106 protein-coding genes and 17 pseudogenes (2 of these 123 running past the window's edge) are annotated in these 115343 nt (G+C 62.0%); 66 read left to right on the top strand and 57 right to left on the bottom strand.

Features of this window, described 5'->3' with window-relative positions; all coding sequences use genetic code 11:
- The 5 genes from ACFQT0_RS20925 to ACFQT0_RS20905 all read left to right on the top strand — a co-directional run.
- Positions 1-378, top strand: the 3' end of a protein-coding gene (locus tag ACFQT0_RS20925) for a carboxy terminal-processing peptidase (protein ID WP_380205045.1). Its footprint begins 1752 nt before the window's first position; only the last 378 of its 2130 coding nucleotides appear in the window; its start codon lies beyond the left edge, outside the window; its stop codon occupies positions 376-378.
- A gap of 206 nt (positions 379-584) precedes the next feature.
- Positions 585-1349 (top strand): hypothetical protein, encoded by a 765-nt coding sequence (locus ACFQT0_RS20920; protein WP_380205044.1) that lies wholly within the window; start codon positions 585-587, stop codon positions 1347-1349.
- Positions 1249-2928 carry a PAS domain-containing protein gene (locus tag ACFQT0_RS20915; RefSeq protein WP_380205043.1) on the top strand — a complete coding sequence of 560 codons (1680 nt, stop codon included), beginning with the start codon at positions 1249-1251 and terminating at the stop codon, positions 2926-2928. Before ACFQT0_RS20920 ends, ACFQT0_RS20915 begins: the two co-directional genes overlap by 101 nt.
- Complete coding sequence (locus tag ACFQT0_RS20910; RefSeq protein ID WP_380205042.1) at positions 2925-3239, top strand: hypothetical protein; 315 nt, start codon at positions 2925-2927, stop codon at positions 3237-3239. Before ACFQT0_RS20915 ends, ACFQT0_RS20910 begins: the two co-directional genes overlap by 4 nt.
- Positions 3191-3667 carry an ATP-binding protein gene (locus ACFQT0_RS20905; protein WP_380205041.1) on the top strand — a complete coding sequence of 159 codons (477 nt, stop codon included), beginning with the start codon at positions 3191-3193 and terminating at the stop codon, positions 3665-3667. Before ACFQT0_RS20910 ends, ACFQT0_RS20905 begins: the two co-directional genes overlap by 49 nt.
- 64 nt (positions 3668-3731) lie before the next feature.
- Here ACFQT0_RS20905 and ACFQT0_RS20900 read toward each other — a convergent pair whose 3' ends face one another.
- Positions 3732-4454, bottom strand: a complete 723-nt coding sequence (locus ACFQT0_RS20900; RefSeq protein WP_380205040.1) for a CPBP family intramembrane glutamic endopeptidase — start codon at positions 4452-4454, stop codon at positions 3732-3734.
- A gap of 114 nt (positions 4455-4568) precedes the next feature.
- Positions 4569-5048 carry a GyrI-like domain-containing protein gene (locus tag ACFQT0_RS20895; protein WP_380205039.1) on the bottom strand — a complete coding sequence of 160 codons (480 nt, stop codon included), beginning with the start codon at positions 5046-5048 and terminating at the stop codon, positions 4569-4571.
- A 122-nt stretch (positions 5049-5170) separates the two neighbouring features.
- Between ACFQT0_RS20895 and ACFQT0_RS20890 the strand changes: the two genes are divergently transcribed.
- Complete coding sequence (locus ACFQT0_RS20890; RefSeq protein WP_380205038.1) at positions 5171-5821, top strand: HAD family hydrolase; 651 nt, start codon at positions 5171-5173, stop codon at positions 5819-5821.
- A gap of 29 nt (positions 5822-5850) precedes the next feature.
- Here ACFQT0_RS20890 and ACFQT0_RS20885 read toward each other — a convergent pair whose 3' ends face one another.
- The 10 genes from ACFQT0_RS20885 to ACFQT0_RS20840 form a co-directional block, all read right to left on the bottom strand.
- Positions 5851-6366, bottom strand: a complete 516-nt coding sequence (locus tag ACFQT0_RS20885; RefSeq protein WP_380205037.1) for an NmrA family NAD(P)-binding protein — start codon at positions 6364-6366, stop codon at positions 5851-5853.
- Positions 6350-6763: an NAD(P)H-binding protein gene (locus ACFQT0_RS20880; RefSeq protein WP_380205036.1), complete on the bottom strand. Its 414-nt coding sequence runs from the start codon at positions 6761-6763 to the stop codon at positions 6350-6352. Before ACFQT0_RS20880 ends, ACFQT0_RS20885 begins: the two co-directional genes overlap by 17 nt.
- A 53-nt stretch (positions 6764-6816) precedes the next feature.
- The gene (locus ACFQT0_RS20875) at positions 6817-6981 is read right to left on the bottom strand and encodes a hypothetical protein (RefSeq protein WP_380205035.1); all 165 of its coding nucleotides are present in this window, start codon (positions 6979-6981) and stop codon (positions 6817-6819) included.
- Positions 6920-8728, bottom strand: coding sequence for a CocE/NonD family hydrolase (locus ACFQT0_RS20870; RefSeq protein ID WP_380205034.1), 1809 nt, complete (start codon positions 8726-8728; stop codon positions 6920-6922). Before ACFQT0_RS20870 ends, ACFQT0_RS20875 begins: the two co-directional genes overlap by 62 nt.
- Before the next feature lie 136 nt (positions 8729-8864).
- A complete protein-coding gene (locus ACFQT0_RS20865; protein ID WP_380205033.1) occupies positions 8865-10109 on the bottom strand; it encodes an AsmA-like C-terminal region-containing protein in 1245 nt (414 codons plus the stop codon).
- Positions 10075-12003, bottom strand: coding sequence for a hypothetical protein (locus ACFQT0_RS20860; protein WP_380205032.1), 1929 nt, complete (start codon positions 12001-12003; stop codon positions 10075-10077). The genes ACFQT0_RS20865 and ACFQT0_RS20860 overlap by 35 nt, the downstream gene beginning before the upstream one ends.
- Positions 11987-12157: a hypothetical protein gene (locus tag ACFQT0_RS20855; protein WP_380205031.1), complete on the bottom strand. Its 171-nt coding sequence runs from the start codon at positions 12155-12157 to the stop codon at positions 11987-11989. The genes ACFQT0_RS20860 and ACFQT0_RS20855 overlap by 17 nt, the downstream gene beginning before the upstream one ends.
- A gap of 118 nt (positions 12158-12275) precedes the next feature.
- On the bottom strand, positions 12276-12986 hold the full coding sequence (locus ACFQT0_RS20850) for a hypothetical protein (protein ID WP_380205030.1): 711 nt from the start codon (positions 12984-12986) through the stop codon (positions 12276-12278).
- A 210-nt stretch (positions 12987-13196) separates the two neighbouring features.
- The gene (locus ACFQT0_RS20845) at positions 13197-14651 is read right to left on the bottom strand and encodes an ATP-binding protein (protein ID WP_380205029.1); all 1455 of its coding nucleotides are present in this window, start codon (positions 14649-14651) and stop codon (positions 13197-13199) included.
- A gap of 113 nt (positions 14652-14764) precedes the next feature.
- A complete protein-coding gene (locus tag ACFQT0_RS20840) occupies positions 14765-16129 on the bottom strand; it encodes a sigma-54-dependent transcriptional regulator (protein WP_380205028.1) in 1365 nt (454 codons plus the stop codon).
- A 134-nt stretch (positions 16130-16263) separates the two neighbouring features.
- Here ACFQT0_RS20840 and ACFQT0_RS20835 point away from each other — a divergent pair, with 134 nt between their 5' ends.
- Positions 16264-16920: a hypothetical protein gene (locus ACFQT0_RS20835; RefSeq protein ID WP_380205027.1), complete on the top strand. Its 657-nt coding sequence runs from the start codon at positions 16264-16266 to the stop codon at positions 16918-16920.
- On the opposite strand, the gene ACFQT0_RS20830 is transcribed toward ACFQT0_RS20835, so the two are convergent.
- From ACFQT0_RS20830 to ACFQT0_RS20820, 3 genes and pseudogenes are all read right to left on the bottom strand, one after another.
- Complete coding sequence (locus tag ACFQT0_RS20830; RefSeq protein WP_380206183.1) at positions 16917-17213, bottom strand: hypothetical protein; 297 nt, start codon at positions 17211-17213, stop codon at positions 16917-16919. The genes ACFQT0_RS20835 and ACFQT0_RS20830 overlap by 4 nt on opposite strands.
- A 60-nt stretch (positions 17214-17273) precedes the next feature.
- Positions 17274-17345 (bottom strand): annotated as a pseudogene (locus ACFQT0_RS20825) (hypothetical protein); the annotation flags it as partial.
- A pseudogene (locus tag ACFQT0_RS20820) lies at positions 17345-17620 on the bottom strand (ATP-binding cassette domain-containing protein); the annotation flags it as partial. The pseudogenes ACFQT0_RS20820 and ACFQT0_RS20825, both read right to left, overlap by 1 nt.
- Positions 17621-17847: 227 nt before the next feature.
- Between ACFQT0_RS20820 and ACFQT0_RS20815 the strand changes: the two are divergent.
- Positions 17848-18447 (top strand): transposase, encoded by a 600-nt coding sequence (locus ACFQT0_RS20815; RefSeq protein ID WP_380205026.1) that lies wholly within the window; start codon positions 17848-17850, stop codon positions 18445-18447.
- Positions 18448-18521: 74 nt separating this feature from the next.
- On the opposite strand, the gene ACFQT0_RS20810 is transcribed toward ACFQT0_RS20815, so the two are convergent.
- The 8 genes from ACFQT0_RS20810 to ACFQT0_RS20775 form a co-directional block, all read right to left on the bottom strand.
- A complete protein-coding gene (locus tag ACFQT0_RS20810; protein ID WP_380205025.1) occupies positions 18522-19295 on the bottom strand; it encodes an ABC transporter permease in 774 nt (257 codons plus the stop codon).
- Between the two features lie 158 nt (positions 19296-19453).
- Positions 19454-19705 (bottom strand): OmpA family protein, encoded by a 252-nt coding sequence (locus ACFQT0_RS20805; RefSeq protein ID WP_380205024.1) that lies wholly within the window; start codon positions 19703-19705, stop codon positions 19454-19456.
- Complete coding sequence (locus ACFQT0_RS20800; protein ID WP_380205023.1) at positions 19699-21231, bottom strand: hypothetical protein; 1533 nt, start codon at positions 21229-21231, stop codon at positions 19699-19701. The genes ACFQT0_RS20805 and ACFQT0_RS20800 overlap by 7 nt, the downstream gene beginning before the upstream one ends.
- Positions 21232-21539: 308 nt before the next feature.
- A complete protein-coding gene (locus ACFQT0_RS20795) occupies positions 21540-21851 on the bottom strand; it encodes a hypothetical protein (protein WP_380205022.1) in 312 nt (103 codons plus the stop codon).
- A 119-nt stretch (positions 21852-21970) separates the two neighbouring features.
- Positions 21971-22537 (bottom strand): hypothetical protein, encoded by a 567-nt coding sequence (locus tag ACFQT0_RS20790; protein WP_380205021.1) that lies wholly within the window; start codon positions 22535-22537, stop codon positions 21971-21973.
- Positions 22534-23040 carry a hypothetical protein gene (locus tag ACFQT0_RS20785; protein ID WP_380205020.1) on the bottom strand — a complete coding sequence of 169 codons (507 nt, stop codon included), beginning with the start codon at positions 23038-23040 and terminating at the stop codon, positions 22534-22536. Before ACFQT0_RS20785 ends, ACFQT0_RS20790 begins: the two co-directional genes overlap by 4 nt.
- The gene (locus ACFQT0_RS20780; RefSeq protein ID WP_380205019.1) at positions 22998-23234 is read right to left on the bottom strand and encodes a hypothetical protein; all 237 of its coding nucleotides are present in this window, start codon (positions 23232-23234) and stop codon (positions 22998-23000) included. Before ACFQT0_RS20780 ends, ACFQT0_RS20785 begins: the two co-directional genes overlap by 43 nt.
- A 501-nt stretch (positions 23235-23735) precedes the next feature.
- Complete coding sequence (locus tag ACFQT0_RS20775) at positions 23736-24881, bottom strand: substrate-binding domain-containing protein (RefSeq protein ID WP_380205018.1); 1146 nt, start codon at positions 24879-24881, stop codon at positions 23736-23738.
- 360 nt (positions 24882-25241) lie between these two features.
- Here ACFQT0_RS20775 and uxuA point away from each other — a divergent pair.
- The 36 genes and pseudogenes from uxuA to ACFQT0_RS20595 all read left to right on the top strand — a co-directional run bounded on the left by uxuA (position 25242) and on the right by ACFQT0_RS20595 (position 64208).
- Positions 25242-26438 (top strand): annotated as a pseudogene (gene uxuA / locus ACFQT0_RS20770) (mannonate dehydratase).
- Positions 26439-26551: 113 nt separating this feature from the next.
- Positions 26552-28678, top strand: a complete 2127-nt coding sequence (locus tag ACFQT0_RS20765) for an alpha-glucuronidase family glycosyl hydrolase (RefSeq protein WP_380205017.1) — start codon at positions 26552-26554, stop codon at positions 28676-28678.
- Between the two features lie 26 nt (positions 28679-28704).
- Positions 28705-29514 (top strand): SDR family NAD(P)-dependent oxidoreductase, encoded by an 810-nt coding sequence (locus tag ACFQT0_RS20760; protein ID WP_380205016.1) that lies wholly within the window; start codon positions 28705-28707, stop codon positions 29512-29514.
- A gap of 149 nt (positions 29515-29663) precedes the next feature.
- The gene (locus ACFQT0_RS20755; RefSeq protein ID WP_380205015.1) at positions 29664-32687 is read left to right on the top strand and encodes a SusC/RagA family TonB-linked outer membrane protein; all 3024 of its coding nucleotides are present in this window, start codon (positions 29664-29666) and stop codon (positions 32685-32687) included.
- A 12-nt stretch (positions 32688-32699) separates the two neighbouring features.
- Positions 32700-34652: a RagB/SusD family nutrient uptake outer membrane protein gene (locus tag ACFQT0_RS20750; RefSeq protein WP_380205014.1), complete on the top strand. Its 1953-nt coding sequence runs from the start codon at positions 32700-32702 to the stop codon at positions 34650-34652.
- Positions 34653-34866: 214 nt separating this feature from the next.
- Positions 34867-36789 (top strand): sialate O-acetylesterase, encoded by a 1923-nt coding sequence (locus ACFQT0_RS20745; RefSeq protein ID WP_380205013.1) that lies wholly within the window; start codon positions 34867-34869, stop codon positions 36787-36789.
- A 43-nt stretch (positions 36790-36832) separates the two neighbouring features.
- Positions 36833-38362 (top strand): annotated as a pseudogene (locus ACFQT0_RS20740) (xylulokinase).
- Positions 38334-39665, top strand: a complete 1332-nt coding sequence (gene xylA, locus ACFQT0_RS20735; protein ID WP_380205012.1) for a xylose isomerase — start codon at positions 38334-38336, stop codon at positions 39663-39665. The pseudogene ACFQT0_RS20740 and the gene xylA overlap by 29 nt, the downstream one beginning before the upstream one ends.
- Before the next feature lie 399 nt (positions 39666-40064).
- On the top strand, positions 40065-41624 hold the full coding sequence (locus tag ACFQT0_RS20730) for an alpha-N-arabinofuranosidase (protein WP_380205011.1): 1560 nt from the start codon (positions 40065-40067) through the stop codon (positions 41622-41624).
- A gap of 130 nt (positions 41625-41754) precedes the next feature.
- On the top strand, positions 41755-42792 hold the full coding sequence (locus tag ACFQT0_RS20725; protein WP_380205010.1) for an endo-1,4-beta-xylanase: 1038 nt from the start codon (positions 41755-41757) through the stop codon (positions 42790-42792).
- A 152-nt stretch (positions 42793-42944) separates the two neighbouring features.
- On the top strand, positions 42945-43265 hold the full coding sequence (locus ACFQT0_RS20720; RefSeq protein ID WP_380205009.1) for a hypothetical protein: 321 nt from the start codon (positions 42945-42947) through the stop codon (positions 43263-43265).
- 42 nt (positions 43266-43307) lie between these two features.
- Positions 43308-44525, top strand: a complete 1218-nt coding sequence (locus ACFQT0_RS20715; protein ID WP_380205008.1) for a glycosyl hydrolase 115 family protein — start codon at positions 43308-43310, stop codon at positions 44523-44525.
- The gene (locus tag ACFQT0_RS20710; protein WP_380205007.1) at positions 44526-45365 is read left to right on the top strand and encodes a hypothetical protein; all 840 of its coding nucleotides are present in this window, start codon (positions 44526-44528) and stop codon (positions 45363-45365) included. It begins immediately after the preceding gene.
- On the top strand, positions 45337-45504 hold the full coding sequence (locus ACFQT0_RS20705) for a hypothetical protein (protein WP_380205006.1): 168 nt from the start codon (positions 45337-45339) through the stop codon (positions 45502-45504). Before ACFQT0_RS20710 ends, ACFQT0_RS20705 begins: the two co-directional genes overlap by 29 nt.
- Positions 45505-45630: 126 nt before the next feature.
- On the top strand, positions 45631-45966 hold the full coding sequence (locus ACFQT0_RS20700; protein WP_380205005.1) for a beta-L-arabinofuranosidase domain-containing protein: 336 nt from the start codon (positions 45631-45633) through the stop codon (positions 45964-45966).
- A pseudogene (locus ACFQT0_RS20695) lies at positions 45951-47310 on the top strand (beta-L-arabinofuranosidase domain-containing protein); the annotation flags it as partial. The gene ACFQT0_RS20700 and the pseudogene ACFQT0_RS20695, both read left to right, overlap by 16 nt.
- Before the next feature lie 37 nt (positions 47311-47347).
- Complete coding sequence (locus tag ACFQT0_RS20690) at positions 47348-47902, top strand: DUF6805 domain-containing protein (protein ID WP_380205004.1); 555 nt, start codon at positions 47348-47350, stop codon at positions 47900-47902.
- An 82-nt stretch (positions 47903-47984) separates the two neighbouring features.
- A pseudogene (locus tag ACFQT0_RS20685) lies at positions 47985-48482 on the top strand (family 43 glycosylhydrolase); the annotation flags it as partial.
- Between the two features lie 73 nt (positions 48483-48555).
- The gene (locus tag ACFQT0_RS20680; protein WP_380205003.1) at positions 48556-49668 is read left to right on the top strand and encodes a beta-xylosidase family glycoside hydrolase; all 1113 of its coding nucleotides are present in this window, start codon (positions 48556-48558) and stop codon (positions 49666-49668) included.
- Positions 49626-51224: pseudogene (locus tag ACFQT0_RS20675) on the top strand (glycoside hydrolase family 97 catalytic domain-containing protein); the annotation flags it as partial. The gene ACFQT0_RS20680 and the pseudogene ACFQT0_RS20675, both read left to right, overlap by 43 nt.
- A 103-nt stretch (positions 51225-51327) precedes the next feature.
- Positions 51328-51648: a glycoside hydrolase family 97 C-terminal domain-containing protein gene (locus tag ACFQT0_RS20670; protein WP_380206090.1), complete on the top strand. Its 321-nt coding sequence runs from the start codon at positions 51328-51330 to the stop codon at positions 51646-51648.
- A gap of 120 nt (positions 51649-51768) precedes the next feature.
- Positions 51769-52035 (top strand): alpha/beta hydrolase-fold protein, encoded by a 267-nt coding sequence (locus tag ACFQT0_RS20665; RefSeq protein ID WP_380205002.1) that lies wholly within the window; start codon positions 51769-51771, stop codon positions 52033-52035.
- Complete coding sequence (locus ACFQT0_RS20660) at positions 52032-52589, top strand: alpha/beta hydrolase (protein ID WP_380205001.1); 558 nt, start codon at positions 52032-52034, stop codon at positions 52587-52589. The genes ACFQT0_RS20665 and ACFQT0_RS20660 overlap by 4 nt, the downstream gene beginning before the upstream one ends.
- Positions 52487-53122 carry a hypothetical protein gene (locus ACFQT0_RS20655; protein ID WP_380205000.1) on the top strand — a complete coding sequence of 212 codons (636 nt, stop codon included), beginning with the start codon at positions 52487-52489 and terminating at the stop codon, positions 53120-53122. Before ACFQT0_RS20660 ends, ACFQT0_RS20655 begins: the two co-directional genes overlap by 103 nt.
- Positions 53005-53670 (top strand): alpha/beta hydrolase, encoded by a 666-nt coding sequence (locus tag ACFQT0_RS20650; protein WP_380206089.1) that lies wholly within the window; start codon positions 53005-53007, stop codon positions 53668-53670. Before ACFQT0_RS20655 ends, ACFQT0_RS20650 begins: the two co-directional genes overlap by 118 nt.
- A 67-nt stretch (positions 53671-53737) precedes the next feature.
- Positions 53738-54694 (top strand): glycoside hydrolase family 43 protein, encoded by a 957-nt coding sequence (locus ACFQT0_RS20645; protein WP_380204999.1) that lies wholly within the window; start codon positions 53738-53740, stop codon positions 54692-54694.
- Between the two features lie 47 nt (positions 54695-54741).
- On the top strand, positions 54742-56820 hold the full coding sequence (locus ACFQT0_RS20640; RefSeq protein ID WP_380204998.1) for an alpha-glucuronidase: 2079 nt from the start codon (positions 54742-54744) through the stop codon (positions 56818-56820).
- Positions 56821-56884: 64 nt separating this feature from the next.
- A complete protein-coding gene (locus tag ACFQT0_RS20635) occupies positions 56885-57880 on the top strand; it encodes a glycosyl hydrolase family 8 (RefSeq protein ID WP_380204997.1) in 996 nt (331 codons plus the stop codon).
- A gap of 153 nt (positions 57881-58033) precedes the next feature.
- Entirely contained in the window at positions 58034-58171 is a 138-nt protein-coding gene (locus ACFQT0_RS20630; protein WP_380204996.1) for a hypothetical protein, read from the top strand.
- A 15-nt stretch (positions 58172-58186) separates the two neighbouring features.
- Positions 58187-59757, top strand: a pseudogene (locus tag ACFQT0_RS20625) (glycoside hydrolase family 43 protein).
- A gap of 33 nt (positions 59758-59790) precedes the next feature.
- Positions 59791-60093, top strand: a pseudogene (locus ACFQT0_RS20620) (family 43 glycosylhydrolase); the annotation flags it as partial.
- A 107-nt stretch (positions 60094-60200) separates the two neighbouring features.
- On the top strand, positions 60201-60914 hold the full coding sequence (locus tag ACFQT0_RS20615) for a family 43 glycosylhydrolase (RefSeq protein ID WP_380204995.1): 714 nt from the start codon (positions 60201-60203) through the stop codon (positions 60912-60914).
- On the top strand, positions 60911-61138 hold the full coding sequence (locus tag ACFQT0_RS20610) for a carbohydrate-binding protein (RefSeq protein WP_380204994.1): 228 nt from the start codon (positions 60911-60913) through the stop codon (positions 61136-61138). Before ACFQT0_RS20615 ends, ACFQT0_RS20610 begins: the two co-directional genes overlap by 4 nt.
- 94 nt (positions 61139-61232) lie before the next feature.
- Entirely contained in the window at positions 61233-61385 is a 153-nt protein-coding gene (locus ACFQT0_RS20605; RefSeq protein WP_380204993.1) for a hypothetical protein, read from the top strand.
- Positions 61361-63853: a glycoside hydrolase family 3 C-terminal domain-containing protein gene (locus tag ACFQT0_RS20600; RefSeq protein WP_380204992.1), complete on the top strand. Its 2493-nt coding sequence runs from the start codon at positions 61361-61363 to the stop codon at positions 63851-63853. The genes ACFQT0_RS20605 and ACFQT0_RS20600 overlap by 25 nt, the downstream gene beginning before the upstream one ends.
- 40 nt (positions 63854-63893) lie before the next feature.
- On the top strand, positions 63894-64208 hold the full coding sequence (locus ACFQT0_RS20595) for a hypothetical protein (protein WP_380204991.1): 315 nt from the start codon (positions 63894-63896) through the stop codon (positions 64206-64208).
- Positions 64209-64465: 257 nt separating this feature from the next.
- On the opposite strand, the pseudogene ACFQT0_RS20590 reads toward ACFQT0_RS20595, so the two are convergent.
- The 5 genes and pseudogenes from ACFQT0_RS20590 to ACFQT0_RS20570 all read right to left on the bottom strand — a co-directional run.
- Positions 64466-64836: pseudogene (locus ACFQT0_RS20590) on the bottom strand (PfkB family carbohydrate kinase); the annotation flags it as partial.
- 11 nt (positions 64837-64847) lie between these two features.
- Entirely contained in the window at positions 64848-65216 is a 369-nt protein-coding gene (locus tag ACFQT0_RS20585; protein WP_380204990.1) for a PfkB family carbohydrate kinase, read from the bottom strand.
- Between the two features lie 234 nt (positions 65217-65450).
- Positions 65451-65792, bottom strand: a complete 342-nt coding sequence (locus ACFQT0_RS20580; protein WP_380204989.1) for an alpha-1,6-glucosidase domain-containing protein — start codon at positions 65790-65792, stop codon at positions 65451-65453.
- Positions 65793-65802: 10 nt separating this feature from the next.
- Entirely contained in the window at positions 65803-66213 is a 411-nt protein-coding gene (locus ACFQT0_RS20575) for a hypothetical protein (RefSeq protein WP_380204988.1), read from the bottom strand.
- A 192-nt stretch (positions 66214-66405) separates the two neighbouring features.
- The gene (locus ACFQT0_RS20570) at positions 66406-67449 is read right to left on the bottom strand and encodes an alpha-amylase family glycosyl hydrolase (protein ID WP_380204987.1); all 1044 of its coding nucleotides are present in this window, start codon (positions 67447-67449) and stop codon (positions 66406-66408) included.
- A gap of 351 nt (positions 67450-67800) precedes the next feature.
- Here ACFQT0_RS20570 and ACFQT0_RS20565 point away from each other — a divergent pair, with 351 nt between their 5' ends.
- The 3 genes and pseudogenes from ACFQT0_RS20565 (at position 67801) to ACFQT0_RS20555 (ending at position 72529) form a co-directional block, all read left to right on the top strand.
- Positions 67801-68877 carry a sensor histidine kinase gene (locus ACFQT0_RS20565; protein WP_380204986.1) on the top strand — a complete coding sequence of 359 codons (1077 nt, stop codon included), beginning with the start codon at positions 67801-67803 and terminating at the stop codon, positions 68875-68877.
- Positions 68874-69618 (top strand): annotated as a pseudogene (locus ACFQT0_RS20560) (LytR/AlgR family response regulator transcription factor). Before ACFQT0_RS20565 ends, ACFQT0_RS20560 begins: the two are co-directional and overlap by 4 nt.
- A 1180-nt stretch (positions 69619-70798) precedes the next feature.
- Complete coding sequence (locus ACFQT0_RS20555; RefSeq protein ID WP_380204985.1) at positions 70799-72529, top strand: T9SS type A sorting domain-containing protein; 1731 nt, start codon at positions 70799-70801, stop codon at positions 72527-72529.
- 353 nt (positions 72530-72882) lie between these two features.
- On the opposite strand, the gene ACFQT0_RS20550 is transcribed toward ACFQT0_RS20555, so the two are convergent.
- From ACFQT0_RS20550 to ACFQT0_RS20535, 4 genes are all read right to left on the bottom strand, one after another.
- Positions 72883-73209, bottom strand: a complete 327-nt coding sequence (locus ACFQT0_RS20550) for a HesB/IscA family protein (protein ID WP_345058851.1) — start codon at positions 73207-73209, stop codon at positions 72883-72885.
- A gap of 121 nt (positions 73210-73330) precedes the next feature.
- Positions 73331-73726, bottom strand: coding sequence for a hypothetical protein (locus ACFQT0_RS20545; protein ID WP_380204984.1), 396 nt, complete (start codon positions 73724-73726; stop codon positions 73331-73333).
- A 90-nt stretch (positions 73727-73816) separates the two neighbouring features.
- Complete coding sequence (iscU, locus tag ACFQT0_RS20540; protein WP_035561862.1) at positions 73817-74227, bottom strand: Fe-S cluster assembly scaffold IscU; 411 nt, start codon at positions 74225-74227, stop codon at positions 73817-73819.
- Between the two features lie 114 nt (positions 74228-74341).
- Positions 74342-75556, bottom strand: coding sequence for an IscS subfamily cysteine desulfurase (locus ACFQT0_RS20535; protein ID WP_380204983.1), 1215 nt, complete (start codon positions 75554-75556; stop codon positions 74342-74344).
- Positions 75557-75767: 211 nt separating this feature from the next.
- Between ACFQT0_RS20535 and mce the strand changes: the two genes are divergently transcribed.
- The 4 genes from mce (at position 75768) to ACFQT0_RS20515 (ending at position 78525) form a co-directional block, all read left to right on the top strand.
- On the top strand, positions 75768-76172 hold the full coding sequence (gene mce / locus ACFQT0_RS20530; protein WP_380204982.1) for a methylmalonyl-CoA epimerase: 405 nt from the start codon (positions 75768-75770) through the stop codon (positions 76170-76172).
- 76 nt (positions 76173-76248) lie between these two features.
- Positions 76249-76656 (top strand): L-threonylcarbamoyladenylate synthase, encoded by a 408-nt coding sequence (locus tag ACFQT0_RS20525; RefSeq protein ID WP_380204981.1) that lies wholly within the window; start codon positions 76249-76251, stop codon positions 76654-76656.
- Complete coding sequence (locus tag ACFQT0_RS20520) at positions 76556-76822, top strand: L-threonylcarbamoyladenylate synthase (RefSeq protein WP_380204980.1); 267 nt, start codon at positions 76556-76558, stop codon at positions 76820-76822. The genes ACFQT0_RS20525 and ACFQT0_RS20520 overlap by 101 nt, the downstream gene beginning before the upstream one ends.
- A 257-nt stretch (positions 76823-77079) precedes the next feature.
- A complete protein-coding gene (locus ACFQT0_RS20515; RefSeq protein ID WP_380204979.1) occupies positions 77080-78525 on the top strand; it encodes a CCA tRNA nucleotidyltransferase in 1446 nt (481 codons plus the stop codon).
- A gap of 162 nt (positions 78526-78687) precedes the next feature.
- On the opposite strand, the gene ACFQT0_RS20510 is transcribed toward ACFQT0_RS20515, so the two are convergent.
- The 4 genes and pseudogenes from ACFQT0_RS20510 to ACFQT0_RS20495 form a co-directional block, all read right to left on the bottom strand.
- Positions 78688-80316 (bottom strand): head GIN domain-containing protein, encoded by a 1629-nt coding sequence (locus tag ACFQT0_RS20510; RefSeq protein ID WP_380204978.1) that lies wholly within the window; start codon positions 80314-80316, stop codon positions 78688-78690.
- Between the two features lie 179 nt (positions 80317-80495).
- Positions 80496-80924, bottom strand: a pseudogene (locus ACFQT0_RS20505) (PspC domain-containing protein); the annotation flags it as partial.
- A complete protein-coding gene (locus ACFQT0_RS20500; RefSeq protein ID WP_380204977.1) occupies positions 80806-81345 on the bottom strand; it encodes a hypothetical protein in 540 nt (179 codons plus the stop codon). The pseudogene ACFQT0_RS20505 and the gene ACFQT0_RS20500, both read right to left, overlap by 119 nt.
- A gap of 63 nt (positions 81346-81408) precedes the next feature.
- Positions 81409-81756, bottom strand: coding sequence for a PadR family transcriptional regulator (locus ACFQT0_RS20495; RefSeq protein ID WP_380204976.1), 348 nt, complete (start codon positions 81754-81756; stop codon positions 81409-81411).
- Positions 81757-82164: 408 nt separating this feature from the next.
- Here ACFQT0_RS20495 and ACFQT0_RS20490 point away from each other — a divergent pair, with 408 nt between their 5' ends.
- The 7 genes from ACFQT0_RS20490 to ACFQT0_RS20460 all read left to right on the top strand — a co-directional run bounded on the left by ACFQT0_RS20490 (position 82165) and on the right by ACFQT0_RS20460 (position 88538).
- Positions 82165-83097: a putative type IX sorting system protein PorV2 gene (locus ACFQT0_RS20490; protein ID WP_380204975.1), complete on the top strand. Its 933-nt coding sequence runs from the start codon at positions 82165-82167 to the stop codon at positions 83095-83097.
- Positions 83078-83299, top strand: coding sequence for a hypothetical protein (locus ACFQT0_RS20485; RefSeq protein ID WP_380204974.1), 222 nt, complete (start codon positions 83078-83080; stop codon positions 83297-83299). The genes ACFQT0_RS20490 and ACFQT0_RS20485 overlap by 20 nt, the downstream gene beginning before the upstream one ends.
- Positions 83300-83363: 64 nt before the next feature.
- Positions 83364-84059, top strand: a complete 696-nt coding sequence (locus ACFQT0_RS20480) for a hypothetical protein (protein WP_380204973.1) — start codon at positions 83364-83366, stop codon at positions 84057-84059.
- On the top strand, positions 84005-84220 hold the full coding sequence (locus ACFQT0_RS20475; RefSeq protein ID WP_380204972.1) for a hypothetical protein: 216 nt from the start codon (positions 84005-84007) through the stop codon (positions 84218-84220). The genes ACFQT0_RS20480 and ACFQT0_RS20475 overlap by 55 nt, the downstream gene beginning before the upstream one ends.
- Positions 84123-85865: a putative type IX secretion system sortase PorU2 gene (gene porU2 / locus ACFQT0_RS20470; protein ID WP_449272094.1), complete on the top strand. Its 1743-nt coding sequence runs from the start codon at positions 84123-84125 to the stop codon at positions 85863-85865. Before ACFQT0_RS20475 ends, porU2 begins: the two co-directional genes overlap by 98 nt.
- A 1-nt stretch (position 85866) precedes the next feature.
- A complete protein-coding gene (locus ACFQT0_RS20465) occupies positions 85867-87039 on the top strand; it encodes a hypothetical protein (protein WP_380204970.1) in 1173 nt (390 codons plus the stop codon).
- Positions 87024-88538 (top strand): hypothetical protein, encoded by a 1515-nt coding sequence (locus tag ACFQT0_RS20460; protein WP_380204969.1) that lies wholly within the window; start codon positions 87024-87026, stop codon positions 88536-88538. The genes ACFQT0_RS20465 and ACFQT0_RS20460 overlap by 16 nt, the downstream gene beginning before the upstream one ends.
- A gap of 73 nt (positions 88539-88611) precedes the next feature.
- Here ACFQT0_RS20460 and ACFQT0_RS20455 read toward each other — a convergent pair whose 3' ends face one another.
- The 3 genes and pseudogenes from ACFQT0_RS20455 to ACFQT0_RS20445 all read right to left on the bottom strand — a co-directional run bounded on the left by ACFQT0_RS20455 (position 88612) and on the right by ACFQT0_RS20445 (position 91256).
- Positions 88612-89100 carry a dihydrofolate reductase gene (locus tag ACFQT0_RS20455; RefSeq protein ID WP_380204968.1) on the bottom strand — a complete coding sequence of 163 codons (489 nt, stop codon included), beginning with the start codon at positions 89098-89100 and terminating at the stop codon, positions 88612-88614.
- Between the two features lie 36 nt (positions 89101-89136).
- Positions 89137-90062: pseudogene (gene fmt, locus ACFQT0_RS20450) on the bottom strand (methionyl-tRNA formyltransferase).
- Positions 90063-90104: 42 nt separating this feature from the next.
- Complete coding sequence (locus ACFQT0_RS20445; RefSeq protein ID WP_380204967.1) at positions 90105-91256, bottom strand: exo-beta-N-acetylmuramidase NamZ family protein; 1152 nt, start codon at positions 91254-91256, stop codon at positions 90105-90107.
- A 208-nt stretch (positions 91257-91464) separates the two neighbouring features.
- Between ACFQT0_RS20445 and ACFQT0_RS20440 the strand changes: the two genes are divergently transcribed.
- The gene (locus ACFQT0_RS20440; protein ID WP_380204966.1) at positions 91465-92688 is read left to right on the top strand and encodes an ABC transporter permease; all 1224 of its coding nucleotides are present in this window, start codon (positions 91465-91467) and stop codon (positions 92686-92688) included.
- Positions 92689-92831: 143 nt separating this feature from the next.
- Here the strand turns inward: ACFQT0_RS20440 and ACFQT0_RS20435 are convergent, their stop codons facing one another.
- Positions 92832-93482 (bottom strand): peptidoglycan DD-metalloendopeptidase family protein, encoded by a 651-nt coding sequence (locus ACFQT0_RS20435; RefSeq protein ID WP_380204965.1) that lies wholly within the window; start codon positions 93480-93482, stop codon positions 92832-92834.
- A 271-nt stretch (positions 93483-93753) separates the two neighbouring features.
- Here ACFQT0_RS20435 and ACFQT0_RS20430 point away from each other — a divergent pair, with 271 nt between their 5' ends.
- Both ACFQT0_RS20430 and ACFQT0_RS20425 read left to right on the top strand, forming a co-directional pair.
- A complete protein-coding gene (locus tag ACFQT0_RS20430) occupies positions 93754-94857 on the top strand; it encodes a 2Fe-2S iron-sulfur cluster-binding protein (protein ID WP_380204964.1) in 1104 nt (367 codons plus the stop codon).
- Between the two features lie 362 nt (positions 94858-95219).
- Positions 95220-96962, top strand: a pseudogene (locus tag ACFQT0_RS20425) (M3 family oligoendopeptidase).
- Positions 96963-97025: 63 nt separating this feature from the next.
- On the opposite strand, the gene ACFQT0_RS20420 reads toward ACFQT0_RS20425, so the two are convergent.
- The 4 genes from ACFQT0_RS20420 to ACFQT0_RS20405 form a co-directional block, all read right to left on the bottom strand.
- Positions 97026-97220, bottom strand: a complete 195-nt coding sequence (locus ACFQT0_RS20420) for a hypothetical protein (protein ID WP_380204963.1) — start codon at positions 97218-97220, stop codon at positions 97026-97028.
- A 565-nt stretch (positions 97221-97785) separates the two neighbouring features.
- Complete coding sequence (locus ACFQT0_RS20415) at positions 97786-98946, bottom strand: iron-sulfur cluster assembly protein (RefSeq protein ID WP_380204962.1); 1161 nt, start codon at positions 98944-98946, stop codon at positions 97786-97788.
- Between the two features lie 11 nt (positions 98947-98957).
- The gene (locus ACFQT0_RS20410; RefSeq protein WP_380204961.1) at positions 98958-99443 is read right to left on the bottom strand and encodes a 1,2-phenylacetyl-CoA epoxidase subunit PaaC; all 486 of its coding nucleotides are present in this window, start codon (positions 99441-99443) and stop codon (positions 98958-98960) included.
- A gap of 2 nt (positions 99444-99445) precedes the next feature.
- Entirely contained in the window at positions 99446-99724 is a 279-nt protein-coding gene (locus ACFQT0_RS20405) for a Phenylacetic acid catabolic protein (RefSeq protein ID WP_380204960.1), read from the bottom strand.
- A gap of 89 nt (positions 99725-99813) precedes the next feature.
- Here ACFQT0_RS20405 and ACFQT0_RS20400 point away from each other — a divergent pair, with 89 nt between their 5' ends.
- Positions 99814-100566, top strand: a complete 753-nt coding sequence (locus ACFQT0_RS20400; protein WP_380199736.1) for an IS5 family transposase — start codon at positions 99814-99816, stop codon at positions 100564-100566.
- 6 nt (positions 100567-100572) lie between these two features.
- Here ACFQT0_RS20400 and ACFQT0_RS20395 read toward each other — a convergent pair whose 3' ends face one another.
- From ACFQT0_RS20395 to ACFQT0_RS20385, 3 genes are all read right to left on the bottom strand, one after another.
- The gene (locus ACFQT0_RS20395) at positions 100573-101265 is read right to left on the bottom strand and encodes a phenylacetic acid degradation b (RefSeq protein WP_380204959.1); all 693 of its coding nucleotides are present in this window, start codon (positions 101263-101265) and stop codon (positions 100573-100575) included.
- A 161-nt stretch (positions 101266-101426) separates the two neighbouring features.
- Complete coding sequence (paaA, locus tag ACFQT0_RS20390) at positions 101427-102419, bottom strand: 1,2-phenylacetyl-CoA epoxidase subunit PaaA (protein ID WP_380204958.1); 993 nt, start codon at positions 102417-102419, stop codon at positions 101427-101429.
- A gap of 85 nt (positions 102420-102504) precedes the next feature.
- The gene (locus ACFQT0_RS20385; protein WP_380204957.1) at positions 102505-102867 is read right to left on the bottom strand and encodes a hypothetical protein; all 363 of its coding nucleotides are present in this window, start codon (positions 102865-102867) and stop codon (positions 102505-102507) included.
- Positions 102868-103298: 431 nt separating this feature from the next.
- Between ACFQT0_RS20385 and ACFQT0_RS20380 the strand changes: the two genes are divergently transcribed.
- The 4 genes and pseudogenes from ACFQT0_RS20380 (at position 103299) to ACFQT0_RS20365 (ending at position 106813) form a co-directional block, all read left to right on the top strand.
- Entirely contained in the window at positions 103299-104408 is a 1110-nt protein-coding gene (locus ACFQT0_RS20380; RefSeq protein ID WP_380204956.1) for a T9SS type A sorting domain-containing protein, read from the top strand.
- A gap of 117 nt (positions 104409-104525) precedes the next feature.
- A pseudogene (thiL, locus tag ACFQT0_RS20375) lies at positions 104526-105551 on the top strand (thiamine-phosphate kinase).
- A gap of 134 nt (positions 105552-105685) precedes the next feature.
- Entirely contained in the window at positions 105686-106231 is a 546-nt protein-coding gene (locus ACFQT0_RS20370) for a YMGG-like glycine zipper-containing protein (RefSeq protein WP_380204955.1), read from the top strand.
- Positions 106232-106357: 126 nt separating this feature from the next.
- Positions 106358-106813, top strand: coding sequence for a YybH family protein (locus ACFQT0_RS20365; protein ID WP_380204954.1), 456 nt, complete (start codon positions 106358-106360; stop codon positions 106811-106813).
- 311 nt (positions 106814-107124) lie between these two features.
- On the opposite strand, the gene ACFQT0_RS20360 is transcribed toward ACFQT0_RS20365, so the two are convergent.
- From ACFQT0_RS20360 to ACFQT0_RS20315, 10 genes and pseudogenes are all read right to left on the bottom strand, one after another.
- Positions 107125-107499 (bottom strand): hypothetical protein, encoded by a 375-nt coding sequence (locus ACFQT0_RS20360; RefSeq protein ID WP_380204953.1) that lies wholly within the window; start codon positions 107497-107499, stop codon positions 107125-107127.
- A 9-nt stretch (positions 107500-107508) separates the two neighbouring features.
- Positions 107509-108024: a hypothetical protein gene (locus ACFQT0_RS20355; protein ID WP_380204952.1), complete on the bottom strand. Its 516-nt coding sequence runs from the start codon at positions 108022-108024 to the stop codon at positions 107509-107511.
- A gap of 14 nt (positions 108025-108038) precedes the next feature.
- Positions 108039-108497, bottom strand: a pseudogene (locus ACFQT0_RS20350) (class I SAM-dependent RNA methyltransferase); the annotation flags it as partial.
- A gap of 829 nt (positions 108498-109326) precedes the next feature.
- Positions 109327-109395 (bottom strand): annotated as a pseudogene (locus tag ACFQT0_RS20345) (hypothetical protein); the annotation flags it as partial.
- A 409-nt stretch (positions 109396-109804) separates the two neighbouring features.
- Positions 109805-112402 carry a gliding motility-associated C-terminal domain-containing protein gene (locus tag ACFQT0_RS20340; RefSeq protein WP_380204951.1) on the bottom strand — a complete coding sequence of 866 codons (2598 nt, stop codon included), beginning with the start codon at positions 112400-112402 and terminating at the stop codon, positions 109805-109807.
- On the bottom strand, positions 112354-113469 hold the full coding sequence (locus ACFQT0_RS20335; RefSeq protein ID WP_380204950.1) for a hypothetical protein: 1116 nt from the start codon (positions 113467-113469) through the stop codon (positions 112354-112356). The genes ACFQT0_RS20340 and ACFQT0_RS20335 overlap by 49 nt, the downstream gene beginning before the upstream one ends.
- A gap of 35 nt (positions 113470-113504) precedes the next feature.
- Positions 113505-113981: a hypothetical protein gene (locus tag ACFQT0_RS20330; RefSeq protein ID WP_380204949.1), complete on the bottom strand. Its 477-nt coding sequence runs from the start codon at positions 113979-113981 to the stop codon at positions 113505-113507.
- 158 nt (positions 113982-114139) lie between these two features.
- On the bottom strand, positions 114140-114520 hold the full coding sequence (locus ACFQT0_RS20325; RefSeq protein ID WP_380204948.1) for a T9SS type A sorting domain-containing protein: 381 nt from the start codon (positions 114518-114520) through the stop codon (positions 114140-114142).
- Positions 114511-114825 carry a GEVED domain-containing protein gene (locus ACFQT0_RS20320; protein ID WP_380204947.1) on the bottom strand — a complete coding sequence of 105 codons (315 nt, stop codon included), beginning with the start codon at positions 114823-114825 and terminating at the stop codon, positions 114511-114513. The genes ACFQT0_RS20325 and ACFQT0_RS20320 overlap by 10 nt, the downstream gene beginning before the upstream one ends.
- A protein-coding gene (locus ACFQT0_RS20315) for a PKD domain-containing protein (RefSeq protein WP_380204946.1) crosses the window boundary here: on the bottom strand, positions 114822-115343 show its 3' end. 690 nt of this gene lie beyond the right edge of the window; 522 of the gene's 1212 nt are visible here — the last part of the coding sequence; its start codon lies off the right edge, out of view; the stop codon is at positions 114822-114824. The genes ACFQT0_RS20320 and ACFQT0_RS20315 overlap by 4 nt, the downstream gene beginning before the upstream one ends.

Genomic DNA, 115343 nt, shown 5'->3' with positions numbered 1-115343 from the left:
AAATACCAGCCCACCAACAGCGTGGTGGCCCTCGACAAGCTGCGCGCGGCCAGCGCCGCGCGCGTGGCCAGCAGCCCTGGCTTCCGCCTCATCACCCAGGCCGCCGACCGCGCCACCGCCCGCCGCAAGCAAACCAACCTTTCGCTGAACCTGGCCGCCTACCGCACCTTGCAGCAGCAGGCCCGCAACGCCAACAAGCTGCAGACCGCCGCGCAAAATGCTCTGGCGGTGCTCGAGGTAGCTCAACTCACGGCCGACGCCAGTGTGGCCAGCACCGACTCCATCGCGGCCAAGCGCAGCGCCCGCTTCCTCAAGCCCCTGCGCCGCGACCCAGCGCTGGCCGAAGCCGTGGCCGTGATTGGGGACGGGCTCAAGTAAGCCCACTCACCAACCAAAAAACGCCCCCGCTGCACCACGCAGCGGGGGCGTTTGCATTCGGCGTGAGCGGCCGGGCCTTACTGAAGGGTGGAAGCAGAACGGCTGCTGAAATTGTGTTTTCTTGCTTCCTGCAGGTTACTTACACCACAGGCCCGGTTTTGCGTATGTAATCAGCTCAACACTGGCGTTGTGTCTACCTTCGTTATATGCCTGATTCTGCCGCTGTTTCTACATTTATCCCAGCCGACCTCCGGGACCATTTTCCGCTCGATGACCTGTTGCTGGGTTTGCTGGAAACCTCGCTGCAGGGCGTGGCGCTTTATACGCCGGTGCGGGCGGCCAGCGGCGAAATCGTCGATTTCACCATCGATTACCTTAACCCCACGGCCCAGCGCATGCTGCAGCAGCCGGCCCAGCCGGCCGGCACGTACCTGGAGCACTTCCCGCACACCATCGAAACCGGCGTTTTTGCCTTCCACTGCGAGGCCTTCGAGTCGGGCGAGCCGGCGCGGATGGACGTCAACTACCAGGGCGACGGCCTCGACAACTACTTCCGGCTCTCGGCCCGGCGGGTGGGGCGGGGGCTGCTGGTAAGCTTCAGCGACACGGCCCACCACACCCGCACCGCCGTGGAGCTCTCCTTGCGCGAAAGCCAGGCCCGCGAGCGCGCCGCCCTGGCCGAAGCCCAGGGCCAGCGCGCCACCCTGCACGAAACCTTCATGCAGGCCCCGGCCATGATTTGCATCTTCGCGGGCCCCGAGCACGTGTTTGAGCTGGCCAACCCATTGTACCAAACGCTGGTGGGCAACCGGCCGCTGCTGGGGCGCTCCGTACGCGAGGCCATGCCCGAGCTGGAAGGCCAGTCCATTTTTGGCCGGCTCGACGAGGTGTACCGCACCGGCGAGACCTTTCGGGCCAACGAGATGCTCGTGCAGGCTCGACCGCGGCAACGCAAACCCGGCCGAGCTTGAAAAGCGGTACTACAACTTCATCTACCAGGCCCGGCACAACGCCAGCGGCGCCATCGACGGCATCATTGTGTTTGCCTTTGAGGTAACAGACCAGGTGGTTGCCCGGGAGCAGCTGACGGCTACCGAGCGCGCAAACGCGCTGATAAACCAGGAGCTGGCCGCCGCCAACGAAGAGCTGCAGGTGGCCAACGAGGAAATCCGGTCCAGCAACGACGACCTGTTCCGGGCCAAGCTCCGCTTACGGGAGCTGAACCAGGAGCTCGAAGCCCGGGTGCACGACCGCACTGCCCGCCTGCAGCAGGCCCAGGCCGAAACCGAGCGCCAGCGCGCGCGCCTGGAGCGGTTTTTTATGCAGGCCCCGGCCGCCATCTGCATCCTCGACGGGCCCGAGCCTGGTGTTCGAGCTGGTGAACCCCGCCTACCAGGCCCTGTTTCCGAGCCGCGAGCTCCGGGGCCAGCCCATTCTCGAGGCCTTGCCCGAAATCGCCGACCACGAAGTGTACCGCACGTTCCGGGAGGTCTACAACACCGGCCAGACCCGCGAAGAAGCCAGCATGCTGATTCCCTGGCCCGCCCCGAAGACGGGGTGCTGGAAAACCGCTACTTCGACTACATCCAGCAGGCCCGCTTCGACGAAGCCGGGCGCATCGATGGGGTGCTGGTGTTTGCGTTTGAGGTGACGGAGCAGGTGGAGGCCCGGCGGCGCGCCGACGCCCTGCAGGCGGCCGCGCTCGAAGCGTCGGAGCAGGCGGTGCAGCAGCGCGAAACCCTCTACCAGGTGTTTGAGCAAACGCCGGCCAGCGTGGCCATTCTGCGCGGGCCCGAGCACCGGTTCGAATACCTGAACCCCGGCTACCAGGCCCTGTTTCCGGGCCGGCAGCTGCTGGGGCTGCCGCTGGCCGAGGCCCTGCCCGAAACGGTGGAATTTGGCTTTCTGGCGCTGCTCGACCAGGTGTACACCACCGGCGAGCCGTTTTTTGGGGCCGAGCTGCCCCTGCAGTCGCGCGATGCCGCCGGCAACCTGCTCCCCGAGGCCTTCTTTACCTTCACCTACCAGGCCTACCACGACGGCGGCGCGGTGGTGGGCGTGTCCATCTTCGCCTTCGACGTGACCGAGCAAGTGCTGGCCCGCCAGCAGACCATTGTGCTGCAGGAAGAAGTGCGGCAGCGCGATGCCCAGCTGCAGGCCCTGTTTGAGCAGGCGCCCGTGGCTATTGCGGTGTTGCGCGGGCCCGAGTTCGTGGTGGAGCTGGCCAACGACGGCATGGCCGCCCTGTGGGGGCATACCCGCGAAGAAGTGCTGGGCAAGCCGCTGCTGCAGGGCATGCCCGAGATACGCGGCCAGGGCTTTGAGCAGCTGCTGGCAGGCGTGATGAGCTCGGGCGAGGCGTTTGTGGCCCAGGAACAGGCCGTGGAGCTATTGCGCCACGGCCAGGCTCGCAACCCTGTATGTGAACTTTGTGTACCAGCCCCTGCGCAACAGCGACGGCCAGATTACGGGCGTGGCCGTGGTAGCCACCGACGTGAGCGAGCAGGTGGCCGCCCGCCAGGCTCCTGGCCCGGGCCAATGCCGAAATGACCGCCGCCAACTTGGCCGTGAGCGCCCGCAACGAGGAACTGGCCGCGGCCAACCTGCAGCTCACGCGCACCAACCAGGACCTCGACAATTTCGTGTATGCCGCCAGCCACGACCTCAAGCAGCCCGTCAACAACCTGGCGGGGCTGTTCGACGAGATGCGCCAGTCCACCGTGTTCACCGACCCCGAGGAGAAGGAGCTGCTCGTGCCCATGGTCGACGATGCCCTGCGCCGCTGGCCACCACCATCAACGACCTGGCCACCGTGGGCCAAGTGCAGCGCCTCCCGGATTTGGAAGCCGAAACCGTGGTGATGGACGAGCTAACCCAGGAAGTGCTGCAAACCCTGCAGCCGCAGGTGCAGGCCGCCCGCGGGCGCATCACCACCGATTTTTCGGCCCGGTCCACCGTCACCTACGCCCGTTCCAACCTGCGCACCATTCTGCTCAACCTGCTCAGCAACTCCCTCAAATACGCCGACCCCGCCCGGCCCTGCCGCGTGCACCTCTCCATGTGGGTGCAGGAAGGCCGGCCCGTGCTGATGGTGGAAGACAACGGTCTCGGTTTCGATTTGCAGCGCCACCGCGGCGAGCTGTTTCATCTCTTCCGTCGCTTCCACGACCACACCGAAGGCACGGGCGTGGGCCTCTACCTCATCAACCGCATTGTGCAAAGCAACGGCGGCCGCGTGGAGGTCGAAAGCGAAGTTGGCGAAGGCACGACGTTCCGAGTGTTTTTGTAGGTGATGAGTAGACGCTCCTTCTTCCCCGTGGCCCGGGCGCCAAACAAGGCTTCCAAGCCTTAGGCTACTCGGAAGCAGGGAATAAACCGGTATTTCCGCTTTTCTGCTTTCTGGTTTTCAAATACAAGCAGGTGAGAACCGGGAATCCTAGAAAATACAACGCCATCATCAAAATCGAAACCGCCGTGCCCGGGCTGGTGGGGTCGGCCTCGTAAGTCTTGATTAATAATTGAGGGCCAAGGCTTTTGTCCTGTGAGAAAAGGATGCTGAAAACGAAATCGACGCCGAAATGCAAGGAAAAAGGGAGGTAGACGGACGCTGTTTTAGCAAAGGCCAAAGCCCACACGAACCCGGCCACACCGGTTGTGAAGAAGGTAACAGCCATGGCCGTCGGCTGCGAGAATAGATTCCACGAAAACCAATGATAAACGCCGAAGGCAACAGCAGAGGCAAGTGCTGCTTTCGTCGTACCCAGCCGTTTTATCAGGATGTAAAGTATTGCTCCGGTAAAAATCAGATTTTCGAAAGCTACTGATTTTAATAAGTACCACACACCCACAAAAAACTCCTTGCTCGTGTAGTTGGGGTTAGCGTGGTAGGGATTGTGGCCCAGATAGGAGAGGGCGGAAAACAGGACGGTAAAGTAGACGACTGGCATCAGTAGACCAATTACAAAGTCTTTCACCCGGGCATTGGTTGGCGCAAGGCCTAGCGCGCTAAGGTCTTGTTTTTCGAAGGCCCTCAGCAAGACCCAGGAAATAAGAAGCTGTACGAGAATGCCTGCCATGCGCTGCTACAATTATGGCAAAATAGCAACACTGCCTTCTAATCGCGACTGTCTGAGGAACAGGAAGAAGTGTGAGGAGACCTAATCCAGTCACCACCTCGGCAAGGCCCTCAATTAATTGGCTTTATGGGAATCCAGATTTCCTCTTCGGAGCCGGGCCCGTTGTGCTTGTACTTTTCGCCCAGCAGGCTCGAAATGCGGCCGGTCATCCAGGGAGTAGCCGGAGGCAGGTAGCCAGGTTTCGAAGATGTAGCGAAATGCCTGGTCGGGTGTACGGTCGTCGGCGCAGTGCAGGAATACGGCGTAGAGCCCGCCGGGCAGCGTAGTGGTTTCCATGCCCGGCGGGACATTGCCGGAGGCTGCCACTGCCACGGCAGCCCATTTTTCAAACTCCACAGTTGGGTTGAAATCATTGAAATACCCGGGCCCGTACAGCTGCATGGAGTACAGATCGGGGCCTAGCGGATGAAGAATTTCCCTGCGCCGGGGCATGAAGTTTTGCCATAGCTCGCGCGTTCTATCGGCCGCCAACGACATGGTCAGGCGCTGGCCGATTAGCTGCGTTTCGGCCAATTGTTCTATTCTTGGTTCCATATCGAAAGCTAAGGGCAGGAGCAGGAATTGAGCTGGCCCTGCACCCGCCAGGCGTCAGCTGCCAGGGAAATGGCCGAGCTTTGCACTGCGCAAACGCCCGGTTTCTTTTATCCCACGCTGCTATGAAAGCCTTCATTTTCGACCTCAACGGTACCATGATTCACGACATGGAGTACCACACCCGCGCCTGGCAATACCTGTTTAATAATGACCTGGGCGGCCAGTTTACCTGGGATGAAGTGAAGCCGCAGATGTACGGCAAAAACCAGGAAGTGCTGGTGCGCATGTTCGGCCCCGACCGGTTTAGCGCAGCCGAAATGGACCGGTTATCCCTCGAAAAGGAGCGGCGCTACCAGCAGGAGTTTCTGCCGCACCTGCAGCTGCTGCCGGGCCTGCCGGCGTTTCTAGAAAGCGCCCACCAGCGCGGCATTCCCATGGCCATCGGCTCGGCGGCCATTCCGTTCAACATCGACTTCGTGCTCGATAACCTGAACATCCGGCACTACTTCCAGACCATTGTGAGCGCCGATGACGTGGAGTTGAGCAAGCCCAACCCCGAAACTTTCCTCAAGGCTGCCGCGCAGCTGGGAGTTGAGCCGGCCCGCTGCCTCGTGTTCGAAGACGTGCCCAAAGGCGCGGAAGCCGCGCACAATGCCGGCATGAAAGCCGTGGTGCTCACCACCACCCACGAACAGGCCGAGTTTGGCCACCTGGCCAACGTGCTGCATTTCGCCCCGGATTTCACCGACGGATTTATGCGTGCACTGGTGTAGTATGGCCCGGCTCGGGCGGGTGCCCAGCGCTAGTAGTCGAAGGCAGCGCGGTGCTTTTCAATGAACTGCCGCCACCGCACGGGCTCCCGCCCCGCAATGCCGGGGAAGTTGTCGAACACGTCGTCGGCGCCCGGCAGGGTGTGGGCGGCGTAGCGCTTGTAGTGGTCGTACACACAGTGCATGTAAGCCATTTCGGCCCCGGCAGCCCGCATGTTTTCCAGAAATACTTCCGGCGCTACCGGCTCGTAGCGGAAGGGCTTGCCCAGCACATCGGCCATGAGGGCCGCGATTTCGTGGTAGGATTTGGCGTCGTAGCCCAGCCGGTAGGTGTGGCCGGCGTGGCGCTCGGGGTGCAGCAGCGCCTGCGCGGCGGCCAGGGCCACGTCTTCGGCATCGACCCAGCTCAGGCGGGCATCACCCACAAACTGCCGGATGAGGCCCGCCTGCACCACCTGGGTGCCGCCGTAGCTCAGCAGGTTCTGCATGAAGGTTTCGGGGCGCAGGTGGGTGAAGGAAAAGCCGCGCCACTCAATGTAGCGCTCCACCAGGCCGGTGCCAGGCCCAGTGCGCCACGGTGGTATCGTCGGGGCCGCAGGCGCCCAGGTGCACCACGTGGCGCACGCCGGCCAGGTGGGCCTGGTCGAGAAAGGCCTTGCTCTGGCGCAGCATGTCCACGGTGTAGCCCGTCACGAGCAGCACGCGGTCGATGCCGGCCAGGGCGGGGGCCAGGGTTTCCTCGCGGTCAAAATCAAGCAGCACGCTGCGAATGCCCTGGGCCTGAAAAGCTGCCGCCTGGGCGGGGAGCGCACGGCTGCCACCAGCGTAATGGTATCGTCGGTGCGGAGGCGGCGTAGCGTGTCGCCGCCAATCTGGCCGGTGGCGCCGGTAATGAGGACGGTGGGTTTGGAGCTGGGCATTGGGCTGGAAAAGGGGAGAGCCCATAACGGCTGAAGCAGGCGGCATGTTTTAACTCAACCCGCCCCGCGTTCGTTGGGCTAGGGCGCTACCACCTGCACCCGCACGGCCGAAGCTTGCTTGGCGTCGTGGTAGAGCCGGATAGTAGCCTTCTGGAAATCCTTGGCCTCAGCTTTGGAGATGCTAACAAACTTCTGCGGGTTGCGGTCTACCAGCGGAAACCAGGTGCTTTGCACCTGCACCATGAGGCGGTGGCCTTTCCGGAAAGTGTGGAGCACGTCGGGCAGGCTCGTATTTTACTTCGGTGGGCTGGTTGGGCTGGAAGGCCTCAGGCTTTTCGAAGCTGTTGCGGAAGCGGCCGCGCATCACCTCGGCGCGCACCAGGCGCTGGTAGCCCGCCATTTGCAGCTTTTTGGGGTTGGGCACCGGAGCGGGCGCATCGGCGGGCAGCACGTCGATGACCTTCACGATGAAGTCGGCATCGGTGCCGGAGGTGCTCACGAAAAGGTCGGCCGTGATGGGGCCGGCCAGGGTGAGGTCTTCGGTGAGCGGCTCGGTCTGGAAGGTCAGTACGTCGGGGCGCTTGGCAGCGAAGCGCTGGTCTTCAATCATGTACTCGTTGTTCCGTTCGCCGTGCACGCCGTGGGTGTAGGGCACGGGGTTGGCCGGGTCGCTCACGTACTGGGTGGGCTTGGCGGAGGTAGTGGGCGCGGTGAAAGCCAGGCGGCCGGCTTCCTGGAAATACAGCATGCGCGTTTCATTGGCCGCCGGGGGCCAGGCCGGGTAGGTTTTCCACTCGTTGGTGCCGGTGTTAAACACGGTGGCTTCGGAGGGATTGAAGCTGCCTTTGTCCTTGAGGTAGAAGTTGAAAAACGGTGTTTCCAGCGAGTCGCGGAAGGTTTGGGAGGCGTTGCTGCCGAAGCTCAGCGGCCCGAATTTGCTCCATTCGGGGCGGGCCCAGGCGCCGTGGGTCCAGGGGCCCATCACGAGGCGGTTGGTAGCGCCGGGGTTTTGCTTTTCGATGGCCTGGTAGGTCGCCAGGGCGCCGAACAGGTCTTCGGCATCGAACCAGCCGCCCACCACCAGCACCGCGGGTTTCACGCCGGTGAAGGCCGGGCGAATGTTGCGCTGCTGCCAGTAGGCGTCGTAGGTTTCGTGCTGCAGGTACTCGTTCCAGATGCGCGCCCGGTTGTTGAAGTACTTGGGCCCGTTGGCGTTTTTGATGGGGCCGAGGCTCAGGAAAAACTTGTAGGCGTCCTTAGGCTCAAACTTGAACAGCTCCTTGTATTCGGCCACGGGCTTGGGCCGCGGCACGTCGAAGTAGTTGGTAAAGCCGAAGTTGTCGAGCAGGAAAAACGCGCCCTTGTGGCGGGCGTCGTCGCCCAGAAACTCATCCGTAACCGGCGCCTGCGGCGACACCGCTTTCAGGGCCGGGTGGGCATTGGGTAAAGCCGCCGAGGCGTAGAAGCCGGGATAGGAAATGCCCATCATGCCCACGCGCCCGTTGTTGCCGGGGAGGTTCTTGAGCAGCCACTCAATGGTGTCGTAGGTGTCGGTGCTCTCGTCGTGGGCTGGGCCGGGGGTGGCAGTTGAGCCGGTGTTGGCGGCGGTCAGCACGGGCGTCATCTCCTCAAACCGGCCCTCGCTCAGGTAGCGGCCGCGTACATCCTGGTACACGAAAATATATTTTTCCTGCGAAAGCTCCCGGCTGAAGCCCGGCCCCTGGGTGCGGTACTTTTTCTCCCCGTACGGCCCGGCCGAGTAGGGCGTGCGCTGCATCAGAATCGGGTACGGCGAGGTGGCGGAGGCATCCCTGGGCACGTAAATCACCGTGTAGAGCTTCACACCGTCGCGCATCGCAATCTGGCGGTCCAGCTTGGTGTAGTTGGCCCGCACAAACACAGAATCCTGGGCGCGGGTGGGGGCCTGGGCCTGGGCAGTAGCAGCCAAGCCAGCGGCCAGCAAAGCGGAGGTAACAACGGTGCGAATCATGCAGCAAAGAACGGTGTAGGAACGCGCCTTGGCGCGTTCAATCGTTGAACAATTTAGCCGCCGTCGTTCTGCCTGAATCGTTCTGCCGCCGAACGCGCCGAGGCGCGTTCCTACATCGTTCGGTCACCACAAACCCTCAGCGCAGCAGGCGTACGGTGGTATCGAGGCGCTGTGTGCGCAGCAGTTCGTGGTATTGCTGGCTCAGGTCTGCTTCGGCCTGGCGCTGTTCTTCCTTCTGGAAAAAGCGCACCTTGTACTTCTCCTTGGGCGCGGTGCGGCGCAGGTTGATGTAGGTGAGCTTGCGGTTGGCATTGCGTTTCTGCTCGCCTTCCTGAATGCGCTCCACCCGCTTATTATTGTTGCCAAACAGCGCCTGCAGGGGCTTTAGCCCAATATATAGGTTGCTGCGCCCATCGAGGCCGTAGTGGCCGCTCACCTGCAGGCTGCTCAGGTTGCTGTTCAGGCGCAGGCCGGGGATGAGCAGGCGGCCGTCGGCCAACACAAAATCGCTGCTTACCGGCTCGAAAAACAAATGGCTGGTGCGCTCGGCCTTCATGAATTTTAAGGCCTCCATCAGGGCCTCCACGTTCATCAGCTCCAGGTTCCGAAAATCGGTTTTCAGGTAGCCCACCGTGCGCGGCAGGCTGGGCAGGAAGGTGGGGCCCAGGTCGGTGCGCAGGTCCACCACGCCGCGCAGCGTGCCCCGGATATTATCGCCGCCCAGCACGTTCAGCCCCATGGCCGTGGCCGTGGCAAAGAGGTCGGAAAGCTGAATGTCCTGCAGCTGCACCTGGGCCTGGGTGGCGTGGTGCTCGCGGTCGGGGGTGCTCACCATGAGGCCGCGCAGGCTGATGTGGCCCTGCAAGGCTTCGAGGGAGCAGTCGTCGAGGCGGGCTTCGCCCTCCAGCAGGCGCGAAACCAGCCGGAACCGGGTGCCTTTGATGGCGGCGTAGCGCACTTCATCGGCTTCCACGCGCAGCACCGCGCTCAGCACGCCGTTGGAGAGCATCGACGGGTCGGCCATGGCCTGCTGGCGCTGGGCGCGCCGGGTGGCCCGGCGCGTGGCCCGGGCCAGGGAGAGGGCCCGGGGAACGGAATCGGTGGGGGTGGTGAGGCTGGCAATCAGCCCAAGCAGGCGCTGCACGTCGAGGGTGGCGTAGCGCAGGGTCACGTCGGCGTCGGCGGCGGTGAGGCGCATGTTTTCTACCTGGGCCGTGGCCGTGGCTTCGCCCTGGCCGCCCTCGCCGGTCCGGAAACGCAGGAACGGCATGCGCAGGAACGCGCCGGTCTTCTCCAGGCGCAGGCTCACCTGGCTCAGGCTTCGCTCTTCGGGCAGCTCCACTTTATCAATGTCGATGTTGAGCCGGCCATTGGCCGCCAAAAGCAATTCGCGCAGGGCTGGGATGGCTGCCCCTTTGGCTTTGGTGGGCTGTTCGGCCGCTGGTTTGGGCCGCGTCATGTGGGCCCGAAACTGCCTGTAATTGAGCGTGGCGAAGCGCACGCCCAACTGGTAGCGCACCGGGGCCACCTGGTTGGCAGGGTCGGTGGGCCATTCGGCGCTGCCGCGCACGTTGCCGCCCCACACGCGGCCGGCCAGGTTGCGCAGCTGCACCCGCTGGCCGTCGTGGCGCACGGTCACGGCCAGGTTGGTGAGAGTGTCGGTGGCCAGCAGCAGGCGCTGGCAGCGCAGGCCCACATCGAGCAGCAGCCCCGGCGGAATCAGGGCGCTGCCCAGGGTGGCGGCCAGGCTGGACTTTGTCGCGCGGGGTTTTGCCGGGCTTGGGCAGGCTGGTGGGCGCAAAGCCGGCGGAGTTGCGGCGCGGGATGGGGCGCAGCAGGCTGCGCAGGCGGTCGACGCGCAACTCTTCCACCGAAAAATTGCCGACAATGCGGGCCGTGGGGTGCTGGTCGGTGAGGTACTCGTACAGCTGCGTGGTCACGGCCGAGGCCCGAAACTGCATGTCGTTGAGCACGCCCGTGGCGTTGGACAGGTGCCAGAGGCTGTCGCGCAGCCCCATGGTCACGTTGAGCCGGGAGATGTCGGCCCCGCGCAAGGGCACCAGGAAGGAGGCGTCGCGCAGGGTGAGGGTGCCGCGCACGGTCATGCTTTTCTGCAGCGGCCGCGGGTCAAACCGCCCGGCCATGGGAGGCAGCAGGCCCCGGAGGCGCACGTCCATGTCGGCAATGCCGCCACGGGCCCGCCAGTGGCCGGGCGCCAGCGCAGCGGCCAGCTCCGGCAGCTCGGTGCGCCCCTGGAAGCGCCCGTTCAGAAACGGCCGGCTGAAATCGCGCAGGGTGAGGGCAATGTTGAGCTCGCCGGCCGAGGAGTAGATACGGCAGCGCTGCAGGGTGAGCACCGTCGACTTGATGCTGTGCGCCGGGCCGTTGTCGTAGGTGCCGCGCAGGTCCCAGCGGCTGATGCGGCGGTCGGCGTCGGGCCAGCGCAGGCTGGCCCCGCGCAAGCTGAACGTTAGCACGTTGCGCGGCGTAACGGTGGGCCCGCTCAGGCCCGTGATTGTGTAGTGGATGTGCGCCCGGCTGGGGCTGGTAGCACCGGCCAGGATGGGGTCCAGGCGTGGGGGCAAGGCGGCGTGCAGCACGTCGGTGAGGGGCTGGTTGCCCACAAACCGCAGCTTGAGCAGGGTGCCCACCGGCTGCCGGGGGTCCACGGTGTGAGTGCCGCTCACCCGGATGGTGTCGCCGTTGAGGGTGGCGCGGGTGTCCCACAGCAGCCCCTGCCGGTTGGCAAAGGTGTACTTGTAGTGCACCCAGCCGCGCACCGGCTCCCGCTCAAACAGGGTGCCGGTGCGCGTGCGCAGGTAGCTCAACTGCCCTTCCAGGGTGCCCGCCACGCGCAGCACGCCGCGCTGCAGGCGCGCCGAGAGCCGCGCCTTCCGCACCTGGGCCCCAAACGCACTGCGCGAGTAGCCGTTGTGCGAGCTGAAGCGGAAGTTATTGACGATGAGCTCATCCAGGTCCAGGTCGACGGTGGGCGGGGTGCCTGTGCCTTTCTGGCGCTTGCCACGCAGGCCCCACGAGTGGCCCAACGAATCGACCCGCTCCCGGAAGTCCACGTCGGAAATCACCAGGCGCGTGACCTCGGTTTTGCCCCACAGCAGGCTGGTCAGCTTCAGGCGCAGGTCGGCGCGGCCCACGCGCAGCACCGGTACGTGCTGGCGGTGGGTGGTGTCCGTCAGGGCGATGTGGTGGATGGACGCCGTGAGGTGCGGGAAGTCGTGCCACGGCGAAAACTCCACCTCAAAAGGACCCAGCACCAGGCTCCGAGTTGTGCGTGAGGCCGTCGCGCACGGCCTGAGCTATGTGGCGGCGCCCGTACTCGCTGCCTAGCAGCCACACCGCCACCCCCATCCCCAGCACGCCCAGCAGCACCACCGATGCCAAGACACGTCGCAGGGGAAAGGATTTCATAAAAGGAGCCGCAGTTACCGGTAGCGCAGCAGCAAGGCGCCGCGCACTGTTGGGGTATAATGGCCCAACATACGATGAAAGTTCGGCAGCGAAATGCGGTCAGCCCCGAGCCGGCGGCTTATTCCTCGGCCGCCACCACTTCGTCGGCGTGCGTGGTGGCTTCGTAGGTGTCGGCGTATTTGAAGTCCTCGAGCCAATAAGCCGAGCTGACCACTTCAAACGTAATCGAATTCGCATCCTGGCCGACGGTCTTCAAGTCCCACAGCATCGACTTGGCTTCGTCGAATTTGGGCCCTTCCAGCTGCGTCGAAAACAGCCGGTTGATTAAAGCCTTGTCGGACAGTCCTGGCGCCAGAAGCCGCAGCAACGGAGCGGCGGGAGCATCGGCAAAAATGGCCAGGTCTTCGGGGTTTTCGGCGGTGCATTTCACCTGAAACTGCACGGCCTGGGTGCGCGGAAACGTGCCGTTGTAGGCCGTGTGTAGCAGTTCGGTGGCCTGATAAAAGCCTTTGTGCAGCGGCAGCTCGGGGTTTTCTTCCCAGAGCTTTTCCGTCAGCATCTGGTGGCTCAGGTTTTCAATCTGCCCCTCGTTTAACTGTTCCGGAAATAAATAGCCCAACACGATTTCGGCGGCTTCGCGCGGCTCCATGTCCGTGAAAGACATCAGGCACATGTCTTTTAATTCGGCCTGGCTGATTTCGTCCGGGTTCTCATAATTCATCTTCTTCAGCAGCTCTTTGTAATCCTGGTTGTTCCAGGAATCGGGCAGCTCTGATAACGAGGTAAAGGATAAACGCTCAACGGTGAATTTGGACTGAGGAATTGACATAACAAGTGTATTTGGGAATAAGGCAGCCGCAGGATTCAGCGGCTACGGTTTTGTTTACGCAGCTCGGCGGCAAACAACCGTAATGCTGTACACAGCTGTAGAGACGCAATATTTTGCGTCTCGTCGTCCGGGCCTTTTGGAAATCGTTTACTTGTCATCGCTCAACGACGAGACGCAAAATATTGCGTCTCTACAGCTCAGCCGGTTAGTTTAGCCCACCGAGGGCAGCGTAAACAGGAAGCGGCTGCCTTTTTCGGGCTGGCTTTCTACCCACAATGCGCCGCCTTGCGCGTCGATGAACTCGCGGGAAATGCTCAGCCCGAGGCCCGAGCCGCTGCCTTGCTCGGTGTGCCCCGGCACGGCCGCAAAGCGCTGGAAGATTTGCTTGTGGTGTTCCGGGTCGATGCCCGGGCCGCAGTCTTCTACGCTCACGCGCACCATTTCGCCCCAGTGCACGGCCCGGATGGTGAGGGCGCCGCCACGGGCGAGTAGCGGATGGCATTGGAGAGCAGGTTGATGAGCACCCAGGTGGTTTTTTCCACATCGCCGTGCACTTCGGGCAGGGATTCGGGCACCAGGGTTTCGAGCTGAAGCTGCTTGTCGTGGAGCTGGGGAAGCACGGTTTGGGTGGCGTAGCAGATGACGTCGGCCAGCTTCATGGGCTGCACGTTGAGCTTGATGCCGGCGCCCGCGTCGAGCCGGGCCACGTCGATGAGCCTGGCCCACCATGTTGAGCAGCCGCTGGGTTTCTTCGCTGATGCCGGTGGCCAGGCGCTGGCGTTCGGCGGCATCGGTGCGCTCGTCTTTCAGCAGCATCAGGCTGAGCTTGATGCTGGCCAGGGGCGTTTTCAACTCGTGCGAAATGGTGGCCAGGAAGGTTGATTTCAGCTCGTCGAGCTTCTTGAAATCGGACACGTTGCGCAGGCAGAAGATGTGGCCGCCCACTGTGGGCGCCGCCCCCGGCCGCCCGAAGGCTTCGATGGGGCTGATGCTGAGCTGGTAGTGCGGCGACTCGCCCTTGTGCGGAAAGGTGAATACCGGGTCGGGCTCGGCGTCGCCGGCCAGGTTGGCGGCGGCCAGGGGCTCCAGCAGCTCGCCCATCAGGGGGTTGGCTTGGGCAATGACCTGGGCGGGGCGGCCCAACAAGTCGGATTGGCGCATGCCCAGCAGGTCGCAGGCCACGGGGTTGGCCAGGATGATGACGTTTTGCTCGTCGAGCAGCAGCAGGCCCTCGTCGAGGCTGCGCACCAGGCTTTCCATGCGGTTGCGCTCCGTGAAGAGTTGGGCCAGGGTGGCGCGCCGCTCTTCCTGGGCCTGGCTGAGCACCCGGTTGACGGCCGTGGCCACGGTGCCTACTTCGTCGTGCTTGCCCACGGCCACACGGGTCGCGGGGCCGGGGCCAGCCACGCGGTCTACGTCGTCGGAAAGGCGGTGCAGGGGGCGGACCACGATGCGCGGCAGGCGCACCATCATGGTAATGCCCACGACGGTGCCGGCCGCCAGAAAGCCCAGCACCGTAGACCGCGCCGCCTGAAAATCAGCTTTCTCGATGCCGTGGGCCCCGTGCTCGAGGTAGTAGATGACAAAAAAGGCATAGCCACCCAGGCCCAGCAGCAACAGCAGCAGCAGGAAGATGCTGAGGCGGATTTTTAGTTTGAGGGACATGGTTTTAGTTATCTATTCTCGTGTCGCGGGAAGTGTAGCGTGGACTCTGCGAGTCCGCGCCTGGGCGAACAACACCGTGCGGAGCTACGCGGACTCGCAGAGTCCACGCTACATTATCCTTCCAGGCCGTATTCCTGGAGCTTGCGGTAGAGCGTGGTAAGCCCAATTCCCAGGCGCTTGGCTACGTCGGGCTTGTTGCCGTCCAGCTCGCCCATGAGCTTGCCGATGTGGCGGGCTTCCATGGCGCGCAGGCTTTCGTCGGTGGCATCGGAGCCGGGGCGGGGCGGGCGGCCCAGGGCGTGGAATTCGTCAGGCAGGAAGTCGGCGGCCAGGGGCTCGCCGGCGGGGGCCAGGATGGCGGCGCGCTCGAGCACGTTCTTGAGCTCGCGCACATTGCCGGGCCAGGGGTAGCGCTGCAGCAGGGCCAGGCACTCGGGCTCCAGGCCGGGGAGGCGCTTGCTGAGCTTGGCGGCGAAGTACTGCAGGAAGTGGTGGGCCAGGGGCGGCACGTCGGCCGGCCGGTCTTTGAGAGGTGGCACGTGGATGATGAACACCGAGAGGCGGTAGTACAAATCGGGGCGGAACCGGCCCTCGTCGGCTTCCTGCTTGAGGTTGCGGTTGGTGGCGGCCACCAGGCGCACGTTCACCTTGGTGGGCTTGGTGTCGCCGAGCTTCGTGAACTGCTGCATCTCAAGCACCCGCAGGAACTTGGCCTGCACATTGAGCTCGAGCTCGCCGATTTCGTCCAGAAACAGGGTGCCGCCGTTGGCTTCTTCCAGCAGGCCCTTCTTGTCGGTGAGGGCGCCGGTGAAGGCGCCTTTCTTGTAGCCAAACAGCTCCGATTCGAGCAAATCTTTGGGGAAGGCGCTGCAATTGACGGCCACGAATGCCTTGCCCTTGCGCCCGCTGGCTTGGTGAATGGCCTGGGCAAAGAGCTCCTTGCCGCTGCCGGTGGGCCCTTCCAGCAGCACGGTGCTGTCGGTGGGCGCTACTTGCTGGGCTAGTTTCTGCACCCGCTTCAACTCCACGGAGTCGCCTATCATCGACTCGAAGCGGTACTGCTCGCCCACGCGGCGCTCTAGCTCGGTTACGCGCTTGCGGAGGCGGGCTTTTTCGGCGGCGCGGTCCACCACCACCACCAACTGCTGCTCAAAATCGCCCTTGGTGAGGTAGTCGAACGCGCCGAGTTTCATGGCCTTCACCCCATCGGGGATGGTGCCGAAGGCGGTGAGCAGCACCACTTCGGCATCGGGGGCGGCGGCTTTGTAGCGGGGCAGCAGGTCCACGCCGTGGCCGTCGGGCAGTTTCACGTCGGATATCACCAGGAGCACGTCGTCGGCGTGTTGCTGCAGCAGCTCCAGGCCGCGGTGGGCGTCGGGGGCTTGCAGCACGGTGTAGCCTTCCAGCTCCAGTACCTGGGCCAGCAGGCGGCGCAAGCGCGCTTCGTCGTCGATGATGAGCAGGGTACCGGTGGGCATGGGGTTGCGTTGGGATGTTGAATTGAGCACTCAAAGAACGCCAGACTGCGACAGGTCGGCAACGAAAGACAGGATTGACCAAGCAACGAGTTGTCACGCCTAGATTTGATGGCGTCTATTATTCCTTTTGCTGTATGTCTGAAGTTGCTTTGAAGCTTGCTGAAGCTGTTGAATTACTGCACAACTCAATAGCTCTCAAAAGAGAGTCTGGAGCAAAGCGGCTTCGCAAACTCGGTCTGCCTGAATCGGGTGAAGCACTATTTGAAGCGCTGAAAAGGGAGGTTAAAGACAAACGAACTTGGTCTGCTCGATACCATTTAATTGCGGCTTTGGGCGTAGTTAAATATCAGCCTGCATTGCCTTTTCTGTGGGAATTAGCGCACCAAGATTTTGACGCGACAATGACTTATTTAGGGCTTGGCGATGCAGTTTTACGCTTATCTATTTTAGAAAAGCCCCTAGCGGAAGTTTGGGCAGAAGTTTTAAAAACGCAAAACCCTATGTTCATAGACGGTGCGTTGCGAGCAATTGCTTTGCTCAAACTTGTGCCTGATGATGAAACGATTCAAAGCATTATTGCCGTAGCGAGACAACCGAAGTTTATAGATGGCGTGCGTGGATATCCAGGTGACCAATCTGGGCTTAGGTACTGGGTTGCCGCTGCTAGTGGAGGCTGGAAGAAGTCATTGACACAAGAGTTTCTATTGGAGTGTCAACTCATCAAGGACACCAGTTTAAAGTTTGCTTCTGACCAAGCGTTGAAGGGCAAGTACATTAAGTGGGATTATTAACTCCCGCGAATCTCATTCTTGATGTGCTCCACGAACTGGGCGAATTCGGGTTCGGCTTCCACGTTTTCGTGCCAGGCGAGGCCCATTTCGGCTAGGTTGTATTGGTGCTGGGGGCTGATGGTGGCGCCCGGCACGAGGGCCCCGGCCGCGTCGTGCTCGTAGCCGAGCAGCCAGAGGCGGTCGGCCAGGGCGGTGGTGGTCACGATGTCGTGCGAGACGATGATGACGGTGTTCAGCTCGTCCATAGTCGTCACTTCGACGATGATGCGTTTCACCTCGTCAATCATGGCCACGTCGAGGCCGGAGAAGGGCTCATCGAGCAGGATGAGGTGGTCGGAGCAGAGCAGGCGCTGGGCAATGGCCGCCCGCTGGCGCTGCCCGCCCGAGAGGTGGGCCGGGTACTTTTGCGGTGCGGCGCGAGGCAAAACCGCTCCAGGTAGGCCTCGACGTGCTGGCGGGCTTCAGCGGAGGCGTGCTTGCGCTCGGCGGCCACCAGCAGGTTGTCCAGCAGCGTGCGGTGGTCGAATAGCGGGTAGCGCTGCTGCACAAAGCCCACCATGCCGGGCGTCACGGGCTGTTGGGCCTGGCCCACTTCCACGGTGCCGGCGGTGGGCGCAATCAGCCCGGCCATGATGCGGCACAGCACTGACTTGCCGATGCCGGAGCGGCCGTAGAAGCCCACCACCTGGCCCTGGTTCATGCCGGGGCGCGTCACGTCGAGCACCTGGGCGTTGATGTCGCGCAGGACTTTTTCCCCATTGAAGGAGATGGAGACGCCATTCAGGGTGAGAATGGGGTCTTTGTAGGAGTAGGTGTGCGCAGTCATGGCGGGTTGTAGCGTGGACTCTGCGAGTCCGCGCGTGTAAGGTGATGTGGGGAATTGACCAGGCGGGCGCGGACTCGCAGAGTCCACGCTACATTGCGGGCGTGTCGGACTTGATTCATTATGAGCGAAACTTGCCGCATCGGCTGCCGCCCGGTGAGGTGGTGTTTCTGACATTGCGGCTGGCGGGCTCATTGCCGCGCACGGTGGTGGAGCAGCTACAGGCCGAAATTGAGCTGGCCCGGCAACGCTTTGAGGCAGAATCGGCGCAGCTTTATATGGCGCAGAAACGGTACTTCGGTCGCTTCGATGCCCAACTAAACAAAGGAGAGTACGGCCCTACGTTTTTGCGGCAGCCCGCCACCGCGTCTCTCGTAGCAGAGTCTTTGCGCTATTTCGATGGCACGGGCTACGACCTGCGGTGCTATTGCCTGATGCCAAACCACGTGCATGTGGTGGTGCGGGTGCTGGAAGAAGCTCCGCCGCTAGTGAAAACGCTGCAGCGACTGAAAAGCTATACCGCAACACAGGCGAACAAACTGCTGGGGCGAACGGGCGCTTTCTGGCAGGCAGAGAGCTACGACCACGTGGTACGAAAAGAGGAGTTGGAACGAGTATTGGCATATGTGGTGGAAAATCCGGTAAAAGCGGGGCTGGTAGAGGATTGGGAACAGTGGCCCTACACGTATCTGGCTTCGACGTAGCGTGGACTCTGCGAGTCCGCGCATTGCGGGATGGTGGCTGTCGTTCGCCCCGGCGCGGACTCGCAGAGTCCACGCTACGCCTGCCCGAGCGTCGAGTAAGGGAAAAATACCCGCCTCAGCAGCACAAAAACATAGTCCTGCGCCGCGCCCGTAGCTAGAATCACCACTTGAATGGCCAGCACGCCATCTAAATGCAGGTAGCGGTTCTGCTTATAGAGCAGCAGCCCGATGCCGCCCTCGCTCTGGTAAAGCGTTTCGACCAGCGTAATCATGGTCCAGATGATGGCGAAGTTCTGGCGCACCACTTCCAGCATTTCATCGAGCTTGCCCAGCACCACCACTTCCCAGAAGCTGCGCCACTCGCCCATGCCCAGGGTGCGGGCGTGGTCCATTTCTTCCTGCGTGGTGGTCAGAATCACGCTCGTCATGCCCGTAACCAGGTACACCGTAGCGCCGAAAATGAGCACCGATAGCTTCACTTGGTGGCCGGAGCTCACCATCAGGGCCATGAAGAAGGTGAGGCCGGTGAGGGTGAGGTAGCGCATCTTGGAGGCCGCGTAGGCAATGGGCCGGAAGAAGGGCAACGCCGTGAGGTAGGAGATGCCCAGCGCCAGCACCGTGGCCACGGCCAGGGCTTGCAGGGCCGTGGTCACGCTGGCCCACAGCTCCTGAATGAGGCCCTGCGTGGTGATGAGGTCGCCCAGTGAGCGGACCACTTCGCCCAGGCTGGGGAACAGCTGCATGGGGTAGAACAGCCACAGCAGGAGCAGCAGAGCTACTTGAGCTACCACCATGGTGGTGAACACGAGGCGGCGCGGCTGGGCGTTGGGGGCGAATAGAGTTTTCATGGCAGGTTGTAGCGTGGACTCTGCGAGTCCGCGCACGAGCGCAGCGAGTATTGAGGACTGCGCCCGTGCTTGGAATCCAGAAGTGTTTCTTAGAATTTAGTCAGGTCTCGATACTCGCTGCGCTCGTGCGCGGACTCGCAGAGTCCACGCTACACGTGTTAGTTGCCCAGCACAATCTCCACGCGGCGGTTCTTCGCCTTGCCTTCTACCGTTGAGTTGCTGGCCACGGGCTCGGTGGCGCCGTGGGCGTACACCTGCACGCGGCCCTCGGGGAAGGCGCTACGGCTCTTGGTTTCCAGCCAGCGCTGCACGGCCATGGCGCGGTCTTCGGAGAGCTGCTGGTTGGCTTGCGGGTCGCCGGTGTTGTCGGTGTGGCCGTGCACGGCTACTTTGAGGCGGCCGGCTACCACCAGGTCGTCAAACAGCTGGTTGAGTTGGCGCTCGGCGGCGGGGTGAAGGTGCTCTTGCCGCTGTTGAACTCGATGTTCCAGGCGCGCTTGCTCACGCTGCGGCGGATTTCATCGTCGGCGGCAAATTGCTGGGTTTCGGCCGGGGCCACGGCTTTGCCTTTGTACTGGGCCTGCAGCTTTTTGAGGGGCGTGAGGTCCAGCATCTGGTCGAGGGGCACGTAGCTGGACAACTCTTTGGGGTAGAGCTTGCTTTGCACGTCGCCGAAGGTTTTGTACACGGCAGCGTAGATGTTGGTGCCGCCTTCGTCGAGGCCAAACAGGTTCAGGTTGTCGCTGAAGTTGAAGGCTTTGCTGCCGCCCAGCTCCACCACGTTGCCGTCGCGGTCGGCTTCGCTCACGCCTTTGTAGTACTTGAGCCAGTAGGCGCCGGGCTTGTCCTGGTCGCCGTACACGGTGGCCGAAATGTCGGCGGCGCGGGCCAGGGCTTCGGGGTGGGCTTTCACCTGGTCGCTGGCTACGGCAAAGCCGGTCATCAGGCCCAATACTTCCTTGGGGTGGGCGTCGTACCAGCGCTTGGTGGTCACCATGATGTTGGGCATCTGGTTTGAGTAGTCCTTGGTCGAGACGATGTTGACGAGGCCGCCGCGCTGCTTGGCAATGTTCACGTCGCCGGGCGTCCAGGTGGCCACGGCGTCGGCCACCACGTCCACGCTCACGCCGGTGTTCTTGCCGTTCACCACCTTGGTGCGGGCCTCGGGCTTGCCGAGGATGTACTTTTCGGCAGCTACCAGGAAGTCGCTGGCGGCCATAAAGTTCACGGCTTCGGGGTCGTAGGTGGTTTCGTCGGGGTTCACTTTCAGGCCGTTGTCGGCGCACCATTTCAGGGCGATGTTCTGGTCGCCGTCGCGCAGGTAGCAGGCAATGGTTTTGCCCAATGCGGTTTTCGGGTTGTCGAGCCATTCTTTCGGGCCCATCAGCTTGTCTTCGCCAAAGCTCTTGCCCACCGAGTAGGGGATGATTTGCAGGCTAGTGCCGGCCTTTTGCAGCTGCGTTTGCACGGCCGAGAAAGCGGGCAGGCCGTCGCCCATGATGCTCACAATCAGGCCCGGCGTTTCGGGGTTGTTTTGCAGGTCGAGGGCGTTTTTCACGAGGTCTGCCTGCATCTTGCTCACGTCGTCCTGGCGCACAATCTGCAGGTCGAGGCCGTTGGCGGCCATGCTGGAGCCCATGGTGCTGCGGGGGCCGCCGTTGGCCAGCATTCCGGCCATCTGGCTGTTCCAGGCCATCACTTCCCACACCACGGGAGTGCCCTTGTCGGCGGGAGCGGTACCGGGCAGCGGGGCCAGCGGTACTACGATAGTGGCCCGGCTGCCACCGGTGGCGGCCGGCAGCTCAATCGAGTTGAGCATTACCGACTGCGTTTCGGCTTTCTTGAACACGGCACCGCTGGATACCAGCTTGTTGATGCCGAAGTAAAGGGCCGCTACCAGGAGCAGGCCGATTACGATTTTACCACGTGTTGTCATTTTAGTAAGGGCAAAAGAGGGTGGGGCGCCCATTTTGGGCGCAATGATTTTTGAGGTTTTGGTGGGGTTGATTAGCGGCTCAGTGTCCTTTGGCTCGTCATGCCGAGCGCAGCCGAGGCATCTCGCTTAGACGTCCGAGAACGGTCATGCTGAGCTTGTCGAAGTATCTCTATCGCTTCGTTGTAGCGGCATTGATTACTGCCACACGCGAGATGTCTCGGCTGCGCTCGACATGACGGTCTTGGGAGTGACGCGTCACCAGGGCGGGCTCACCCAGCATACTCATCAGGAAAGCCGCCAGCAAAAAGCTAATCAAGCAGGCTAGAATAGGCATCATCGGAGGCTTTTTTGGTGGTGGCGAAGGATGGTTGGGCTTGCGGCTTTTCGTTGAGCACTGCGTTGAAATCGCCGTTCTGGTACTTGGTGAGCAGGCGTTGGCCCTTCTCGCTCATCACGCCGTTCTGGATGTCCATCTCCTTCACAAACTCCTGCGAGTAGCGCATGGCCTGCTTGATTTGGCCCAACTGCTGGGCCATGTCCTGGGCCACGCGGTCGGTGGCCAGGTCGAAGAAGTACTTCTTGTCGGGGTCGCCGCGCAGGATGTTCATGGCGGCGCGCATGCCCGAGCCTGGTGCGTTTCACTAGCTCGTATTCGTCTTTCAGGAGGTTGACCTTGAACTTGGAGCCGTCAATTTGGCGCAGGGCGGCTTTCAGAATCTGGCGCATCACTACCGAAACGTTAGCCGTGGTGGTGGCCATGGGCTGCAGGCGGCGGTTGTAGTCTTCCAGCTGGGCGGCGCGGCTGGCGTAGCTCTCGGCCATGTCCTTTTCGCCCTGGCGGGTGGCGGAGCTGGCCAGGGCCAGGTACTCCTTCATCTGGGCGGTGTTGGCGGTGAGCTTGCGCTTCACCAGGCTCGTGAGCGCCTTCGATGTTGGTCACTTCGGCGTCCATCTTCCGGGCTTCCTGCTCGGTGTTTTTGATGTAGTCCTGCATGATGCCGATGGGGTCGGTGTTGACGAAAATCCCGGCCAGCGTGCGCAGAATGCGCTGCCCGGCGTACCACAGCCCGGCGTGAATGCGCTTGTTCGTGACCAGCAAAAACAGCACGAACAGCACGCCCAGCCCAATTCCCAGCTTCACGCTGTTGAAGACGATGTCGACCAGGAAGGGCAGGATTTTGCCCCAGTAGTACACGGCCGCGCCCACCAGTCCGAGGAGCACCACGCGGCCGGCAATCTTTTCCGGCTTTTGCCACTTGGGCAGGCCGGTACCGGTGTCAGAGGAGGTTGTGAGTAGCGTGTTCATGGCATTAGGTATTTGAAGGGGTGGCAGTAGGGTTGAGGAAGTTTTGCGCAGCCTGGCGGTGGGCCTGCAGCTCGGCAGCGGCCGCGGCGTTGGCCAGCTCGTAGGAGGCCAGCGCGGCCTGCGTTTTCTGGCGTTCGGCCTGCGCCTGCTGCTGGATTTCGCGCAGGCTGCTGGCTCTTTTCGGTGAGCTGTTGGGTGAGGGCACCTACATCGGCTTGCAGCTGGGCTTCGCGCTGTTGCAGCAGTGCCAGAGGGCCGGGCGCGGCTTTCGAGTTAGGGCTTTCGCCCAGCTTTTCGCGGTGGCGCTGCAGCACCCGGGCGCGGTCGTCGGCCAGCTTGTGAGTCAGCTGCTCGGCTGAGGCCAGCAGCGCGGGGCGGTCCACGCCGGTGAGGGCGGAGAAGGCGTTGAAGGCCGTCTGGTAGAGCAGCGGGCCGGTGAGGCCGCTGCTGGCCATGCTGCTCACCATCTTGGTGTAGGCGCCGAAGTCCTTGCCATCACCCACCAGCAGGCTGGCAATGTGGTCGAGGTGGCGCTGCTCGGCTTGGGTGACGAGCGGCGCCGGGCCCGCTGGCGGCGGGGCCCCGGCAGGGGTTGGGCTGGAAGCGGCCGGGGCGCCGAGGCTTCGGCCGGGGCCGTTTCATCTTCTTCGATGAAAAAGCCCTTGGCGGCTTTGGTGAGGTTATCAAGGATGGCCATGGCTGCGTGCGTTTGGTGACTTCCACCCTATGTCAATACCAGTGCCGGCTTGATAATCTATTTTTGGTAGCGTGTGTGGTTGGTTGATATTAAGCTGATTAAATAAAAAATCCCCGCCGAGCACACAGCTCGATGGGGAGGAATTTTTCCAAAATGGAAAGGCTATTTTTTCAAAACAACAAGGGTTGAGCGTGGTGGTGTGGCTCTCGTGTGGTGGGAACCTCCCCCGGCCCCTCTCCATAGGGAGAGGGGAGCCACGGCAGCTTTCTGTCTAGCCCATTCAAAACAGAACGTCATGCCGAGCGGAGCCGAGGCATCTCGCTCACGCCATTTGTCATGCTTACGAAGGAAGCATCTTATCACGCTAACCCTAGCGGCCCGAACGTGAGAAGGTCTTCGTCGCCCCTTGATGCGCGGAATGCTCAGGATGACAGACAAGGCGAGCGAGATGCCTCGGCTGCGCTCGGCATGACGACCACTCTATTAAATGCCCAAACGCCGCTAAATACTCAGGCTAAACGAATCCCCCTTACCCTTCAACGAAGAACCACGAATAACCAAGTCGCCAGAAATAACGAACGTGCGGGGCTGAAAATCCTCCTTCTGGCGCACTTGCTCCAGGAACAGCCGCGCTGCCTGCTGCCCTATGCGGTAGGGGTGGAGGTTGACGGTGGTGAGGCCCGGCTCAATCATGGAGGCCATGAACTCGTCGCCGAAGCCCACCACGGCGATGTCGTCGGGCACGCGGAGGTGGCGCTTTTTCAGGGCCACCAGCAGGTCGAAGGCGTTGGTGTAGTTGATGGCGAAAATGGCATCGGGCGGCTCGGGCAGGGCCAGCCAGTTGTCGAGCGCGGCCACGGCTTCCTCAGTTCTAAACTCGATGTGGACCTCGTACTCGCTTCGGAGGTCGAGGTTGTAGCGCTTCAGGGCGTGCTGGTAGCCCGCCAGGCGGTTGCGGCTGATGAGCAGCGACTCGGGCCCGGCCAGGATGGCAATGCGGCGGGCGCCCTGCTGAATGAGGTGCTCGGTTACGTTGAAGGCGCCGTTCCAGTCGTCGAGAATCACCTTGGCGCTGTCCACCTCGTCGCTCACCCGGTCGAAATGCACCACCGGCACGCCCCGGCAGGCCGCGGGCTTCACGTGGTCAAAGTTCTCGGTTTCGCGGGAGTGGCAGATGAGCAGGCCGTCTACCCGGCTGGCTACCAGGGCCTGCACGTTGCTCACTTCCGTTTGGTACGATTCCTTTGACTGGCAAATCATAACCCGGTAGCCGGCCTCCGACGCCACGTCCTGAATGCCGCTCACCACTGTGGCAAAAAACGGCCGCTCGATATCCGGAATAATCACGCCCAGCGTGTGGGTTTCGCGGCTCTTGAGGCTCTGGGCCAGCAGGTTGGGATGGTAGTCCATTTGCCGGGCCGTGTCCAGGATGGCCTGCCGGGTGGTGGGGCTGATGTCGGTGTGCCCGTTCAGCGCCCGCGACACCGTGGACGAGGCCACGCCCACGGCCTTGGCCACGTCGCCAATGGTGGTTTGGCTGCGGCGGCGCTCGGTGAGCTGCCCGGCGGGTTTTTCCTCCGTGAAGTGGTAGTCGCAGGCCTTGCACAGGAAGCGCTGACGGCCCCGCACGAAGCCGGCCTTCAGCACCGAGCCTGCTCAACTTGCATTTGACGCAGGTTATCATCTGAATTTGTACTTTTTTGGAAAAGGACTTGCTTTGATGCCGCTGGATGCCCCTGCATTGTCTACTTATTCAAAGGTAAGACACAAAATATTTTCTTTGCTACCGCACCGCTAAGATAGCTATCGGCAACGATTCCGGAATCGTTACCGATAGTTTTTATTCGAAAACAAGTTGTCTGGGCCATTTTTCCGGTATTGACTATAGGCAATCATGATGTACTTTCGGTAAGTAGTCCAGCAAATAGGTTTCCGGAAGCTTTTTGAGGCTCTGGTGCCACCCGCAGGATTAGTGTATAGGTAAATTGTATTCTGAAGAAGAGTCTTATGCTACACACCATGCGTTGGTTCGGTCCGCACGACCCCGTTTCGCTCTTCGATATCCGGCAGGCCGGGTGCACGGGCGTGGTAACTGCGCTGCACCAATTGCCAGTGGGAGCGGAGTGGCCCGTGACGGAGATTCGGGCCCGCCAGCAGCTCATTGAGGCCGACAACGCCACCCATTCGCCCCTGACCTGGGAAGTGGTGGAAAGCCTGCCGGTGCACGAAGACATCAAGAAGGGCCGGCCCTCGCGCGAGCTTTATATAGCCAACTACAAGGCCTCGCTGCGCAACCTGGCGGCCTGTGGCATCCGCACCGTGTGCTACAACTTCATGCCGATGCTGGACTGGTCGCGCACCGACCTGAGCTACGAAATGCCTGACGGCTCGCGCGCCCTGCGTTTTGTGTGGCAGGACTTCGCCGTATTCGACCTCTGTATCCTGAAGCGCCCCGGCGCCGCAAACGATTACGAGCCGGCCGTGGCCGAAGCGGCCCGGCAGCAATTCGCCCAAATGAGCCCTGAGGCCATTGCCAGCCTCACCAACACGGTGCTGCTGGGCTTGCCCGGCTCGGAGGAGGCTTTGAGCTGACCAACTTTCAGAGCCTGCTGGATGAGTACGCCGCTATCGACGCGCAAGCGCTGCGCGAAAACTTGCACTACTTTATTCAGCAAGTAGCTCCGGTGGCTCAGGAGCTTGGCATCGGTCTCTGCATTCACCCCGACGACCCGCCGTTTCCGCTGCTGGGCCTCCCCGCGTGATGAGCACCGAAGCCGACATAGCCCAACTAATGGCGGCCTGCGACGTGTCGGCCAATGGCCTCACGTTCTGCACCGGCTCGTTGGGTGTGCGGCCCGATAACGACCCGGCCGCGATTGCGCGGCGCTTTGGGTCCCGCATCCATTTCATCCACCTGCGGACCACCAAGCGCGAAGCCAACCCCGCAACTTCCACGAAGCCGACCACCTGGCGGGCGACGTGGACATGTACGCCGTGGTGCGCGAGTTGGTGCTGGAAGAGCAGCGCCGCGCCGAAAACGGAGGCCGCGCCATTCCCATGCGCCCCGACCACGGCCACCAGATGCTCGACGACCTCCAGAAGAAATCCTACCCCGGCTACTCGGCCGTCGGCCGCCTACGCGGGCTGGCCGAGCTGCGCGGCCTGGAATACGGCATTAGAAAAGGGTTGAGTTTTGAGGGTTGAGTGTTGAGGTGGCCTAAAAGATTCGGGCGCTTCTGTTAGAATCTGTCGCCTCAAAACTCAAATCCCAACATTCAAAACTCAACCCTCAACCCTCAACATTCAACACTCCCTCCATGTCGTTCCGGTCTATTTTGCTCCTACTGGTATTCGTTGCCGCCGCGCACCGCAGCATGGCCGACGATGGCTACCGGCTGTGGCTCAAGTACGACCTGATGACGGACGTAGCCCAGCGCAACGCCTACCGGCAGGCCGCCCAGTACATTGTGGCCGACGGCAGCTCGGCAGTGCTCAAGACGGCGGCGAAGGAACTGCAGCGCGGCCTGCAAGGGCTCTTGGGCCAGTCGGTGCCGGTGGTGGCGAAGGCTGAGGCGGGAAGCACAAAACGCGGCATCCTTTTATTAGTAAGCCCGACCGCAAACGTTCCCGGAACTTCCCAGACTAACGACGGCTACCGCATCTTATCCCAAGGCCGCAACTTGGTAGTGACAGGCAGGAGCGGGGCCGGCGTGCTCTACGGTGTATTTGCCCTGCTGCGGGAGCTCCAAACCCGCCAGCCGGTAGCTCAACTGGCCCAGGCCAGCAGCCCGCGCATCCAATACCGCCTGCTCAACCACTGGGACAACCCCAACGGCACCGTAGAGCGCGGCTACGCGGGCTCCTCCATCTGGAAATGGTACGAGCTGCCCGAGCGGCTCGACCCGCGCTACACCGACTACGCCCGCGCCAACGCCTCAATTGGCATCAACGGCGTGGCCATCAACAACGTGAACGCCAGCGCCCGCTACCTCACGCCCGAGTACCTGCAGAAGGTGAAGGCCCTGGCCGGCGTGTTTCGGCCTTATGGCATCCGGGTGTATTTGTCGGTGTTCTGGGCCGCGCCCAAGGTTATCGGTGGGCTGAAAACCTCTGACCCGCTCGACCCGCAGGTGAAGCAGTGGTGGGCCGCCAAGACCGAGGAGATATACAAGGTGATTCCCGACTTCGGCGGCTTTCTGGTGAAGGCCAACTCCGAGGGCGAGCCCGGCCCGCAGGACTACGGCCGCAACCACGCCGACGGCGCCAACATGCTGGCCGACGCTCTGGGCCAGCACGACGGCATTGTGATGTGGCGGGCCTTCGTGTACAAAGCCAACAGCAACGGCGACCGATTCAAGGAGGCCTACGAGGAGTTTAAGCCGCTCGACGGCAAATTCTCGCCCAAGGTGCTGGTGCAGGTGAAGAACGGGCCAATTGACTTTCAGTCCCGTGAGCCCTTCCACCCGCTGTTTGGGGCCATGCCCAGGACGCCGCTGGTGCTGGAAGTGCAGATTACGCAGGAGTACCTGGGCTTTGCCACGCACCTCGTGTACCTGGCGCCGCTGTTTAAAGAATGCCTTGACTCCGATACCCAAACCAAGGGCCCCGGCTCCACGGTGGCGAAGGTGGTGGACGGCAGCCTCGACCAGCACCGCCTCAGCGGCATCGCGGGCGTGGCCAACATCGGCGCCGACCGCAACTGGACTGGTCACCCCATGGGCCAGGCCAACTGGTACGCCTTCGGCCGCCTGGCCTGGGACTACAACCTGACCTCGGCCGCCATTGCCACCGAGTGGGCCAAGATGACCCTGAGCCGCGAGCCCAAGGCCGTGGCTACCATCGTGGATATGATGGGCAAGTCGCGTGACATCTACGTGCGCTACACCACGCCGCTGGGCCTGCACCACATCATGGGCGAGAGCATTCACTACGGCCCCCAGCCCTGGTTGGCCAAGGCTGGCCGCCCCGACTGGACGTCGGTGTACTACCACAAAGCCGACTCCCTGGGGCTGGGCTTCAACCGCACCGCCACCGGCTCCAACGCCCTGGCCCTGTACTCGCCCGGCGTGCAGAAGCTCTGGGGCGACCCCAAAACCTGCCCGCTCAACTACCTGCTCTGGTTTCACCACGTGGGCTGGAAGCAGCCGCTAAGTACCGGCCGCAACCTCTGGAATGAGCTGGTGACCCGCTACTACACCGGGGCCGACTCCGTGACGTGGATGCAGCAGCGCTGGGCCAGCGTGAAGCCCGCCGTGGACCCGGCAGTGCACGCCGACGTCACGGCCCGGCTGCAAATCCAGCGGCAGGAAGCCCTGTGGTGGCGCGATGCCTGCGTGCTCTACTTCCAGACCTACTCGAAGCAGCCCATTCCGGCGCCGTTTGCGCCGCCCACCCGCACCCTGGCCGAAGTCAAAAGCTTGGTGGACCTCTACCAGCTCAAGTAATTCATTTTCTGCGTTATCTATTGAGTATGAACAATCTTTCCCCATCCAACGGCGCGGCCCTCGCAGCTCAACCCCAGCCGGCCAACGTGTTTTCGCTGGAAGGCAAGCTGGCGCTGATAACCGGCGGCGGCACGGGCATTGGGCTGGCCATTGCGCAGTGCATGGCTGCAGCCGGTGCCACGGTGGTCATCACGGGCCGGCGCGAAGAAGTGCTGCGCGACGCCGTGGAAAGCCTGGGTCAGGCGGCCAAATACATCGTCAATGACATCAACGACCTCTCGTCCATCGAAGGGCTGGTGGCCGAGATTGAAGCCGCCTACGGGCCGCTGGATATCCTGGTGAACAATGCCGGCATCAACCTCAAAAAGCCTGCCCTGGAAGTTACCGACGAGGAATTTGGCCGCATTCTACACACCAACCTGCACGCGGTGTTCGCCCTCACGCGGGCTTGCGCGGCGCGAATGGTGCCCCGGCGGAAAGGCGTCATCCTCATGATTTCCTCCATGGCCGCTTACTACGGCATCGACCGTGTGGTGGCTTATGCGGCTTCCAAGTCGGCGGTGGAGGGCATGGTGAAGGTGCTGGCTTCGGAGTTTTCGGCCCAGGGCGTGCGCGTGAATGCCATTGCGCCCGGCTTTATCGAAACCGAGATGAGCCGCAAGGCCATGAACTCCGACCCCGACCGCCGCGACCGCGCCATGCGGCGCACGCCCATGGGCGCCTTCGGCAAGGCTGAGGACATCGGCCACGCGGCCGTGTTCCTGGCCTCGCCGGCCGCGCGCTACATCACCGGCGTGTCGCTGCCCGTGGACGGCGGCAACTCCATTGGTTTTTAATTTCTCTTTTTTATCAGAGTCATTCACTCAAAAACCTTCAAATCAATCAGAAACAAAAGTCCCACCATCATGAAATCACCTTTTCAAAAAACGGCCTTGCACTTGAGTGGCCATTTCTGCTCGCTACGGGGCTCCCGGTGGCTGGCAGCTTGCTAACACCTCTGGCAGCCCAGGCCCAGGCCTCCCAAACCGTTTCGGGCCGCGTGCTGGGAACCGATGGGGCGGGCCTTCCCGGCGTGAACGTGGTGGTGAAAGGCACCAATGTCGGCACCGTGACCGATGTGGCCGGCAACTACTCACTGCCCGCCGCGCCGGGCACTACGCTGGTTTTCTCATTCGTGGGCTTTCTAGCACAGGAGGTGCCGGTGGGGCGTGATGCCACCATTGGCACAGTGACGCTGACCACTGACACCAAAGCACTGGAGGAAGTAGTGGTGGTGGGCTACGGCACGCAAAGAGCCGAAGCGGTAACGGGTTCGGTGGCTTCCATCAGCGGCGAGACCTTGCGCGAAATACCAGCGGCCAACGTCACGCAGGCCCTGCAAGGCCGCCTGCCGGGCGTGCAAATTGCCCAAACCTCCTCCCAGCCTGGGGCCGCCACGCAAATCCGCATCCGCGGCACCCGCTCGCTCACGGCCAGCAACGACCCCTTGATTGTGCTGGACGGCATCCCGTTTCCGGGTTCCATCGGTGACATCAACCCCAACGATATTCAGAGCGTTGACATTCTGAAAGATGCCTCGGCCACGGCCATCTACGGGTCGCGCGGGGCCAACGGCGTGGTTCTGGTAACCACCAAAGGCGGTAAGAAAGGGCAAAAGGCCCAGGTGACGTACGACGGATTTGTGGGCGTGAAAACCTTGTTTTCCCGGTTCCCCATGATGAACGGACAGGAATTTGCGCAGCTGCGCAAGGACGCGGGCATCTACAAAAACAGCCTGGACGAAGCCGATGACGTCGATACCGACTGGCAGAAGCTGTTGTACCGCAATGGCATGCAAACCAACCAAAACGTGGGCCTGAACGGTGGCACGGAAAATGGGCGCTACAATTTCAACGCGGGCTACTACCAGGAAGAAGGCGTTATTCCGACCCAGCAATACACCCGTTATTCCGTGCGGGGCACGCTTGACCAGGGCGTGGGCAAATATGTCCGGTTGGGTTTCACCACCAACAACAGCTACAGTTTAACGGAGGGCTCCAACGTGGGGGTGTACAGCTCCCTGACTTCGTCGCCCATCGCCAACCCCTACAACGCGGACGGGACGTTGAAAAGGGTCATCAAAATGCCGTTGGACGACCAGTGGGTCACCACCAAGGACGTAATCGAAGCCAACAAAGACAGATGGCTGAGCCAGACGAGAAGTTTTGCCACCTACAACGCCCTCTTCGGCGAATTCAGGATGCCGGGCGTGGACGGGTTGAAGTACCGCGTCAACCTGGGCGTCAACTACCGGCAGAGCCAGGGCGGGAGCTATACGGGCGCGGGCATTAACAGCCCCGTTGCAACTACGCTTTCCTCGGCGGCCGTCAGCAACGGCGTGACCACCGATTACACCGTAGAAAACATCTTGTCCTACGACCGCACCTTCGCAGAGAAGCACAACATCAACGCGTTGGCTTTGTATTCGGCCTCGAACACTACTTTCAACCAGACGCGGATTTCGGGTCGGGACATTCCTTCCGACGCTTTCCAGTTCTACAACATAGGGCTGGCGGCCACCGACATTGTGGTGAATCCCGGCGAACAAGTGTACCAGAAATCCGGGCTGCTGTCCTACATGGGCCGCGTGATGTATTCCTACGACGACCGGTACCTGCTGTCGGCTACGGTTCGTTCGGACGGCTCTTCGCGCCTGGCTCCCGGCCACAAATGGAATACCTACCCGGCCGTGTCGGTGGGCTGGAACATCGCCAAAGAAGGGTTCATGCAGGACATTACGGCCGTAAACATGCTGAAATTGCGGGCTGGTTACGGGGTAACCTCGAACCAGTCCATTGCCCCCTACGCCACCCTGGGACGCCTGACCACCCGGCCCTACAACTTTGGCCCCACCAGCTACCAGACGGGCCTGTTTGTGAGCGAGCTGCCCAACCCGAACCTGGGCTGGGAATACTCTGAAACGTGGAACTACGGCTTGGATTTTGGGGTCCTGAAAAACCGTCTTTCCGGTACGGTAGAATACTACATCACCAATACCAGAGACATTCTGCTCGGGTTGCCATTGCCTCCCACGTCGGGCGTGAACAGCTACACGGCCAACATTGGCTCCACCCAGAACAAGGGCATCGAGCTGTCGCTGAACGGGGTGATTCTGGAGAACCTCAACGGCTGGACCTGGGAAGCGGGCCTCAACCTGTATGCCAACCGCAACAAGATTACCTCGCTGGCCGGTGAGCAGCAGCGCGACGAAGGCAACTGGTGGTTTGTGGGCAAGCCCATCAACGTCGTCTACGACTACGAGAAAGTGGGCCTGTGGCAGCAGGGAGACCCCTACCTGAACGTGCTGGAGCCCGGCGGAAACGTGGGCATGATAAAAGTAAAATACACTGGCGGGTACAACCCGGACGGTACCCCCTCGCGCCCCATTGGCGTGCTGGACCGCCAGATTCTGGACGTGAACCCCAACTTCCTGGGCGGCTTCAACACCCGTGTGGGCTACAAAGGGTTTGACTTGTCGATGGTGGGCGCCTTCCAAAACGGTGGCCTCCTCAACAGCACCATCTACGGTGCGTCGGGCTACCTGAACCTGCTGAACGGCCGGCGCGGCAACGTGAAAGTGGACTACTGGACGCCCACCAACACCGACGCCAAGTACCCCAAGCCGGGCGGCATCACGAGCGGCGACAACCCCAAATACGGCTCGACGCTCGGCTACTTCGATGCTTCCTACCTGAAGGTGCGCACCATTTCGCTGGGCTATAACTTCGATAGCAACGAGTGGCTGAAGAATGCCGGCGTTAGCCGCCTGCGTCTGTACGCAACGGCTCAGAACCCCTTTGTGCTGTTTTCGCCCTACAAAAAAGAATCGGGCATGGACCCCGAAACCAACTCCTTCGGCGACGAAAACGCGGCCGTGCCCCTGGGCCAGAACCTGCGCCGCATCCTGACGCTGGGCACCAACGCCCCGGCCACCCGCACCTACATCGTGGGCCTCAACCTCACCTTTTAAGCAACTCGACAGATGAAATCTTTGCACATAAAATTCTTGGCGGGTGCCGCCGTTCTCTCCATGACTTCGGTTGGGTGCTCGAAACTGCTGGATGAAGAGCCCCGGAGCATTTACGAGCCGGGCTTCTTCCAAACCGAACGGGGCGTGAACGGCGGCCTGACCTCCATGTATGCGCACTTGCGCTACATGTATGGCAATGCCTATTACTACAACGCCACCCTGACCGGGACCGACGAAGTCACCTACGGCCGGGACGCCGACGAGAACTTCCTGGCCATGGACTTGTCGGGCCGCGCCGCGCTGAACGCCAACAACAGCCGGGCCGACGTTTTGTGGGCGACGGCTTTCCCCAACATCAACACGGCCAGCGGCATCATCAAAAATGCCACCGCCGTGGGCACCATTTCGCCGGCACTGGTGGCCGAGGCACGGTTTTTCCGCGCCTTCGACTACTTCATGCTGGTGCAAACCTTTGGCGGGGTGCCCCTGGATTTAGGGTCGGGCGAGCTGCAGTTCAACACCAGCCCCATCAGAACTTCGGTGCGCAATACGGTGCCTGAGGTGTACACCAAAGCTGTTTTCCCGGATTTGCTGCAAGCCATTAACGACTTGCCGGCGAATCCGCGGGTGGTGGGCGGTGTCACCAAAACGCTGGCCCGCCTCTACCTGGCCAAGGCGTACCTGACCTACGCGTGGTGGCTCGAAAATCCGAACAACATCCCTACCTATCCGGCAGCGCCGCGCACCGACCCGGCCGGCCATAACGCCCAGTACTACTACCAGCAGGCGTATGACGTGGCCACGGCCGGCATCGACAGCCCGGGACCGTTCCGCTTGCAGCCCACGTACTACGACGTGAACTTGGCCACCAACGACCGCAACACGGAGATACTGATGTTCGCGGACCACACCGAAAGCAGCGAGCTGTACAACGGGGGCAGCCTGACCTTCGGCAGCGGCGGGTCCCCCGACAACTTCGCCGGCTGGATGATGACCTGGAACTACCCCAACCTCCGCAGCGCCACGAATGCAAATGGCACGGGTGCGGTATCTTCTGTTCAGCGGGAAGCAGCTCAGCCGTTGGGCCGCCCCTGGACTCGTATGGCGCCTACCATTGACGTCATCGAGAACACCTTTGCCGACAAAACGGACGATTCGCGCTATGACGGCACCTTCACCACGGTGTACCGGGGCAACTGGCCCAAGGCCGGCGTGGCGGCGTCGGTGCTGTACAATGCCAACAACCTGCCCGTGACCCCGGGTGGTGCCATCCTGACCTTCTTGGATGCCGAGCCGGCTACTGCCATTTCCTACCCTAGCGGCACTGGCCCCAATAACGTGGGCGCCGGCGTGCTGCCTGGCCGCGCCGATTACGTGATTTCGCCGCGTGGCATCAGCCGGATTGTGTACCCCGGCCTCTGGAAGCTCGGTCCTTACCGCACCGACAACGGCACGGGCCTGGGCCAGCCCAACGCGGGCAGCACCCGTCCGTTCAACATTGCCAAGTTCTCGGAGCTGTACTTCGTAGCGGCCGAGGCTGCCGTGAAGGGTGCCACGACCAAACCCGGCCAAACCGCCCGGGAGTTGATTAACGTGATTCGGGCCCGGGCCGGCAAGTGGCGTTTCGACAACAACGGCAACACGGCCAAAGTGCAGGACAACAGCGCCGCCATGGTGGCGGCCACCCCGGCCACCATCACCATCAACTACATCCTGGCCGAACGCTCGCGCGAGTACTACGCCGAAGGCTACCGCTGGTTCGACCTGGTGCGCACGCAGAAGTGGAATGAGCTGGCTTCTACCTACCGCATCGGGGGCACCAACTACGGCGACCACACGCCGGCCACCGTTACGCGCACCATCCAGCCCTTCCACTACCTGCGCCCCATTCCGCAGGTTCAGCTTGATCGGATGGACGTGGCGCCGGATGTGAAAGCGGCTTTCCAGAACCCCAACTATCAATAGCCGGGAAGGGGTAAAAAGATTGGCTTTTGCAGTACAAGTAGTCAATCTTTTTACGCTTTTTTCTGACCGGCTCAATTCAAATAAGCCCCGGTTTCGCTCTGAAACCGGGGCTTATTTATGAGAGGGTACCGGTTTTGGCCCTCTTTGCTACTACTCAGCTCCTATGTCTATGAAAGCTAATGCGTTTGCCGTTGCACTGCTGCTAATCCTGCCCTTGGGGCACGAAGCTGCCGCCCAAGTGCGCCTGCCGCGCCTGGTGAGCGACGGCATGGTGCTGCAGCGCGACGCCAACGTGGCCGTGTGGGGCTGGGCCAAGCCCGGCGAGGCCGTGGCGGTAAGCTTTCTGGGCAAAACCTACAAAGCCACCACCGGCCCCGATGGCCGCTGGCGCGTGAAGCTGCCCCACCTGAAACCGGGTGGCCCGTTTGATATGAACGTCAAGGCCAGCAACCAGCTGGCCGTGAAAGACATCATGGTGGGCGACGTGTGGCTGTGCTCGGGCCAGTCGAACATGGAAACGCCCATGAGCCGCCTACGCGACAAATACCCCGACGTGGTGGCCCAGGCTGCGAACCCGCGCATCCGCCAATACGAAGTGCCCCTGACCTACGACTTTCAGCGCCCCCAGCAAGACCTGACGGGCGGCAAGTGGATAGCGGCCGACCCGCAAACGGTGCTGAAGTTTTCGGCGGTGGCTTACTTCTTCGCCAAGGAAATCAACGCCAAGTACCAGGTGCCGGTGGGCATCATCAAAGACGCGGTGGGCGGCTCGCCGGCCGAAGCCTGGCTGAGCGCCGACGCCCTGAAGCAGTTTCCGACCTACGAGCAGCAACTGGCCAAGTACAAAGACAGCACCGTGGTGCTGGGCATCCGGCAGCGCGAAAGCGCCGCGGTGGCCAACTGGTACCAAACCCTGTACAAAACCGACCAGGGCGAGGCCCGGGGCCAGCAGAAGTGGTCGGCGCCTGACTACGACGCCAGCAACTGGCCCACCATGCAGGTGCCCGGCTTCTGGGCCGACAAGGCCCCGCTGGGCCCCGTGAACGGCGTGGTATGGTTCCGCAAGGACGTGGACGTGCCGGCCGCCATGGTGGGCCAGCCCGCCCGCCTGGAGCTCGGCACGCTGGTTGACGCCGACTCCACCTACATCAACGGGCAGCTGGTGGGCAGCACCGGCTACCAGTACCCGCCCCGCAAATACGACGTGAAGGCCGGCGTGCTCCGGCCCGGCAAAAACGTGGTGGTGGTGCGCCTCATCAGCAACGGCGGGCGCGGCGGCTTCACGCCGGACAAGAAATACGAACTGACAGCGGGCGGCCAGACCATCGACTTGCGCGGGCCCTGGCAGTACAAGCTGGGCGCCACCATGACGCCCACGCCGGGCACCACTACGTTTCAGTACGTGCCGGGCGGCTTGTTCAACGGCATGATTGCACCGGTGCTGCCCTACGCCATCAAGGGCGTGCTGTGGTACCAGGGCGAAAGCAACGCCGGCCGGACCGGCGACTACCAAGCCCTGTTCAACGGCATGATTGCCGACTGGCGCAAGCAGTTCAAGCAGCCCAACCTGCCGTTCCTCTACGCGCAGCTGCCCAACTTCATGGCGGTGAAAAAAGAGCCGTCGGAAAGCGGCTGGGCCGTGGTGCGCGACGTGCAGCGCCGCGGCTTGGCCTTGCCCCACACCGGCATGGCCGTGATTCTGGACGCCGGCGAGTGGAACGACATTCACCCGCTGGACAAGCAGACCCCCGGCCACCGCCTGGCCCTGGCCGCCCAGAAAGTGGCCTACGGCGATACCAAAGTGGTGGCGTCCGGCCCGCTGTACCAGAGCATGCAGGTGGCCGGCAACAAGGTTACGCTCAGCTTCACGAGCGTGGGAAGTGGGCTGGTGGCCAAAGGCGGCGGGCCCCTGGTGGGCTTTTCCATCGCCGGGCCCGACAAGAAGTTTGTGTGGGCCCAGGCCAAGATTGAAGGCAACAAAGTGGTGGTATGGAACGACCAAGTGCCCAACCCCGCCGTGGTGCGCTACGCCTGGGCCGACAATCCCGAAGACGTAAACCTGTACAACAAAGAAGGCCTGCCGGCATCCACATTCACCACCGAGCCGGAGGTGCCGGGAGCTACCAGCCGGCTCTAGTTCCCGTTCGAGCACCGCAGGTCGCGTTACTTATTCTATTCCCATGAAATACCTCCTCGGCTACGACATCGGTAGCTCTTCCATCAAAGCCTCCCTGCTGGACCTCCACACCGGCAAGTGCGTGGCGGCCGCCACGTCTCCCAAAAGGAGATGGAAATCACCGTGTCCCAGCCCAACTGGGCCGAGCAACGCCCCGAGCGCTGGTGGCAGGAAGTGGTGAACGCCACCGCCGAGCTCAAAGCCGAATACGGCTTCGATACGTCCCTGATTGCCGGCATCGGCATCACCTACCAGATGCACGGGCTGGTGCTGATTGACCGCGCCGGCAAGGTGCTGCGCCCGGCCATCATCTGGTGCGACAGCCGGGCCGTAGACTACGGCAACCAAGCGTTTGAGGAGCTGGGCGAAGAGTTTTGCCTGAGCAATTTCCTGAACTCGCCGGGCAACTTCACGGCCTCCAAGCTGAAATGGGTGCGGGAGAACGAACCGGAGATTTACGCCCGGATTCACAAGATTCAGCTGCCTGGCGACTACATCGCCTTCAAACTGACGGGCGAGCTGCAAACCACCGTTTCCGGCTTGTCGGAAGGCGTGTTCTGGAACTTCAAGCGCCAGGCTATTGCCCAGGAATTGCTGGATTACTATGGCATCAGCGCCGACCTGCTGCCCGAGGTGGTGGACACCTTCTCGGTGCAGGGCCACCTGAGCCCCGAAGCGGCGGCGGAGCTGGGCCTGACGGCCGGCACGCCAATCAGCTACCGCGCCGGCGACCAGCCCAACAACGCCTTCTCGCTCAACGTGCTGCACCCCGGCGAGGTGGCGGCCACGGGCGGCACCAGCGGCGTGGTGTACGGCATCAACGAAACCAACACGCCCGACCCGCGCTCCCGCGTCAACTCCTTTGTGCACGTGAACAGTACGCCAACCCAGCCCCGCAACGGCGTGCTGATGTGCCTGAACGGCACCGGCATTCTGAACAGCTGGCTGCGCAAAATCGTGGGCGAGCTGCCCTACGACCAGATGAACCAGGCTGGCTGCCCAGGCGCCGGTAGGAGCGGAGGGCCTCGTGTTTCTGCCCTTCGGCAACGGCGTGGAACGAATCCTCGAAAACCGCCCGGCCGACGCCGAATTGCGCGGGCTCAACTTCAACATTCACCACCAGCCGCACGTGCTGCGCGCCGCCCAGGAAGGCATCGTGTATGCCCTGAACTACGGTATGGACATCATGCGCGCCTCGGGGGTGCAGGTGCGCAAGGTGCGCGCCGGCAACGCCAACATGTTCCTGAGCCCGGTGTTCCGCGAGGCTTTTGTGAACAGCGGCAACGTGGAGCTGGAACTCTACAACACCGACGCAGCCCAGGGCGCGGCGCGGGGCGCGGGCGTCGGGGCCGGCGTGTACGCCAGCCCGGCCGAGGCTTTTACTGGGCTCGAACGCATCCTCACTGTCGAGCCCACTGATGTGCTTCGCGAACAATACCAGGCGGCTTACGGCCGCTGGCAAAACGCATTATCTCAACTTATTCCTAACTCAACCACTCCTTCCCATGTCAAGCAACACGCTCTCCAAGACTGAATTTTTCACGGGCATCGACACCATTCGCTTCGAAGGCCGCGAATCGGACAACCCGCTTTCCTTTAAATGGTACGACGAAAACCGCGTGGTGGCCGGCAAGACCATGAAGGAGCATTTGCGCTTCGCCGTGTCGTACTGGCACACCTTCACCGGTACCGGCGGCGACCCATTTGGCCCTGGCACCAAGCAGTTTGCCTGGGATTCGCACCACGAAATCATCGGCCGCGCCAAGGACAAGATGGACGCCGCGTTTGAGTTTTTCACCAAGCTCGGCACGCCCTACTACTGCTTCCACGACATTGACTTGGTGGATGAAGGCGACTCGCTGCAGGAGTACGAGCGCAACCTGCAAACCATCGTCGACTATGCCAAGCAGCACCAGCAGGAGACCGGCGTAAAGCTGCTCTGGGGCACGGCCAACGTGTTTTCGAACCCGCGCTACATGAACGGGGCCAGCACCAACCCCGACTTCCAGGTAGTGGCCCAAGCCGCCACGCAGGTCAAGAATGCCATCGACGCCACTATTGCCCTGAACGGCGAAAACTACGTGTTCTGGGGCGGCCGCGAAGGCTACATGACCCTTTTGAACACCGACATGAAGCGCGAGCAAGCGCACATGGGCCGCTTCCTGACCATGGCCCGCGACTACGCCCGCCAGCAGGGCTTCAAAGGCAAGTTCTTCATCGAGCCCAAGCCTGCCGAGCCCACCAAGCACCAGTACGACTTCGACGCGGCCACCGTCATCGGCTTTTTGAAAGAACACGGCCTGGAAAACGACTTCATGCTGAACCTGGAAGTGAACCACGCCACGCTGGCCGGCCACACCTTCCAGCACGAGCTGCAGGTAGCGGCCGATGCCAACATGCTCGGCTCGATGGACGCCAACCGCGGCGACTACCAGAACGGCTGGGACACCGACCAATTCCCAAATAACCTGAACGAGCTGACCGAGTCGATGCTCATCATCCTCGAGCACGGCGGCATCAAGCCCGGGGGCATCAACTTCGACGCCAAAACCCGCCGCAACTCCACCGACCTGGAGGACATCTTCATCGCCCACATCTCGGGCATGGACACCTTCGCCCGCGCCCTGGTGGTGGCCAACGACATCCTCGAAAAGTCGCCCTACCGCAAGTTCCGCAAGGAGCGTTATGCCTCGTTTGACGCCGGCCAGGGCGCCGAGTTCGAGCGCGGCGCCCTCACGCTGGAAGACCTGCGCACCATCGCCCTCAAATCGGGCGAGCCGGAGCCGAAAAGCGGCAAGCAGGAGTGGCTCGAAGCCATTATCAACCAGTACATCTAGGACTTATAAAAAGACCGTCATGCTGAGCGCAGCCGAAGCATTTCGCGTGCAGCAGTAAGCCATTCGTTGCAATGGCCTTGATTAGTTGAAGCACGCGAGATGCTTCGGCTGCGCTCAGCATGACGTTCATCTGCAAAAAACTGAACCGGCCAGCCGCCACGTGGTGGGAACAGCAACGCGACTGGCTGGGGAAGTTGGTGCCGACTGCGGCGGGCCTGCAATAGCTCGCCGGCCAGTAGGCGGCTTCGGCGTTCCGGCACGAAGCACAGGCCCGTTGGTGAGCGGGTCTGGGCTTCACGCAGTCCATTGGGTCTGCAGGCCGGGACGCCGCTTTGCCGGCTGCTGGGTTTGGGGCTTCTTATGGGCCATCCTTTCACTTATGGTTCAACTTCCCTTTTTATGACCTTCTCCAAGCGCTTGGCCGCTTTTGCCACAACCCTGAGCCTCGCTGCATCCACCGGAGCGGCGGGCCAAACCGTTCAAATGGCCGTGCAGGCCGGCGACCCCAAGCTGCAAATCAGCAAACACATTTACGGGCACTTTGCCGAGCACCTGGGCCGCTGCATCTACGGCGGTTTTTGGGTGGACGAGAAGTTGAGCGTGCCTAAGCAAGGCCGCATTCGTATGGACGTGGTGGAGGCCCTCAAGAAAATCAAGGTGCCCAACCTGCGCTGGCCCGGCGGCTGCTTCGCCGACACCTACCACTGGCACGACGGCGTGGGGCCCACCGCCCAACGCCCCAAAATGCTGAACTTGTGGTGGGGCAATACCCTCGAAGACAACAGCTTTGGCACGCACGAATTCCTGGAACTGTGCAACCTGCTCGGCACCGAACCCTACCTGGCAGCCAACGTGGGCAGCGGCACCGTGCAGGAAATGAGCAACTGGATGGAGTACCTCAATTCCAACGAGGACACGCCCATGGTGCTGGAGCGCCGCAAAAACGGCCATCCCGACCCGTATAAGGTGAGCTGGTGGGGCATTGGCAACGAGAGCTGGGGCTGCGGCGGCAACATGACGGCCGAGTACTACACCGACGTGTACAAGCGCTACGCCACCTTCGCCCACAACTACCCCGGCACCCCGCTGAAACGCATCGTGAGCGGGGCCAACGGCGACGACGCCCACTGGACCGAAACGTGCATGAAAAACATCCCCCTCAACCAGATGTGGGGCCTTACCCTGCACCAGTACACGCTGCCCACCGGCAGCTGGAGTGGCAGCAAGGGCAAGGCCACCGGCTTCGGCGAAGACCAGTACTTCAGCACCCTGCGCAACTGCCTGAAAATGGAGGCCGTGGTGAGCAAGCACGCCGCCATCATGGACAAATACGACAAAGACAAAAAGGTGGCGCTGCTGGTAGACGAGTGGGGCGTGTGGACCGACGTGGAGCCCGGCACCAACCCTGGCTTCCTGTACCAGCAAAACTCCCTGCGCGACGCGCTGGTGGCTGGCACCACGCTCAACATCTTCAACAATCACTGCGACCGGGTGCGCGGTGCCAACCTGGCCCAGGCCGTGAACGTGCTGCAAGCCGTCATCCTCACCGACAAGGACCGGATGCTGCTCACGCCCACCTACCACGTGTTCGACCTCTACCAAGTGCACCAGGATGCCCAGTATCTGCCGCTGCAGTTCAGCAGCCCGGACTATGCTTTCGGCAACGAAAAAATCCCGGCGCTGAACGCTTCGGCATCGAAAGATGCCAAAGGCGCCGTGCACATCTCGCTGGTGAACCTGGACCCCAACAAAACCCTGAAGCTGGAAACGGCCCTGGCCGGCGTCAACTGGAAAACGGTGACGGGCCGCGTGCTGACTTCGGCTAACATCAACGACTACAACACCTTCGACAAGCCCAACACGGTGAAGCTGGCCAGCTTCGCGGGCGCCAAAAAGCGCGGTGATAAGCTAGCTGTAGAACTGCCACCGAAGTCGGTGGTGATGCTGGAGTTGAAGTAAGCATTTCCTAAGGTGACCGGTGCGTCCGGCTCCCTTTCCCTTAGCCCTATTTATGAAAAACCGGAAAGCCCTTTTGTACCTCACGTTTGCTGGCCTTGGTCTTGGTTTCGGGCCGAAAGCGGACCGGCCCTTGAAAGAGGTTTTCAAGAAAGATTTTTACGTGGGGGCCGCCCTCAACTACCGCGTGATAAGCGGCCGCGACGCCAAGTCCACGGCCATTGTCAAGCAGCAGTTCAACACCATCAGCCCCGAAAACCTGCTGAAGTGGGAGGCTGTGCACCCGCAGCCCGACCAGTACAACTTCAAGCCCGCCGACGACTACGTGGCCTTCGGGCAGGCAAACAAGATGTTCACCATCGGCCACACCCTGATGTGGCACCAACAAACGCCCAAGTGGGTGTTTGAGGACGGGGCCGGCCAACCCGCCAGCCGGGAGCAACTGCTCAAGCGCCTGGAAGAGCACATCAACACGGTGGTGGGCCGCTACAAGGGCAAAATCTCGGGCTGGGACGTGGTGAACGAAGCCATCGACGACCAGCAAGGCGACCTGCGCAAAACCAAGTGGCTGGAAATTATCGGCGAAGATTTCGCCGCCAAGGCCTTTGAGTACGCCCACAAAGCCGACCCGAAAGCGGAGCTGTACTACAACGACTACAGCCTCTACCGCCCCGAAAAGCGGGAGGGGGTCATCAAGCTGGTGAAGAGCCTGCAGGCCAAAGGCATCAAGGTAGCTGCCATTGGGATGCAGGGCCACTACGGCCTCACCAAGCCCAGCCTGGAGCAGGTGGAGGCCAGCATTGTGGCCTTCTCGAAGCTGGGCGTGCACGTCAATTTCACGGAGCTCGACATCGACGTGCTGCCCAACCCGAGCCGCCGCCAAGGCGCCGACATCGCCGAGACCTTCGGGGCCGACGCCAAATACAACGTGTACACCACCGGCCTGCCCGATTCGGTGCAGCAGAAACTGACCAAGCGCTACGCCGACCTGTTTGCCCTGTTCCACAAGCACCGCGACGTCATCGACCGGATTACGCTGTGGGGCGTGACGGACGCTGACTCCTGGCTGAACGACTGGCCCATTCGGGGCCGCACGAGCTACCCCTTGCTGTTTGACCGCAATTTCCAGCCGAAACCGGCGGTGCAAGCGGTGCTGCAGGCGGCCAAGTAAGCCCAAAGGAGCAGAGGCCTTCCGGTTTCTACTGCCGTTGCGAACGTGCGCTGCCACTAGAGCAGCCGGTTGGTTATCTCCATTCCATGTATAAGGTTATTCCGATGAAGCTTTCCACTATCAATTGGTTGACTTGCTCGCCGCTCGTGCTGTTGCTGCTCGTGGCGAACCTGTGCGCCGGGCAGGCCCCGTCGGCTGCCGATGGCACTTCGTACGTGAGCGCGAAAAAGCCCAAGGACGGATTTGCGTTGGTGGCGGGCGGCAAAGCCGCCCCGCTGTACGCCAGTGCCGAGGACTGGCCGGGGGTGCTCCGAGCCGCCAAGGATTTGCAGGCCGACATCAACCGGGTGACGAAGCTGACCCCCACGCTAACCACCGACAAAGCCCCCACCGGCAAGCTGGTGGTGCTGGTGGGCACCTTGGGCAAGAGTCCCTCATCGACCAGCTGGTGCGCAGCAAAAAGCTCGACGTAGCGGGCGTGGCCGGCAAGTGGGAAGTTTTTGTGGAGCAGGCTGGTGAATAACCCCATGCCTGGAGTAGAGCGGGCCCTGGTGATTGCCGGCAGCGACAAGCGCGGCACTATATACGGCATCTACGACCTGTCGCAGCAAATCGGGGTGTCGCCCTGGTACTGGTGGGCTGACGTGCCCACCAAGCAGCAACCGGCACTGTACGTACTGGCCGGCCGCCACACGCAGGGCGAGCCGAAGGTGAAGTACCGCGGCATCTTTCTGAACGACGAAGCCCCGGCGCTCTCGGGCTGGGCCAAGGAGAAGTTTGGCGGCATCAACTCCAAGATGTACGTGCATGTGTTTGAGTTGATTTTGCGCCTGCGGGGCAACTACCTGTGGCCCGCCATGTGGGGCAATGCTTTCAACGACGACGACAAGCAGAGCCCCGTACTGGCCGACGAGTACGGCGTGGTGATGGGCACCTCGCACCACGAGCCCATGGTGCGCTCGCAGCAGGAGTGGAAGCGCTACGGCTCCGGGGCCTGGAACTACCAGACCAACCCCAAGGTGCTCCAGGATTTCTGGCGGCAGGGCATCCGGAACATGGGCACCAAGGAAAGCATCGTGACCGTTGGCATGCGCGGCGACGGCGACGAGCCCATGAGCGAGGGCAGCAACATTGCCCTGCTCGAAAAAATTGTGGCCGACCAGCGCCAGATTCTGGCCGAGGAAACCCGCAAGCCCGCCGACCAAACCCCGCAGCTCTGGGCCCTCTACAAAGAGGTGCAGGACTACTACGACAAGGGCATGCGCGTGCCCGACGACGTGACCCTGCTGCTCTGCGACGACAACTGGGGCAACATCCGCAAGCTGCCCAAAGTGGGGGAGAAGCCCCGCAAGGGCGGCTACGGCATCTACTACCACTTCGACTACGTGGGCGGCCCGCGCAACTACAAGTGGCTCAATACGAACCCGCTGCCACGTATCTGGGAGCAGATGCACCTGGCCCACGCGTATGGTGCCAACCAGATTTGGATTGTGAATGTGGGCGACCTCAAGCCCATGGAGCTGCCCATCAGCTTCTTCCTGGACTACGCCTGGAATCCTGATAAAATCAAGGCCGACCAGGTAGCAGCTTATACCCAGCGCTGGGCCGCCCAGCAGTTTGGCCCCACCTATGCTGGCGAAATAGGCGACATTCTGGCCAAATACGCCAAGTACAACGCCCGCCGCAAGCCCGAGCCTGCTGGCGCCGGAAACCTACAGCCTGGCTACTGGTGAATGGGCCACGGTGGTGGCCGACTACAACCAGGCTCCTGGCTCGGGCCGAGGCCATCAACCAGAAAATACCAGCCGCCAGCCGCGACGCCTACTACCCTGGTGTTGCACCCCGTGCAGGCCTGCGCCAACCTCAACGAGCTCTACTACACCGTGGTGCTGAATCGCGAAGCTGCCAAAAAGGTCAGCCCAACACCAACGAGCCTGGCCGAAAAGGCCAAGGCGCTGTTTGCGAAAGACGCGGAAATTTCGCGCCGCTACCACGCCGTGGCCGGCGGCAAGTGGAACCACATGATGGACCAGACCCACATTGGCTACACCAACTGGCAGCAGCCCCCAGTAGACAAAATGCCCGAGGTAATGACCTTGCCGGCCGGCACCACCGCTGCCCCGGCTGCCGCAGCCACGCCCGCCACCGCTGAAACCGCCGCGTACGTTTCGCTCGAAGCCGAGCAGTACACCCAAGCCGTGAATGCCGGCCCCATCACGTGGCAGCGCCTGCCGGACCTGGGCCGGACAGCAGGCGCCGTCACAACTTTTCCGGTCACGGCCGCACCCACTGCCGCGCCGGGCGGCAGCAGCCCGCATCTGCAATACCGCATCACGCTGGACAAGGCCGGCCCCGTGACAGTGAGCGCCTACCTGGCCCCGACCCTGGATTTCACCAACACCACGGGCCTGCGTTATGCCGTGTCCATCGACGACGAGGCCCTCACTCGTGAACCTGCACACCGGCCTGGCTCCGGAAAATGGCAACCGGCCTTGGCAGCAGGCAGTAGCCGAGAGCATTATTCTGAAAACCTCGCAGCACAGCGTGGCCACTGCCGGCGCGCACGTGCTTAAATTCTGGCGCGTCGACCCGGGCGTGGTGCTTGAAAAACTGGTGGTAAGCCAAGGTCCGCTGCCCACTACCTACCTGGGGCCGCCCGCGAATGCAACGCCCAAGCCCAAAAGCGAAAAGGGTAGCTTGGGCCAGCGCTAGGGCTCTCCGGTAAACAGTTCAGTCGAAAACCATTGATGAAAAGTAAATTCCTGCTTTTGGCTATTGGGCTGGCGCCTACGCTCGGCTTGGGGCAGGGGGAGGCTGCAAAGCTTCCCCGCGGCTGACGTGCGCCTGTTGGACAGCCCTTTCCAGCAGGCCCAGCAGACAGACCTGGCCTACCTGCTGGCGCTCAACCCCGACCGGCTGCTGGCGCCCTACCTGGCCGCCGCCGGCCTGCCGCCCATAGCCGAGCGCTACGGCAACTGGGAGAATACGGGCCTGGACGGCCACATGGGCGGGCACTACCTCTCGGCGCTGGCCTACATGTACGCCGCCACCGGCAGCGAGCAGGTGCAGCAGCGGCTCAATTACTTCGTTGACCAGCTGAAGGCTTGCCAGCAAAAAGCGGCAACGGCTACCTGGGCGGCGTGCCGGGCGGCCAGGCCATGTGGGCGCAGGTGAAGGCCGGCACCATCAACGCCAACAGCTTTCGGCTGAACCAAAAGTGGGTGCCCCTCTACAACCTGCACAAAACCTACGCCGGCCTGCGCGACGCCTACGCGGTGGCCGGCAATGAGAAAGCCCGCGGCATGCTGATTAAGCTGACCGATTGGTTTCTGGACCTGACGGCCAACCTCAGCGACGCGCAGCTGCAGGACATGATGCGCAGCGAGCACGGCGGCCTGAACGAAATTTTTGCCGACGTGGCCGACCTCACCCACGAACGCAAATACCTGACGCTGGCCCAGCGCTTTTCGCACCAGGCTGTGCTGCAGCCCCTGCTGGCTGGCCGCGATGAGCTCAACGGCCTGCACGCCAACACCCAGATTCCGAAGGTCATCGGCTTTGAGCGGGTGGCGGAGGTGGGCGGCGACCCGGCCTGGGCGGGGGCCGCGGCTTTTTCTGGAAAACGGTGGTGGAGAACCGGACGGTTTCCATTGGGGGCAACAGCGTGAGCGAGCACTTCAACCCGGCCACCAGCTTTGCCTCCATGCTGGAAAGCACGGAAGGACCGGAAACGTGCAATACCTACAACATGCTCAAGCTCAGCAAAGCGCTGTACTTGACCAGCGGCTCGACCAAGTACCTGGATTACTACGAGCGGGCGACTTACAACCACATTCTGTCGTCGCAGCACCCGGGGCAGGGGGCTTTGTGTACTTCACGCCCATGCGCCCCCGGCACTACCGGGTGTATTCGCAGCCGCAGGAAGGCTTTTGGTGCTGCGTGGGCTCGGGCCTGGAAAACCACGGCAAATACGGCGAACTGGTGTACGCGCACCGCGGGCCGCAGGAGTTGCTGGTGAACCTGTTCATCCCGTCTCGCCTCAACTGGGCTGAGCAGGGGCTGGCCCTGACGCAGGAAACAACTTTTCCCAACGAGGAACGCACGCAGTTGAAGCTAAGCCTGAAAAAGCCGCGCACCTTCGCGCTCAGCATCCGGCAGCCGCGCTGGGTGCCGGCGGGCCAATTGCAGGTGCAGGTCAACGGCCGGGCGGTGGCGGCCAGTGCTACCTCACCGGGCTACGTCACGTTGACGCGCAAGTGGCGCTCGGGCGATGTGGTGAGCGTGGCCCTGCCCATGACCACCACGGCCGAATACCTGCCGGACAAGTCCTCGTGGGTGTCGTTTGTGCACGGCCCGGTGGTGCTGGCCGCCGTCACGGATACCACCGATTTGAAAGGCCTGCGGGCCGACGGGGCACGCATGTCGCACGTGCCCAGCGGCAAGCTCTACCCCATTGAGGAGGCGCCCGTACTCGTTTCAGCCGGCCCCAACGTGGCCGAGGGCATCAAGCCCGTGGCGGGCCGTCCGCTCACCTTCACGGCCGCCGGGCTGATTGATGCCGAGAAATACCGCAACGTGCAGCCTGGTGCCATTCTACCAGATTCACGATGCCCGCTACATGGTGTACTGGCCCGTGACGACGCCCGCCGGCCTGCTGGCCCGCAAGGAGGAACTGCGGCGCAAAGACGAAGAAAAGCGGGCGCTCGAAGCCCGCACCGTGGACCAGGTAAATCCCGGCGAGCAGCAGCCCGAGTCCGACCACGGCTTCCAGGGCGAGCAAACCGAAACCGGTATCCACCGCGACCGGCACTGGCGGCACGCCAAAGGCTGGTTCAGCTACACCCTGCGCAATCCGCAGCGCAACGCCCGTACGCTCCGCGTGACGTACGCCGGCGGTGATAAGAACCGGCAGTTTAGCATTCTGGTGAACGGGCGGCCATTGGCAAAAGTGCAGCTGGAAGGCAATCAGAGCGGCGATTTTTACGACGTGGAATACGCACTGCCGGAGGCCCTCAGGCAGCCCAACTCGCCTACTACACTAACCGTGAAGTTTCAGGCGGCAGCGGAGTCTACGGCGGGCGGCGTGTACGACGTGCGTATCCTGAAATAGCACAGCACCCTGCCAGCTTGAGCTAGCCTGCACTGACCAAAAAACTTAAAAAATCACATAGAAAAGCATTTTTCTCATCAGCATGAAATTTAAACTACGTCGATTACTTCTGCCTTTTACAGCTGCACTGCTGCCTTTTTCGGGCGCATTTGCACAATCGATTGAGTTGGTCAATCCCATCCTCAGCGGCTTTTATCCCGACCCCAGTATCGTGAAGGTGGGGGCCGATTATTACCTGGTTAATTCCACGTTTTCCTATTTCCCGGGCATCCCGGTGATGCACAGCCGCGACCTGAAAAACTGGAAGCAGGTGGGCAACGTCATCAGCCGGCCTTCGCAGATGAATTTCCTGGGCGACCGCATGACGCGGGGGCTGTTTGCGCCCGCCATTGAGTACCACAACGGCACGTACTACGTCACGTGCACGCTCATCGACCACAAGGGCAACTTCGTGGTGACGGCCAAGAACCCCGCCGGGCCGTGGAGCGACCCCACTTTTCTGCCCCAGGTGCGCGGCATCGACCCGTCGCTGTATTTTGAGGGCGACAAGGCCTATGTCATCTACAACAGCGACCCGCCCGATAACAAGCCGCTCTACGACGGCCACCGCTCCATCAAAATCATCGAGCCTGAACCCGCAATCGCTGCAAACCGTGGGCGAGGCGAAAATCGTGGTGAATGGCGGAGTGGACCTGAGCAAAAAGCCGGTCTGGATAGAGGGCCCGCACCTGATGAAGCGCAACGACTGGTACTACCTCTACGCGGCCGAGGGCGGCACCTCGGTGAACCACACCGAGGTGGTGTTTCGCAGCAAGGCGGCGCTGGGCCCGTTTGTGCCCTACGAGAAGAACCCCATCCTGTCGCAGCGCGAGCTGCCGCGCGACCGCAAAGACCCCATCACCTCGGCCGGGCACGCCCAGTTTGTAGAAGGGCCGGATGGCAAGACCTACGCCATCTTCCTGGCTGTGCGGCCCTACGAGGGCAATTTCTACAACACCGGCCGCGAAACCTTCATTGTGCCCGTGGTGTGGAAAGACGAGTGGCCGGTGATGGACCCCGGCCCCAACGGCGTGCAATACAGCTACAAGGCCAGCTACCCCGAGGTGAAGCAAGCCGGCGCCCGGCCCCAGAGCGGCAATTTCGGCTACACCCTCACCTTCGAGAAGCAGCTGGACCCGGCGCTGCTGTTTCTGCGCACCGTGGACAGCACCAGCTTCTCCCTGAGCAAGGCCAAGGGCCTCACCCTGAAGCTCAAGCCCGAAACCTGCGCCGAAACCGGCAATCCGGCCTTCATCGGCAAGCGGCAGCAGCACCTCTACTGCACCGCCGAAACCGAGCTGACGTTCGCGCCGAAAGCGGCGAATGAAAAGGCCGGCCTGGTCATCTTCCAGGACGAGAAGCACTTCTACTACCTCTGCAAGTCGGTGGATGGGGGCAAGCCCATGCTGCAGCTGTTCAAAAGCACCGCCGATGCGAAGCAGCCGGAGCTACTGGCGCAGGCGCCGCTCAAGTCGGCCACGGGCAGCGTGCAGCTGCGCATAAAGGCTCAGGGTGATACTTACGGCTTCCACTTCTCGGACAATGGCAAGGCCTGGACCACGCTCCAAGACAAGGTGGACGGCAAGTTCCTGAGCACACAGGTGGCGGGCAGCTTCATCGGCTGCGTGTTCGGGATGTACGCCACGTCATCGGGCCAGCCCACTGCCAACACGGCCTCCTTCAAGTGGCTCAAGTACGAGGGCAACGACCCCATGTACAAGAAATAAGGCCGGGGCCTCGTCGGAGCTGTTTCATTTCGCTTTCCTCTCACCCATTTCCATGCGCTTACCTTTCCTTTTTGCACGTTGATGCTTGCTGCTGCCACTTCCCACGCCGCGGGCCCCGTAGTGGTCGGCAGCCCCGATGGGGCCGTGCAGGTGAGCGTGGACGTGGACGGCCAGGGCCGGCCCACTTACGCGGTGCGCTACCGCGCCGCCGAGCTGCTGCGCCCTCGCGCCTGGGCCTGCAGCTGGCCGGCGCCGACCTCTCGCAGGGCCTCAAGGTGGCCAGTGCCGACCCGGTGGCCGCCGTGGCCGACGACTACCGCCTGGCCACCGACAAGCGCGCGAACTGCCGCTACCGGGCCAACCGCCGCGTGGTGCACTTTACGGGCCCGACGGGAGGGCCCACGCTGAGCGTCGTGTTTCAGGTGTCGAATGAAGGGGTGGCGTTTCAGTACCTCATCGAAGGCAGCAGCGCCGAGGTGCAGCGCATCACGGCGGAGCAAACCAGCTTTCACCTGCCGGCGGGGGCCAAGGGCTGGCTGCACCCGCACGCCAAAGCCCAGACTGGCTTTGCCAACACGCAGCCCTCGTACGAGGAAAATTACCAGCGCGGCATCGCGGCGGGCACGCCGTCCACCATCGGGCAGGGGTGGTCGTTTCCGGCTTTGTTTGAGGCGGGCGGGCGCTGGGTGCTGCTCACCGAGGCGGGCATGGGCCGTAGCTACTGCGGCAGCCACCTGGCCCACGAGTCGCCCGATGCCAACTACACCGTGGCCTTTCCGCAGGCCCCCGAGCGGACCACGCCCGATGCGCCCCTGCTGCCCGAAAGCCGCCTGCCCTGGCGCTCGCCCTGGCGCGTGATTGTGGTGGGCAGTTCGCTGGCGCCCATCGTGGAGTCGACGCTGACCACCGACCTGAGCGCGCCGGCCACCACGCCCGTGCTCTTGGAGGCGCCCGGCAAGGCGTCGTGGTCGTGGGTGCTGATGGGGGACAAGAACACCACCTACGACGTGCAGCGCCGCTTCATCGACTACTCGGCCGCCATGGGCTGGCGCTACTGCCTGGTGGATGCCCTGTGGGACACGCAAATCGGCTACGAGAAGACGGCCGAGCCTGGCGCAGTACGCCCGCTCCAAAAACGTGGGCTTGCTGGTGTGGTACAACTCCAACGGCAGCTGGAACCAGGCCCCCAAACGCCGACTAAGGTGCTTTTCGACGCCACCAGCCGCCGCCAGGAATTTGCCCGCCTCAAGCAGATGGGCGTGGCGGGCATCAAAATCGACTTTTTCGGCGGCGACGGGCAGTCGTTTATGAACTACTACCAGGACCTGCTCACCGCCGCCGCCCAGGCCGGGCTGCTGGTGAATTTCCACGGCGCCACCCTGCCGCGCGGTTGGAACCGCACTTACCCCAACCTGATGACCATGGAAGCGGTGAAGGGCTTCGAGTTCCTGACCTTCGACCAGCGCAACACCGACCAGGAAGCCACCCACTGCGCCACGCTGCCCTTCACCCGCAACGCTGTGGGGCCGATGGACTTCACGCCCATGGCCTTTTCCGAAATCAACGGCAAGCAGCGCCGCACTTCCAACGCGTTTGAGCCTGGCCTTGGCGGTGCTGTTTCAGTCGGGCATTCAGCACTACGCCGAAGTGCCCGACGGCATGGCCGCGCAGCCCGCCTACGTGCAGGACTTCGTGAAAAAGCTGCCGCCGCGCTGGGCCGATGTTCGGTTTGTGGCGGGCTTCCCCGGCGAGTACGCGGTGCTGGCCCGCCAGGCGCCCGGCGGCCAGTGGTACCTGGCCGGCATCAACGCCACCGACGCGCCCAAAACCCTGCAGGCTCGACCTGGGCAAGCTCAATCTGGCCGGCGGCACCCTCATCACCGATGGCGCTACCAACCGGAGCTTCAGCACCCGGGGGCGGGCGGCAAGAGTCTGCGCCTGACGCTGCCCGCGCGGGGCGGGTTCGTGGTGCAGCCTTAAGATTCGAATGCTTTCGCCACCCAGCACATCACCATTCGCTGCCACGCATAGTGCCAGCAGTCACTTTCTGCTACTTAGCCGATGAACCTACCCGCCACCATCCGAAACGCATCCACACTCTTGCTTAGCCTCGTCTTGGTGAGCAGCGCTTTTGCCCAAAAAGCAGTGATGGAAGCGCCCAAGGGCTTCGACCAGCCCACTGCGGGCAGCGCTACCGGCAAGCTGGATAGCATCAGCTACACGTCGAAAACCGTGGGCACGGTGCGCAAGGCGCTGGTGTACACGCCGCCGGGCTATTCCAAAAAGAAAAAGTACCCGGTGCTCTACCTGCTGCACGGCATCGGCGGCGATGAAAAAGAGTGGCTCAAGGGGGGCGACCGCAGGTGATTCTGGATAACCTATACGCGGCCGGCAAGCTGAAGCCGATGCTGGTGGTGATGCCCAACGGCCGGGCCATGAAAGACGACCGCGCCGTGGGCAATATCTACGGCCCGGAGAAAGTGGCCGCGTTTGCCAACTTCGAAAAAGACTTGCTCACCGACCTCATTCCCTACGTCGAAAAGCACTACCCCGCCCTCACCAACCGCGAAAACCGGGCCCTGGCCGGGCTCTCGATGGGCGGGGGGCAGTCGTTGAACTTCGGGCTGGGCAACCTGGACAAATTTGCCTGGGTGGGCGGCTTTTCGTCGGCCCCCAACACCAAGCAGCCCGAGCAGCCTGGTGCCCGACCCGTCCAAAGCCAAAAAGCAGGCTCAAGCTGCTCTGGATTTCATGCGGCGACCAGGACGGCCTGCTGCCCGTCAGCCAGCGCACCCACGACTACCTCTACGAGCACAACGTGCCGCACGTGTATTACCTCGAAGCGGGCGGGCACGATTTCAAGGTCTGGAAAAACGGCCTGTACATGTTTTCGCAGTTTCTGTTCAAGCCCGTGGATGTAGCGGCGCTGCCCACCTACACCGTGTTGGGCACGCCGGCCGCCACCAACGTGCGCAACGCCAAGTACCCGCAGCTGTTGCCGGATAACCGGGCTGTGTTTCGCCTGAAAGCCCCCGGCGTGCGGCAAGCGCAGCTGGACTTAGGCCGGAAGTATGACATGGTGAAAGACAGCACCGGCACCTGGACCGTGACGACCGACACGCTGAGCCGGGGCCTGCACTATTACTCCCTGGTGCTCGACGGCCTGCCCATTGCCGACCCGGCCAGCGACACCTTCTACGGCATGGGGCGCATGGCCAGCGGCATTGAGGTGCCGGGCCACGGCACGGGCTTTACGCCCTGCGCGACGTGCCCCACGGCGAGGTGCGCGAGCGGCGGTTTTTCTCCAAGGTCACCAATTCGTGGCGCCGGTTTTTTGTGTACACGCCGGCGGGCTACGACGCCAACCCCGCCGCCAGGTACCCGGTGCTGTACCTGCTGCACGGCGGCGGCGAAGACGAAACCGGCTGGGCCAGGCAAGGCAAAACCGACCTGATTCTGGACAACCTGATTGCCGACAAAAAGGCCAAACCCATGCTCGTGGTGATGCTCGACGGCAACATGGGTGGCCCCGGCGGCCTGGCCGGTTTCGGCGAAGCTACGCTGAAGCGCTTTGAAGACGAGCTGAAGCAAACCGTGCTGCCGGTGGTGGAAAGCAACTACCGCGTAGCCGCCGGGGCCACCAACCGGGCGCTGGCGGGCTTGTCGATGGGCGGCCTGCAAACGCTCTACGCCGGCCTGAAAAACACCGACCTGTTTGCCGCGCTGGGGGTGTTCAGCTCCGGCTTTTTTGCCAATAATCCCCAACTGTCCGACCCGCAGTATGCCTTCATGAAAGCCAATGCCGGCACCATCAACACCAACCTCAAGCAGCTGTGGCTCTCGATGGGCGGGCCCGAAGACATAGCCTACGCCAACAACAAGGCGATGCGGGCCAAAATGGATGAGCTGGCCATCAAATACGTGTACAGCGAGTACCCCGGCGGCCACACCTGGCCCGTCTGGCGGCACGATTTGTACCTCTTTGCCCAGGGGCTGTTTTAGGGCACCGGGCACTACTCGCCTTAGCAGCCCTGGGCTGTGCGGGCTTTCCACTCTTTACCCCAAGTCCATGAGAAATGCCTTACTCGTTGCCCTGCTAGCCCTCGTGGGCTACCTGCCCGTGGGGGCGCAAAACCCCATTATCCGGGACGTATTCACGGCCGACCCGGCGCCGCTGGTCTACCACGATACGCTGTTTTTGTACACCGGGCACGACACGGCTTCGGTGAAGGAAACCAATTACAAGATGCCCGACTGGCGCATCTATTCCACCACCGACCTGGAGCACTGGAAAGACTACGGCACGCGCCTCTCGCCCCGCATCTTTGCCTGGGCCACCGGCGACGCCTACGCGGCGCAGTGCGTCTACCACAAGGGGAAGTTTTACTGGTTCGTGTCCACCTTCCACAAGAAGGACGACCGCAGCCAGGGCGGGGCAGCCATTGGCGTGGCCGTGTCGGACCGGCCCACCGGCCCGTTCCGCGACGCCATTGGCAAGGCGCTTATCGTCAATGAGATGACCAAGGACAAGCCCCACGCCTGGGACGACATCGACCCCACCGTTTTCATCGACGATGACAAGCAGGCCTACCTGTACTGGGGCAACTTAAGCTGCCGCTGGGTGAAGCTCAAGGACAACCTGACGGAGCTGGCTGGCCCCATCACGGTGCTAAATATCAAGAACTACATCGAAGGCCCCTGGGTGTACAAGCGCAAAAAGCTGTACTACCTCGTGTACGCCAGCGCCGGCACCAAGCCCGAGATGATAGAATACTGCACGGCCCCCAGCGCCACCGGCCCGTGGACGTACCGCGGCATCATCCAGGGAAACGTGCCCAACAGCTTTACCACGCACCCCGGCATCGTCGACTACAAAGGCAAGAGCTACTTCTTCTACCACAACGGGGCCTTGCCCACCGGCGGCAACTACCGGCGCTCCATTTGTGTGGACTACCTGACCTACAACCCGGACGGCACCATCAAGCCCATTGTGCAAACATCCCAAGGCGTGGCGCCAGTGAAGTAAACCCTTACGCCACCTGTCTGCCGCCGCACTGCCTTCGCATTCCACCCATGAAAACGCTTCTCCTTCCCATTCTTTTCCTAGGCGCTACGCTGGGGCTGCGCGCCGAGGATGGCCACCGGCTCTGGCTGCGTCCGCACGCCACGACGCCCGTTACAGTAGTTGCGCCCACTACCAGTTCGGCCTTGCTCGCTACGGCCAAGCGCGAGCTTCAGCAAGGCTGGCAGGGTAGCGCCGGAACCACCGTGACGCTGACCCTCAAGAAAGATAAGGCCATTAAATACGACGGGTTTCGCCTGAATGCGCAGGGCGTGCAGGCCAGCACCGAGCGGGGCATTCTGTACGGGGTGTTTGAATTGCTGCGGCGCCAGCAAACCGGCCAGGCCCCCGCGGCCGGCCTGTCGAACCCGTCGTACGAACACCGCTTGCTCAACCACTGGGACAATCCCGACGGGTCGGTGGAGCGCGGCTACGCCGGGCCGTCCATCTTCTGGCGCAAGGACAGCGCCCTGGTGGTAACCAGCCGCGACAAAACCCTGTGGCAGGAATACGCCCGCGCCAACGCCTCCATCGGCATCAATGGCAGCGTGCTCAACAACGTGAACGCCTCGCCGCTGATACTGTCGGCCGAGTACCTGGGCCGCGTGAAGGCCATTGCCGACGTGCTGCGGCCGTACGGGGTGAAGGCCTACCTCTCGGTGAAGTTTTCCTCGCCGGTGCTGCTGGGCGGCCTGAAAACCGCCGACCCGCTGGACCCGGCCGTCATCAAGTGGTGGCGCGGCAAGGCGAAGGAAATTTACCAGCAAGTGCCGGATTTCGGCGGCTTTTTGGTGAAGGCCAGCAGCGAAGGGCAGCCCGGTCCGCAGGACTACGGCCGCACCCACGCCGACGGCGCCAACATGCTGGCCGATGTGCTCAAGCCCCACGGCGGCCTGGTGATGTGGCGGGCTTTCGTGTATAGCCCCTCCGACAAGGACCGCGCCAAGCAGGCCTACAACGAGTTTGTGCCGCTCGACGGCAAATTCCGGGACAATGTCATCATTCAGGTGAAAAACGGGCCGGTTGATTTTCAGCCCCGCGAGCCGTTCAGCCCCCTGTTTGGGGCGCTGAAAAAGACGGCCGTGATGCCCGAGTTTCAAATCACCCAGGAATACCTCGGGCACGCCATCGACCTAGCGTATCTGGCCCCCCTGTGGGAGGAGTGCCTGCAAAGCGACACCTACCAGGCGGGCCCCGGTAGCACGGTGGCCCGCTGCACCGATGGGAGCGTGTACCGCCAGGCGCACTCGGCCATGGCCGGCGTATCCAACGTGGGCCTCGACACCAACTGGACGGGGCACGACTTCGCGCAGGCCAACTGGTACGCTTTCGGGCGACTGGCTTGGAACAGCAACATTAAAAGCGCCCAAATAGCCGAGGAATGGCTCAAGCAGACCTTCCAAAACGCAGCCGGCACCAATCAGCCGGCTACCTCAGCGGCCGATTGGAACGCCAAGTTCCTGACGCCCGTAACGCAGCTGATGCTAGCCAGCCGCGAAGCCATTGTGGACTACTCCATGCCGCTGGGCTTGCACCACATCATGTCGGCCACCCACGGGCACTACGGCCCCGGCCCGTGGTGGGCGCCGCCCGGCATGCGCGCCGACTGGACCCCGCCCTACTACCACCAGGCCGCGACTAACGGCGTGGGCTTCGGCCGTACCAAGACGGGCAGCGACGCCGTGAGCCAGTACCACGAACCCCTGGCCTCGCAGTTCAACAACCCCGCTACCTGCCCCGACGCGTACCTGCTGTGGTTTCATCACCTGCCCTGGGATTTCAAGATGAAAAGCGGCCGCACCCTTTGGGACGAGCTAGCCCTGCACTACGACCACGGCGTGCAGCAAGTGCGGCAGTTTCAGCGCACCTGGGACCAGGCCCAACCCTACGTGGATGCCGAGCGGTTTGGGGTGATGCAAAACAAGCTGCGCACCCAAAGCGGCAACGCCGTGGTCTGGAAAGATGCCTGCTTGCTCTACTTCCAACAGTTCAGCCGCATGCCCATTCCGGCCGCCGTGGAGCCGCCCATGCATACGCTGGAAGCCCTCATTGCCAACGACACACCGCCGCGGCCGCCCCGCCAGCCATAGTCACTTCGCCCATCTGGCCAGCTATTCGCGGGTCGCCCACTCTGTGTTTCCTACCCCTATGCTTATGCCTAAGTCCTTCCGGTGTGCTGCTCTGCTCGTTGCGCTGGGGCTAACTGTCACCGCTCTGCCTGGTTTCGGCCAGCGGCCTACTGCGCCAAAAACAGCGAGCACGGCCGCTTTTTACTCGAACACTTATCCCAACCTGTTTCGGGAGGCGGGCTACCGTCAGGCCGACATTGATAAGAAAGTAGCCCAGGCCTACCACGACGTGTTTGAGGGGCCGAATAAGGTGTACTTCGAAGTGGGCGACTCCTTGGCCTACGTGTCGGACGTGAAGAACGAGGACGCCCGCACCGAAGGCCTTTCCTACGGCATGATGGTGGCCGTGCAGCTCAACAAGAAGCAGGTGTTTGACCGGCTCTGGCGCTGGTCGAAAAAGTACCTGCAGCACCAGAGCGGTCCCTTAGAGGGGTACTTTGCCTGGAGCTTCAACCCGGCCACCATGAAGCGCAACTCGGAAGGGCCGGCCTCCGACGGCGAGCTGTATTTCGTGACCAGCCTGCTGTTTGCCTCGAACCGCTGGGGCAACGCGACGGGCATCAACTACTACCAGGAAGCCCGCCGCATCCTGGACGCCTCTTGGAAAAAGAACGGCACCGGCGGCGTGTACAACCTCTTCAACACCCAGCACAAGCAGATCAGCTTCGTGCCAGTGGGCGACATGTACAACTGGACCGACCCCTCGTACCACGTGCCGGCATTTCTGGAGGTGTGGGCCGAATACGCCAAGGATGGGCACGAGCAGTTTTACCGGGCCTGCGCCGATACGTCGCGCGTGTTTCTGCACCGCGCCTGCGCCGCGCCCACCGGCCTCAACTACGACTACACCGAGTTCAGCGGCCAGCCCCACGCCACCAAGTGGGCGCCGCCGGCCTTTCGCTACGACTCCTGGCGCGTGCCCATGAACATCGCCATGGACTACGTGTGGTTTGGCAAGGACCGGCGCTGGCAGCAGCAGTACGCGCAACGCTTCCAGGGTTTTTGCGCACCAAGGGCGTGAATACCTTCGAAGACCAGTTCAACGTGGACGGCTCGCGGCCGGCGTTTATTCTGCCGGCGGGCAAGGTGAAGAAGCTGCGCCACTCCCTGGGCCTGGTGGCCACATCGGCCGCGGCCACGCTCATGCGCCCGACCCCGCCGCAGCCTGGACTTCGTGCACGCCCTCTGGAACGCCAAGCTGGCGCCCTACGAAGACGGCTACTTCGACCCCTACTACGATGGCCTGCTCTACCTGTTCAGCCTCATGCACCTGAGCGGCAAGTACCAGGTGATAAAGCCTCAAACGCACTAAACGAGCATACCTGTGATGAAAAACTACTTGTTTCTGCTACTGGCCGGGCTTACCCTGTGGGGGCCGGCGGCGCGGGCCCAGGCCCCGCCGGCCCACAACCCCGTGGTGTATGCCGATGTGCCCGACCTTTCCATGATTCGGGTGGGGAACACCTACTACATGAGCAGCACCACCATGCACATGAGCCCCGGGGTGCCCCTCATGAAATCGACGGACCTGGTGAACTGGCGCTTGGTGAGCTACGCCTACGACACCCTGTCCGGCACGGATGCCATGGCGCTGGCCAACGGCAAGAGCACCTACGGGCGGGGCTCGTGGGCCAGCAGCCTGCGCTACCACCAAGGCACGTACTACGTGAGCACGTTTGCCCAGACCACCGGCAAAACCCACGTGTATTCGACCAAAAACATTGAAAAAGGGCCCTGGAAGGCGGTGTCCTTCCGGCCCAGCCTGCACGACCATTCGCTGTTTTTTGACGACGATGGCCGCGTGTACATGGTGTACGGCCAGGGCAAGCTGCAGCTGGCCGAGCTTACGGCCGACGTGTCGGGGCTGAAGCCGGGCACCACGCCGCAGGTCATCATCGAGAACGCCAGCGCCCCCGCCGGCCCCAACATCAACCTGCCGGCCGAAGGCTCGCAGCTGTTCAAGGTCAACGGCAAGTACTACCTGTTCAACATTGCCTGGCCGCGCGGCGGCATGCGCACGGTCATCGTGCACCGGGCCGACAAGATTACCGGACCCTACGAAGGCCGGGTGGCCCTGCAAGACCTGGGCGTGGCCCAGGGCGGCCTCATCGACACGCCCGACGGCCGGTGGTATTCCTACCTGTTCCGCGATTTTGGGGCCGTGGGCCGCATTCCGTACCTGCTGCCGGTGCAGTGGGAGGGGGCTGGCCCGTGCTGGGCAGCCCGGCCGGCAAAGTGCCCGAAACGCTGCCCCTGCCCGCCAACAAAAGCCTGCTGCCGGGCCTGGTGGCCTCCGATGAGTTTACGCGCCGAACCGGCGAGCCGGCGCTGCCCCTGGTGTGGCAGTGGAACCACAACCCCGACAACCAGCGCTGGTCCGTCACGAAGCGCCCCGGCTACCTGCGCCTGCAGACCGGGCGGGTGGACACGTCGTTCCTGCTGGCCCGCAACACCCTGACGCAGCGCACTATTGGCCCGGTGTGCGCCGGCACCACGGCCCTGGACGTGGCGCATTTGCAACCCGGCGATTTTGCCGGGCTGGGGGTGCTGCAGAAGCGCTACGGCCTGGTGGGCGTGCAGGCCAGCCAAGGGGCGAAGGGCATTGTGATGGTCAGCGCCGAGTCGGAAAAGCCGGTGGAGCTGCAGCGCCTCCCGCTGCGCCAGGACAAGGTATATTTCAAAATCGAGTGCGACTTCCGGGACCGCAAGGACGTGGCCACCTTCTTCTACAGCCTCGACGGCAAAGCCTGGCAGCCCGTGGGCAAACCGCTCAAAATGGCCTACACGCTGCCGCACTTCATGGGCTACCGGTTTGCCCTTTTCAACTACGCTACCCAAGCGGCGGGCGGGTGCGCCGACTTCGACTATTTCCGCTTCGCCGACCACCTGAACGAGTAAGCCTTTACCCGTGCTCCCTAACCTCACTACCCCATGCGCAACCTTACGAATTACGCGCTGCTGACGGCTCTGACCTTCTTTGGCCTGCCGTCGGCCCACGCCCAAAATCCGTTTATTACCAACCAGTTCACCGCTGACCCCACGGCGCGGGTGTTCGGTGGCCGGGTGTACGTGTACCCCTCGCACGATATTCGGGCCACTCCCGGGCACGGCCGGGCCGGCTGGTTTGTCATGGAGGACTACCACGTGTTTTCCTCGGCCAATCTCACTGACTGGACCGACCATGGCGTCATCGTCACCCAAAACAAGGTGCCCTGGGTGAAGCCCGACAGCTACAGCATGTGGGCGCCCGACTGCGTGTTCCGCAACGGCAAGTACTACTTCTATTTCCCGACTACCCCCGCGATACGACCATCAGCAAAGGCTTCACCATTGGAGTGGCCGTGGCCGACAAGCCCACCGGCCCGTTTGTGCCGCAGCCGCTGCCCATCAAGGGCGTGCGCGGCATCGACCCCAACGTGTTTATCGACAAAGACGGCCAGGCGTACCTATACTGGTCGCAGGGCAACATCTACGGGGCCAAGCTGAAGGAGAACATGCTGGAGCTGGCTTCGGAGCCTAAAACCCTCGGGGAGCTACCCACCAAGGGTTTGAAGGAAGGCCCGTATTTGTTTGAGCGCAAGGGTATTTACTATCTCACGTACCCGCACGTAGCCAACAAAACCGAGCGCCTCGAATACGCCACCAGCACCAGCCCGCTAGGGCCGTTCACGGTGAAGGGCGTGATTATGGACGAGTCGCCGACGGGGTGCTGGACCAACCACCACTCCCTGCTACAGTTCAACAACCAGTGGTACCTGTTCTACCACCACAACGACTTGTCGCCAAAATTCGACAAGAACCGCTCGGTTCGAATCGACAGCTTGTCCTTCGCGGCCGACGGCTCAATTCGGAAGGTGACACCCACCCTGCGTGGCGTGGGCCTGACCGATGCCCGCCAGAAAATCCAAATCGACCGCTACAGCCGCCTGAGCAAGCAGGGCGCGGCCATTGCTTTTCTGGACACGGCCAATACCTTCCGGGGTGGAAAACGGTCTTCGCCGGCGGCGCCGGCTGGGTGCAGTACAACGGCGTCGCGTTTGGCCCCCAAAAGGTGAAAGCCGTTTCGCTGCGGGGCACATCGGCCGCCGGCGCCACCCTGCAAATCCGGCTGGATAACGCGGCGGGCCCCGTGGTGGCCGAAGTGACCGTGCCCAAGGGCAGCGCCTGGCAGGAAGTGAAAGCCCCGGTCCGGGCCATCAGGCCCGGCACGCACGCGCTGTTCGTGGCGCCCAAGTCCCCGGCGGCCACCGTGGAAGTGGACTGGGTGCGCTTCGAGTAAACGCCACGCGCCCGGTGCAGCTGCCCAAAGCCCGGAAGCCGGAAACGCGGCGGCCCCCAAACTGATAGACTCTTTACTCCCATCCTCCTTTTTTATGAAGCTCGCTACTGCCTTACTCGGCCTGCTCCTGCTCAGCAGCGGGGCCCAGTCGACTGCTCCCCCGCGTCGGGCCCAACTGCCGAATATCCGTTTCAGAATCCCGACCTGCCTATCGACCAGCGCGTGGATGACCTGGTGGGCCGCCTGACCTTGCCCGAAAAGGTGTCGCAGATGCTAAATGCCTCGCCGGCCATCGACCGGCTGGGCATCCCGGCCTACAACTGGTGGAACGAGGCCCTGCACGGCGTGGCCCGCACCAGTATGAAAACGACGGTGTTTCCGCAGGCCATCGGCATGGCCGCGACGTTTGATAAAGACGCCATGCTGCAAATGGCCACCATGACCTCCGACGAGGCGCGGGCCGTACACCAGGAGTACGTGCGGCGCGGCGAGCGGGGCATCTACCAGGGCCTTACCTTTTGGACGCCAAACATCAACATCTTCCGCGACCCGCGCTGGGGCCGCGGCCAGGAAACCTACGGCGAAGACCCCTACCTGACCGGCCAACTGGGCTCGGCGCTGGTGCGCGGCTTTCAGGGCGACGACCCAAAGTATTTGAAAATTACGGCCTGCGCCAAGCACTTTGCGGTGCACAGCGGGCCGGAGTCGTCGCGCCACGAGTTCAACGCCCAAATCAGCGACTACGACCTCTGGGACACCTACCTGCCGGCCTTCCGCGACCTGATAGTGGACGCCAAGGTGGCCGGCGTGATGTGCGCCTACAACGCCTACGCCGGCCAGCCCTGCTGCGGCTCCGACAAGCTGATGAACGACATTCTCTACGGCAAGTGGAAGTTCAAAGGCTACGTGACCTCCGACTGCGACGGCCTGAACGACTTCTGGCAGCACCACAAAACCGACCCCGACGCGGCCACCGCGGCCGCCAACGCCGTGCTGCACGGCACCGACCTGGAATGTGCCACCGGCAAGCTGTTCACCTACAACTCGCTGCTGGAGTCGGTGCAGAAGAAGCTCATCACCGAGCAACAGCTCAACACCTCGGTGAAGCGCCTCTACAAAATCCGCTTTCAGCTGGGCATGTTCGACCCGGTGGAGCGCGTGAAGTACGCCCGGATTCCGATGAGCGTGGTGGAAAGCGCGCCGCACCAGGCCCACGCCCTCAAGATGGCCCGCGAGTCGGTGGTGTTGCTCAAAAACGACAAGAACACGCTGCCGCTGCGCAAAAACATGCGGAAAATTGCGGTGCTCGGCCCCAACGCCGACAACGAAAGCGTGCAGCTCGGCAACTACAACGGCTTTCCCACCGACATCGTGACGCCGCTCGAAGGCATCCGGGCGAAGGCCGGAAAGGGCACCGAGGTGGTGTACCTGCAGGGCGTGGACTACGCCAGCAATACCGTGTACGAGCCGCTCGACATCAACAAAAACCTGGCGTTCCAGGGCCAGCCGGGCTTCAAGGCCGAATACTTCAAAGGCACCAACCTGGAAGGCCCGGCCGTGGTGACCCGCCAGGAAGCCGGCCTCGACCGCTACCTGGCCAACGTGAAGATGGAAGTGGCGCCGGGCCTGCCCGCCGAGAATTTTTCGGCCCGCTACCAGGCCACGTTCACCCCATCCACCACCGAGGAGCTGGCTCTGCAAATCAGCGGCGACGACGCCTACCGGCTGTTCGTGGACGACAAGCTGGTCATCGACGCCTGGAAGGGCCGCGGCTTCTCCACCAACCAGCACGTGCTGAACGTGACGGCCGGCCAAAAGCTGAACCTGCGCCTGGAGTACTACCAGGTAGACCGCCGCACCATCCTCAAGTTTACGGGGGCGAAAGTGGTGCCCATGAACGCGGCCAACATCCTGGCCCGGGTGAAAGACGCCGACGCCATCGTGTTTGTCGGCGGCATCTCGCCCAAGCTCGAAGGGGAGGAGATGAACGTGAAGGTGCCCGGCTTCAGCGGCGGCGACCGCACCACCATCGGCCTGCCGCAGGTGCAAACCGACCTGCTGAAGGTGCTGCACAGCTCGGGCAAGCCCGTGGTGCTGGCCCTGATGACGGGTAGCGCCATTGCCACGCCCTGGGAGGCGGCCAACCTGCCGGCCATCCTCAACAGCTGGTACGGCGGGCAAGCCGCCGGCACGGCCCTAGCCGACGTGCTCTTTGGCGACTACAACCCCGCCGGCCGCCTGCCCGTGACGTTCTACAAGTCGGAAACCCAGCTGCCGGCCTTCGACAACTACAGCATGGAAGGCCGCACCTACCGCTACTTCACCGGCGAGCCGCTGTTTCCGTTCGGGCACGGCCTGAGCTATACCACCTTCAAGTATAGTAACTTGAAAGTGCTCTCGAAACCCGCCACTGGCCAGCCAGTGCGCCTGAGCGTGGATGTGCAAAACACCGGCGCCCGCGCCGGCGACGAGGTGGTGCAGCTCTACGTGCGCCACGCCGGCGCTTCGGGCCGCGTAGCCCGGCACGCCCTCGAAGGCTTCCGGCGGATAAACTTGGCGCCCGGCGCCCGCCAAACCGTGCAGTTTACGCTCTCGCCGCGCCAGCTTTCCCGCCTCGATGCCAAGGCTCAGCGGGTGGAAGCCCTGGCAAGGTGCAGGTGTTTGTGGGCGGCGGCCAGCCGCTGGCCGCCGCGGTGGCCGCTAACAAGGTACTGAAAGCTGACGTGCTGCTGACCGGGGCGCCGTTCACATTTCCTTGGTAAACCTCGACCCACACAAGGCCCTGAAGCTGGAAACCGCGCTGGCCGGCGTGAACTGGAAAAACGTGACGGGCTGCATTCTGACTTCTGCCAACATCAACGATTACAACACCTTCGACAAGCCCAACATAGTGAAGCTAGCCAGCTTCGCAGGCGCCAAAAAGCGCGGCACCGGCCCCAGCCCCGGCCAAGCGCAGCGTGGGCCGGCGCTAGTAGGGCTGTGCCTTGGCGCATTCGGAATGCTTGAGTATCAGCAAGGAGCTAAAAGGGAATCAATTGCCTGTCATCCTGACGAAGGAAGCATCTTCTAACCAACGAACGGTTCAGGCGTGAGAAGATGCTTCGCTCTTCTCAGTATGACAAACGAGTGGGTTTACTCTTTTTGTACGAATGCTGCGCTCTACATGACCGTTAGACCTTAGCTGTCAGCTCAATGAGCTGGCGCGGGCTGCGGCATATTCTGAAGCAGCCACTGAAACAGCCGCTCGGCATCGCGGGCGTGAAACAGCTCGGTGCCGGAGTTCATGGTGGCGGCCGAGCCGCAGGCGACGCCCATGCGCACCGCCTCGCGCACGGGGCGGCCCTGGCACAGCGCGTACACCATGCCGGCCACCATGCTGTCGCCGGCGCCCACGGTGCTGCGCTTTTTACGGCGGGGGCAGCAATGTGCTCCTCCGCATCGCGGGTGACAAAGCAGGCCCCCGCCGCGCCCAGCGAAACCACCACGATTTCGCACTTGCCGGCCTGGATGATGGACCGGGCCGCTGCTATTGCCGATTCGCTGTCGAGGGCATCGGTACCGGCCAGCATGGCCAGCTCGCCCAGGTTGGGCTTGAGCAGGTACACGCCTTCCTCAACCGCTTGCCGCAGGGGCTCGCCCGAGGTGTCAACAATGAGCCTGGCCCCGACGCGGCTGGCCCAACGGGCAATTTCGCCCATAAATTCGGGCGCTACGCCGGGGGCAGACTGCCGCTGGCCACTAGCACGTCGGGCACGGGGTCGAGGCCGGCCAGGGTGGCCAGCACCTGCGCCTGCTCGCTGGCAATGAGCTCGGTGCCGGGCATGCCGAAGCGGTACTGCTGGTTGTTGGAGGCATCTACCACGGTGAAGTTTTCGCGGGTCCAGGCCTCGGTGGGCACGGGGTGCTGGTCGATGCCTTCGCGCGCCATGAGCTGCTTTAGTATCTCGCCGGGAGGGCCGCCGGCCACGAACACGGCCTGGGAATTCAGCCCCAGCCGCTTCAGGCCCCGGGCCACGTTGATGCCGCCCCCGCCGGGCTCCACCTTGGGTTGCTCGCATCGGAGCTTTTGCTCGGGCACCGCCGGGGCACCGAGGTACTCTTATCGATGGCCGGGTTGAGGGTGAGGGTGACGACTCGTTTCATGGCGCAGGCTAAGTAAAGGCTCAGGGTATAACGCGGGCTGTGAGGTATTAGATTTCGTTCTACCCTTTTATTCACAGTCTGCCTCAGGCAAAGGCTGTTGCCGCCTCTGCAACGCTGGCCCGGCTCCGAATAATGGCTAACTTCGGGCCCTGCCCAAGCCCTCGCCCCGCTACTGCACCAGAATCATGGCGGAGTTGGCTGGTACCTGCAAGGCGGCGCCAGCTTGTTCCGCTTTGCCGAGGCCCTTTTCGTTGAGCTGGTCGCCGCGCAAAACCACCGTGTATTTTCCATCCGGAATGGGCATGTTCACCGCCGTGCGGTTGCCATTGAACAGCACCACAATGTGCTGCCACTTGTCGCCGCCGGCGTGGTCTTTCAGGCGGTAGGCAATGGTGCCGGCGGGCAGGTTGGGCAAGAACTCCAGGTGCTGCTGAATCAGCTCAGTAGTGGGCAGGCGGAAGGCAGGGTGGGCCCGGCGCAGGGCGATGAGGCGGCGGTAGAACTCAAACACCGACTGGTACTTAGCCTTGCGGGCCCAGTCGAGCCTGGTTTACACTATCCGGCTGGTTATAAGAGTTGTGTGAGCCGCCTTTAGTGCGCAGAAATTCATCGCCCACGGGCAAAAACGGCACTCCCTGTGAGGTGAATACGATGGTGTTGCTCAGCAAATCCATCTTGATAAGGTCGGCTTCGGAAGCACCGGGGTTGGCCACGGTGAGCTTGTCCCAGAGCACCCGGTCGTCGTGGCAGGCCACGTAGTTGATGGCCTGGGACGGGGAAGTAGCCCAGGGCGCTTTCGAGTAATTGACCTTGGTGTAATTGAGCTGCGGGTGCTGGGTGGCGGCCACGATGCCGAACTTCACGCTTTCCTCCAGGCCCGGCTGGCCGCTGGCAAAGCCCGGCTCGTTTTGGCGGGCGTAGTGGCCCTTCACGCCGTCGCGCAGGCTCGTCGCCGAAGGCGGCGATGCGGGGCAGCCTGGGCATGTTGGCTTTCACGGCGCGGCGGGTTTCGGGCAGGGGCGAGGGGCCGGCGGTCCAGCCCTCGCCGTACACGAAAATGCTGTGGTCCTGCAGGTCGAGGGCCACGCGCACGGCGCGCATGGTTTCAATGTCGAGCACGCCCATCAGGTCGAAGCGGAAGCCGTCGGCGTGGTACTCACGGGCCCAGTACGCCACCGATTCCACGATGAGCTTGCGCACCATGGGCCGTTCGGAGGCCACTTCGTTGCCGCAGGCAGCGGCATCGGAGAGCGAGCCGTCGGGGTTGTGGCGGTAGTAGTAGCCGGGCACCAGGCCTGCTCGAAGGCGCTGCGGGCGGCGTTGGCGGTGTGGTTGTACACCACGTCGAGCACCACGCGCAGGCCCTGGCTGTGCAGGTTTTCCACCGCCTGCTTGAACTCGCGGATGCGCACGGCCGGGTCGGCGGCATCGGTGGCGTAGGTGCCCTCGGGCACGGTGTAGTTCAGCGGGTCGTAGCCCCAGTTGTAGCGGTTGGCGCTGGCGGGCGCGGCTTCGTCGATGGACGCAAAGTCGTTGGTGGGCAGCAGGTGTACGTGGGTCAGGCCCAGCTCCACGAGGTGGTCGAGGCCGGTGCTCACGTCGCCAGGGCCGCGGGTGCCCAGCTGCGCCACGCCCAGAAACTTGCCCTTCTGCCGGATGCCCGACTGCGGGTGCATGCTCAAATCGCGCACGTGCACTTCGCCAATCACGATGTCGGTGGGCTGCTTCAGGGCCGGGCGCAGGTCCTCGCTCCAGCCGGGTGGCTGCGCGGTGGCGGGGTTGAGCACGGCGCCGCGCTGCCCGTTCAAACCCACGGCGTGGGCGTAGGGGTCGGCCACTTCGGCCATTTTCCGGCCTTTGATGGTGGCCTGCACGGTGTAGAAGCCGGTAGTGCCGGCGGGCAGGGTGTAAGTCCAGGTGCCCGCTTCGGCCTTGCGCATGGGGTGCTCGGCCAGCGGGGCGCCGCCCGTGCCTGCGGCGTACAGGCGCAGATGCAGCGCTTCGGCGGTGGGGGCCCACACGCGGAGGGTGGCCTGGGCGCCGCGCCAGGTCAGGCCCAGGTCGGGGCCGTGGTAAACGGGGTAGCTGGCGTAGTCGGGGAGGGGCTGGGCCGGGGCGGTGGGAGCAACGGAGAGGAGCAAAAGCAGCAGCAGAAGCGGGCGAATCATGGCCGCAAGTTCGGGGTTAATAAGTTGAGCTCCCCTCCTCAGTTGAGGAGGGGATGTTTGAGCTTTAGCTCAAACGGGGGTGGTTGCCCTCGTTGAACGATGCCCGAACGACGGGCGCCGGAACGAGTTGGGCTGGAATCGTATAGGAGCCGTTCATCCATCGTTCAATGAGGGAAACCACCCCAGTTGCCGCGGGCGCGGCAACGTCCCCTCCTTAAAAAAGGAGGGGAGTTTTCGTTCTGGGCCGACCGATAAAACCTTCCCCGTGGTCGACACAATGTTGCTTGCGGTCGGTTTGGGAGGATTTGGGGTGCGGGGCGTTGGTATGTTTGCTTTGAATCTTACTTTTTTATGGCCGACCTCACTCCCCGGCGCTTCCTCACCCCGCTCATTCACGTGCTGGTGTGGGGGTTGTTCGGGCTCACGTTTTTGTTGTTTCAGCCGCTCACGGGCCGGCTCGTCATGCCCCCGCAGTTCTGGCTCAAGCAGGGGCTAATGTTCTGCGCCTGGGTGGCCACGTTCTACCTCACGGCCAAAGTGAGCGTGCCGAAGCTCCTGTTTCAGGGGCGCACCGGGCTGTTTGTACTGGCCCTGGTGGGCACCACCGCGGCCGTGCTGTTTTTCAGCAGGTTTCTGGAATCGGCCCTGAACCTGCCCGAACTCATGGACAAGGCATTTCAGGCCGCGGCCGGCCGCCCCCGGCTGGCCCGCACTGGCCCGCGCATCGACACCATGGGCCTGCTCACCACCATGTTTGTGCTGGGCATCAGCACGAGCATCACGGTGGTGCAGAAGTGGCAGAAAGACGCCGAGGCCCGGCAGGAGCTCGAGCAGCAGCGGGTCAGCTCCGAGCTGTCGGTGCTGAAGGCGCAAATCAATCCGCACTTCTTCTTCAACACCCTCAACAACATCTACGCCCTCACGCTGCTCGACGGCGAACAGGCCCGCACGGCCATTCACCGGCTCTCGCGCATGATGCGCTACGTGCTCTACGACACCGCCGGCGGCTTCACACTGTTGAGCCAGGAAATTGCCTTCGTGCAGGACTACATCACGCTGATGCAGCTCCGGCTCGACGAGCGGGTGACCGTCACCTTCGAGCGGCCCGAGCCCATGCAGGACGTGCCGGTGGCCCCCATGCTGCTGCTGCCCTTTCTCGAAAATGCCTTTAAGCACGGCGTGGCGGCCACCCAATCCAGCTCAATTTACGTGGCCCTGCGCCAGCCCGCGCCCAATGTACTGGAGCTGGAAGTGCGCAACACCCGCCTCGCGCTGCCCTCTACCGACCTGGCCGGCAGCAACGGCATTGGGCTGGCCAACACCCGCCGCCGCCTCGATTTGCTGTACCCTGGCCAGTTCAATCTGCTGGTCGACGACCATACGCCCGCCAACGAGTTTCGGGTTCATTTAACCTTGCACGTCGCATGAGTAGCCTGCCGCCCCTCAAATGCATCGCCGTCGACGACGAGCCCCTGGCCCTGGGCCTGGTAGCGTCATTCGTTCAGAAAACCCCGTTTCTGGAGCTAGTGGGCCGTTTCGGCAGCGCCGTGGAAGCCCTGAAGTACCTGCATGAAAACCCCAGCACCGTCGACTTGGCTTTCCTCGACATCCAGATGCAGGAGCTCAACGGCCTGGAGCTGGCCCGGGTGCTGGGCCCCACCGGCCCGCGCGTCATCTTCACCACCGCCTTCAGCCAGTACGCCCTCGAGGGCTACCGCGTCGATGCCCTCGACTACCTCGTAAAGCCCTTCAACTACGAGGAGTTTCTGCGGGCCGCCGGCAAGGCCGCGCCTACGCCGAGCTGATTGCTCAGCACGCCGTGGCGCCAGTTTCGAACGGCGCCGAGGAAGAAGAATACCTGTTCCTGAAAGCCGAGTACCGCTGGTGCGCGTGGCCCTGAGCGACATTCTCTACGTGGAAGGCCTCAAGGACTACGTCAAAGTCCACCTCAAAAGCTCGCCCCGCGCCCTGCTTTCCCTCATGAGCCTCAAGGCCATGGAGGAGAAACTGCCCACCCGGCGCTTTATGCGCATCCACCGCTCGTTTATAGTGGCACTGGACAAAATCGAGGCCGTGCGCCGCCTCACCGTTCAGATTGGCGCCGTCACCATCCCGGTGGGCGACCAGTACAAAGACACCTTCCTGCAGTTTCTCAGCCGCTGGAGCTGAGCCAGCAGACCAGCCCTCACGCTTCTCTGCGAGAATAGCTTAGCCCTCAGGACTGGTTTGTGAGAGAATGAGGAAGCAGCGCAAAAGAGCAGAGCCCCCGCTTACCGGGACTCTGCTCTTTTGCTTTTGCCCTGTTGAGCCGAGGGTACGGTTGGCATGCCGCTGCCTCCCTGCCCAGCTGATGGCTGCTTCGAAGAAGCTGCGCTTTAACGCTGGGTTGAATGCGTCTGCTCCAGCAACTCATCCCCTGGCCGGCTTACGTCGGGGCCCAATAAGTAAGGGCGGCTTTAAGCTGCGTAAAAAGTCAGGAAGTGAGCGTGTTTTGATTTCGGCAGCTGGACAATAAAATTGAACAATTTCCGAATTTAATCGTGCTGCCTTACCGGGGGGCTGGCAGTGAAGTTGTTGTTCATCACACTCGTTTGTAGCACGTGTAGGTGTTTGTAAAAATAGAAATATATCAGGCGGGGCGGAACTTTTGAATACCATATAATTATTGGGCTATCCGAATAAGCTATTCAAAAGCTTGTGGTGCTCTTACCGGCCTGCCTCCTGATATTCTAATAAACCTAAACCGCTTTCTATGCATAACATTTCCACCGTTGTATTACATAAGTTTAACCGTTGCGCCGTCCTTTACCTGAGCTTTCTGGTGCCTCAGGCGGCCGGCGCAACACCCAAAAGCGAGGTTCGGCATGAGAAAGCAAAATGCATAAGCCCGGAGGCGGCGCCCATTCACGTGCTTGCTCTGCCAGCTACCACGTACACTTGGACTGGCGCAGGAGCAGATACCAAGTGGTCGACGCCTCAAAACTGGCAGCCTGACCGGACTTTGCCGCAGCCCAACGATGTGCTCGTGTTTGACGGTGCCCTGACGCCTTCCGTTGCCGTCGCTCTGGATTTTCCCACGGGTGAGACCATCGGTCAGCTGCAGTTTATTGGAAATGTAAAAGCCACGTTCGCCAACGAAAGCAGCCGCACGCTAAATATTGATAACCTGGTGTCCGGAGCCGATTTTATGATTGCTGCCGGCTCAAGTCTAACTGTTACTAACTCGAGCACCGTGGATGCGGGTCTTATTATGCAGTTGAAGACCGGCGCAGCGGCTATCATAGCAGGAAACTTATCTTTTGAAGGGCAATATAATGTTAAGGCTGAGCACCGTTTGCAGGGCAGCGGCATGTCCAGCATCGAGTTTGTTAGCGGCAGCGTATTCACGGGTGGGCAGAATTTCGCTGGAACTGCCTTTGGTTCCGTTACCGCTCTGCAAAATTCCGTGGTGTTTCGCAACGGGGCGCGCTACGAGCAGTACGCGGGTTCGGCCCCGTTTGCCTTGAACCAGCCCAACAGCATCACCGTGTTTGAGCCGGCCAGCCACTACTTATTTGCCCCCACCGGCTACATACAGGTGCCCTTCAGCGGCCGAACCTATGGCACTTTTGAATACAGCATCACCTTCACCAATACCGGCACCGCAACTTATCCGGTCACGTTTGGCGGCGACCTGATTATTACGAAAGGAACCATTGCCATCAATGCAATCGGGGGAGTCAACATAAAAGGCAACCTGCTGGTAAACAGTGGCAGCACGCTTGCCTTCAATCCAGCCAGCGCGACCACCCTGCAGTTCAATGGCAGCGCCCCACAGGTAATCGGCGGCACCGCCGGGGCCGGAGCCCTCACGTTTGGCGACAATGTGAAGGTGACGGTAGCCAACCCCATGGGCGTCTCGCTTCGCCGGCCCATCACCCTGAATAATGCCCTCACGCTCAGCAGTGGCAAGGTTACCACCACGGCAACGAACCTGCTGACCTTAGGCGCTGCCGCCACCATAAGCACCGCCAACGAGAACACCTTTATTGATGGCCCGCTTGCACGAGTGACTGGTCCCGGTGCTTCATCCGTTACTTTTCCCGTGGGTAAGGGGGCAGGGCGGCGCTCTTTAACGCTTGACATCAGCAGCCAAACGGCTGCCAGCACTTACACGGCCGAGCTGCTGGAAGGCAACCCCGGCCAGAACCTGGCACCGACCAACTTGCTGGGCGGCGTACCCCTCAAGCGGGTGTCGCATATTCGTTCGTATTCCCTGAGTTCCTCCAACGCTACCCCGGGCAATGCCAGCGGCACCGTTACCCTCAGCTTCGGGACTGACGACGGAGTGAACGACCCCACCGATGCTGGCTTGGTGATAGCCGCCAAAACCCCTGGCCTCGACTGGCAGAGCTTCGGCCGCTCGGGGAGCACGGGCGCGGGCAGCGGCGCCGGCGCCGCGTGGGTGCCCGGTACCCTTACCTCGGCCCCCATCGGCTCGTTGGCCAATGCCGCTACGTTTGCCCTGGGTGCCACCAACGAAAACACCACCTTCGGGGCCGCTCTCAATCCGCTGCCCGTAGTGCTCAGCCGGTTCACGGCCCAGCGCCAGCCCAACCAGGCAGTGACGATAAAATGGGCGACGGCCAGCGAGAAAAACAGCGCCTTCTTCGAGGTGCAGCGCAGCCTCGATGGCCGTGACTTTGCCACGGTAGCCAAACAAGCAGCCCAAGGCAACAGCACCCAGGCCACAGCTTACACAGCCCTCGACCAATCAGCCCCGGCTGGTACGCTCTACTACCGCCTGCGCCAGATGGATGCCGACGGCAAAATCAGCTACTCGGCCGTGGCAACCGTAGCTAGAGTCGGTGCAGCGGCCAAAGTCCTGCTCTACCCAAACCCCGCGAACAGTGCTATTAGCTTGATTACCGACGCGGCTACCCCTTACCGGGTAGTCAACCAATTGGGCCGGACCCTGCTGCGCGGCACCACAGAAGCAGGCATATCCCAGTTGGCCATTGGTTCGCTTGCCCCTGGCGTTTACTTGCTGGAACTACAAACCTCAACCGGCCGGGTGATAGCCAAATTCGAGAAGGAGTAATCCAGACCACGGATTGGCGCGGATTTTAACGGATTCCACGGATTTTGTAGACGCCCCCAAGTTGGGCTGTATGCTGCTTACTTGACGAAGCTGTTTAATACTTCAAAACGGCTGTCATCCTGAGCGTGCGAAAGACCTTGTCACTATGGAACGGCGCGTATTCAGCGGAGCTCCAGCCGTAATAAGGTCCTTCGCAAGCGATGACAATAGCAAAGAATCGACTTATCACACAGATTCATGAAAAAAGGCCACTCAACTGAGTGGCCTTTTTTATTATCAATCAACCGGTTTTCATCCCAACGGGGCTGGCTACAAAATCCGTGCAATCCGATAAATCCGGATGAATCCGTGGTTTAGACAGAGAAGCTCTCGCCGCAGCCGCACTCGCGCGAGGCGTTGGGGTTGTTGAACTGGAAGCCCTTGCCGTTGAGGCCGTCGGAGAAGTCCAGCTCGGTGCCGGCCAGGTAGAGGAAGCTTTTCATGTCGACCACTACGCGCACGCCTTTGTCTTCGAACTCCTGGTCCATGGGGCGCACCTCGTTGTCGAAGTCCAGCTTATAGCTCAGGCCAGAGCAGCCGCCGCCGGCCACAGAGGCGCGCAGGCGGTAAGTCTCATCGAGGTTCGCGTCTTGAATCAGGCGCGCCACTTTCTCTTTGGCTTTATCAGAAACGGTAATCATGGCAGTAGGAGGGCTGTGTCGCGCCCAATCTTATAGAATAATCGGAGGCGCAATTTAGACAAATTATAAACAAGGATTTTACTCCATTTGTTCACTCGCCCTTTATAAGCAGCGGCGGCTGTTACGAACTGGGGTTTAGCACCACGCTGAAAACCGTAATGGCGTTCAGGTCGCGGCCGAAGTACAGCTTGTCCAGCGCCTCATATACGTTGTGCGCCCGGAAATAAGAGGTTTGCAGCTCCCGGTCGCCGCGGGAGCGCCATTGCAGCGTGTAGGAGCTTTCGGTGTCGCGGAAACGCTTCACATAGTCCAGCATCTTCTGCAGGCATTCTACCTCGTCGCGGCCCGTTTCGTAGCGAAACAGGAAGTTTTGATGGTGACGCGGGTTCACCGTTATCAGGTCGAGGCGGGTTAGCCCTTCTACTTCCCGAAACTCAAACCGCAATTGCTCCGGCGTTAAGCCCAGGTACTGCTGAATCTCACGTTGCAGGCGCGCTGCTTCAAATTCGTCGGTCATGTAATAAAGAATGAGGAATGAAGAATGAGGAGTGAAGAATTAGCCCAACGACCAATTCCTCACTCCTCATTCTTCATTCCTCATTAAAGACTAGTGATGCGCCAGCTCCAAAGCGGGCAGGCCGTTCTTCACGCGGTAGTCCGAGATGGCCGATTTGATGGCATCCTCAGCCAGCACCGAGCAGTGAATTTTCACGGGCGGCAAGGCCAGTTCTTCCACAATCTCCATGTTGTCGATGGCCAGGGCCTCATCTACGGTTTTGCCTTTCAGCCACTCGGTAGCGAGCGACGACGACGCAATGGCCGAGCCGCAGCCGAAGGTCTTAAACTTGGCGTCGGTGATGGTGTTAGTGGCTTCGTCTACCTCAATCTGCAGGCGCATTACGTCGCCGCACTCAGGCGCGCCCACGAGGCCGGTGCCTACGTTCTTCTTGCTTTTGTCCAGCGTGCCCACGTTGCGGGGGTTGCTGTAGTGGTCAATTACTTTATCGGAGTAAGCCATGATTTTTTGCGTTTCTAGTTGTTTGTTACTTGTTTCTTGTTGTCGTTCTGGTGTCGGGGCTAGCAGTTGAGGTATCAAAAAACAAGAAACCGGCAACCAGCAACAAGAGACTCCTTAGTGTTCCGCCCACTCGATTTTGCTGAGGTCGACGCCATCCTTGAACATCTCCCACAGGGGCGACATTTCGCGGAGCTTGGTTACGGCTTCTTTTACGTGGCCGATGGCGTAGTCGATTTGCTCGTCGGTGGTGAAGCGGCTCAGGCCGAAGCGTAGGGAGGAGTGCGCCAGGTCGTCGCTCAGGCCCAGGGCCTTGAGTACGTAGCTGGGCTCCAAAGAAGCCGACGTGCACGCCGAGCCCGACGAAACCGCCAGGTCTTTCACGCCCATCATCAGGCCTTCGCCTTCCACATACTTGAAGCTGATGTTGGTAACGTGAGGGAGGCGGTGCTCAATTGAGCCGTTCACGTAGCTTTCTTCCAGCGTGGTCAATTCCTTTTCGAGGCGGTCGCGCATGGCGCTCAGGCGAGCAGTGTCGGCGGCCATTTCGAGTTGAGCCAGCTCGCAAGCCTTGCCCAAGCCCACGATGCCGGGCACGTTGAGGGTGCCGGAGCGCATGCCGCGCTCGTGGCCACCACCGTCCATCTGGGCGGTCACTTTAACCCGGGGGTTCTTACGACGCACGTAAAGGGCACCTACCCCCTTGGGGCCGTACATTTTGTGAGCCGTGAAGGCCATGATGTCGATGCCGTCGGCCATCACGTCGACCGGAATCTTACCTACGGCCTGGGTGCCATCGGTCATAAACAGGGCGCCGTGGCTGTGGGCAATCCGGGCGATTTCGCGGATGGGCTGAATCGTGCCGGTCTCGTTGTTGCCGTACATGATGGTGACCAAGATGGTCTCCGGCGTCATGGCGGCTTCGAGCTCTTCGAGGCTGATGAGGCCCTGCTCGTTCACGGGCAGGTAGGTCACGCGGCCGCCGAGCTTCTCGATGTGCTTGCAGGTGTCGAGCACGGCTTTGTGCTCGGTGGTGGCGGTGATGACGTGGTTGCCTTTCTGGCTGTACATCTCAAACACGCCCTTGATGCCCAGGTTGTCCGACTCGGTAGCGCCCGAAGTGAAGATAATCTCCTTGGGGTCGCAGTTGATGAGCTTGGCAATCTGCTCGCGCGAGTAGTCAACGGCTTCCTCGGCAGCCCAACCAAAGGGGTGGTTGCGGGAGGCAGCGTTGCCGAATACTTCGGTCAGGTAGGGCATCATGGCCTCTAGTACCCGCGGGTCGAGGGGCGTAGTGGCGTTGTTATCGAGATAAATGGGGAGCTTAAGCATTGCGCGCAGCGATAAAGCAGAGTGGTAAGCCAGCGAATAACTGGACCCTTGTAGAACACGGTTCCAAGGCAATCAGTTTTCTTTGGTCCCACAAAAGTAGATACAATCTAAATAAGGAATTGCGCCGAATTCTGTCAGTATAGCAAAACGCTCGATAAAACCACGTCTATTCATTGGTCAGCGGCATTTGCGCCCGCTTTTTCGTTTCTCTATGCTCACCAACCTCGAACACCTCGGCCTGGCCGTAAACGACCTGGAGGCTGCCACCGCTCTTTACACCACGCTGCTGGGCGTGGCTCCTTATAAGATGGAGCACGTGGCCAGCGAGGCCGTCGATACGGTTTTCTTCAAGGTGGGCGGCTCCAAAATTGAGCTGTTGGCGGGCACTTCGCCTGACAGTGCCATCACGAAGTTTCTGGCCAAAAAGCCCGAAGGCATTCACCACGTGGCCTTCGAGGTCGACGATATCCGGGCCGAAATGGCGCGGCTGCGGGGCGAGGGCTTTGTGCTGCTGAATGAGGAGCCCAAGCACGGCGCCGACAATAAGCTGGTTTGCTTTGTGCACCCGAAGAGTGCCGCCGGCGTTTTGGTGGAACTTTGCCAGACGATAAAGTAGCGCGGACTTTGTAGTCCGCGTATGAACGAACGATGCCAACGCGGACTACAAAGTCCGCGCTACATAAATCTGTCCCATGAAATTTTTCCAGCAAGAAGTAGATAGCGCCGTCGATGCCCTGCTGCTGCAGCAAGTCATTCTGTACCCCACCGACACCGTGTGGGGGTTGGGCTGCGACGCCGAGTCGCCACCGGCCGTGAAGGAGCTTTACAAGCTCAAGGGCCGGGCCGAGGGCAAGCCCAGCATCGTGCTGGTGGCCGATTTGGGCATGCTCCGACGCTATGCCGCCCAGGTGCCCGAGGAGCTGGAGCAGGCTGCTCGCGGCCGACACCCGGCCCACTACCTACATTCTGCCGGCCAGCCGGGCCGTAGCGCCCGCCCTCGTGGCACCCGACGGCACCGTGGGCCTGCGCGTGACCAAGGACGAGTTTTGCCACAAGGTGGTGCGGCGCCTCGGGCACGGGCTGGTGTCCACGTCGGCTAATAAGGCTGGGGAGCCCACGCCCGCGGTGTTTTCAGAGGTGGATGCCGCGATTTTGCGCGGGGCCGACCACGTGGTAAACTGGCGGCAGGACGACGAAACCCGCGCGGCTCCCTCGCGGGTGGTGCGCCTGGGCGAAGGTGGCCGGCTGGAAGTGGTGCGGGAGTAAGGCAATCTGTTAGTTTACAGTTAGTCATGTCGAGCGCAGCCGAGACATCTCGCTCGCGCTGCCTGTCATGCTGAGGCACGAAGCATCTTATCAGGTCAGCACGAATCGTTGAGCCGTGAGAAGCTGCTTCGCAGGCTCAGCATGACAGGCGATTAATGACAGACGATTGAGTTACTACCACACGCGAGATGTCTCGGCTGCGCTCGACATGACGCCTTTTGTGGCAGCAATAAGGCATAGCACCGACCTTTGCGGGCATGAAGACGCCCCAACTGCCCGAACTGCCCATTTTCCGAACCATCGCCGAAGCAGCGGCGGAACTCAGGCAGCCTGCTTATGTGATAGGTGGCTACGTGCGGGATTTGGCGTTGGGCCGTGAGAGCAAAGACATTGACGTGGTGACCGTGGGCGACGGCATTGCGCTGGCGCAGGCCGTGGGGGCCAAGCTACCGGGCCGCGGCCGGGTCACGGTCTTCAAAAATTTCGGTACGGCCATGCTGCCCACCAAAGAAGCCGGCGAAATCGAGTTTGTGGGGGCCCGCAAGGAAAGTTACCGCGCCGAATCGCGCAAGCCCGAGGTAGAAGCCGGCACGCTGGAGGAAGACCTGGCCCGCCGCGACTTCACCATCAACGCCCTGGGCCTGAGCCTGAATCCCGAAGACTTTGGGGCGCTGGTAGACCGCTACGACGGCATGAAGGACCTGGCCAGCAAGACCATCCGCACGCCGCTGGGGCCCGACGTGACTTTCTCCGACGACCCGCTGCGCATGATGCGCGCCGTGCGCTTTGCCTCGCAGCTCAATTTCGATATTGAGCCGGATACGTTCGACGCCATTATCCGGAATAAGGACCGGATAAAAATCGTGTCGCAGGAGCGCATTACGGTGGAGCTGAACAAGATAATTGAGTCGCCTGTGCCGAGCTACGGCTTCAAGCTGCTGTTCCAGACGGGGCTATTGCAGCTCATCTTCCCGAAGATGGCGCAGCTGCACGGCGTTGAAAAAGTGGGCACGCACGCCCACAAAGACAATTTCTACCACACCCTGCAGGTGCTGGATAACGTGGCCGCGGCCGGCGGCGACCTATGGCTGCGCTGGGCCGCCGTGCTGCACGACATCGCCAAGCCCGCCACCAAGCGTTACGACCAGCGTGTGGGCTGGACCTTCCACGGCCACGAAGACAAAGGCGCCCGCTGGGTGCCGGGCATCTTCGCTGAGCTAAAGCTGCCGCAGGGCGAGGAGATGCGCATGGTGCAGAAGCTGGTGCGGCTGCACCTGCGCCCCATTGCGCTGGTGAAAGAAACCGTGACCGACTCGGCGGTGCGCCGCCTGCTGTTCGAAGCCGGCGAGGACATAGACCGGCTGATGCTGCTGTGCCGGGCCGACATCACGAGCAAGGACCACGACCGTAAAGCCCGCTACCTGCGCAACTTTGGGCAGGTGGAGGAGAAGCTCAAGGAAGTGGAAGAGAAGGACCACCTGCGCAGCTTCCGCCCGGTTATCACCGGCGAAATCATCATGGAAACGTTTGGGCTGAAGCCTTCGCGGCAGGTGGGCGAGCTGAAGGAAGCCGTGATGGAAGCCATCCTCGAAGGCACCATTAAAAACGAAATGGAGCCAGCCCGGGCCTTCCTGTTGCAGCAGGGGGCGGCCATGGGACTGGCTCCGGAAGGAGGCGTGATTCACTCACCAAACCAAGCCTGACTTCTTTGTAATCGGACTATAGAGGTAATAATACGGGGAAAGTTGCGCGATGGCTACTTAAATAGCTGGAAGCGAGTATTCCAAGATGGAATGGGGAAGGCGGATGGGTGATAGTGCCCCCTTCATGCGGGTGTTCCTTGGCTCCGTAGCTAACAGCCATACTTACAAACGTTTCACGCTGGAAGGGCCGGTAGCGTCAATCTTGGCGCTGTTGGGGTTGCCGCTGTAGGCAATTTCGCTCGCGCCCACGGCGTCGCCCTTGATGCTTTGGGTCACGTGCAGGCGGGCTTTGCACACGCCGGCCACGTCGACCGTGGCGATGCGGGTTTGCAGGTTGGCGGCGGCCAACTCGCAGGCGCCGGCGGCGTCGAGGTCCAGGGCATCGGCGCGGCCGGTGGCGGTGGTGCGGCAGGCGCCGGCCTGCTCAATTTTCAGGGTGCCGTAGTCGCCGTTGAGGCGCAGGTGGCTGGCGCCAGCCTGCTCCACTTCCAGGCGGTCTTGCCGGTCGAAACCGCTGAGGTCGGCCTGCACGCTGCCGGCCAGTTCAACTTTTTCCACGCTGGGCATATCGATGTGGATGAGCACCTTCTCTTCGCGGCGGTTCCAGTTGCGGCCAAAAAACGACGAGTTGCGGGGCCGGATGGTGAGCGTGCTCCCGTCGCGCTCCACGCGTAGTTTGTCGAGGATGTCCTCATCGCCGCCGGCTTCTACCTTAAAGGTGTCGCCCTTGCGCAGCACCACCCGGTAGCCGCCCACTACGGTTACCCGGCTGAAGCCGCTTTCGTCGAAGTTGCGGCGGCCGCTGCCATAGCTTTCAAAATCGGTGTCGAAAGCCGGGGCCCCACCGTAGTTGAGCGTGGTGCCGCTGTTGCTGGCGTCGGAGTCGCCGTCGGTATTATCGGTGTCAATGTCGATGTTGACGTTGGAATCTTCCTCGTTATCCGTGGTGCCCAATTCCTTTTCGGTGCAGCCAATGCACTCCAGCTTGTTGCCGCGCAGGCGGTACTGGTACTGCTCGGGCTCGTTGGGGCGGCGGTTGTTCACGAAGTTGTCGTCGTCCAGCATGTTTTCGGCAAAGCGGCGGCTCAGGCGGAAGCTGCGGTCGCGGGGCAGGCGTAGCGTGAGGTTGAGCTCCTGGTTGCGGAACTTGGCGCCGGGCAGGAAGGAGAAATGGTCGTCGAACACCAGGGCCGAGTCGCCGCTGGTGCGCACCGTGTAGTCGATGGAGGTCAAGGCGTTGCGGCGGGCTTCGTCTTCCGAAGGGCCTTTGGCTCCGAGGGTGCGCAGCACTTCTACCGCACGGCCGCTATCGGCGCTGGCCAGGGTCACGTTCACGTGCTGCTCCCATTCGCGGTCTACGCGGCGGGCATCGAGGCGGACGACGGGCGTGCTGATGGCCGGGTACCGCTCCAACTGCTCCACCTCGGCATCGTACTGAAACTGGCGGCTTTGCTGCACCGCAGCCATGGTCACGCCCACAATGCTCAGGAGCCACAGGCCCAGCAGCGACAGGCCGGCCGTGCGGGGCAGGAACGAGCGGCGGAACAGCAGGTTCAGGCCCCCGAGCAGCATGCCGAGCGCGGGGAGGGCAAAGGCAAAGAAGCCAGCCAGCAGGCCCCAGGAGGGGATGCCGTTGAGAAAGACGTGGGCCGGAGCATCGCCAAACACAATGTTCTCCGAATTGGGAACCAGGCCCAGGGCCACGCCCAGGTACACGGCCGCAGTGAGCAGCAGCGAGAAGCCGGTAACGGTGAGCAGCACCCCCGCCACAATGCGGATGGCCGAGCCCACAAAATCAACGAGCGGGCGCAGGCCCGGGCGGCATCTTCTACAAACGCCCCCACCGGCCGGTTGGTGGTCGTGGGGGCGTCGCTAAAAGCGTTGTTACGCAGGCTGCTGTCGTAGCCTTCCAGCGTCACAGCGTCGCCGCGCATGCGCATCTTGTCCGAAACCGTTTTGGCTTCGGGCAAGACAATCCACAGGATGATGTAGAGCATAAGGGTAAAGCCCCCGGCGAATAAGCCGGCCAGCATAAGCACCCGCACCAGCGTCACGTCGATGTTGAAGTAAGCCGCCAAACCGGCCGCTACGCCCGCAATTTTAGCGGTGCCCGTGTCGCGAAACAGCTTGCGGCCGGCCAAGGGGCCCTGGTTGAGCATGGCGTCGTTGGGGGCCGGCGCGTCGTAGCGCTTGGGCAGCACTATCCACAGGATGACGTAGGCCAGAAAGGCCCAGCCGCCGAATTGGAAATGACCGTCGTGGCTGTGGTTGTCGAACACCTCAAACATGCCGGGCAGCACAAAGACGAGCAATATCCAGCCCAACCGCACCCATACCGGGTTGATGGCGAAGTACTGGGCGATGCCCGCCGCTACCCCGGCCACCTTGCGGTGCGCCATGTCGCGGTACAGGCGGCGGGGCTCCGTGGCAGTGGCAGCACCCGCGGTGGCCGTGCCAGCCGACCCAAAGGCGCCAGGGTTGCCATACGAGGTGCCGTAGCCAAAGGCGGCGTTGCCGGCCGTAGCGGTGTCTTCCACGTCTTCGGCGTCGAGGCTCATCGGTAGCGAAGTCGCTCACGCGGCCCATTTTGGCCGTCATGGCCTCCACGTCTTCTAGGGTAATTACCTGCTGAACAGGGGAGAGGCGGGCTGAGAAAATCTCGGCAATCCGGCCCTCAATGTCGGCCACAATGTCTTCGTGGCCGCGGTAGTGGGCAAAGTGCGCCTTCACCTCGGTCAGGTAGCGGCTGAGCACGTCGTAGCCGTCTTCCTCGATGTGAAAGATAATCCCCTGCAGGTTGATACTGATGTTCTTTTTCATGATTAAAGGCTGGAAAACTGCCGTTTAAATTCTGGTGAGTGAAGAAGGAAAAAGGCGGCGTAATCAAACAACGGGCTTCGGCGGGGCACTGTGCCGGATGATGCCCACGGAGGCGGCCATCTCTTCCCAGGTGTCGCGCAGTTCGCCCAGGAACTGGCGGCCGGTGTCGGTCAGGGTGTAGTATTTCCGGGGTGGCCCGCTGGTGCTTTCCTTCCAGACATAGTCCAGCAGCGCGGCATTTTTCAGGCGGGTCAGGAGCGGGTAGAGGGTGCCCTCCACCACTATCATGCGGGCCGAAGTCAGCTCCTCCAGCATGTCGGAGGCGTAGGCTTCGCCGCGGGCGATGATTTCCAGGATGCAGAATTCAAGGATTCCCTTGCGCATCTGAACCTGGGTGTTCTCGAGTTTCATGGGCGTTACAAATAGTAGTGGGTGAGAAACAGTACAAATGTATGGTAGGTACTTTGTAACGCAAGGTACTGGATGAATAATTCATCGATTATAACTAAAATATTTCATTAGTGGTTGATAATCAATAAGAAAATTTTTTATTTAAAAACGCACTTTTGCGATATTGCCGGCTCTGCCGGCACCTTGCCCGGGGCCGCGCCGGCGTGCCAAACCCCAAAAGCGGGGGCACCGGGCTGGAGCCGTAAGCGCAAAAACCGCTTGCCAGTCGAAGGCAAAGCGTGCACCGGCAGGGGCGGGCCTGGCTTCAGAAGCTCAGGTTATCTTTTTGGCCCGGATGTGGTGAGCCGGACGCACTATCTTGAAGTAACTTGCGTTCCGTCGGCGCATTTTTTACCCGCCTTCATCTCTATGCTCAACTTCTCCTCTGCCGCTCGCGGGCTGTTTCTTGTGGGGGCCAGTGCCGTGCTGGCGTTGCCGGCTACGGCTCAGTCTACCAAAACCCCCAAATACAGCAATGAATTTCTGAATATTGGCGTGGGCGCCCGGGCCCTGGGCATGGGCAAAGTGCAGGTGAGCCTGGCCACTGATGCCACCGCCGGCTACTGGAACCCCGCGGGCCTGGCCAACCAAACCGCCAAGTACGACGGCGTGCTGATGCATTCTGAGCTGTTTGCGGGCGTGGTGAAAAACGATTACGCCGCGTTTTCCATGCCGCTCGATGACAACAGCGCCGTGGGGGTGAGCGTGATGCGGCTGGGCGTCGACAACATTGCCGATACCCGTAACCTCATCAACGAGTACGGCTACATCGACTACAGCAAAATCGAGTATTTCTCGGTGGCCGACTACGCGCTGCTCGTGTCCTATGCGCGCAAGCTCGGCAACGTGGAAGGCCTGAGCGTGGGCGGCAACGGCAAAATCATCTACCGTAACATCGGCAAGTTTGCCCACGGCTACGGCTTTGGCATCGACGCGGGTGTGCAGTACAACTACAAGGGCTGGAACCTCGGCCTGATGGCCCGCGACATCACCACCACGTTCACGCAGTGGTCCATCAACGCCGACGAATACCAAAAGGGTATCAACAGCACCATTGCCAACGGCAACGACCCCATTCCCAAGAACAGCGCCGAAATCACGCTGCCGCGCTTCGTGCTCGGGGCAGGCCGCCGCTTCGAGCCTGCCCAAGCAGTTCACGGCCCTGGTAGCCGTCGACCTGGAAGCTACCACCGACGGCCAGCGCAACACCCCGATTTCGACCAAAGCCCTGAGCGTGGACCCGCGCGTGGGCCTGGAGCTGGGCTACAGAGACCTGGTATTTTTGCGCGGCGGGGCCGGTAACTACCAGAAAATCCAGGATTTTGCGGCCAGCAGCACCGGCACCTACAGCAGCAGCTGGAAGGGCCAGTACAGCCTGGGCGCCGGCGTGGCCGTGAGCGGCCTGCGCATCGACCTGGCCTTGTCGCGCCTGGCCGTCGAAAAACTGGGCAGCTCCTCCCAAACCAACTCCCTGATTGTCTCCCTGGGCTATGCCTTTAAGTAAGAAGCCGCGAGGCGGCGCTCCTTACGCTGCACTACCGTTTGAAGAAATATCTATCTACCGATTTATGGAAAAGAGTAGTACCGTAAAAATAAAGGCTTGCGGGTGGTTGCTGCTGGTGCTGTTGCTGGGCCTTAGCGGGCCCGCGGCGGTGGCGCAGTCGGGACCGTACGGCAACGAGTGGCTAGTGCCCAGCCAGCAATACTATAAGGTGAAGGTGACCCAAACCGGGATTCACCGCCTCACCTACGCGTACCTCACCCAAGCGGGCCTGAGCAACATCGACCCGAGCCGCCTGCAGCTCTGGCGCCGGGGCCGCGAAGTGGCCGTGTACCAAGGCGGCTCGCGCACCGTGTTCGACACCAACACCTACCTGGAGTTTTACGGGCAGCGTAATGATGGCCAACTCGACCGCGACCTCTACAAGACGGCTGCCGAGCAGCCCCACCAGCTGTATAGCTTTTATACCGATACGGCCGCTTATTTCCTGACCTACCCCGGCGCCTCAGCGCCCGCCGCTAAGCGCATGGCCGAGCCCATGGTGCCCGGCGGCACCCCGCACGCCTGGCGCCTGGCCACCAGCCTAAAAGTTGAAACCAATGCCTTTGCCGAAGCCGCCCGTGGCAGCACCTTTCTGCCGTGGCTGGAATCGGGCGAGGGCTTTTCTCGCAGTTGCTGGGCGGCGTTGTCACCGCTTCCACCGATTCGGTGCTGCGGGCCGTGGTGCCGGCGGGCACCGGTCCGGCTCCGCGCATTGAGCTGAGCGTGGTGGGCGGCACGTTTGCTTCGCACAACGTGGAAGTAGCCGTGCTGAACCCCACGACCAATACCTACCGGTCGTTGGCGCGCTTGGTTTTTCGGGCTACGCCGAAGCTGGTGGGCAGTATGCCCTGCAGCGCGCCGAAATTGGGCCCAATGGGCTAGTCACGGTTCGGCTTTCGGGCAGCACCGGCGGTACCGGCACTTCGGCCGACTATTTCCGGCGGGCATTTATGCGGGTGGTGGCCCCCAGGCCAACCGCTGGCTGGGACCGCGCCGCCACCTAGCGTTTGCCAACGACTCTCTGCTGGGCGGCCCGGCCACTTTTGAAGTAGACAGCATTCCGGCCTCGGTGGTGGGTTACGACATTCACGACCCCTGGAACGTGCAGCGCATTGCGCCCACGGCTGCCCAAGCCCTGGGGCCGCTGGGACGGCGCTTTGTGTTTCCCAGTGCCACCGAGGAGCAGTCGCGCCGCCTGCTGCTGGCCGATGCCCAGCGCCCGTTTACGCCCTCGCCGGCCAGGGCGGTGCGCTTCCGGGCCATCAACCAGGCCGCGGTGAACTTCGCCATTATCTCGCACCGCCAGCTCTACGGCTCGGCGATGGACGGCGCTACCTCGGTTCCCAACGCGGCTAAAGAATACGCCAAGTTCCGGGCTTCGACGGCCGGAGGCGGCTACGACACCCTGCTCATTACCACCGCGCAGCTCTACGACCAGTTTCACTACGGCGAACGGTCGTGGCTGGCCATGCGCCACTTTGGGCTGTGGCTCGCCGCCGGTGCCCCCAATAACGCCAACCGCTACTTGCTGCTGCTGGGCAAGGGAATTGTGCCCAGCGAAGGCGGCACGGGGTACCGCAACGGCGGTGAGCGTGGCCTGGACCTGGTGCCCACCAGCTCCCGAGCCGTATCTGATAACATGCTAACGGCCAATTTTCAGGCTGATGACTTTGTGCCCAAGCTGCGCACCGGCCGCCTCACCGTGACCACGCCACAGCAGGTAATGAACTATTTGGGAAAGCTGAGGACCCACGAGGCCTTGGGCCCCGAGCCCTGGCGCAAAAACGTCTTGCACCTGGTAGGAGGCCTGAGCCCCGCCGAAACGGCTGATTTTCGAGCCGTTATGGACCGGAACAAAGCCCGGGTAGAGCGGCCGCTTTTTGGCGGCAGCGTGAGCACTGAGACGCGGCTAACGCCTTCCGGCTTGCCTGCCACCATCAATATCTCGTCTTACCTGAACGCAGGTATTTCGCTCATGACCTATTTTGGTCACGGGTCGAACAACACCTTCGCGTTAAACTTTGGCGCGCCCTCTGACCCCGCCAATAATTATAATAACCAGGGCAAGTATCCTTTCTTTTATCTGAACGGCTGCGCGGCCAACCACACCTTTACCTCGGGCTACACCATCGTGGAAGATTGGCTGTTTGCCAGCCAGAAGGGTGCGTTGGGCTCGCTGGGAGAGTATGGCTTCAGCTACCCCGACCAGCTGGAAATTTCTATTGACACGGTTTACAAACTGATGTTTAACAACCCTCAGTTTTATGGCAAGCCGATAACCGCCATTCACGCCGAAGCGGTGCGGCGCCTGCAGAACACCACTTATTTCAACAACGACATTGGCGTGGAGCAGCTGCTGGGCACCGGCTGGCAGGGCGACCCGGCCCTGGCGCTTTTCGCGCCCGCGCTTCCTGATTTTGTGGCCAGGCTCGGCGTCGTTGTCCATCACGCCCGCTCCCGGCGATGGTCCCGTAAAAGCTTCATCCAGCAATTTTGTGCTGAATGTGGGCGTATCGAACCCGGGTAAAGTGACCACGGACCCGCTCGAAATAAAGGTGACGCGCACCTACAGTCTAAGCTTGGGACTACCACCAAAGGTGTATTCTCTTTTCACACGCCGCCAGGCCTGGGTGCGGGACACCACCTACGCTATTACGCTGCCCAATACGCTGGCCGAAGCCGGCACCAGCACGTTCCGCGTCGATTTGGACCCCAACAACAAGGTGCCCGAACTCAGCGAAACCAACAACACGGCTCAAGTTGACTTCACCTTCCTGCAGGGCGGCCTCACGGTCATCAACCCGGTTGAATTCGCGATTGTAACCACCAACTCACCCCGCTTGGTGGCGCAGAGCAACGACCGCAACGGCCCGCAGCGCGGCTACGATTTCGAGCTGGATACCGTGCCCACGTTCACCAGCGGCCTTGTGCTGCGGGCGCCGCTCATCACGGCCGGTGTGGTGGCCGAATGGCAGCCGACGCTGCCCGCCGTGGCCTCGCGCGACAGCGTGGTGTGGTACTGGCGCGTGCGCTTTCACACCCCGGCGATTGGCGAAGATGGCAGCTGGGTTACGTCCTCGTTTCGCGTGATTCCGACAAGCCCCGGCGGCTGGTCGCAAAGCCACTACGGCCAGCTGCAGCGCACCACCCGCACGGGCGTCGACGTGAGCGCCCCGGCGGGCACCTGGACGTTTGCCTCGGGCCAGGTGCCGCTGCTGCTGCGCACGCGCGGCGGCGGGGTGCCGCGCAGCGCAGCCCAATTCGTTTCGGTAACGGGCGCGGGCATCTACCTACAGTCGGCCGGGCCGCAACAATCGGTGATTGGCTGCGGCGTGAAGTCGCCCAACCTGCTGATTGCCGTGTATGAGCCCGGCGGCCTGCGCCCCGTGGCTATGCCGGCTACTTACCAGACCTGCGGACAGGCGCCCAACAACTTCTACTATTTCTCGGCCAGTGACCCGGCCACAGGAACGCTCGATACGCTCGACAACCTGAACTACAGCGCCACGCGCCAGCAGCAGCTGGCCAGCTTCTTGGCGGCCGTTCCGGCGGGCTCGTACGTCGCGGTGGTTTCGGCCAACCGGCTGCGCTATTCTTTGCTGCCGGCTTCGCTGAAAGCGTCGCTGCAAACGCTGCTGGGCTCGCAGCTCATCACGACGCTAGCCGATGGCGAGCCCTGGCGTTGGTGGGCCAAAAGCTAACCGCCACCACGGGCCGCCTGGTCCGCGAAGTGGGCCCCGACCGGTCCCTGACGATTCCGCCCTACAACCAGACCATTGAGCTGCGCGACAACCTGCAGCAGCGGGCCACCGCCGGCCGCGTAGTCTCGCCCCTGATTGGCCCGGCCAAAGAGTGGCTCAATCTGTACTCCACCATCCGCACCGCTACGGCCAGCGGCTATCACAAGCTGAGCGTGGTGGCCATTGACGCCTCAGGCCGCGAAACGGTGATGCTGCCCAACGTGACGTCGTCGGCCCAGGCACTGGCGGGCGTGTCGGCCACGCAGTACCCGTACCTGCGCCTGGAGCTGGCCCTAGGCGACTCCGTGACGCGCGTGCCGCCGCAGCTGCGCCAGTGGCTGGTAACCTACCGGGGCGTGCCCGAAGGCGTGGTGCGCCGCGATGGCGTGCCGGCCGCGACCTACGCGCCCGCTACGTTGGCCCAACAAGCCACTTCAACGGGCTCGCTCACGTTCCCCATCAAATTCCAGAACGTATCGGACATCGACTTCCTCGCGCCCCTCAAGGCGCAGGTGAGCCTGCGCAATACCACCACCAACATCGTGGTCAAAACCATCGAAGTCACCTTCCCCGGGGTGCTGGCTGCCGGCGCCACCGCCACGTTCAACGTGGTGATGGACGTGCGGAATGTGTTTGGTACGCTGGCCGTGGAGGCCTTCGTGAACCCCCGCCTGCAGCCCGAACAGCTCTATTCAAACAACGAGCTGCTGCTGGAGCCTTTCTCGGTGTCGGATGACAACCTGGCGCCGACGCTGGACGTGGCCTTCGACGGCCGCCACATCTTGAACGGCGAAATCGTGTCGCCCACGCCCATCATCAGCATTCAGCTCAACGATGAAGACAAGCTGAACCCCATCACCGACCGCACGGTGTTTACGGTGACCTTACAGAAAGGCAGTGGCACTCCCGTGCTGGTGGACCTGAACGGTCCGGAAATCAATTTCAGCGTGGATACCAAACAGGGCAGCGTGGCCAAGCTCGAGTACCGCCCGGGCCTGTCGGCCCCGCTCGGGGATGGCATGTACACGCTGCGTGTGCAGGGCCGCGACCCCAAAAATGCCAGCGCGGGCACGCAGGATTTCGAAGTAAAGTTTGAAGTGGTGAGCGTTTCCAAAATCACCAACGTGTATCCTTACCCGAACCCGGTGGTGAACAAGACGCGTTTTGTATTTACGGTGACGGGCCAGGAGCTGCCGCGCAACATGAAGATTCAAATCATGACCCTGACCGGCCGCGTGGTGAAGGAGCTGTTCATGGCCGACCTGGGGCCGCTGCACATCGGCAACAACATTTCGGAAAATGCCTGGGATGGCACCGACCAGTACGGCGACCGCCTCGCCAACGGCACCTACCTCTACCGCGTTTCGCTCGATGACCCGAGCGGGCAGTTCGGCCGCCGCGAAACCGCCGGCGACCGGGCCTTCAAAAACGACTGGGGCAAACTGGTGCTGATGCGCTAAAATCCTGATTCGGAAAACAAAAAAGGCAGCCCCAGCGGGCTGCCTTTTTTATTGGGCTGAATTATCCGAAGTATTAACGCCGCCGCAGCTTAACGAAGCTAAAGGCATAGGCGTGCTGCTCGTCGGCCTCGTGCCGTTCGCGGGTTTCTTCGCGCCACTCGCTCGGGTTGAGGGGCGGGAAGTAGGCGTCGCCCTCAAAGCTGTGGTGCACTTCGGTGAGGTAAATGACATCGGCCGCGGGTAGGGCTTCCTTGTAGATTTCGCCCCCGCCAATGACGCAGACTTCCTCGTCCAATTCGCGGGCGCGGTCCAGCGCGGCGAGCACCGAGGCGGCGGTTTCGCAGCCGGGCGCCGACCAGTCGCGTTGGCGCGTCACCACGATGTTGGGGCGCTTGGGTAGGGCCCGGCCCAGGCTGTCGTAGGTGCGGCGGCCCATCACTACGGGGTGGCCCACAGTGAGGCGCTTGAAGTGCTGCAAGTCGGCGGGCAGGCGGCCCCAGGGCAGTTCGCCCTTATAGCCAATAACGCCGTTTTCGGCCACCGCCACTACGAATGAAACCATTGCGAAAGGTTAGAGAAGTGTTCCGTAAAAATTGAGCTAAACGGATTGAGCCGGAAGCTTAAAGCCCCGTAGCAGCTCGGCGACGCTCATGCGCTTTTTGCCTTCCAGCTGCACATCGAGCAAATTGAGCCAAGCATCGGCGGCGGCCACGCGCAGGTAGTTGCGCCCATCGGAGGCCCAGGTGCCGGGGGCGGCCAGGGGCTGGTCGGCTTCTTCGGCGGGCAGGACCTGGGCCCTGAAAATCTTCAGAATACGGCCGTCGGGGAGGGGGCAAAGGCCGTGGGGATGGGGGAGAGGCCTCGCACCCAGTTCACGAGTTCGGCGGCGAGCCGGCTGAAATCGAGCCGGCCAGTTTCCTTCTGGATTTTGGGGGCCGCACGCAAGTCCTCCCCGTGCTCCTGCGGGGTGCTGGGCGCATTGCCAGCGGCAATGGCCTCGACCGAGCGGCGGGCCAGGGCCGCGCCGGCGGTTTTGAGCTTGTCGTAGAGGCTGCCGAAGTCGTCTTCGGGAACGATGGCCACCCGGTCCTGCAGTATCAGGTCGCCGGTATCAATTTCGTGCCGCAGGAAAAACGACGTGACGCCAGTTTCGGTGTCGCCGTGCATCAGGGCCCAGTTGATGGGCGCGGCGCCGCGGTACTGCGGCAGCAGCGAGGCGTGGATGTTGATGGAGCCCAGCCGGGGCATGTTCCACACGGCCTCGGGCAGCATGCGGAAAGCCACCACCACCTGCAAATCGGCGTTGTACGCCTTGAGCTCGGCCTGAAATTCGGGCGACTTCAGGTTGGTGGGCTGGAGCACGGGCAGGCCGTGGGCTTCGGCAGCCACTTTCACAGCGGAGGCTTGCAGCTGGCGGCCGCGGCCAGCAGGCCGGTCGGGAGCCGTGATGACGGCCACAACGCGGCCGCCCGGCCAAGCCAGCAGGCTTTCCAGGGTGGGCACGGCAAAATCGGGTGTGCCCATAAAAACGATGTTCAGCATAAAAGTCGGGGGTCGGGAAAGGGCCTAGCGCTCCGGGTAAAGCAGGTAGGTGCGGCGTAAGGTTTTGAACTTGCTCAGGCCGGGCTCCCACGACGCCCGGATTTCGGCTTCGCTCTTGCCGGCAATGATTTGCTGGCGCAGGGCTGGAGTGCCGGTCAGCTGCTCAAAGTATTTCCCGAAGAAATGCTCCTTGTCGGTGCTTTGCTTATAGAAGTCGAGCAGGTACTTGAGCACAAGGCCAGACGCATCCCGGGTGGGCGCCTTGGCCAGGTTCAGGCCGTAGCAGAGCTGGCCGTTGAGGGGCGGGGTGGGCGAGCCTGCGTTGGGCTTGGGCGTGAACGAGAACGGCCGCGTAGCCGGCTGGGTGGGGCTGCCGATGACCTCAAATGGTGTATCGGTACCGCGGCCCACGCTCACGTTGGTGCCCTCAAACAGGCAGATGCTGGGGTACAGCAAAATGGCCTGGTGGGTGGGCAGGTTGGGGGAGGGGCGCACGGGCGGCTGGTAGGCCGTGGCGTGGGTGTAGCCTTTGGCTACCGGCACTACCGTGAGCTTGCAGCGCTTGCCACCGGCCAGCCATTTTTCGCCATTTATCATGTTGGCCAGCTCGCCCACCGTGAGGCCGTGGGCGATGGGCAGCGGGTCGAGGCCCACGAAGGACTTGTGGGCCGGCTCCAGCACGGGGCCGTCCACGAGGTCGCCGTTGGGGTTGGGCCGGTCGAGCACCAGCACGGCCTTGTTTTGCTCGGCCGCAGCTTCCATCACGTAATGCAGCGTGCTGATGAAGGTATAGAAGCGCGCCCCGACGTCCTGAATGTCGAACACCAGCACGTCCACGTCGGCCAGCATTTCGGGGGTGGGCTTTTTGGTTTTGCCGTACACCGAGCGCACGGCCACGCCGCTGCGAGCATCGCGCCCATCCTTGATGGTGGCGCCATCGGCCTCTTCGCCCCGGAACCCGTGCTCCGGCGCAAAAATGGCCGTTACGTTCACGCCTTTTGCCCGCAGGGTGTCCACGAGGTAGGCATTGCCCACGCGTGACGTCTGGTTCACCACCAAGCCCACTCGCTTGTTCTTGAGCTGCGGCAGGTATTTCTCCAGTTGCTCGGCGCCCACTACCACCCGGGGCTGCTGCCGGCGGGGTGCTGGTCGGGGCTGAAGACGCTTGCGGCGCACTGGCGGAAGGAGCCGAGGCCCTTGCGGCAGGCTGCGAAGTACCGCAGGCCGGCAGGGCTAACAGTAACGACAAGGTGATTTTTGCGGGGAGTGCTATCATAAAGGAGAAAGGGGAGGGCTAAGAAACAAGACGTTGAGCTTCCGCGGCAGACAAGCGGAGCCGTAGCGTGCCCGATACCGGTTCAAAACGTAGCTTTACGGTCGAATAATGAATGTCGCCCGCTACATTTCGCAAAAGATTGACGGAGGAGCCGATTCTGGTTCGTTCACCTCGTCGGTTACAAAAATAGCCATCATCAGCATTGCCATGGGCTTGGCGGTGATGATAGTGTCGTTTGCCATCCTGCAGGGGTTTCGGAACGAGATTCAGAACAAGATTTTTTCGTTTGGCGCACACCTGCAAATCACGCGCTACGACACCAACAACTCCCTGGAAGTAGCGCCCATTGCCTCACCCGAACTGGTAGAGCAGCTGCACGAATTTCCGGAAGTAAAGTCCACGCAGCCATTTGCCGTGAAAACGGCCATCATCAAAACCAAGGACGAGGTGCTGGGCGTGGTGCTCAAAGGCATTGCCGAAACCGACGGCCTTTCGCCCATGCGCACCAACCTGCAGACGGGCAAGTTCATCAGCTTTCCCGATTCGGCGGCCAGCGACGACGTGCTGCTCTCGCGCAAGGTGGCCGACAAGCTGCGCCTTCAGGTGGGCGACAAGGCCCTGTTTTATTTCATTCAGAATCCGCCCCGCATCCGGCAGTTTCGGGTGAGCGGCATCTACTCCACCGGCCTCGACGAGTTCGACGAAGTCTACGTCATCGGCGACATCCGGCAAATCCGGGAGCTCAACTCGCCTGCCTGGCCCGACTCGCTGGTGGGCGGTATGGAAGTGGTGCTGAAAGACTTTGCCACTCTGGACCGCACGGCCGACAACTTCTACGAAAAGCTGCCCTACGACCTCAAAATCGACAAGATTACCGACCAGTACGCCCAGCTCTTCGACTGGCTGCAGCTGCTCAACCGGAACGTCATCATCTTCCTGATTCTGATAATTTTCGTGGCCACGTTCAACATGGTGGCCACCATTTTCATCATGATTCTGGAGCGCACCAATATGATTGGCATCCTCAAGGCCCTGGGCGCGACGGACAATCAAATTCGACGGATGTTTTTCTTCCGGGGGCTTTCGCTTACGGTCCGGGGCATGCTCATCGGCAACATCATTGCCGTAGGATTCTGCGCGCTGCAGTACTATTTCCACCTCATCCCCCTCGACCCCGAGAACTACTACATGGACCGGGTGCCCGTGTCATGGGACCCGCGCATGCTGCTGCTCTTGAACGTGGCCACCTTCGTCGCCTCGCTGCTGGCGGTGCTCATTCCCACATACTTGATTGCGCGCATCAAGCCGGTAGTAGCCATCAAGTTTGACTAGCGTTGGTTGAGCTGTTTTTCAGCCTGAGGTAGAGACGCAACATTTTGCGTCTCGTCGTTGAACGATACCCACGCGGCGCTGACGACGAGACGCAAAATGTTGCGTCTCTACCTCAGGCCCGCTAACTCAAACACTTTCCTGGGCTAAATCTTGGTGCTTTGCAGTATCAAATTCGGGTCGGGGCACAGCGCGGCCCATTTTTCGCGCTCGCTGGGCCGGGCCACGCCGGGGAAGTCGCCGTGGCGGCCTTCCATGTCGGCAATCACCTGAAAGTGCAGGTGCGGGGGCCAATCGCCGTTTTCCGGGTAAGGGCCTACAGTGGCAAATGCTTGACCTTTTTCTAGGGTTTGGCCCACGCGCAGCTGCGTCCATTCTAGGCGGCTGAGGTGGCCGTAGAGGGTGTAAAACACGGTGCCCTCCAACTCGTGCTGCAGGATGACGGTGATGCCGTAGTCGCCGAAATTGGCGTTGTCGGCCAGGCTGTGCACCTGCGCTGGCAGCGGCGCGAGCACGGGCGTGCCGGCAGCTAGCCACACGTCCACGCCCAGGTGCAGCGAACGGGCTTCTTCCACCTGACCCGGCCCGAAATGCTGGCTGCGGCGGTAGATAACCCGGTTTTCGAGGTAGCCGCCTATGCCGACGCTGGCGGCCTGCTCCGCAAGTATGGCGTTTACGATTTGTTCGAAAACGGCAGTGTCGCGCAGGTCGGCGTGGCATACCTTCGGGTTGTTGTCGGTCAAATCGAGGCGGGTGACGGCCGGGCCGTTAAGGTCTACGGGAAGCACGGGGCCCATTTCGGCCGGGTGCCGGAGCAGGAGGGGGTAAGTGACAAAGGCGTAAAAAACTTGGGCGAAGGATGAATAACAATAGGCAAATAAGCCTGGGCCGGGCGTCAACAGTTTCCGGAGGGAAGCTGTTAAATAGCAGCCGCGGCGGCAAGTTACCTTTGCGGCCGAAGCTGCGCCGTTGGCACTGCGAATTCTGATAAATTTTTTGTCATTTCTAGGTTCGGAAGTCTGCCCGCTGCGTAAAACCCGTAGAATTCCCAACACCCCATTCCCCCGCATGAGTTACCAAACGCTGACTGTTGTTGAGCTGACCCAGGAAACTGCCGATTCTGTTACCATCCACTTAGAGCGGCCCGACCGCCAGCCCATTGCCAGCCGGCCCGGGCAGTTTCTCACCCTCATTTTGCCCTGCGGCGCCAATGGTAAAAAAGAGCGCCGCGCCTACTCGCTGAGCAGCACGCCGCACGAGGCCCCGCGCTTGTCCGTCACGGTGAAGCGCGTGCCCGGCGGCCTGGTGAGCAACTACTTGCTCGATACCATAGAAGTGGGCCAGCAGATTGAAGTGATGGAGCCCCTGGGCAATTTCACGCTCAGCCCCAGCCCCAAAGCTGCCCGCTCGCTCGTGCTCATCGGGGCCGGTTCGGGCATCACGCCGCTCATGTCCATCCTCAAAGCAGTGGTGAAAACGGAGCCCAACAGCCACGTGCTGCTGATTTATGGCAACCGCAACGAAGAATCGGTGATTTTTCAGCAGCAGCTCGCCGACCTCGAGGCCAGCACCAACGGCCGCGTGCAGGTAGAGCACGTGTACAGCCAGCCCCTGAAGCCCGGCGGCCCCCACCGCCACACCGGCCGCCTCAACCGCACCATGATACTGCGCATACTAGAGCAGCGCCACCAGTTTCCGGCCGAGCAGGCCGAGTACTTCATGTGCGGTCCCGAAGGCCTGATGGCCGAAGCCCGCGCCGCCCTCGACCTGCTGAACGTGCCCGACGCCCGCATCCGCCGCGAGAGCTTCGTGGCTAGCGCCGACACCGCCGAAGCGGCGGCTGCCCAGCCAGGCGGCCACGGCGACGTATCGGACAGCCCGGCCGACGACACCAAAACCACCCGCACCGTCACCATTCAGTACGAAGGCAGCGAGTACCTCATTGAGGTACCCGCCGGCAAAACCATCCTCGAAACCGCCCTCGACCAGGATATCGACCTGCCGTATTCGTGCCAGGCCGGCCTTTGCACGGCGTGCCGCGGCAAGTGCCTCAGCGGCAAAGTGCATCTGGACGAGCGCGAAGGTTTGTCGGATTCCGAAATGAAGCAGGGCTACGTGCTAACTTGTGTAGGCCACCCGATGACGGATGATGTCGTTATTGAAATTGGGTAGAGTTTGAGGTGTTGAAGGTGCAGTTTTGCAGACCTTAGCCGAAGCAGCCCCACTAATGTGTTGTCGTGTGTAATTAACGTCTGTCATGCTGAGCGGAGCGAAGCACCTTCTCAGGTCAGCACGAGTCGTTGAGCCGTGAGAAGATGCTTCCTTCGTCAGCATAACAAACGATTAAGAGCAGGTGTACGGTCCGGCTGAGTGAAGCGAATCATGGCTGGGCTTTCAGTGGAGACTGTTCTACTTAAGTCAACTGCGCCACCAAGCCTGCAAAATAATTTCGTCCGGCCCGTGGCTTGCTCCGTAAAGCCAAGGCTAAGCCCAAGGGAACTCGCTACTCAATTCTCTTCCATTACTATTGTGTTATGACGCTGATTGCTGAACCTACTGCCGAGTCGGCTACCGACACCAGCCGGCCGCCGCGCACCTACTTGCCCGAAGACTTTCTGGTCACTGATTGGGCCGCAATTGAGCCATTCTTTCAGGAATTGCAAGACCGGCCAATTTACACCCCGGCCGACCTGGAGCGCTGGTTGCTGGACCGTTCAGAGCTGGAGTCGGTGCTGAGCGAGGACCTGGCGTGGCGCTACATCCGCATGACCTGCGACACGCAGGACGCGAGCCGGGCCGAGGCGTTCCAGTACTTCGTGAACGAAGTGGAGCCGCAGGTGGCCCCTTCGACCACGCCTTGAACGAAAAGATGCTGGCCTCGCCGCATCTCGCGGGGCTCGATGAGCAGCGCTACGGTGTGTTTCTGCGTTCGGTGCGGCGGGCCTCGGAAATTTACCGGGTCGAGAACATTCCGCTCAAAACCGACATTAGCACCAAGCAGCAGCAATACGCGGCCACGGTGGGCGCCATGAACGTGACGCTCGACGGCCAGGAGCTGACCCTGCCCCAGGCCGCTGACCGCCTGAAAAGCCCCGACCGCGCCGTGCGCGAAACCGCGTGGCGCGCCATTCAGGCCCGCCGCCTGCAGGATGCCAAGCCGCTCGATGAGCTCTTTACCGAGCTAGTAGGCTTGCGCCACCAAGTGGCCCTGAACGCTGGCTTCTCCAACTTCCGCGACTACATGTTCGCGGCGTTGGGCAGGTTTGATTACACGCCGCAGGACTGCTTCGACTTTCATCGGGCCATTCGAGAGACGGTGGTGCCGCTCATCGACGACTTCGACCTCGAGCGCCGCCAGGACCTCAATCTGCCGGCCCTCCGGCCCTGGGACCTCGACGTGGACCCCAGTGGCCAGCCCCCGCTGCGCCCCTTCGGTACCGGCGAAGAGCTGCTGGAAAAGACCATCACCGTCTTCCACAACCTCGACGCTTACCTGGGCGACTGCCTGCGCACCATGCGCCACATGGGCCACCTCGACTTGGAAAGCCGCAAAGGCAAAGCCCCTGGCGGCTACAACTACCCCCTGGACGAAACGGGCGTGCCATTCATCTTCATGAACGCCACCAGCAGCCTGCGCGACGTGGTGACCATGCTGCACGAGGGCGGCCACGCCGTGCACTCCTTCCTCACCCGCGGCCTGCCGCTGGGGGCCGACAAGCACCCGCCGTCCGAAGTAGCCGAGCTGGCCTCCATGAGCATGGAGCTGATGAGCATGGACCAGTGGCACGTGTTTTTCCCCGATGCCGAGGACCTGCGCCGGGCCAAGAAAACCCACCTGGAAAGCGTGCTCGAAACCTTCCCCTGGGTGGCCACGGTCGACAAATTCCAGCACTGGATTTACGAGAACCCCAACCACACCGAAGCCGAGCGCCACAGCCGCTGGGTGGAGATTTTTGACGAGTTCAACCAGCGCACCGTGGACTGGAACGGCCTGGAGTCGTTCAAGCCGTTCTTGTGGCAGAAGCAGCTGCACCTCTACGAAGTGCCATTCTACTACATCGAGTACGCCATGGCCCAGGCTCGGCGCCATTGCCGTGTGGCGCAACTTCCGCCAGAACCCGGCCGAGGGCCTCGCGGCCTATAAGCGGGCCCTGGCCCTGGGCTACACCGCGCCCATCGGTCAGATTTACGCGGCCGCCGGCATTCGCTTCGATTTCAGCACCGACTACCTGCGCACCCTCGCCGACTTCGTGCGTGAGGAAATGGCGGCGCTGTAGTTAGCTCAATTCCAAACCAAAAAGCCCCGGCTGCACGTGCAGCCGGGGCTTTTTTATGCGGGGTTATTCATTGCCGCACCTCATCACCAAGGCTTCCAGACAGGAAAGGGTGACATTTTGAAAGTCTTCATAATTGGAGGTGCTCGGCGGCGCTAAGGCGTAGCTGATGCTAAGCACTTCTCCGTCTTTCTGCTTGGGCAAGTAGGTCTTCCAAACATTGCCAGTTGGACGCAGCCGGGTACCATCGGCGAGCTCCAAAGTAGTGTGTTCGGTAGGGCAAATGGTAGTCCGGCCGTAGCAGAGGCGTACGGTGGCCGTGGTAGCGCAGGGCGAGGCTGGCTCAACGGATTCCTGCTCAGTGCAGCTGACCAAGGCGAGGGTGGCTAACATGCTCAAGCGAGCCCAGGATTGAAATGAGGAGATGTGACGCATACAGTGAGTCCAATTGTAATTAGAGGTCTTGTGCGGTTGACCGGGCCTCCGACTCCGGGGTTGCATGCGGTTGCGCATTATCTCTAAATCAGCTCAATTGAAGGTTAGAACAGCCATTCGCTTCACGCCGGCAGGTCGAATTATACTCATTGCGAAGTGTCTTGCGAGCACGATGTAGAGACGCAATATTTTGCGTCTCGGCGTCCGCACCGCGTGGGTGTCGTTCCAATTATTGTTCAGCGACGAGACGCAAAATATTGCGTCTCTACATCGTGCTCGCAAGACACTTCGCAGCTCATTCTGCGACGGGTATAAAAAGGGTGAACACAAAAAAGCGCCCGACAGAATTGCCGGGCGCTTTGGGAAGTTTAGAATGGCTTGAATCAGTCGCTTAATTGACCGTTATCGTGAAGAGCGGCAGGGGCTTGAGGTTGGCATATTTGCCGCCCAGGGACTGTATCTGGGCTTGGTGCAGCTTCAGGTAGTTGTTGTACTGCTGGGCCGCGCGGTCGTACTGCACCCGGAAGCCAACCACCCCGGCATCGAGCATCCGCAGGCCTTCCACGAAGTTGCGGGCGTTTTCGGTGGGGGCCTGTTCATTGGGAGCCGCTACCGGGTACACGGCCCGCAGCAGCGAGTCCTGGGCTGTGTCGTACTGGTCAATCAGGTCGGAGCTGGCCATGGTTTCCTGGGTGTAGCGGCGGGCTTTGAGGCGCGTATTGGCGCGGTCCAGGGCTTCGAGTTGGGTGGCCGAAATGTTGGGCTGGCCTTTCAGCTCGCGGAGCAACAGGCGGGTGACGCCGATTTTCTGGTCGTCGCTTTCGGTCATGTTGCGCCATTTGATGTCAACAGAATCGCGCAGCACGTCAAACTGGGTTTTCACCGCCTTGGCCGAGGCCGGGTCGAGCACGGCCGCAGAGCTGGTGTCGCGCTTGCAGGAGGCGGCGCAGCCCGTGAGGATGAGCAGCAGCACAATCGCCGTTTTAACAGAAGGCATCAGGGAATTCGGCATACGTATCAAACAGAGGAAATTAACTGGCGTGCGAAGTAACGCTAAATGGGTTTGAATTGCTCGAATAGCTGGCGGCAGTCGTGGCAGTAGTGCACCGCCCGGCACAGCGTAGCCCCAAACGGCGTGCGCAACTCCGTATTGTGGCCGTGGCAGTTGGGGCACTCCGCATACTCCAAAATGTCGAGGTCGAGCACCTGGTTGCCGAGCACGGGCGGGGGCGAGCTTGTGCTGGCGCAGGGCCTGCCGGCCGGCCTCCGTGAGCATGTCCGACGTCCAGGCTTCGCGCATGCTGATGTCAACTGCTACTTCGGGTACGCCGTGGGCCAGCAGCGTGCGCTCCACGTCGCGCTTCATGTAGTCCATGGCCGGGCAGCCCGCAAACGTAGGGGTGAGGTGCACCGAGACCTTACCCGTGGCCTCGTCGACTTCCACGCCGCGCACCACGCCCAGGTCAATGAGTGAAATCGTCGGAATTTCCGGGTCTTTCACGGCTTGCAGCCAGTCGAGAATTTGCGCTTTGTCGGGGATGGTAACGGACATGAAATCAGGTTTTACCAATCGGCGGTGGGGTCCAAGCGGAATACCTCGGCCATTTCATCCAGCAGTGGCTGCAGGAACTCGGTGTGCTGGCCGTGGCGCCCGCCAAACACGGGCGTCAGGGTGGTTACATCGGGCATGTCCAGCGCGGTTTGGGCCAGAACTTTGGAGATGCTTTCCAGCCAGCGGCTTTTCAATTCATCCTCGCCAACAAACAAGCTGGAGCTAATAATTTCCGGCTCGGCGGCGGTTTTCTCAAAAATGCCCAGCGCATAGGGCAAGGTGAAGTCGAGTGAGCGCTGCATGCGCTCGATGGCTTCCTCGGTGGCGGTGCCGAGGCGCTTCATCCAGGTGTTGGCGTGCAGGGCGTGGTATTTCAGCTCGCCGCGCAGCTTGCGGGCTACCTGGGCCAGCGGCTCGTAGCTGCTGGTGGCAAGGGCCTCGAAACGCAGCAGGCTCGGCGTGGTCGAACAGAAAGTGGCGGGTAAGGCTGAAGTCATACTCACCGATGGGCAGCTCCACCAGTTGGCAGCAATGAAACTGCGGCGCGTTGCGCGTAAATGCCACGGTGTCGGGCTCGGCCTCGCCCAGGCTCGTGCAGCAGCGTATACAGCTGCAGGCTGTGGCCGAGCTTGTCCTGCGCCATGCTCGAAAAGGCAATGTCTTCCTCCAAAATCGGCCCCAGGCCATTCCATTCCGAGTTGCGGTGGCCCAGAATAAGCTGGTCGTCGGCCAGACGGTACAGCAAGTCGATGCGCGGGTCTAGGGGGCTAAGAGGCATGAGTATCGGGTGATAAATCGGGGGTGGGATTCGCTGACGAAGAAGATTGAGCTGCTAGGAAGTGTTAACAGTGAGAAGTAAATTGGAGCATGGATTTTCTGCTAACGGAAGCGCAGTGGGCACGCATCGCGCCCCTGCTGCCGGGTCGAGAAGGCACGAGCGGGGGCCGGGGCCACGACAACCGGCGTTTCGTGGAGGCGGTGCTCTGGTTGACGCGCAACGGTTGCCGCTGGCGGGCCTTGCCGGCCGAATGGGGCAACTGGCACACGACGTACACGCGCTTCCAGCGCTGGGCCGCGTCCGGCGTGTGGGCCCGGGTGCTGGCGGCCGTGCAGCAGGACGACGCGCTGCACACGCTGCTGGTCGATTCGACCACCGTGCGGGCCCACCAGCACGCGAGCGGCGCGCGCAAAAACGGACCGCAAGCCCTCGGGCGCAGCCGCGGCGGCTTGACCAGCAAGCTGCACGTGGCCGCCGATGCGCAGGGGCGGCTTGTGCGCTGCCGGCTGACAGCCGGCCAGCGCCACGACGCCCCGCAGGCCTTGCCGCTGCTCGAGGGGCTGGCCCCGACGCACCTCGTCGCCGACCGCGGCTACGATTCCGACCCGCTCGTGGCCGCGCTCGCCGCCCGCGGCACCTGCGCCGTGATTCCGCCCCGGTGCAAGCGCCGCACCCCGCGGGCTTACGACGCGGCCCGCTACGCCCAGCGCCACCCCGTCGAGCGACTCTTCAGCCGCCTCAAGCAGTTTCGCCGCGTGGCCACCCGTTACGACAAGCTCGATGCGCATTTCTTGGCCTTTGTTCATTTGGCGGCGACCGTTTTGTGGCTCCGTGACTGTTAACACTTCCTAGGTCTTTGGGTTTCCTGGGTTGTCTTGCTTAAACTTTTCAATCCGGTCCTGCACCTTATAAGAGATGGCGTCGCGATATTTCTTTTCCGGCGTGGTGGCCCAGATGTCGGCGTCTTCGGCCGTGGAACGTAGCACATCGGCCGAGCGCACGGCCCACACGTTCACCACGGGACGCTGGTCGCCAAACACGGCCTTGGCTACCTGCAGGGCATCGGCCGGCGAGCTGGCGCGCACCTTGCCCACGTGCTGGTGGGCTTTGCCGCGCTTCTTAAGGTGGAAAATGTCGTAGTCTTCCTCGCCGGCAGCATAAGCAGCTTCTTCGGCAGCGGTGTCGTCCACGTAGCGGGAATCGGGATTCGGTGCGTTCGATTCGCTGGTGGGCACCGGGGGCAGCGTGTCGTAGGCCGATTCCTGGTCGCCCACGTAGGCCGTAACCGTGATGGCGGCCGTGGGCACCACCCAGAGGCCCGAGCAGCTAAAGCGCCGGCTGTACTGCTCCTTCGCAAACAGAAAGGCCACGTCGGCCTCCGGGGCGTGCACCGGGCCTACGTAGACGAAGGGCGCACCTTCCTTTTTCTGGTGAAACACCTCATAGGTGCCAAACTGGTCGAGGGCACCTTTGGCCGCCGGAGTGGCTGGCGCATCGGGCAGCCCCAGCCGGTTCATGCGCGGGTCGAGGGAGTGAATCATAGTGGGTAGTGAGCGAAGTGGGGCGGACTAGCGGACTAAAAGAACGTCATGCTGAGCTTGTCGAAGCATCTCGCGTGCAGCAGTAATCAAAACAGTCCAACGATGCGAGCGAGATGCTTCGACAAGCTCAGCATGACGTTCTGTTAGAAAAAGTTTGTCAATTAAGCCAGCGGCCGGACGTACTGCGTTTTGGGCGTAAGCAGGGCGCGGCGCACCCAGGCGCCGTTTTCCTCGGCGGCGCGGCGCACGGCAATGCGCTCGGCGTTGCAGGGGCCGTCGCCGTTAATCACGCGCTTGAAGTCTTCCCAATCGGGCTCGGTGAATTCCCACTGGCCGGTTTCCTCGTTTTTGCGCAGGTTGGGGTCGGGCAAAGTCAGCCCAATCTCCCAGATTTTGGGCACGTACATGTCCAGAAACTGGTTGCGGCACTCGTCGTTCGAGGCCATCTTCACCTTCCAGCGCATCAGGATTTCGGTGTGCACGCTCATCTTATCCGAAGGACCGAAGAAGGTCATGATGGCGGGCCACCAACGATTGAGGGCTTCCTGCATCATCTTGCGCTGAATGGGCGTGCCGGTAGCCATGTGCACCACGGCGTCGTGCCCGTACTTCAGGTGGAAAGCTTCTTCGGCGCAAATCCGGTCGAGGGCGCGGCAGTAGGGGCCGTAGCTACCCTTGGCGTTGGCGAGCTGGTTCACGATGGCGCCGGCGTCAATCAGCCAGGAGATGACGTTGGAATCAGCCCAGGTAGGAGTGGGGTAGTTGAAGACGTTGGAGTACTTGCTCTTGCCGTTGATGAGGTCAATGAGCATCTGCTCGCGAGTTTTGCCCAGCGTTTCAGCGGCCGAGTACAGCAGCTGCGCGTGGCCCACTTCGTCCTGCACCTTGGCCATCTGGGCCATTTTGCGGCGGAAGCCGGGTGCCCGCGTAATCCAGGTGCCTTCGGGCAGCGAGCCGATGATTTCGGAGTGCGCGTGCTGCTCAATCATGCGGGTGAGCTGCTTGCGGTAGAGGGCCGGCATCCAGTCGCCCGGCTCAATTTTCTCACCCCGCCCGATGCGGGCCTCAAACTCGGCCAGCAGGATGGGGTCTTCGTTTTCCAGGCCGGTGGTGACGGTGGTCGGCTGGTCGTGGGTGCTGGCGGAACCGTACATGAGAGTAACTGAGTAAATGAGTGACTAAGTGAATACTGACTGAGCGAGGGAGGGACTGAAGTAGAATAAGGCTTTAATCCTTCACTCAGTCACTCGTAAGCCCGCCCAGCAGCTGCTCGGCCAGGCGGTGGGCTATTTCGTCGGGGGTGAGTTTGCCGTCGGGGCGGTACCAGGCCGGGAGCCAGTTGAGGCTAGCCAGCAGGGTGAGGGTGGCAAAAGCAGCATCAGGCGCGTGCAGCTCGCCGGCCGCGATGCCATCCTGAATCAGCTTTCGGAAGGCGGCTTCGTACCGGTCGCGCAGGGCCAGAAACTCGGTGCGGGCGGGCTCGCTGAGGTGGCGCCACTCGTGCAGGAACACGGCCGAGGCCGCGCTGTCGCGGGTGAGCACCCGCACGTGGGCTTCGATGGCCAGCCGCAGGCTGCGTGGCAATGGGCGCGGCCGAATCAAGGGTAGCCGCCGCAAAGCCGGCAAAAAACTCTTCGGCCAGCCCAAAGCACACGCGGTGCAGGATTTCCTCCTTGGACTTGATGTGCGAATAGAGGCTGCCGGCCTCCAGGCCCAGCTCCGTGGCCAGCTCGCGCATGCTGGTGGCCGCAAAGCCGCGTGCCCGGAACAGGGCCGTGGCCGTGCGGTCAATCTGGGCTTTGCGCGAACGAAGTGGAACAGCAGTAGACATGGTACGTAGCAAAGGTATACTTGCTAACGCTCGTTAGCAAGCAAAAGTTGCGGGTTGGCGCCTCCGCAGCGGATGGGTGAAGTCTTGAATTTCATTATTTTGAGGTTCGAGAGTGACTTATCGATACCGGGTTTATTAAGATATTAAGCTGGACAGAAAGTGTATCTTTGCCGCTATACAGTCTTTCTTGCTTCAAGCTTTTATGAAAAAACATTACTATTTGCTGTCGGCTGCCCTCTTGTTGTCCGGAGCGGCGCATGCCCAACTGGGAACTGAGTTATTTTTCTCCGAATACAACGAAGGAGCGCACGTAACGGGCACCAACTACGGCGGAGCCACGCCCTCCAACGGCAACGAGCGGGCCATTGAAATCTACAACCCCACCAACAATACGGTCAACCTCAACCCGTACTCTATCCGTCGCTATTCCAACGGCAGCGCCACGGTAGTAGAAGAAGAAAAGCTTTTCCGCAGCAATACCACCCAGCAAGCCGTAGGCGCCAACACCCTCACGGCCCGCAGCACCTTTGTAATTGCTTCCGGCCAAGCCACGCTGCCCGATATCGTTAACAAAGCCAACCAGTTCAGCGCGCTCTACCAGGCCGCTACTACGCCCACCGTCATTGTGGGCGGCGGCACGGTATATTTCAATGGCGACGACGCCATGGCCCTCGTGCGCTACCCCAGCGGCACCGCCGGCCAGGGCCAGGGCGTTATCATCGACATCATTGGCGTGATTGGCACGCAGCCCGCCCCGAGCGGCACGGGCGGCACCGGCAACTGGAGCGGCACCAACCCCGCCGACGGCACCCCCGCCGTTTACGTGTCTTCGGCCAACCAGTCCATCGTGCGCCGGCCCAGCGTGAGCGGTGGCACCCGCGTAAACCCCGCGGCCGCTACCTACAACATCGCCAACGAATGGATGATGTACTCCACCGCCTTCAACGGCACTGGCGGTACTTCCAACCCCGGCGGCCAGCTCTACAACCAGGCGGGCCAGCACAACGACTACGTCGGCCCATTCGGCGTGTACCAGGCCACCATCAGCAGCACGCTGGCCAAGTTCGATGCCAACGTGAGCGTGTACCCCAACCCGGCCCACGGCACCGCCACGGTCGAGATTAAGGACGCCAAAGTGGGCACCGTTACCGTTATCAACAACCTCGGCCAGCGCATCAGCGCCCAGAGCAAGGGCGTAGGCCAGGAGAAAATTGAGCTGAATATCTCGGGCCTGAAAGCCGGGCTGTACTTCGTGCAGATTCTGAGCGCCGACGGCCAGTCGGGCATCTACAAGGAGCTGGTGGTGCAGTAAGCACGCATCAATTTAAAAGGAAAAGGAGGGAAGCAATTCCCTCCTTTTTTGTGGGCGTACTTTTGCAGCCCCGCGCCGGGTGCTGCCTGGCTCAATTTCTTCTCTGCTCCCCAGCCCATGTCCGAACTCACGCCCCTTACCGCCATCGGCGAATTTGCCCTCATCCGCCGTTTGCAGCAAGGCATCAGCCTACGCCAGCCCAGCACGGTGCTCGGCATCGGCGACGACGCCGCCATTATTGCCCCCACGGCCGGCACCGAGCTGGTGGTGACCACCGACCTGCTGGTCGAAGGCATTCATTTCGACCTGTCGTTCAGCCCCCTGCGGCACCTGGGCTACAAGGCCGTGGCCGTGAACGTGTCGGACGTGGCCGCCATGAATGCGTTGCCCACGCAACTAGTGGTGGGCCTTTCGGTGGGGCCGCGCTTCACCGTAGAGGCCGTTGAGGAGCTGTACGCCGGCATGCGCCTGGCCTGCGATGCTTATAACGTAGACCTGGTGGGCGGCGACACCACCGCCAGCCGCGGCGGCCTTACCATATCGGTCACGGCGCTGGGCGAAGTGCCCGCCGGGGAGGCAGCGCGCCGCAGCGGCGGCAAGCCCACCGATTTGCTGTGCGTGACCGGCGACCTTGGCGGGGCCTTTCTGGGCCTGCAGGTGCTGGAGCGCGAAAAGCAAGCCTTCCTGGCCGACCCCGAAACGCAGCCTGAGCTGGCCAGCTACGAATACGTGGTGCAGCGCCGCGGCCCGAAGCCCGGCTCGACATCATCCACGAGCTGCGCGAGCGCGGCATCCGGCCCACCAGCATGATTGATATATCCGACGGGCTGGCCTCGGAAGTGCTGCACTTGTGCGCGGCCAGCGGCACGGGGGCGCGGGTGTTCACCGAGTTTCTCCCGATGGCCAACCCCACGCTGGAAGCCGCCGCTGAATTCAACCTCGACCCCATTACCTGCGCCCTGAATGGCGGCGAAGACTACGAGCCTGCTGTTCACGGTGCCCGTTACGGACCACGAAAAACTCAAGAACCACCCGGACATCACCATCATAGGGCACCTCACGGGCAAGGAAGACGGCGCCAATCTGGTGACGAAGGCCGGGCAGGCTGTGCCGCTACAGGCCCAGGGTTGGACGAGTTTTTAGCCCAATTCATCGAGGCTTCCCTAACCCAGCTTGCTGTTGGCCGTTAGGAAAGCCACTAGCAATGCTGGTGTGGCACGCTAATTGTCTTCCCCCTGCCATACCTGGATATTTGCTCTCCATCTTAATTCTTACTCATGAAAAAGCTCCCGTTCTTCCTCAGCCTGATTATGCTGCTTAGCGCCATGGTCAGCGCTCCTTCTGCCCAAGCCCAAGACCGTAAAGGCTGGAGTCCTCAGGCCAAAGGTGCCGTGATTGGTGGCCTCGGTGGTGCTGCTGCCGGTGCCATTATCAACAAGCGCAACCGCCCGGTGGGTGGCTTAATCGGCGGTGTGGCTGGTGGAGCAGTTGGCTACGGTGTTGGTAAGCACATCGATAACAAGCAGAAAGAGCGTGCCCGCATTGCTGCCAACAACCGCGCCGTTGCGGCCCGCCGCGAAGCCGCCCGCAATGCTGCTAACCGCGCCGCCATTGCCCGCAACACGTCGGTTACCACCCGCACCCAAACCACGAGTGTACCCGCCAACAGCCTGGTGGCCGCTCCCGGCGCTACCGCCATGGCCTATGATGCCCAGGGCAACACCCTGCCCGCCGTATCGAACGCCGCTTACCTGCCCAACGAGGCCTACGGCAACCCTTCGCATCCGTACTCTACTTCGGAGTACCGTCGCAAGAGCTGGTAATTGCCCCAGTTATTTGAATTTTAAACCCCGGGCGGTCACGCCCGGGGTTTATCCATTATAGCCCACTATAGCAATGGGCGAATATGGCTGCTACATTTGCTTCTTCTTCACCAACCGTTACGCTTTATGAAAGCCCTCCTGTATAGTTTGCTCCTGATTGTTTCGCTGGCTTCGTGCACCAAAACGGGCGAACCGGTAAACATTCAGAGCCTGAACCAAGAATTCATCAGCGCCTGGAACAACAAAGACTCCGGTAAAATAAATGGCTTCCTGGCCGATGACGTGAGCTTTGTGCAGGGCAATGCCCTCTGGAAAGGCAAGAGCGAAGTTTCCCAGAAGTGGGTAAACGAAACGGTGAACACCATCGAGAACCTGAAGACCAGCGTGGTGAGCTCTTCCACCGATGCCAACACGGCCTACGAAGCCGGAAAATTCTCGGTAGACGTGCTGCCTGCCGGCCCCAATCAGCCCCGCGGCTTTGGCGAAGGCAACTACATTTTCCTCTGGAAAAAAGGCGCCGACAACACCTGGAAATTGAGCTACGCCCAACTGGAAGACCTGCCGGTGCAGCGCCGTCAATAGGGTAGCCAGCTTAAGAAAAGCAGAACGCTCAAGAAACGCCCAATAAAGGAACGTCATGCTGAGCATGGCGGCGAAACCTCACCCCCGGCCCCTCTCCAAAAGAGAGGGGAGCCTGACGGTAACCAAATGAAAAGCCCCGGCTCAATCTTGAGTCGGGGCTTTTCATTTAAAATTGAGCTAAAACTTGTGCCGTGGCTCCCCTCTCTTTTGGAGAGGGGCCCGCCCGTAGGGGTCACGTGAGGTTCGGCCGGCCGGTGGACGCCAGATGAGCATGACGTTCCTGGCTTCGCGTGCTGCGTTTGCTTTTATGCTTAATCCTCCGGATAGGGCACAAAGACGAATTTGGTGAATTCCTCGTCGAGCACAAACAGGCAGCAGAACTCGTCGGGGTCTTTGTAGGTCGCCTGGAATCCTACAACGCCTTCTTCGCTGATGATGCCTTGCTGCACAAACAGCTCCAGGTAGCTGGCGAAGACGTGCCACTCCAGATTCAGCTCGTCGGCATTCACGAGCAGGCCGCCCAGGGGTACTTCCTGCTTGGCAAAAACGAAGATGGGATATTTGCTGAAGTCGCCCTTGCGAATCTGGGAAGATGCTTCGAGCAAAGTGTCGGACACGACGACGAAATCCTTGGTGATGGTGCCGAGGTATTTGCCGTTGAGTTCGGGGTCGTTGAAGTAGTCCATTGTAAAATATTATTCGATGGTGCCCTTTTTCTTGAGGATGAGCAGTGTCAGGCCAATTAGTACGCCCGCGCCAATCGCGCCATAGCCGCCGTATTTGTCCTTGCTGCCACGGATGAAATACGGTTTGCCACCCTTGTCAATGAATTGAGCTAAGCGGTTAACGGTTTCGTTATCGGCGGCGTGGGTATGTTCTTCGTCGTAATAAAGCGTCACAATATCGCCGGCTTTTAGCGCGTCGACCTTCTCAAAAGCCGGGCTGAAATCGCCGGTGTCGTGTCCGATAAATAACTCGAATGCTTTCGGATAATTGCCGACCTGAACATAGCGGGTTTTCTCCTCGTGCCGATTGAAAGAACCCGGGAAGGTGCGGCCAATCGAACTTATCGGGGCCGTAATGCTATCAAATTCGTGTTTTTGCTTTTGCCCGCGGGTCAGAATGACAAATCCGAGCGAAATAATCGTGGCAACACCAAACATGGATTTGGCGAAGATGTGCGCTGGTTCGTTGTAGGCTGAACTGGACATGAATTGAGCCGAACTTATTTCAACTCCAGCGCCACCACATTCTCCACGTGGTGGGTGTGCGGGAACATATCCACTGGCTGCACGCGGGTCACTTTATAGGCCACGTCCAGCATCTCCAGGTCGCGGGCCTGGGTAGCGGGGTTGCAGCTGATGTACACGATGCGGGGCGCGCGCAGCTCAAGCAGGCGGGCCACCACGTCGGGGTGCATGCCGGCGCGGGGCGGGTCGGTGATGAGGACGTCGGGGCGGCCGTGGCGGGCGGTGAACTCGGCCGTGAGCACATCCTTCATGTCGCCGGCGTAGAACTCGGTGTTGGTGATGCCGTTAATGTCGGCGTTCACGTGGGCGTCGGCCACGGCCTGCTCCACGTACTCCACGCCGATGACTTTGCGGGCCTGGCGCGACACGAAACTGGCGATGGTGCCGGCGCCCGTGTAGAGGTCGTACACCAGGCTCGGTGCCGGTGAGCTCGGCGAAGTCGCGGGCCACTTTGTAGAGCTGGTGGGCGCCTTCGGAGTTGGTTTGGTAAAACGACTTGGGGCCGATGCGAAAGCGCAGGCCTTCCATTTCCTCCTCGATGTAGGGCTTGCCGCGGTAGGTCACCACTTCCAGGTCGTGGAAGGTCTCGTTGCCCTTGTTGTTGAGCACGTAGTTGAGCGAGGTGATGCCGGGGAACTTGGCAATGAGGGCGTCGAGCAGCGGCTCAATGGCCTCGTCGGCGTGGTAGCACTGCAGAATCACCATGATTTCGCCGGTGCTCTGGGCCGTGCGAATGATGAGGTTGCGCAGCAGGCCGGTCTGGCGCACGAGGTTGTTGAAGGGGATTTTGTGCTCGTGGGCGTAGTCGCGCACAAACAGACGGATTTCGTTGCTCGGCTCGGGCTGGAGGTGGCAGTGCTGCACGTCGATAATCTTATCGAAGCGGGCGGGGGTGTGGAAGCCCAGCACCTCGCGGTTGTACTGCTGGCTGTCGTCGTTTATCTGCTCGGTGGTGAGCCAGCCGTTGTCGCTGAAGGTGTACTCGAGCTTGTTGCGGTAGTACGTGCGCTGCGGCGAAGGCAGGATGTGCGGAATCTCGGGCAGCGCCACTTTGCCGATGCGGGTGAGCTGGTCGATTACTTGCTGCTGCTTGTAGTGAAGCTGGGCATCGTAGGTGAGGTGCTGCCACTTGCAGCCGCCGCAGGTGCCAAAGTGCTGGCAAAACGGCGTGGTGCGCTCCTCCGAATAGGAGTGGAACTTTACGGGAACGGCTTCCAGAAAGCTCTTTTTGGCTTTGGTCACGCGCAGGTCCACCACGTCGCCCGGGGCGACCTGCGACACGAAGATGACCAGATTTTCGACGCGGACGAGGCATTTGCCTTCGGCCACCATGTCTTGAATTTTAACGTTGCGGAGTAACTCGGCGGGTATGTTTTTGGCTCGGCTCATAAGAAAGACAAAGCTACTGTCCGGACCACGGATTGGCTCGGATTTTAACGGATTTCACGGATTTTGTAGCTGGCTCCAGGTTGGGCCGCATCCTGTTTGATAATTATAATCGGCTGTCATCCTGAGCGCAGCGAAGGACCTTATCACGGCTGAACGGTTATCGTTTAAACGTGATAAGGTCCTTCGCTCCGCTCAGGATGACAAACTCAAAAAATCGACTTGCAAAACAGCCTAATGAAAAAAGGCCACTTCGCGGAGTGGCCTTTTTTATTATCAAGAAGCAGCATGCAGCACAACCTGGAGCCAACTACAAAATCCGTGAAATCCGCTAAAATCCGAGTTAATCCGTGGTCTATTTAACCACCTCGAACCAGTTCTTGAGGCTGCTGCCGTTGGGCAGGCGCAGCAGGTAGTAGTAGGTGCCGGCGGGGGTTTTGTCGTCCCCGCCCCAGTTGTTCTGGTAGTTGGTGGTGCTGTACACCTCGCGGCCCCAGCGGTTGAAGACGGTAAACTTATTGCCGGGGTAAAGCTGGATGTTGTCAATCACCAGCACATCGTTTTGGCCGTCGCGGTTGGGCGTGATGATGTTGTAGGCATTGGTCCGGCCCTCAAAACGCACACTGGCTCGATTGGAGTTAGAAACCCTATTAAGCGGGGTGCCATTGATAAAGGCAACAACCTGGAAATGCTGCTCAAAGCCAAAGCCGCTGGCCGTCGCATCGGGATTAGTATTGGAAATAACGGCTTGCAATGTGTTACCCGGCACGCGGCCAGCCTCGACACCGGCACCTAAGGTTGCTTCGGTGCCACGATAAATGATATACTCCGAGACCTGCGCTCCACCGTAGGCGTTCCAGGTGAGGGTAGTGCTGCCTTGGTCGCGGCCGCCGGTGCCAGGCACGGCGGTGGCTACCAGGCGCACGGTTTGCACCACGGTACTTGACACGCGCGTGCCGCAGCCGTTGGTAAGGTCGAGCCGGTACTCGTAGGTGTTGGCGTCGGCGTTCACGCCGTTGCTATCGGTGTAGGTAGTGGCCGAAGCGGGTGTCTGTCCCACAACGGCAAAGGCACCAGTGCCAGCCACCCGACGCATGATTTGCACTTGGTTGGGGGTATTGACGCTGTTGGGGACCCGCATGGTGAGAACAATGCGGTTGTTGCTGGGTATGTCCACTGAACCCAAGGTCAGCGCCACGTCGGGGTTATCGAACAGGATGGTGCGGGTAGCGGCCGGGCCCGGGCACGAAGCCGGGCTGGCGCTGATTTCGGCAGCGCTGATGCTGTAGGGGCCTGTGGCATTGAAGGCCACGGTCACCTGGCTGCTGGTGCCGCCGGCTATGATGCTGCCGCCAACCACCGTCCACTGGAAAGTGGCGCCGGGCGTGGCATTGGCGATGGCGTACTGCTGCAGGGTAGCGGTATTGCACACAAAGCCCGAGCCCGAAATGGTGGGCGCCACGGGGTTGGGGTTTACCGTGAATGGCGTGGTGATAAGCGGTCCAACGCAGCCCGATGCGGAGGTTTCCTGAGCTGTGAGCGTGTAAGTGCCCGGTGCCGGCAGCGTGCTCAGCACCCGGCTGTTGCCGGTGCCGGCAAGCGTGGTGCCGTTGAGCTGAAACACATAGGTTGAGCCAGCGAAGCCGCCGGGCAGCGAGAACGTCACGGGGCCATTGGTCTGGCACACGCGCACCGGGCTCGTGATGGCCAGCGAGCGCGGCGTGGGGTTGAGCAGAACCTTCAGCGTGTCGGAAACGCCGCGGCAGATGCCGCCGGCCGGGTTGCTGGTTTCGGTCACCACAATCTTGCCGATGGTGGGCACCGTCACGGGCGCCCAGTTCACGGTCACCGTGTTCTGGTCGGTGCTCACCTGCGTGCCGCCGATAATCTCCCAGGAATAACTGGAGCCGGTGGCAAACACGCCGCTGTAGTAGGTGTAGGGCCCGTCGGCCTGGCAAATGGACCGCGGTAGGGGCGCCAGGGCCACAATATCGCCGGGGCCAGTGGGCCGAACCGTTTGCAGGCGTTGGTTGATGATAACGGGCAGGGTGGTGGTATCAGAGGAGCAGCCCTGGGCATTGACGCGGAACACCTTGACGTAAGCCCCGGTGCTGGCCGCGCCCCAGTTGACCGTGATGGCCGGTGTACCCTGGCCGCTGGCAATAGTGCCGCCCCGAATCAGCCAGGTGTAGGCCGTGGCCGCCGGCGTGGGAACCGTGTATGCTACGCCCGTAACGGTGGGGCACACCGAAGTCGGCCCTACAATGGCTTCCGCTGCAGGGCGCGGGTTCACAGTCACCACTACGGCGTCGGTGGTCACGCAGCCGCTGCCCGAAGTTGCCGTGACGGTAAAGGTGACGTTGAGCGGAGTGGCCGTGGTGTTTTGCCCGGTATAAACGGGCTGGGCGGCGCTGGCGCTGCTCAGGCCCGTGGCCGGACTCCAGCTATAGGTGTAGCCCGCCAGGGCCGGCGTGCCCAAGGTCACCGTTTTGCCGTCGCACACGGCGGCATCGAGGCCGGCATTGGCGATGGGCAGGGGCGCAACCGTTACCTGGACTGTGCTGACGCTCGTGCAATTAGCGCCCGCGGATACCGTGAGGGTGTAGGGAATCACAATCGGCTGGCCGGTGGTATTGGGCAGGGTCACGGTGGGCTGGGCGGCGGTAGTGCTGCTCAGGCCGGTGGCGGGGCTCCAGCTGTAGGTGAAGCCGGCTTGCGCCGCACTGCCCAGCGGGGCCGAAGGAACGCCGGGGCAAATTACCCGGTCGGCTCCGGCGCTGGCGGTGGGCGGGGGCGTTACGGTCACCGTTACGCTGGTCGAGAGGCTGCAGGTGCCGTCGGTGCCCACCACGGTGTAGGTGGTGGTGCTGGTGGGCGACACGGTAAGGCTGGTGCTGGTCGACGTTAGACCGCCGCCCGACCAGGCGTAGGTGAGACCGGGCTGGGCCGCCACCGTGAGCGTGGTAGACGCGCCCAGGCAAATGCTGGGGGCGCTGGGGGTAATGGTTTGGGTGGCCAGGGGCGAATGTCCACGGTTTTCACCACCGAGTCGGTGGGGCAGCCGCGCGCCGAAATGCCTTTCAGCACCAGTGTGCCGGTGGTATTGGCGCTGGCCCAGGTTACTTGCACGGCGCTAGTGCCCTGGCCGCCGGTGATGGTGCCGCCCACCACGCGCCAGTTGTAGGAGGCCGGCGCGGGACCGCTGGCTGTGTAGGTACGCACCACGGCGGGGTCGCACACCGTGGCCGGCCCACTGATAGCGTCGGGCCCGGCAGCGCGCGTCACGGTAATGCGAAAAATGTCGGAGGCGGTGCGGCCGCCGCAGCCGTTGTCTTTCACCGTCACGCCCAGGTCGTAGGGGGTGGCGCGGGCATTGCCGCAAGCCGAATTGAACACAAAGGTGCCGCTCACCGAGCCGGTGCCCGAGGCCGAGGCCGTGCCCGTAAGGTTACCGGGCTGCACCGTGCCGGCGCTGCCATTGAAAGTTGAGCTAAATGGCCCGGCGCCGTCGAGCAGGGCGCTGTTCACGGTCATCACCAGCGGGTGGTTGCCGCTGGCCTGGGTGGCCGTAATCGGGATGCTCAGCGACTGGCCTTCCTCGATGGTGTAGTTGCGGGGCGTGCTCACCACCGGGGGCAGCAGCGGCGGCGGCGTGGGCGGACAGGTAGACACCACCAGGCGCAGGTCGCGCCGCGTGGTGCCGATGAGTACTTCCCGGCCGTTGATGCTGCGGTATTCCGACACGTCCACGGCCACCACGTACTGGCCGTTGGTCATGCCGCCGTACTTGGCGATGCCGGTGCTGGCGTTGATGATGGCAAAGTTGCCGGGTCCGGTACCGAACGGATTGGTGACGCTGTAGCCCGACGCGTACGGGACCGGCAGCGGCAGGGGCGGAAAGGTGGCGGTGGTGGTCCGCTGCCCGTAGGGGCTGCCGAAGGAGTACACCAGCCGGTCGCCGTCGGGGTCGAAAGCATTGTTGAGCGTGAGGGTCGTATCGTTCTGGCACACAATGGCCACGGCCGTATCGGAGAATTCCGGCGAGCGGTTGGGAATCAGGGCGGGGCCATGCTCACGTAGAGCGTGAGCGGGAGGCTGCCGGGGTTGGCCAGGTTGGTAATGGTGGTATTGCGCGCTGCCACCGAATACACCGCGTAGTAGCCGTCGAACGACACCGGCAGGTTCACCGTCTGCACGTATTTCAGTAGGTAGAAGGGCTGGCTGGGCCCCACCACGGCACAGCCCGCCGGGATGTTGGGCAGCACCGGCACGGGCAGCGCCGTGCCCTGGCGTTGAGCCAAAATGGTGGTGATGCGCAGCCCCGTCGCCCGGCTGTAGATGTCAACCTGCGCATTGGCCGGATAGGGCGCAATGTTGTTAGGGTTGGCCGGCGTGTACAGGCCGTTGCTGTAGAGCGTCACCGTGACCTGGTAGCGAAAGGGGGCATTGGCCGGGCCGGCCGCATCGAGGTAGCGGTAGCTCATCTCGCCACCCAGCAAGTGCGTTGCCTGCGCCGGGCTGGCTCCCAGCACCAGCAGTGCCAGCAGCAGTATCGGCCCCAGAAAACGTTTAAGTAAGGTTGTCGGCATATAGAAAATAAAGGGAGTAAGGCGGAAAACGGGGCCGGCAGCCTGGCGGCCACCGGCAGGTTCAGGTTAGAGGAAGAGGGAACAGGAGCGGGTCGGCAAGCCTATTGTCGCACCACGCGGCGCACGGCGGTCTGGCCCTGGGCGTCGCGCAGGTGCAGCAGGTACACGCCCGGCGCGAGGGTGCTCAGGTCCAGTTCCGTGTCGGTGGCGGGGGTGAGGCGCAGGGAAGTGCGCAGCACAGTGCTGCCCAGCAGGTTTTGCACTTCGGCGGCGTACTGGCCGGCGGCTTTGGCATCGACCAGGCGCAGGTGGACGCGGCCGTCGGGCGTGGGGTTGGGGAACAGGCTCAGCGAAGGCAGGGCCACGGCCTCGCGGGTGGCGAGGGGCTGCACCAGCAGGCGGTAGTCTTCCACCTCCGCGTTCAGGATGTTGGTGAAGCAGGGGAACGGCGAGTTGGTGTTCACCATGCTCGTTATCCGCATGCGGGTGTTGAGGGGGAGGTGCGGGCCGGAACCGCAAAGCTGGCCGTGAACGTGCCGGCGTTGGGCCCGCTGAAGGTAACGTCGTTAACCACGAGCTCAAACGCGTCGAAGATGCCGTTGGTGTTCCAGTCTACCCATACGGCCGTGCGGTGCGCCACCGCCACGTTGGTTACCACCCGCAAGTTGAGCTGACTGCCGGGCACCACGGTAATGGGCTGGCCCGTGAAGTTGCCGTAGCCGCCCGGGGCGTTGGCCGTGATGTTGTTGTAGGCCGGCTGCGCGTTGGCAATGCTCACGCTGGTCATGAAGAAGGGGCTGTCGAGTGCGTACCGTTGGGGCCCGTGCCGCCCGTGCCGTTGGAGGGGCAGTAGCTAAGGCACGGGATGAGGATGGTGACGGCATTGAGCCGCGTGATGCTGGCCGTGCCATTGGCGTTGGTGGCCGAGAGGCTCACGTTGTAGTTGCCCGAGGCCGTGTACTGGTGCGAGGGATTCTGGGCCGTGCTGGTGGAGCCATCGCCAAAGTCCCACAGCCAGGAGGTGGGCAGGTTGGTGCTCATGTCGGTGAACTGCACGGGGTTGACGCAGCCGCCGGGCACGTAGCTGCTGCTGAAGTTGATAATGGGCGGCAGGGTGTTGGGCCGCGCCAGCACGGTGTAGTCTTCCGCCTGCCCGCTCACGGGGCTGGAGCACGGGCCCAGGTTGTTGCCCACGGCATCGGCCATCACGCGCAGGCGCAGGGGCTGGTTGAGTACGGTGTTGGCGGGCAGCGTAAGGGTTACCGTAGCGCCGGGGCTGGGGGCGTTGAGGCCCTGGTATATCAG

It is taken from the genome of Hymenobacter humi, assembly GCF_042665855.1.
GTDB classification, from domain to species: domain Bacteria; phylum Bacteroidota; class Bacteroidia; order Cytophagales; family Hymenobacteraceae; genus Hymenobacter; species Hymenobacter humi.
Note: the sequence above shows the minus strand (reverse complement) of the source record. Positions and strands in the feature narration are given on the sequence as shown.

Coding starts and splice junctions, on each gene's coding strand:
- ACFQT0_RS20920 (WP_380205044.1), top strand. CDS start 585: ATGCCTGATTCTGCCGCTGTTTCTACATTTATCCCAGCCGACCTCCGG.
- ACFQT0_RS20910 (WP_380205042.1), top strand. CDS start 2,925: ATGACCGCCGCCAACTTGGCCGTGAGCGCCCGCAACGAGGAACTGGCC.
- ACFQT0_RS20900 (WP_380205040.1), bottom strand. CDS start 4,454: ATGGCAGGCATTCTCGTACAGCTTCTTATTTCCTGGGTCTTGCTGAGG.
- ACFQT0_RS20895 (WP_380205039.1), bottom strand. CDS start 5,048: ATGGAACCAAGAATAGAACAATTGGCCGAAACGCAGCTAATCGGCCAG.
- ACFQT0_RS20890 (WP_380205038.1), top strand. CDS start 5,171: ATGAAAGCCTTCATTTTCGACCTCAACGGTACCATGATTCACGACATG.
- ACFQT0_RS20880 (WP_380205036.1), bottom strand. CDS start 6,763: ATGGGCTCTCCCCTTTTCCAGCCCAATGCCCAGCTCCAAACCCACCGT.
- ACFQT0_RS20875 (WP_380205035.1), bottom strand. CDS start 6,981: ATGGTGCAGGTGCAAAGCACCTGGTTTCCGCTGGTAGACCGCAACCCG.
- ACFQT0_RS20870 (WP_380205034.1), bottom strand. CDS start 8,728: ATGATTCGCACCGTTGTTACCTCCGCTTTGCTGGCCGCTGGCTTGGCT.
- ACFQT0_RS20855 (WP_380205031.1), bottom strand. CDS start 12,157: ATGAAATCCTTTCCCCTGCGACGTGTCTTGGCATCGGTGGTGCTGCTG.
- ACFQT0_RS20850 (WP_380205030.1), bottom strand. CDS start 12,986: ATGTCAATTCCTCAGTCCAAATTCACCGTTGAGCGTTTATCCTTTACC.
- ACFQT0_RS20845 (WP_380205029.1), bottom strand. CDS start 14,651: ATGTCCCTCAAACTAAAAATCCGCCTCAGCATCTTCCTGCTGCTGCTG.
- ACFQT0_RS20840 (WP_380205028.1), bottom strand. CDS start 16,129: ATGCCCACCGGTACCCTGCTCATCATCGACGACGAAGCGCGCTTGCGC.
- ACFQT0_RS20835 (WP_380205027.1), top strand. CDS start 16,264: ATGTCTGAAGTTGCTTTGAAGCTTGCTGAAGCTGTTGAATTACTGCAC.
- ACFQT0_RS20810 (WP_380205025.1), bottom strand. CDS start 19,295: ATGAAAACTCTATTCGCCCCCAACGCCCAGCCGCGCCGCCTCGTGTTC.
- ACFQT0_RS20800 (WP_380205023.1), bottom strand. CDS start 21,231: ATGACAACACGTGGTAAAATCGTAATCGGCCTGCTCCTGGTAGCGGCC.
- ACFQT0_RS20795 (WP_380205022.1), bottom strand. CDS start 21,851: ATGCGCGCCGCCATGAACATCCTGCGCGGCGACCCCGACAAGAAGTAC.
- ACFQT0_RS20790 (WP_380205021.1), bottom strand. CDS start 22,537: ATGAACACGCTACTCACAACCTCCTCTGACACCGGTACCGGCCTGCCC.
- ACFQT0_RS20780 (WP_380205019.1), bottom strand. CDS start 23,234: ATGGCCATCCTTGATAACCTCACCAAAGCCGCCAAGGGCTTTTTCATC.
- ACFQT0_RS20765 (WP_380205017.1), top strand. CDS start 26,552: ATGTCGTTCCGGTCTATTTTGCTCCTACTGGTATTCGTTGCCGCCGCG.
- ACFQT0_RS20760 (WP_380205016.1), top strand. CDS start 28,705: ATGAACAATCTTTCCCCATCCAACGGCGCGGCCCTCGCAGCTCAACCC.
- ACFQT0_RS20750 (WP_380205014.1), top strand. CDS start 32,700: ATGAAATCTTTGCACATAAAATTCTTGGCGGGTGCCGCCGTTCTCTCC.
- xylA (WP_380205012.1), top strand. CDS start 38,334: ATGTCAAGCAACACGCTCTCCAAGACTGAATTTTTCACGGGCATCGAC.
- ACFQT0_RS20730 (WP_380205011.1), top strand. CDS start 40,065: ATGACCTTCTCCAAGCGCTTGGCCGCTTTTGCCACAACCCTGAGCCTC.
- ACFQT0_RS20710 (WP_380205007.1), top strand. CDS start 44,526: ATGGGCCACGGTGGTGGCCGACTACAACCAGGCTCCTGGCTCGGGCCG.
- ACFQT0_RS20690 (WP_380205004.1), top strand. CDS start 47,348: ATGCCGAGAAATACCGCAACGTGCAGCCTGGTGCCATTCTACCAGATT.
- ACFQT0_RS20670 (WP_380206090.1), top strand. CDS start 51,328: ATGGCCGCGCAGCCCGCCTACGTGCAGGACTTCGTGAAAAAGCTGCCG.
- ACFQT0_RS20645 (WP_380204999.1), top strand. CDS start 53,738: ATGAGAAATGCCTTACTCGTTGCCCTGCTAGCCCTCGTGGGCTACCTG.
- ACFQT0_RS20640 (WP_380204998.1), top strand. CDS start 54,742: ATGAAAACGCTTCTCCTTCCCATTCTTTTCCTAGGCGCTACGCTGGGG.
- ACFQT0_RS20635 (WP_380204997.1), top strand. CDS start 56,885: ATGCCTAAGTCCTTCCGGTGTGCTGCTCTGCTCGTTGCGCTGGGGCTA.
- ACFQT0_RS20605 (WP_380204993.1), top strand. CDS start 61,233: ATGAAGCTCGCTACTGCCTTACTCGGCCTGCTCCTGCTCAGCAGCGGG.
- ACFQT0_RS20570 (WP_380204987.1), bottom strand. CDS start 67,449: ATGATTCGCCCGCTTCTGCTGCTGCTTTTGCTCCTCTCCGTTGCTCCC.
- ACFQT0_RS20565 (WP_380204986.1), top strand. CDS start 67,801: ATGGCCGACCTCACTCCCCGGCGCTTCCTCACCCCGCTCATTCACGTG.
- ACFQT0_RS20555 (WP_380204985.1), top strand. CDS start 70,799: ATGTCCAGCATCGAGTTTGTTAGCGGCAGCGTATTCACGGGTGGGCAG.
- ACFQT0_RS20550 (WP_345058851.1), bottom strand. CDS start 73,209: ATGATTACCGTTTCTGATAAAGCCAAAGAGAAAGTGGCGCGCCTGATT.
- ACFQT0_RS20545 (WP_380204984.1), bottom strand. CDS start 73,726: ATGACCGACGAATTTGAAGCAGCGCGCCTGCAACGTGAGATTCAGCAG.
- iscU (WP_035561862.1), bottom strand. CDS start 74,227: ATGGCTTACTCCGATAAAGTAATTGACCACTACAGCAACCCCCGCAAC.
- ACFQT0_RS20535 (WP_380204983.1), bottom strand. CDS start 75,556: ATGCTTAAGCTCCCCATTTATCTCGATAACAACGCCACTACGCCCCTC.
- mce (WP_380204982.1), top strand. CDS start 75,768: ATGCTCACCAACCTCGAACACCTCGGCCTGGCCGTAAACGACCTGGAG.
- ACFQT0_RS20525 (WP_380204981.1), top strand. CDS start 76,249: ATGAAATTTTTCCAGCAAGAAGTAGATAGCGCCGTCGATGCCCTGCTG.
- ACFQT0_RS20515 (WP_380204979.1), top strand. CDS start 77,080: ATGAAGACGCCCCAACTGCCCGAACTGCCCATTTTCCGAACCATCGCC.
- ACFQT0_RS20500 (WP_380204977.1), bottom strand. CDS start 81,345: ATGAAAAAGAACATCAGTATCAACCTGCAGGGGATTATCTTTCACATC.
- ACFQT0_RS20495 (WP_380204976.1), bottom strand. CDS start 81,756: ATGAAACTCGAGAACACCCAGGTTCAGATGCGCAAGGGAATCCTTGAA.
- ACFQT0_RS20490 (WP_380204975.1), top strand. CDS start 82,165: ATGCTCAACTTCTCCTCTGCCGCTCGCGGGCTGTTTCTTGTGGGGGCC.
- ACFQT0_RS20480 (WP_380204973.1), top strand. CDS start 83,364: ATGGAAAAGAGTAGTACCGTAAAAATAAAGGCTTGCGGGTGGTTGCTG.
- ACFQT0_RS20455 (WP_380204968.1), bottom strand. CDS start 89,100: ATGGTTTCATTCGTAGTGGCGGTGGCCGAAAACGGCGTTATTGGCTAT.
- ACFQT0_RS20440 (WP_380204966.1), top strand. CDS start 91,465: ATGAATGTCGCCCGCTACATTTCGCAAAAGATTGACGGAGGAGCCGAT.
- ACFQT0_RS20435 (WP_380204965.1), bottom strand. CDS start 93,482: ATGGGCCCCGTGCTTCCCGTAGACCTTAACGGCCCGGCCGTCACCCGC.
- ACFQT0_RS20430 (WP_380204964.1), top strand. CDS start 93,754: ATGAGTTACCAAACGCTGACTGTTGTTGAGCTGACCCAGGAAACTGCC.
- ACFQT0_RS20415 (WP_380204962.1), bottom strand. CDS start 98,946: ATGTCCGTTACCATCCCCGACAAAGCGCAAATTCTCGACTGGCTGCAA.
- ACFQT0_RS20410 (WP_380204961.1), bottom strand. CDS start 99,443: ATGACTTCAGCCTTACCCGCCACTTTCTGTTCGACCACGCCGAGCCTG.
- ACFQT0_RS20405 (WP_380204960.1), bottom strand. CDS start 99,724: ATGCCTCTTAGCCCCCTAGACCCGCGCATCGACTTGCTGTACCGTCTG.
- ACFQT0_RS20400 (WP_380199736.1), top strand. CDS start 99,814: ATGGATTTTCTGCTAACGGAAGCGCAGTGGGCACGCATCGCGCCCCTG.
- ACFQT0_RS20395 (WP_380204959.1), bottom strand. CDS start 101,265: ATGATTCACTCCCTCGACCCGCGCATGAACCGGCTGGGGCTGCCCGAT.
- paaA (WP_380204958.1), bottom strand. CDS start 102,419: ATGTACGGTTCCGCCAGCACCCACGACCAGCCGACCACCGTCACCACC.
- ACFQT0_RS20380 (WP_380204956.1), top strand. CDS start 103,299: ATGAAAAAACATTACTATTTGCTGTCGGCTGCCCTCTTGTTGTCCGGA.
- ACFQT0_RS20370 (WP_380204955.1), top strand. CDS start 105,686: ATGAAAAAGCTCCCGTTCTTCCTCAGCCTGATTATGCTGCTTAGCGCC.
- ACFQT0_RS20365 (WP_380204954.1), top strand. CDS start 106,358: ATGAAAGCCCTCCTGTATAGTTTGCTCCTGATTGTTTCGCTGGCTTCG.
- ACFQT0_RS20360 (WP_380204953.1), bottom strand. CDS start 107,499: ATGGACTACTTCAACGACCCCGAACTCAACGGCAAATACCTCGGCACC.
- ACFQT0_RS20355 (WP_380204952.1), bottom strand. CDS start 108,024: ATGTCCAGTTCAGCCTACAACGAACCAGCGCACATCTTCGCCAAATCC.
- ACFQT0_RS20325 (WP_380204948.1), bottom strand. CDS start 114,520: ATGCGGATAACGAGCATGGTGAACACCAACTCGCCGTTCCCCTGCTTC.
- ACFQT0_RS20320 (WP_380204947.1), bottom strand. CDS start 114,825: ATGACCAGCGTGAGCATTGCCAACGCGCAGCCGGCCTACAACAACATC.